The organism is Microbacterium sp. ZW3a (assembly GCF_057167165.1).
This window is the reverse complement of sequence record NZ_CM169903.1, coordinates 623,156-737,868: the sequence shown is the minus strand read 5'-3', so window position 1 is coordinate 737,868 and position 114,713 is coordinate 623,156. Positions and strand designations below refer to the sequence as shown.

98 protein-coding genes and 2 riboswitches (2 of these 100 running past the window's edge) are annotated in these 114,713 nt (G+C 70.3%); of the genes, 38 read left to right on the top strand and 60 right to left on the bottom strand.

What is annotated here, in order from left to right; genetic code table 11:
* From ACU6WY_RS03440 to trpS, 4 genes are all read left to right on the top strand, one after another.
* A protein-coding gene (locus ACU6WY_RS03440) for a succinate dehydrogenase iron-sulfur subunit (protein ID WP_483821067.1) crosses the window boundary here: on the top strand, positions 1–652 show its 3' portion. It extends 137 nt beyond the left edge of the window; the window shows 652 of its 789 coding nt (coding positions 138–789); its start codon lies off the left edge, out of view; its stop codon occupies positions 650–652.
* Positions 653–752: 100 nt separating this feature from the next.
* Entirely contained in the window at positions 753–1,952 is a 1,200-nt protein-coding gene (locus tag ACU6WY_RS03435) for a YihY/virulence factor BrkB family protein (protein WP_483821066.1), read from the top strand.
* Between the two features lie 54 nt (positions 1,953–2,006).
* Entirely contained in the window at positions 2,007–2,858 is an 852-nt protein-coding gene (locus ACU6WY_RS03430; protein ID WP_483821065.1) for an exodeoxyribonuclease III, read from the top strand.
* Between the two features lie 119 nt (positions 2,859–2,977).
* Positions 2,978–3,955, top strand: coding sequence for a tryptophan--tRNA ligase (trpS, locus tag ACU6WY_RS03425; protein WP_483821843.1), 978 nt, complete (start codon positions 2,978–2,980; stop codon positions 3,953–3,955).
* Between the two features lie 294 nt (positions 3,956–4,249).
* On the opposite strand, the gene ACU6WY_RS03420 is transcribed toward trpS, so the two are convergent.
* Positions 4,250–5,065, bottom strand: coding sequence for a hypothetical protein (locus ACU6WY_RS03420; protein WP_483821064.1), 816 nt, complete (start codon positions 5,063–5,065; stop codon positions 4,250–4,252).
* A gap of 191 nt (positions 5,066–5,256) precedes the next feature.
* Here ACU6WY_RS03420 and ACU6WY_RS03415 point away from each other — a divergent pair, with 191 nt between their 5' ends.
* From ACU6WY_RS03415 to ACU6WY_RS03375, 9 genes are all read left to right on the top strand, one after another.
* On the top strand, positions 5,257–5,820 hold the full coding sequence (locus ACU6WY_RS03415; RefSeq protein WP_483821063.1) for a GNAT family N-acetyltransferase: 564 nt from the start codon (positions 5,257–5,259) through the stop codon (positions 5,818–5,820).
* 567 nt (positions 5,821–6,387) lie between these two features.
* Positions 6,388–7,251 (top strand): Fpg/Nei family DNA glycosylase, encoded by an 864-nt coding sequence (locus ACU6WY_RS03410; RefSeq protein WP_483821062.1) that lies wholly within the window; start codon positions 6,388–6,390, stop codon positions 7,249–7,251.
* Positions 7,252–7,317: 66 nt separating this feature from the next.
* A riboswitch (FMN riboswitch) is annotated at positions 7,318–7,466 on the top strand.
* A 55-nt stretch (positions 7,467–7,521) separates the two neighbouring features.
* Complete coding sequence (ribD, locus tag ACU6WY_RS03405; protein WP_483821061.1) at positions 7,522–8,553, top strand: bifunctional diaminohydroxyphosphoribosylaminopyrimidine deaminase/5-amino-6-(5-phosphoribosylamino)uracil reductase RibD; 1,032 nt, start codon at positions 7,522–7,524, stop codon at positions 8,551–8,553.
* A complete protein-coding gene (locus ACU6WY_RS03400) occupies positions 8,553–9,209 on the top strand; it encodes a riboflavin synthase (RefSeq protein WP_483821060.1) in 657 nt (218 codons plus the stop codon). Before ribD ends, ACU6WY_RS03400 begins: the two co-directional genes overlap by 1 nt.
* Entirely contained in the window at positions 9,206–10,474 is a 1,269-nt protein-coding gene (ribA, locus tag ACU6WY_RS03395; protein WP_483821059.1) for a GTP cyclohydrolase II, read from the top strand. The genes ACU6WY_RS03400 and ribA overlap by 4 nt, the downstream gene beginning before the upstream one ends.
* Positions 10,474–10,947: a 6,7-dimethyl-8-ribityllumazine synthase gene (gene ribH / locus ACU6WY_RS03390; RefSeq protein ID WP_483821058.1), complete on the top strand. Its 474-nt coding sequence runs from the start codon at positions 10,474–10,476 to the stop codon at positions 10,945–10,947. Before ribA ends, ribH begins: the two co-directional genes overlap by 1 nt.
* Positions 10,948–11,013: 66 nt before the next feature.
* Complete coding sequence (locus tag ACU6WY_RS03385) at positions 11,014–11,367, top strand: Fe-S protein (RefSeq protein ID WP_483821057.1); 354 nt, start codon at positions 11,014–11,016, stop codon at positions 11,365–11,367.
* A 178-nt stretch (positions 11,368–11,545) separates the two neighbouring features.
* A complete protein-coding gene (locus ACU6WY_RS03380) occupies positions 11,546–12,994 on the top strand; it encodes an MFS transporter (RefSeq protein WP_483821056.1) in 1,449 nt (482 codons plus the stop codon).
* Between the two features lie 138 nt (positions 12,995–13,132).
* On the top strand, positions 13,133–15,013 hold the full coding sequence (locus ACU6WY_RS03375) for an ABC transporter ATP-binding protein (RefSeq protein ID WP_483821055.1): 1,881 nt from the start codon (positions 13,133–13,135) through the stop codon (positions 15,011–15,013).
* A gap of 247 nt (positions 15,014–15,260) precedes the next feature.
* Here the strand turns inward: ACU6WY_RS03375 and ACU6WY_RS03370 are convergent, their stop codons facing one another.
* The gene (locus ACU6WY_RS03370) at positions 15,261–17,150 is read right to left on the bottom strand and encodes a phosphoenolpyruvate carboxykinase (GTP) (RefSeq protein WP_483821054.1); all 1,890 of its coding nucleotides are present in this window, start codon (positions 17,148–17,150) and stop codon (positions 15,261–15,263) included.
* A gap of 118 nt (positions 17,151–17,268) precedes the next feature.
* On the opposite strand from ACU6WY_RS03370, the gene ACU6WY_RS03365 reads away from it, so the two are divergent.
* Positions 17,269–18,708, top strand: a complete 1,440-nt coding sequence (locus tag ACU6WY_RS03365) for a helix-turn-helix domain-containing protein (RefSeq protein WP_483821053.1) — start codon at positions 17,269–17,271, stop codon at positions 18,706–18,708.
* Between the two features lie 887 nt (positions 18,709–19,595).
* Here the strand turns inward: ACU6WY_RS03365 and ACU6WY_RS03360 are convergent.
* Positions 19,596–21,068 (bottom strand): NAD-dependent succinate-semialdehyde dehydrogenase, encoded by a 1,473-nt coding sequence (locus ACU6WY_RS03360; RefSeq protein ID WP_483821052.1) that lies wholly within the window; start codon positions 21,066–21,068, stop codon positions 19,596–19,598.
* A 201-nt stretch (positions 21,069–21,269) separates the two neighbouring features.
* Positions 21,270–23,129: an FAD-dependent monooxygenase gene (locus tag ACU6WY_RS03355; protein WP_483821051.1), complete on the bottom strand. Its 1,860-nt coding sequence runs from the start codon at positions 23,127–23,129 to the stop codon at positions 21,270–21,272.
* 124 nt (positions 23,130–23,253) lie between these two features.
* Between ACU6WY_RS03355 and ACU6WY_RS03350 the strand changes: the two genes are divergently transcribed.
* The gene (locus ACU6WY_RS03350; protein ID WP_483821050.1) at positions 23,254–23,949 is read left to right on the top strand and encodes an IclR family transcriptional regulator; all 696 of its coding nucleotides are present in this window, start codon (positions 23,254–23,256) and stop codon (positions 23,947–23,949) included.
* A 189-nt stretch (positions 23,950–24,138) separates the two neighbouring features.
* On the opposite strand, the gene ACU6WY_RS03345 is transcribed toward ACU6WY_RS03350, so the two are convergent.
* The 4 genes from ACU6WY_RS03345 to rhaI all read right to left on the bottom strand — a co-directional run bounded on the left by ACU6WY_RS03345 (position 24,139) and on the right by rhaI (position 30,154).
* Positions 24,139–25,389, bottom strand: coding sequence for an alpha-hydroxy acid oxidase (locus tag ACU6WY_RS03345; protein WP_483821049.1), 1,251 nt, complete (start codon positions 25,387–25,389; stop codon positions 24,139–24,141).
* Between the two features lie 63 nt (positions 25,390–25,452).
* Complete coding sequence (locus tag ACU6WY_RS03340; protein WP_483821048.1) at positions 25,453–26,859, bottom strand: rhamnulokinase; 1,407 nt, start codon at positions 26,857–26,859, stop codon at positions 25,453–25,455.
* Positions 26,856–28,892, bottom strand: a complete 2,037-nt coding sequence (locus ACU6WY_RS03335; protein WP_483821047.1) for a bifunctional aldolase/short-chain dehydrogenase — start codon at positions 28,890–28,892, stop codon at positions 26,856–26,858. The genes ACU6WY_RS03340 and ACU6WY_RS03335 overlap by 4 nt, the downstream gene beginning before the upstream one ends.
* 95 nt (positions 28,893–28,987) lie before the next feature.
* Positions 28,988–30,154 (bottom strand): L-rhamnose isomerase, encoded by a 1,167-nt coding sequence (rhaI, locus tag ACU6WY_RS03330; protein ID WP_483821046.1) that lies wholly within the window; start codon positions 30,152–30,154, stop codon positions 28,988–28,990.
* Between the two features lie 187 nt (positions 30,155–30,341).
* On the opposite strand from rhaI, the gene ACU6WY_RS03325 reads away from it, so the two are divergent.
* A complete protein-coding gene (locus ACU6WY_RS03325) occupies positions 30,342–31,340 on the top strand; it encodes a LacI family DNA-binding transcriptional regulator (protein WP_483821045.1) in 999 nt (332 codons plus the stop codon).
* Between the two features lie 213 nt (positions 31,341–31,553).
* Complete coding sequence (locus tag ACU6WY_RS03320) at positions 31,554–33,203, top strand: thiamine pyrophosphate-binding protein (RefSeq protein WP_483821044.1); 1,650 nt, start codon at positions 31,554–31,556, stop codon at positions 33,201–33,203.
* 175 nt (positions 33,204–33,378) lie between these two features.
* Here ACU6WY_RS03320 and dctP read toward each other — a convergent pair whose 3' ends face one another.
* The 5 genes from dctP to ACU6WY_RS03295 all read right to left on the bottom strand — a co-directional run bounded on the left by dctP (position 33,379) and on the right by ACU6WY_RS03295 (position 38,051).
* Positions 33,379–34,533 (bottom strand): TRAP transporter substrate-binding protein DctP, encoded by a 1,155-nt coding sequence (dctP, locus tag ACU6WY_RS03315; RefSeq protein WP_483821043.1) that lies wholly within the window; start codon positions 34,531–34,533, stop codon positions 33,379–33,381.
* Between the two features lie 122 nt (positions 34,534–34,655).
* Entirely contained in the window at positions 34,656–36,116 is a 1,461-nt protein-coding gene (locus tag ACU6WY_RS03310) for a TRAP transporter large permease (RefSeq protein WP_483821042.1), read from the bottom strand.
* Positions 36,117–36,146: 30 nt separating this feature from the next.
* Positions 36,147–36,698 (bottom strand): TRAP transporter small permease subunit, encoded by a 552-nt coding sequence (locus tag ACU6WY_RS03305; protein ID WP_483821041.1) that lies wholly within the window; start codon positions 36,696–36,698, stop codon positions 36,147–36,149.
* A 1-nt stretch (position 36,699) separates the two neighbouring features.
* Positions 36,700–37,629: an NAD(P)-dependent oxidoreductase gene (locus ACU6WY_RS03300; protein WP_483821040.1), complete on the bottom strand. Its 930-nt coding sequence runs from the start codon at positions 37,627–37,629 to the stop codon at positions 36,700–36,702.
* Entirely contained in the window at positions 37,626–38,051 is a 426-nt protein-coding gene (locus tag ACU6WY_RS03295) for a carboxymuconolactone decarboxylase family protein (RefSeq protein ID WP_483821039.1), read from the bottom strand. The genes ACU6WY_RS03300 and ACU6WY_RS03295 overlap by 4 nt, the downstream gene beginning before the upstream one ends.
* Positions 38,052–38,246: 195 nt before the next feature.
* Between ACU6WY_RS03295 and ACU6WY_RS03290 the strand changes: the two genes are divergently transcribed.
* Together ACU6WY_RS03290 and ACU6WY_RS03285 are read left to right on the top strand one after the other, a co-directional pair.
* The gene (locus tag ACU6WY_RS03290) at positions 38,247–39,221 is read left to right on the top strand and encodes an AraC-like ligand-binding domain-containing protein (protein ID WP_483821038.1); all 975 of its coding nucleotides are present in this window, start codon (positions 38,247–38,249) and stop codon (positions 39,219–39,221) included.
* Between the two features lie 111 nt (positions 39,222–39,332).
* Positions 39,333–40,748, top strand: coding sequence for an aldehyde dehydrogenase family protein (locus tag ACU6WY_RS03285; protein ID WP_483821037.1), 1,416 nt, complete (start codon positions 39,333–39,335; stop codon positions 40,746–40,748).
* 95 nt (positions 40,749–40,843) lie between these two features.
* Here ACU6WY_RS03285 and ACU6WY_RS03280 read toward each other — a convergent pair whose 3' ends face one another.
* Positions 40,844–42,235, bottom strand: a complete 1,392-nt coding sequence (locus ACU6WY_RS03280) for an MFS transporter (RefSeq protein WP_483821036.1) — start codon at positions 42,233–42,235, stop codon at positions 40,844–40,846.
* 121 nt (positions 42,236–42,356) lie between these two features.
* Between ACU6WY_RS03280 and ACU6WY_RS03275 the strand changes: the two genes are divergently transcribed.
* The 6 genes from ACU6WY_RS03275 (at position 42,357) to ACU6WY_RS03250 (ending at position 48,863) form a co-directional block, all read left to right on the top strand.
* Positions 42,357–43,835: a fumarylacetoacetate hydrolase family protein gene (locus ACU6WY_RS03275; protein WP_483821944.1), complete on the top strand. Its 1,479-nt coding sequence runs from the start codon at positions 42,357–42,359 to the stop codon at positions 43,833–43,835.
* Positions 43,832–44,518: a GntR family transcriptional regulator gene (locus tag ACU6WY_RS03270; RefSeq protein WP_483821035.1), complete on the top strand. Its 687-nt coding sequence runs from the start codon at positions 43,832–43,834 to the stop codon at positions 44,516–44,518. Before ACU6WY_RS03275 ends, ACU6WY_RS03270 begins: the two co-directional genes overlap by 4 nt.
* Positions 44,519–44,536: 18 nt before the next feature.
* Entirely contained in the window at positions 44,537–46,051 is a 1,515-nt protein-coding gene (gene hpaE / locus ACU6WY_RS03265) for a 5-carboxymethyl-2-hydroxymuconate semialdehyde dehydrogenase (RefSeq protein ID WP_483821034.1), read from the top strand.
* A gap of 1 nt (position 46,052) precedes the next feature.
* A complete protein-coding gene (gene hpaD, locus ACU6WY_RS03260; RefSeq protein WP_483821033.1) occupies positions 46,053–47,201 on the top strand; it encodes a 3,4-dihydroxyphenylacetate 2,3-dioxygenase in 1,149 nt (382 codons plus the stop codon).
* Positions 47,202–47,289: 88 nt separating this feature from the next.
* Positions 47,290–48,075: a 2-keto-4-pentenoate hydratase gene (locus tag ACU6WY_RS03255; protein ID WP_483821032.1), complete on the top strand. Its 786-nt coding sequence runs from the start codon at positions 47,290–47,292 to the stop codon at positions 48,073–48,075.
* Positions 48,060–48,863 carry an HpcH/HpaI aldolase family protein gene (locus ACU6WY_RS03250; RefSeq protein ID WP_483821031.1) on the top strand — a complete coding sequence of 268 codons (804 nt, stop codon included), beginning with the start codon at positions 48,060–48,062 and terminating at the stop codon, positions 48,861–48,863. Before ACU6WY_RS03255 ends, ACU6WY_RS03250 begins: the two co-directional genes overlap by 16 nt.
* Before the next feature lie 25 nt (positions 48,864–48,888).
* Here ACU6WY_RS03250 and ACU6WY_RS03245 read toward each other — a convergent pair whose 3' ends face one another.
* Positions 48,889–51,870, bottom strand: coding sequence for a cytochrome P450 (locus ACU6WY_RS03245; RefSeq protein ID WP_483821030.1), 2,982 nt, complete (start codon positions 51,868–51,870; stop codon positions 48,889–48,891).
* A 120-nt stretch (positions 51,871–51,990) separates the two neighbouring features.
* On the opposite strand from ACU6WY_RS03245, the gene ACU6WY_RS03240 reads away from it, so the two are divergent.
* A complete protein-coding gene (locus tag ACU6WY_RS03240) occupies positions 51,991–52,905 on the top strand; it encodes a LysR substrate-binding domain-containing protein (protein ID WP_483821029.1) in 915 nt (304 codons plus the stop codon).
* Positions 52,902–53,300, top strand: coding sequence for an HtaA domain-containing protein (locus tag ACU6WY_RS03235; RefSeq protein ID WP_483821028.1), 399 nt, complete (start codon positions 52,902–52,904; stop codon positions 53,298–53,300). The genes ACU6WY_RS03240 and ACU6WY_RS03235 overlap by 4 nt, the downstream gene beginning before the upstream one ends.
* 18 nt (positions 53,301–53,318) lie before the next feature.
* Here ACU6WY_RS03235 and hpaB read toward each other — a convergent pair whose 3' ends face one another.
* A complete protein-coding gene (hpaB, locus tag ACU6WY_RS03230) occupies positions 53,319–54,773 on the bottom strand; it encodes a 4-hydroxyphenylacetate 3-monooxygenase, oxygenase component (protein ID WP_483821027.1) in 1,455 nt (484 codons plus the stop codon).
* 54 nt (positions 54,774–54,827) lie between these two features.
* The gene (locus ACU6WY_RS03225; RefSeq protein WP_230007642.1) at positions 54,828–55,373 is read right to left on the bottom strand and encodes a flavin reductase family protein; all 546 of its coding nucleotides are present in this window, start codon (positions 55,371–55,373) and stop codon (positions 54,828–54,830) included.
* Positions 55,374–55,572: 199 nt separating this feature from the next.
* On the opposite strand from ACU6WY_RS03225, the gene ACU6WY_RS03220 reads away from it, so the two are divergent.
* Positions 55,573–56,535: an AraC-like ligand-binding domain-containing protein gene (locus ACU6WY_RS03220; RefSeq protein WP_483821026.1), complete on the top strand. Its 963-nt coding sequence runs from the start codon at positions 55,573–55,575 to the stop codon at positions 56,533–56,535.
* 107 nt (positions 56,536–56,642) lie between these two features.
* Here ACU6WY_RS03220 and ACU6WY_RS03215 read toward each other — a convergent pair whose 3' ends face one another.
* From ACU6WY_RS03215 to glyA, 6 genes are all read right to left on the bottom strand, one after another.
* Positions 56,643–56,957: an EthD family reductase gene (locus ACU6WY_RS03215; RefSeq protein ID WP_483821025.1), complete on the bottom strand. Its 315-nt coding sequence runs from the start codon at positions 56,955–56,957 to the stop codon at positions 56,643–56,645.
* The gene (locus tag ACU6WY_RS03210; RefSeq protein ID WP_483821024.1) at positions 56,950–58,203 is read right to left on the bottom strand and encodes a styrene monooxygenase/indole monooxygenase family protein; all 1,254 of its coding nucleotides are present in this window, start codon (positions 58,201–58,203) and stop codon (positions 56,950–56,952) included. The genes ACU6WY_RS03215 and ACU6WY_RS03210 overlap by 8 nt, the downstream gene beginning before the upstream one ends.
* Positions 58,204–58,452: 249 nt before the next feature.
* Positions 58,453–58,947 carry a cytochrome C5 gene (locus tag ACU6WY_RS03205; protein WP_483821023.1) on the bottom strand — a complete coding sequence of 165 codons (495 nt, stop codon included), beginning with the start codon at positions 58,945–58,947 and terminating at the stop codon, positions 58,453–58,455.
* Between the two features lie 160 nt (positions 58,948–59,107).
* Positions 59,108–63,076, bottom strand: coding sequence for a hypothetical protein (locus ACU6WY_RS03200; RefSeq protein ID WP_483821022.1), 3,969 nt, complete (start codon positions 63,074–63,076; stop codon positions 59,108–59,110).
* 282 nt (positions 63,077–63,358) lie between these two features.
* Positions 63,359–64,249, bottom strand: coding sequence for a bifunctional methylenetetrahydrofolate dehydrogenase/methenyltetrahydrofolate cyclohydrolase (locus tag ACU6WY_RS03195; protein WP_483821021.1), 891 nt, complete (start codon positions 64,247–64,249; stop codon positions 63,359–63,361).
* A 186-nt stretch (positions 64,250–64,435) separates the two neighbouring features.
* Positions 64,436–65,710, bottom strand: coding sequence for a serine hydroxymethyltransferase (gene glyA / locus ACU6WY_RS03190; RefSeq protein ID WP_483821020.1), 1,275 nt, complete (start codon positions 65,708–65,710; stop codon positions 64,436–64,438).
* A gap of 57 nt (positions 65,711–65,767) precedes the next feature.
* A riboswitch (ZMP/ZTP riboswitch) is annotated at positions 65,768–65,853 on the bottom strand.
* A 94-nt stretch (positions 65,854–65,947) separates the two neighbouring features.
* Here glyA and ACU6WY_RS03185 point away from each other — a divergent pair.
* From ACU6WY_RS03185 to ACU6WY_RS03175, 3 genes are all read left to right on the top strand, one after another.
* Positions 65,948–66,334: a YrdB family protein gene (locus ACU6WY_RS03185; RefSeq protein ID WP_483821019.1), complete on the top strand. Its 387-nt coding sequence runs from the start codon at positions 65,948–65,950 to the stop codon at positions 66,332–66,334.
* Positions 66,331–67,716: an FAD-binding oxidoreductase gene (locus tag ACU6WY_RS03180; protein ID WP_483821018.1), complete on the top strand. Its 1,386-nt coding sequence runs from the start codon at positions 66,331–66,333 to the stop codon at positions 67,714–67,716. Before ACU6WY_RS03185 ends, ACU6WY_RS03180 begins: the two co-directional genes overlap by 4 nt.
* An 80-nt stretch (positions 67,717–67,796) precedes the next feature.
* A complete protein-coding gene (locus ACU6WY_RS03175) occupies positions 67,797–69,197 on the top strand; it encodes a L,D-transpeptidase family protein (RefSeq protein WP_483821017.1) in 1,401 nt (466 codons plus the stop codon).
* A gap of 579 nt (positions 69,198–69,776) precedes the next feature.
* Here ACU6WY_RS03175 and ACU6WY_RS03170 read toward each other — a convergent pair.
* Positions 69,777–71,996 carry an NADP-dependent isocitrate dehydrogenase gene (locus tag ACU6WY_RS03170; RefSeq protein ID WP_483821016.1) on the bottom strand — a complete coding sequence of 740 codons (2,220 nt, stop codon included), beginning with the start codon at positions 71,994–71,996 and terminating at the stop codon, positions 69,777–69,779.
* Between the two features lie 241 nt (positions 71,997–72,237).
* On the opposite strand from ACU6WY_RS03170, the gene ACU6WY_RS03165 reads away from it, so the two are divergent.
* Both ACU6WY_RS03165 and ACU6WY_RS03160 read left to right on the top strand, forming a co-directional pair.
* Positions 72,238–72,690, top strand: a complete 453-nt coding sequence (locus tag ACU6WY_RS03165; protein WP_483821015.1) for a GNAT family N-acetyltransferase — start codon at positions 72,238–72,240, stop codon at positions 72,688–72,690.
* Between the two features lie 85 nt (positions 72,691–72,775).
* Positions 72,776–72,970 (top strand): hypothetical protein, encoded by a 195-nt coding sequence (locus ACU6WY_RS03160; protein WP_483821014.1) that lies wholly within the window; start codon positions 72,776–72,778, stop codon positions 72,968–72,970.
* A 45-nt stretch (positions 72,971–73,015) separates the two neighbouring features.
* Here ACU6WY_RS03160 and ACU6WY_RS03155 read toward each other — a convergent pair whose 3' ends face one another.
* From ACU6WY_RS03155 to ACU6WY_RS03055, 21 genes are all read right to left on the bottom strand, one after another.
* Complete coding sequence (locus ACU6WY_RS03155) at positions 73,016–73,780, bottom strand: hypothetical protein (protein WP_483821013.1); 765 nt, start codon at positions 73,778–73,780, stop codon at positions 73,016–73,018.
* 8 nt (positions 73,781–73,788) lie between these two features.
* A complete protein-coding gene (locus tag ACU6WY_RS03150) occupies positions 73,789–74,517 on the bottom strand; it encodes an ABC transporter permease (protein WP_483821012.1) in 729 nt (242 codons plus the stop codon).
* Positions 74,514–75,230 carry an ABC transporter ATP-binding protein gene (locus ACU6WY_RS03145; RefSeq protein ID WP_483821011.1) on the bottom strand — a complete coding sequence of 239 codons (717 nt, stop codon included), beginning with the start codon at positions 75,228–75,230 and terminating at the stop codon, positions 74,514–74,516. Before ACU6WY_RS03145 ends, ACU6WY_RS03150 begins: the two co-directional genes overlap by 4 nt.
* Positions 75,227–76,906 (bottom strand): daptide biosynthesis intramembrane metalloprotease, encoded by a 1,680-nt coding sequence (gene mpaP, locus ACU6WY_RS03140; protein WP_483821010.1) that lies wholly within the window; start codon positions 76,904–76,906, stop codon positions 75,227–75,229. Before mpaP ends, ACU6WY_RS03145 begins: the two co-directional genes overlap by 4 nt.
* Entirely contained in the window at positions 76,896–77,723 is an 828-nt protein-coding gene (gene mpaM / locus ACU6WY_RS03135) for a daptide-type RiPP biosynthesis methyltransferase (RefSeq protein WP_483821009.1), read from the bottom strand. Before mpaM ends, mpaP begins: the two co-directional genes overlap by 11 nt.
* A gap of 79 nt (positions 77,724–77,802) precedes the next feature.
* Entirely contained in the window at positions 77,803–77,925 is a 123-nt protein-coding gene (gene mpaA3 / locus ACU6WY_RS03130) for an MpaA3 family daptide-type RiPP (protein WP_483821008.1), read from the bottom strand.
* Positions 77,926–77,984: 59 nt separating this feature from the next.
* Positions 77,985–78,113 (bottom strand): MpaA2 family daptide-type RiPP, encoded by a 129-nt coding sequence (gene mpaA2, locus ACU6WY_RS03125; RefSeq protein WP_483821007.1) that lies wholly within the window; start codon positions 78,111–78,113, stop codon positions 77,985–77,987.
* A 42-nt stretch (positions 78,114–78,155) separates the two neighbouring features.
* Entirely contained in the window at positions 78,156–78,293 is a 138-nt protein-coding gene (mpaA1, locus tag ACU6WY_RS03120; protein ID WP_483821006.1) for an MpaA1 family daptide-type RiPP, read from the bottom strand.
* Positions 78,293–79,504 carry an iron-containing alcohol dehydrogenase gene (locus tag ACU6WY_RS03115; RefSeq protein WP_483821005.1) on the bottom strand — a complete coding sequence of 404 codons (1,212 nt, stop codon included), beginning with the start codon at positions 79,502–79,504 and terminating at the stop codon, positions 78,293–78,295. The genes mpaA1 and ACU6WY_RS03115 overlap by 1 nt, the downstream gene beginning before the upstream one ends.
* On the bottom strand, positions 79,501–80,778 hold the full coding sequence (gene mpaD / locus ACU6WY_RS03110) for a daptide-type RiPP biosynthesis aminotransferase (RefSeq protein WP_483821004.1): 1,278 nt from the start codon (positions 80,776–80,778) through the stop codon (positions 79,501–79,503). The genes ACU6WY_RS03115 and mpaD overlap by 4 nt, the downstream gene beginning before the upstream one ends.
* Positions 80,775–81,794 carry a daptide biosynthesis RiPP recognition protein gene (mpaB, locus tag ACU6WY_RS03105; protein ID WP_483821003.1) on the bottom strand — a complete coding sequence of 340 codons (1,020 nt, stop codon included), beginning with the start codon at positions 81,792–81,794 and terminating at the stop codon, positions 80,775–80,777. Before mpaB ends, mpaD begins: the two co-directional genes overlap by 4 nt.
* Positions 81,795–82,033: 239 nt before the next feature.
* The gene (locus tag ACU6WY_RS03100) at positions 82,034–83,851 is read right to left on the bottom strand and encodes an ABC transporter ATP-binding protein (RefSeq protein WP_483821002.1); all 1,818 of its coding nucleotides are present in this window, start codon (positions 83,849–83,851) and stop codon (positions 82,034–82,036) included.
* The gene (locus ACU6WY_RS03095; RefSeq protein WP_483821001.1) at positions 83,848–85,761 is read right to left on the bottom strand and encodes an ABC transporter ATP-binding protein; all 1,914 of its coding nucleotides are present in this window, start codon (positions 85,759–85,761) and stop codon (positions 83,848–83,850) included. Before ACU6WY_RS03095 ends, ACU6WY_RS03100 begins: the two co-directional genes overlap by 4 nt.
* A gap of 161 nt (positions 85,762–85,922) precedes the next feature.
* Positions 85,923–86,420: a methylated-DNA--[protein]-cysteine S-methyltransferase gene (locus ACU6WY_RS03090; RefSeq protein ID WP_483821000.1), complete on the bottom strand. Its 498-nt coding sequence runs from the start codon at positions 86,418–86,420 to the stop codon at positions 85,923–85,925.
* A complete protein-coding gene (locus ACU6WY_RS03085) occupies positions 86,417–87,952 on the bottom strand; it encodes an Ada metal-binding domain-containing protein (protein WP_483820999.1) in 1,536 nt (511 codons plus the stop codon). The genes ACU6WY_RS03090 and ACU6WY_RS03085 overlap by 4 nt, the downstream gene beginning before the upstream one ends.
* Positions 87,953–88,079: 127 nt before the next feature.
* Positions 88,080–90,146: a hypothetical protein gene (locus ACU6WY_RS03080; protein ID WP_483820998.1), complete on the bottom strand. Its 2,067-nt coding sequence runs from the start codon at positions 90,144–90,146 to the stop codon at positions 88,080–88,082.
* Positions 90,147–90,292: 146 nt separating this feature from the next.
* On the bottom strand, positions 90,293–91,360 hold the full coding sequence (locus tag ACU6WY_RS03075; protein ID WP_483820997.1) for a glycoside hydrolase family 130 protein: 1,068 nt from the start codon (positions 91,358–91,360) through the stop codon (positions 90,293–90,295).
* A gap of 2 nt (positions 91,361–91,362) precedes the next feature.
* A complete protein-coding gene (locus ACU6WY_RS03070) occupies positions 91,363–92,190 on the bottom strand; it encodes a carbohydrate ABC transporter permease (protein WP_483820996.1) in 828 nt (275 codons plus the stop codon).
* Positions 92,187–93,161 carry a carbohydrate ABC transporter permease gene (locus ACU6WY_RS03065; RefSeq protein ID WP_483820995.1) on the bottom strand — a complete coding sequence of 325 codons (975 nt, stop codon included), beginning with the start codon at positions 93,159–93,161 and terminating at the stop codon, positions 92,187–92,189. Before ACU6WY_RS03065 ends, ACU6WY_RS03070 begins: the two co-directional genes overlap by 4 nt.
* Position 93,162: 1 nt before the next feature.
* On the bottom strand, positions 93,163–94,446 hold the full coding sequence (locus ACU6WY_RS03060) for an extracellular solute-binding protein (protein WP_483820994.1): 1,284 nt from the start codon (positions 94,444–94,446) through the stop codon (positions 93,163–93,165).
* Positions 94,447–94,485: 39 nt separating this feature from the next.
* Positions 94,486–95,511, bottom strand: a complete 1,026-nt coding sequence (locus ACU6WY_RS03055; protein WP_483820993.1) for a LacI family DNA-binding transcriptional regulator — start codon at positions 95,509–95,511, stop codon at positions 94,486–94,488.
* Positions 95,512–95,797: 286 nt separating this feature from the next.
* Here ACU6WY_RS03055 and ACU6WY_RS03050 point away from each other — a divergent pair, with 286 nt between their 5' ends.
* Together ACU6WY_RS03050 and ACU6WY_RS03045 are read left to right on the top strand one after the other, a co-directional pair.
* The gene (locus ACU6WY_RS03050) at positions 95,798–97,225 is read left to right on the top strand and encodes a dihydrolipoyl dehydrogenase family protein (RefSeq protein ID WP_483820992.1); all 1,428 of its coding nucleotides are present in this window, start codon (positions 95,798–95,800) and stop codon (positions 97,223–97,225) included.
* 84 nt (positions 97,226–97,309) lie between these two features.
* The gene (locus tag ACU6WY_RS03045) at positions 97,310–97,705 is read left to right on the top strand and encodes a hypothetical protein (protein ID WP_483820991.1); all 396 of its coding nucleotides are present in this window, start codon (positions 97,310–97,312) and stop codon (positions 97,703–97,705) included.
* Here ACU6WY_RS03045 and ACU6WY_RS03040 read toward each other — a convergent pair whose 3' ends face one another.
* Positions 97,706–98,704 (bottom strand): IS481 family transposase, encoded by a 999-nt coding sequence (locus tag ACU6WY_RS03040; protein ID WP_483820990.1) that lies wholly within the window; start codon positions 98,702–98,704, stop codon positions 97,706–97,708. It lies immediately after the preceding gene.
* A 104-nt stretch (positions 98,705–98,808) separates the two neighbouring features.
* Positions 98,809–99,297, bottom strand: coding sequence for a MarR family winged helix-turn-helix transcriptional regulator (locus tag ACU6WY_RS03035; protein WP_483820989.1), 489 nt, complete (start codon positions 99,295–99,297; stop codon positions 98,809–98,811).
* Positions 99,298–99,492: 195 nt separating this feature from the next.
* Between ACU6WY_RS03035 and ACU6WY_RS03030 the strand changes: the two genes are divergently transcribed.
* The 3 genes from ACU6WY_RS03030 to ACU6WY_RS03020 all read left to right on the top strand — a co-directional run bounded on the left by ACU6WY_RS03030 (position 99,493) and on the right by ACU6WY_RS03020 (position 100,659).
* The gene (locus ACU6WY_RS03030) at positions 99,493–99,660 is read left to right on the top strand and encodes a hypothetical protein (RefSeq protein WP_483820988.1); all 168 of its coding nucleotides are present in this window, start codon (positions 99,493–99,495) and stop codon (positions 99,658–99,660) included.
* A 25-nt stretch (positions 99,661–99,685) separates the two neighbouring features.
* Complete coding sequence (locus ACU6WY_RS03025; protein ID WP_483820987.1) at positions 99,686–100,027, top strand: DUF7882 family protein; 342 nt, start codon at positions 99,686–99,688, stop codon at positions 100,025–100,027.
* Between the two features lie 113 nt (positions 100,028–100,140).
* Positions 100,141–100,659 (top strand): DUF1697 domain-containing protein, encoded by a 519-nt coding sequence (locus ACU6WY_RS03020; protein WP_483820986.1) that lies wholly within the window; start codon positions 100,141–100,143, stop codon positions 100,657–100,659.
* Between the two features lie 169 nt (positions 100,660–100,828).
* Here the strand turns inward: ACU6WY_RS03020 and purH are convergent, their stop codons facing one another.
* From purH to nirB, 13 genes are all read right to left on the bottom strand, one after another.
* The gene (purH, locus tag ACU6WY_RS03015) at positions 100,829–102,439 is read right to left on the bottom strand and encodes a bifunctional phosphoribosylaminoimidazolecarboxamide formyltransferase/IMP cyclohydrolase (RefSeq protein ID WP_483820985.1); all 1,611 of its coding nucleotides are present in this window, start codon (positions 102,437–102,439) and stop codon (positions 100,829–100,831) included.
* 61 nt (positions 102,440–102,500) lie between these two features.
* A complete protein-coding gene (purN, locus tag ACU6WY_RS03010) occupies positions 102,501–103,100 on the bottom strand; it encodes a phosphoribosylglycinamide formyltransferase (RefSeq protein ID WP_483820984.1) in 600 nt (199 codons plus the stop codon).
* An 87-nt stretch (positions 103,101–103,187) separates the two neighbouring features.
* A complete protein-coding gene (locus tag ACU6WY_RS03005) occupies positions 103,188–104,672 on the bottom strand; it encodes a cell division protein PerM (protein WP_483820983.1) in 1,485 nt (494 codons plus the stop codon).
* Between the two features lie 119 nt (positions 104,673–104,791).
* Positions 104,792–106,303 (bottom strand): arabinosylfuranosidase ArfA, encoded by a 1,512-nt coding sequence (arfA, locus tag ACU6WY_RS03000; protein ID WP_483820982.1) that lies wholly within the window; start codon positions 106,301–106,303, stop codon positions 104,792–104,794.
* 53 nt (positions 106,304–106,356) lie between these two features.
* On the bottom strand, positions 106,357–107,313 hold the full coding sequence (locus tag ACU6WY_RS02995; protein ID WP_483820981.1) for a carbohydrate ABC transporter permease: 957 nt from the start codon (positions 107,311–107,313) through the stop codon (positions 106,357–106,359).
* On the bottom strand, positions 107,313–108,245 hold the full coding sequence (locus ACU6WY_RS02990; RefSeq protein ID WP_483820980.1) for a carbohydrate ABC transporter permease: 933 nt from the start codon (positions 108,243–108,245) through the stop codon (positions 107,313–107,315). The genes ACU6WY_RS02995 and ACU6WY_RS02990 overlap by 1 nt, the downstream gene beginning before the upstream one ends.
* A gap of 74 nt (positions 108,246–108,319) precedes the next feature.
* Complete coding sequence (locus tag ACU6WY_RS02985) at positions 108,320–109,660, bottom strand: ABC transporter substrate-binding protein (RefSeq protein WP_483820979.1); 1,341 nt, start codon at positions 109,658–109,660, stop codon at positions 108,320–108,322.
* Between the two features lie 166 nt (positions 109,661–109,826).
* Positions 109,827–110,843: a LacI family DNA-binding transcriptional regulator gene (locus tag ACU6WY_RS02980; protein ID WP_483820978.1), complete on the bottom strand. Its 1,017-nt coding sequence runs from the start codon at positions 110,841–110,843 to the stop codon at positions 109,827–109,829.
* A gap of 91 nt (positions 110,844–110,934) precedes the next feature.
* Positions 110,935–111,639, bottom strand: a complete 705-nt coding sequence (locus tag ACU6WY_RS02975) for a sirohydrochlorin chelatase (RefSeq protein WP_483820977.1) — start codon at positions 111,637–111,639, stop codon at positions 110,935–110,937.
* Complete coding sequence (locus tag ACU6WY_RS02970; RefSeq protein WP_483820976.1) at positions 111,636–112,775, bottom strand: uroporphyrinogen-III synthase; 1,140 nt, start codon at positions 112,773–112,775, stop codon at positions 111,636–111,638. Before ACU6WY_RS02970 ends, ACU6WY_RS02975 begins: the two co-directional genes overlap by 4 nt.
* Positions 112,772–114,004 carry a uroporphyrinogen-III C-methyltransferase gene (cobA, locus tag ACU6WY_RS02965; protein WP_483820975.1) on the bottom strand — a complete coding sequence of 411 codons (1,233 nt, stop codon included), beginning with the start codon at positions 114,002–114,004 and terminating at the stop codon, positions 112,772–112,774. The genes ACU6WY_RS02970 and cobA overlap by 4 nt, the downstream gene beginning before the upstream one ends.
* Positions 114,001–114,366, bottom strand: coding sequence for a nitrite reductase small subunit NirD (nirD, locus tag ACU6WY_RS02960; RefSeq protein WP_483820974.1), 366 nt, complete (start codon positions 114,364–114,366; stop codon positions 114,001–114,003). The genes cobA and nirD overlap by 4 nt, the downstream gene beginning before the upstream one ends.
* Before the next feature lie 20 nt (positions 114,367–114,386).
* Positions 114,387–114,713: the end of a nitrite reductase large subunit NirB gene (gene nirB / locus ACU6WY_RS02955; protein ID WP_483820973.1), read on the bottom strand. 2,253 nt of this gene lie beyond the right edge of the window; only the last 327 of its 2,580 coding nucleotides appear in the window; the start codon falls outside the window, past its right edge — the gene reads right to left on this strand; its stop codon occupies positions 114,387–114,389.

Here is a 114,713-nt window from a genome sequence, read left to right as displayed (position 1 = left end):
CTGGGTCGACTATGACGTGGAGCTGTACTCCACCGACCGTGTGCTCGACGCGCTGCACAAGATCAAGTGGGAGGTCGACGGGTCGCTGTCGTTCCGCCGCTCGTGCGCGCACGGGATCTGCGGTTCGGATGCCATGCGCATCAACGGCCGTAACCGTCTGGCCTGCAAGACGCTGATCAAAGACCTCGACATCTCGAAGCCGATCTACGTCGAGGCGATCAAGGGTCTGCCGCTCGAGAAGGACCTCATCGTCGACATGGAGCCGTTCTTCGCCTCCTACCGCGAGGTGCAGCCGTTCCTCATCTCGAGCTCGAAGCCCGAGCCCGGCAAGGAGCGCGTCCAGTCGATCGTCGACCGAGAGGTCTTCGACGACACGACCAAGTGCATCCTGTGCGCCGCATGCACCTCGTCGTGCCCGGTGTTCTGGACCGACGGCCAGTACTTCGGCCCCGCCGCGATCGTGAACGCGCACCGCTTCATCTTCGATTCGCGCGACGACGCCGGCGACGTGCGCCTCGACATCCTCAACGACAAAGAGGGCGTGTGGCGCTGCCGCACCACCTTCAACTGCACCGAGGCGTGCCCCCGTGGCATCGAGGTCACCAAGGCCATCGCCGAGGTCAAGCAGGCCGTCCTCCGCGGCGGTCGCTGACCCCCTCCCTTCGAACGGCGGGTGCGCTCCGGCGCCCCGCCGTTCGGCGTTCCCCGAGGGATGCCGCGGGGGCATGGCATCCATTCATTAGGCTCAACGGGTGACCGAGAGCCGCCACGACCCCCGCCCGCTGCCCGGCGCGGCGACCGAGGAGACCTCGCTGCGTGATCGCCTCGAGGCGGCGCAGGCGGCGGTGCGCGATCGACTGGACCAGCCCATCGCGCGCGCGGCGAAGCTCGCCACGCTGTTCCCGGTGCGGGTCTGGCGGCATTTCCTGCGGCACAACGGCTTCCTCCTCGCCGCCGGCATGAGCTACCAGGGCCTGTTCGCGATGTTCTCGGCGCTGTACCTGGCGTTCGCGAGCGTGGGCATCTGGCTCGGCGGGAGCCCCGAGGCGATCCGAGCGCTCATCCGCGTCGTCAACGGTTATATCCCGGGCATCATCAGCGACAACGGGCTGGTCAAGCCCGATCAGGTCGAAGCGGTGGCGCAGGAGAGCGGTCGGCTGCTCGGGGTGACCGGTGGTGTGGCGCTGGTCGTCGTGATCTGGACGACGATCGGGTTCGTCACCTTCACGCGACGCGCCGTGCGCGACACCTTCGGCCTGCCCTTCGACCTGCGCAACTATGTGCTGCTGAAGGCTCGCGATTTCGTCGCGTCTCTGCTGTTCGGCGTCGCACTCCTCGTGGGAGCGCTCCTCGGTTCGATCACCACGGGCGCCGTCGACCTTCTCTTCGGCATGATCGGCTGGACGAGCGAGACGATCGGATGGTCGGTGGGGGCGCGGGGCGTGTCACTGATCGTGGCCTTCGGGGTCAACACCCTCGCGCTGGCCTCGCTCTTCCGGTTCCTCACCGGCACGGTGCTCGCGTGGCACCGGATCTGGCCCGGGGCTCTCGTGGGGTCGGCGGGACTCGTGGTGCTGCAGGTGGCCGCCGGCTTCCTGTTCGTCTACACCCCGACCAATCCGCTCCTGGCGACCTTCACGGTGCTCATCGGATTCCTCCTCTGGTTCCGCCTGGTCGGCATCGTGATCCTCGTCGCGGCGGCGTGGATCGCCGTCGCCGCGGACGACCGCGACGTGCCGCTGCGCTCCCCCGAAGACCGTCGCGCGATGGAGCAGACCGCCCTCGTGATCGCCGCGCAGGTCGACGTGCGCAACGCGGAGCGCGCCGTCGCACGCGCGCGCTGGTTGCGGCGGTGGCGTGCGAAGCGGCGCCTCTCGGCCGCGCGGAAGCACCTGGCCCGGCTGGAGGCGGAGCTCCCGGCCCCGCGGCGGTCGATGCTGATGCTCGACTGAGTCCCCTGCGGGCGACGTCGCGCCGGTGTCGGAGGCCCCGGCTACGCTCGTCGGGTGGCTCGTTCCGTACGCATCGTCTCCGTCAACGTCAACGGCATCCGTGCCGCCGTCCGCAAGGGCATGACCGAGTGGCTCGACGCCTACGGCGCCGACATCCTCGCCCTGCAGGAGGTGCGCGCGACGGCTGAACAGCTCGCCGACGCCCTCCCCGGGTGGCAGATCGTCAACGACGAGGCGCTGCAGAAGGGCCGCGCGGGCGTGGCGATCCTGAGCCGAGTGCCCGGCGTCGAGACCCGCACACACCTCGGTCCCGAGCCTCTCGACGCGTCGGGGCGCTGGATCGAGACCGACTTCGACATCGACGGCGAAACCGTCACCGTCGTGAGCGCCTACGTGCACAGCGGCGAGGTCGACACCCCCAAGCAAGAGGCGAAGTGGCTGTTCCTCGATGCCATGGAGCGGCGCCTGGCCGAGCTGGGGGCTTCTCAGCCCCTCGCCGTCGTCATGGGCGACCTCAACGTCGGCCACCGCGAGCTCGACATCAAGAACTGGAGAGGCAACCGCAAGAACGCCGGCTTCCTCCCCCGCGAGCGCGCGTACTTCGACCGTTTCTTCGGCCCCGCTGGCGCCGAAGTCGAGGGTGTCGACGGGTCGACGGGGACCGGCCTCGGGTGGGTCGACGTCGGACGCCGTCACGCGGGCGACGTCGAGGGGCCGTACACGTGGTGGTCGATGCGCGGGAAGGCGTTCGACAATGACTCCGGCTGGCGGATCGACTACCACGTCGTCACACCCGCTCTGGCGGAGCGCGTCACCGACTATCGCGTCGACCGGGCGCCGTCGTACGACACCCGATGGAGCGACCATGCCCCGGTGATCGTCGACTACACACTCGGGCGGTCGTGACGGCGGTGCGCCCACCCGGGAGGTCCTCCGTGGGCCGTATCGCCGTGGGCCCCGCGGAGGTCGAACCCGCCGCAGCCGCCTAGGATCGTACGGTGACCCAGCAGCGCCTGTACTCCGGAATGCAGCCCTCGGCCGACAGCCTCCAGATCGGCAACTACATCGGGGCCCTCCTGCAGTGGCGCGAGCTGCAAGATCAGTACGACGCGTTCTTCTCCGTCGTCGACCTGCACGCGCTCACCCAGCCCGGCGACCCCGAAGAGCGCCGCGAGAAGACCCGACGGACCGCCGCGCAGTACATCGCCGCGGGCATCGAGCCGTCGCGCTCCACCCTGTACGTGCAGTCCCACGTGCCCGCGCACGCGGAGCTGCAGTGGGTGCTGTCGACCCTCACCGGCTTCGGCGAGGCCGGGCGCATGACGCAGTTCAAAGACAAGTCGGCCCGGTACGGGGCGGATGCCACCAACGTGGGCCTCTTCACCTACCCGGTGCTGATGGCCGCCGACATCCTGCTCTACCAGACCGACGTGGTACCCGTCGGGGATGACCAGAAGCAGCACATCGAGCTCACCCGTGACCTCGCCGAGCGCTTCAACCAGCGCTTCGGTGAGACGTTCACGATCCCGAAGCCGATGATCCAGCGCGAGACCGCCCGCATCTACGACCTGCAGAACCCCACGGCCAAGATGTCGAAATCGGCCGAGTCCGACGCCGGTGTGCTGTGGATGCTCGACGAGCCCAAGGTCAGCGCGAAGAAGATCATGCGCGCCGTCACCGACTCCGAGGGTGCGGTGCGCTTCGACCGCGATGAGAAGCCGGGCGTCTCGAACCTCCTCGTCATCTACTCGGCCCTCACCGGGCGCGAGATCTCCTCGATCGAAGACGAGTACGCCGGCCGCGGGTACGGCGACTTCAAGAAGGGTCTCGCCGAGGCGGTCGTCGCGGAGTTCGAGCCGGTGCGCGAGCGCGCCCTCGAGCTGCTGGCCGACCCCGCCGAGCTGGACCGCGTGCTGGCGCACAACGCCGAGCGAGCGGCATCCGTCGCCGAGGAGACCCTCGCGAAGGTGTACGACCGCATCGGTCTGCTGCGCCGCGCCTGACGCGCGGGGGCGGGGCGGGGCGGCGCGGGGCTGATGCCGTGCGGCTGGCCCGGGCGGTCTGCGCGGCGCAGTCACAACTCCGGCAAGGGCGGGCCGGTGTTCCGGGCACGCCACCCACCCGGCGATTCGTGCAGGAGTTGTGCGCGAGGACGCGTGGCCGATGCCGTCGGGACGCGGCGTCTTTGACCGGCACAACTCCGGCAGCGGAGCCGCAGGGTGCGGCGGGGCGCCGCGCGCGGTCGATCGTGCAGGAGTTGTGCGCCGCCGCCGAGCGCCGAGCGGGCGCGCTCGGACTCATCGGGCCCGGCGCGGACCTTTCCATACGCCGGCCAGCGCGTCGCGCACCAGGTCCGGGCGGTACAGGATGTCCTCGGCAACCAGACGCAGGGTGGCGTATCCGAGAATCGCTGCCGCGCGATCCCGACGTCGGTCACGGAGCTGCTCCTCCCACGACGAATGATGCGCGCGGCTGTCGCACTCGACGATCAGCCACCCGCCGACGACGAAGTCGACCCGACCCACGCCTCGAAGACGCACCTGTGTCTCGTACGGTGCGCCGAGGGCACGCAGGATGAGACGGACGAACGTCTCGGGCCCCGACTCGGCCGAAGAGTCCACGAGACCGCGGAGCCGCCGGTAACGCCGCGGAAGCCCGTCGAACACCGCATCGACCTCGACGTCGGTGATCAGTCCGCCGTGCAACGCGCTGTCCACCGACGCGATCCCGGCACGCGGCCCCTGGCACACCACGGCTTGCCTCAGCGCCTCCACGAGATCCGCGTGCAGGTCGCCCGGGCGAGCCCGACTCGCGCGCCAGTGGGCGACGACACCAGCCGGCCGCTCGGGGATCCGGCTCGCTTCTCGGTCGAATTGGACGTGGAGCCGGTCGGCGCGCAGCACGAAGACACCGAGCGCCGACAGCAACGACACGCAATCCAGGCGGCCACCGAGGCATCCGGCATCCCGCGCTGCCGATTCGATGGAGGCGACGGCGTACCGTCCGCGCCGGAGGCGGACCAGGGTTCCGCTCCGCACCGCCCTGTCGATGCGATGCCGGCTCCATCCGTCGTCGCGAAGCTGACGGTAGGTGCGGAACTCGGGTGGCGCCATCTCCCCCACCGTGCCCGGCACCGGACGCGCGCGAGCGACGCGAGAGGCGAATCGGGGATGGATGCCGAGATTGACCCGCTGTGGAGGAGCGTCGGGGCAGGCAGAACTCCGGCGCGTCACGCACGCCGCGGCATCCGCAGGGCCGCGTGCGGAGAATCGCCGGAGTTGTGCGGGGTCTGTAGCGTGGGCGGATGGAACCGGAGCACCTCCACACCGCGCACCTCGAACTGTCCGCGCCGACGGCGGCGGACGTGGCATCCATTCACGCGGAGTGCCAGGATGCCGACCTGCAGCGCTACACCACGGTGCCGTCGCCGTACCTCCTCACGGACGCCGAGCGCTTCGTGGAGCTGACCACCCACTGGTGGGCCGACGGTACGGAGCCGACGTGGGCGATCCGCCGCGACGGGCGCCTCGCGGGCATGATCGGGCTGGCGAAGTTCGACACCGGAGCCCCCGAGATCGGGTACTGGGTCGCGCGCGACGCGCGTCGGCAGAATGCGGCCGGCCAGGCCGCGGCGGCCGTCATCGACTGGGCGTTCGCCGACGAGCGCCCGGCAATCGAGCGGATCGAGTGGCGCGCCGTCGTCGGGAACATCGGCTCGGCTCGCACCGCGCGGCGGCTCGGTTTCCGCTATGAGGGGCTGTTGCGGCAGGCGCACGTCAACAGCCTGGGCCGCGCCGACCTGTGGATCGGCGGCCTGCTCCGGCACGACGACCGCGCGCCGCAGGAGTGGCCGCTCGACCTGGGCTGAGCAGCCGCACAACTCCGGCAGATCCGCCGGGCTCCGCGGCATCCCCACCTCTTCGCCGACACCTGCAGGAGTTGTGCCCGGGGGCCGGGCCGGGGGCCGGGGGGGGGGGGGAGGCCGGGGGGTGAGGCCGGGGGCCGCGTGTGCGGGCGGGTCGCGCCGCACAACTCCGGCACAACCGCCGGACACCGCGGCATCCCTGCCTCTTCGCCGACACCTGCAGGAGTTGTGCCTGGGCCGGGGCGGGGGCGGGGCCGAGGGCGGGACGAAGGCCGGGGCGGGGGCCGCGCGTGCGGGCGGGCCGCGCCGCACAACTCCGGCAGATCCGCCCGGACACCGCGGCATCCCTGCCTCTTCGCCGACACCTGCAGGAGTTGTGCCCGGGGGGCGGGCGGGAGGCTCGGCGGCAGGAGCCCGGGACAGCGGCCGCGGCCCGGGGCAGGGGCAGGGCAGCGGCCGCGGCCCGGGCCAGCGGCAGCGGCCGGGCCCCGGGCAGGGCCAGGGCCCCGGGGCCAGGGGCCGGCGCGCAAGAGCCTGTCCAATGTCGGAAGGGGATGCCACGATAGCGGCATGCCGGAGATGCCCGAGGTCGAGGGGCTCGTGGAGTTCCTTCGCGGTCGTGTCACGGGGCTGACGTTCACGAAAGCCGCCGTGTCGGCGATCAGCGCCCTGAAGACGTACGACCCGCCGATCGACGCCCTGGTCGGAACGACCGTGACGGCGGTCGACCGCCACGGTAAGTTCGTCGAGGTCGCCACCGACGGCGGCATCCGCCTGGTCTTCCACCTCGCCAAGGCGGGGTGGCTGCGATGGTACGACGCTCTGCCGGCGACCCTCATCAAGCCGGGGAAGACCCCGATCGCGCTGCGGATCGGCTTCGACGACGGCTCGGGCTTCGACCTCACCGAGGCCGGCACGAAGAAGTCGCTCGCGGTGTACGCGGTCCGCTCCCCCGACGCCGTGCCCGGGATCGCGCGGCTCGGCCCCGACCCGCTTGACGAGGCCCTCGACCGCGATGCCTTCGCGGCGCTGCTGAGCGGGCGCCGCACGCAGATCAAGGGAGTGCTGCGCGATCAGGCGATCATTGCGGGCGTCGGCAACGCCTACTCCGACGAGATCCTGCACGCGGCGAAGATGTCGCCCTACGCCCTCGCCGCGAACCTCTCCGACGCCGAGATCGACACGCTCTATGCCGCGATGATCGCCACCCTCACCGAGGCGATCGAGACGGCCCGCGGCAAGCCCCCGGCCGACCTGAAAGATGCGAAGCGCCGGGGCATGCGCGTGCACGGGCGCCGCGGCGAGGCGTGCCCTGTGTGCGGCGACGAGGTGCGCAGCGTCTTCTTCGCCGACAACTCCCTCGAGTACTGCCCCACGTGCCAGACGGGCGGGAAGCTGCTGGCCGACCGACGACTGTCGCGCCTGCTCAAGTAGCACACCGTCATACGGCGTCGGGAATGATTCCGTGTCGGCGGTGTTGATTAGACTGCGACCAAGCAATACGTGCTCCGGGGTCGGTGAGAATCCGAACCGGCGGTGACAGTCCGCGAACTCCTCCGCCTCGGCGGTGGGGCCGATCCGGTGGAATTCCGGAACCGACGGTGATGCGACGAGAAATCGTCGCTAGTCCGGATAGGAGGCAGCACGGTCGGCGCGACGCGCCGCCCTGCCCTCTGCCCTGCGCACCACGGGAAGGACAGGGAAATGGCATCCGCCGCCGAAACAGACGCCATGCGCCGCGCGCTGCGTCTCGCGCGGAACGGCCCGCGCGGGCTCAACCCGCAGGTCGGCGCCGTGATTCTCTCCCCCGCGGGAGACGTGCTCGCCGAGGGCTACCACCGCGGTGCGGGCACCCCGCACGCCGAGGTCGACGCGCTCTCGCAGCTAGCCCCCGGCGCCGCGCGCGGCGCGACCGCGGTCGTGACGCTGGAGCCGTGCAACCACACCGGCCGCACCGGCCCGTGCGCCGTGGCCCTCCTCGATGCCGGTGTCGCGCGCGTCGTCTACGCCCTCGACGACCCGACGGATGCCGCCGCCGGCGGCGCCGAGCGCCTGCGGGCCGGGGGCGTCGACGTCGAATCCGGGATCGAGCGCGCCGCCGCTGCCGACCTCGTGCACGACTGGGTGCACCTGCAGCGCACCGGACGCCCGCACGTCACCGTGAAGTGGGCGCAAAGCCTCGACGGCCGCGCCGCCGCCGATGACGGCTCCAGTCAGTGGATCACCGGGCCCGCCGCCCGCCGCGACGTGCACGAACGCCGCGCGGCCGCCGACGCGATCGTCGCGGGAACCGGCACCGTCCGCGCCGACGACCCCGCCCTCACCGCACGCACGGACGACGGCGCGCTCCTGCCCGACCAGCCGATCCCGGTCATCGTCGGCGAGAGCCCGGTCGACCCGGATGCCGCGGTGCACCGGCACCCGCGCGAAGCGCTGTTCTTTCCCACCCGCGACCTGGCCGCCGTGCTCGACGACCTCGGATCCCGCGGCATCCAGCGGGTGTTCGTCGAGGGCGGTCCGACCCTCGAGAGCGCCCTCGTGCGCGACGGGCTCGCCGACGAGGTGCTCGTCTACCTCGCCCCCGTGCTCCTGGGCGGTTCCCGCCTCGCGCTCGGCGACGTGGGAGTGCCCACCATCGACGCCGCGCGGCGGCTCGAGGTGGCATCCATCGATGTGCTCGGCGACGACGTCCGTATCGTCGCCCGTTTTTCGACCGACAGACAGGGAGACCTCTGATGTTCACCGGAATCGTCGAAGAGATCGGCGAGATCACCGCCGTGGAGCCCGCCGGCGACGGCGTGCGCGTGACCGTGACGGCGCCGCTGTCGGTATCCGACGCGGGCCACGGCGACTCGATCTCGGTCAGCGGCGTGTGCCTCACCGTCGTCGACCAGGGCGAGGACTGGTTCACCGCCGACGTCATGAAGCAGACGCTCGACATGTCGACGCTCGCGGGGGTCGCCGCCGGCCGCGCGGTCAACCTCGAGCGGGCGACCGCGGCGCACGGGCGCCTGGGCGGCCACATCGTGCAGGGCCACATCGACGGCACGGGTGTCGTGCGCGAGGTGCGCCCGGGCGCGCAGTGGAGCGTCGTGCGCATCGGCATCCCCCGTCACCTGGCCCCGCTCGTGGTCGACAAGGGCTCGATCGCGATCGACGGCGTCTCGCTCACCGTCAGCGACGTGAGCGCCCCCGACGAGGCCGAGCAGTGGCTCGAGGTCTCGCTCATCCCCGAGACGCTCGAGGCGACCACCCTGGGCCGCGCCGAGGCGGGCACGCCCGTCAACCTCGAGACCGACATCCTGGCCCGCCACGTGCAGCGTCTGCTGGCCTTCCGCAGCACCGAGAATCCCGCGGCTGCCGCCGCATCGACCGAGAGGGGCTCCGCATGAGCCTGTCCACCATCCCCGAGGCCCTGGAGGCCCTGCGCGCCGGCCGACCGGTCCTGGTCGCCGACGACGAGAACCGCGAGAACGAGGGCGACGTCATCCTCTCGGCGCAGCTGGCCACCCCCGAGTGGATTGCCTGGACGGTCCGCTGGTCGAGCGGCTACGTGTGCGCTCCGATGCCCGCCGACTGGGCCGATCGCCTCGACCTCCCCCCGATGGTGGAGGTCAACCAGGACGCCCGCGGCACCGCGTACACCGTGAGCGTCGACGCCGCCACGGGTGTGGGAACCGGCATCAGCGCCTCCGACCGCGCGCGCACCCTGAACGTCCTGGCCGACCCCGCGTCGGTTCCGACCAGCGTCATCCGCCCGGGCCACGTGCTGCCGCTGCGCGCGGTCGACGGGGGCGTGCGCGAGCGCGCCGGCCACACCGAGGCCGCCGTCGATCTCATGCGGCTGGCGGGCCTGGAGCCGGTCGGCGCGATCGCCGAGGTCGTCGCCGAAGACGGGAGCATGATGCGCCTGCCCGGGCTGATCGAGCTCGGCGAGCGCGACGGTGTTCCCGTGGTGACGATCGAGCAGTTGATCGCCTACCTCGACGAGGTCGAGCCGGCCGCCACCGCCCCCGCCGCTCGGCGCCGCGTGAGCCTGCGCGCCGAGTCGAACGTGCCGACCTCGCACGGGACGTTCCGCTTCCTGGCCTACAAGGACCGCATCACCGGGACCGACCACCTCGCGGTCATCTCGGGCGAGCTCACCGAGAAGGCCCCGCTCGTGCGGGTGCACTCGGAGTGTCTCACCGGCGAAGCGTTCGGATCGCTGAAGTGCGAGTGCGGCCCGCAGCTGGATGCCGCCCTCGACACGATCGACCGCGACGGCGGCATCGTCATCTACATGCGCGGCCACGAAGGACGCGGCATCGGCCTCATCAACAAGCTGCGCGCGTACAGCCTGCAGGAGCGCGGCATGGACACCGTGGATGCCAACCTGGCCCTCGGACTCCCCGCCGACGCCCGCGACTACGCGGCCGCGGCGGGCATCCTCGCCGACCTCGGCGTCGAGAAGGTGCGCCTGCTCACCAACAACACCGACAAGGTCGCCCAGTTGCGCAGCTTCGGACTCGACGTCGTCGAGCAGGTGCCCCTGCTCGTGGGCGTCGGCCCCAACAACCACCAGTACCTCGAGACCAAGCGTGACCGGATGGGTCACATCATCGCCGAGGACGACCTGCGCGACGCCCTCGCGCACATGAAGGAAGGGACCGCCTGATGGCTGGCAGTGGAGCACCCGAGACCGGTGGCGTGGACGCGACGGGACTGAACGTCGTCGTCGTCGCCGGCACCTGGCACGACGTCATCACCGACGGGCTGATCGCCGGGGCGACGCGCGTGCTGGATGCCACGGGAGCGACGTACCGTGTCGTGCGCGTCCCCGGCTCGTTCGAGCTGCCCGTCGCCGCGGTCGCCGCGTTCGAGGGCGGGGCCGACGCGGTCGTGGCCCTCGGCGTGATCATCCGCGGCGGAACCCCGCACTTCGAGTACGTGTCGTCGGCGGCCACCGACGGCCTGACCCGCGTGGCGATCGACGCCGGCAAGCCGGTGGGCTTCGGCGTGCTCACCCTCGACGACGAGCAGCAGGGTCTGGACCGCGCCGGCCTCGACGGCTCGAAAGAAGACAAGGGCGCCGAGGCCGCCGACGCGGCCATCCGCACCGCCCTGGTGCTGCGCGACCTGCGCGGCTGACCCCGGGAGCCGGGGCGAGGGCCGCCTTACTGGCGGCGACGCCCCGGCATCCCTACTCTGTCGTGCATGGAGATCCTGCGTCACGCCGTCGTGCTCGTCCACCTCGTCGGATTCGCCGTGCTCTTCGGCGCCTGGGTCGTCGAGGCCGTAGCCCGACGTGTGCAGGTGACGCCCCTCATGAATTACGGGCTGCTGATCGCCCTCGTCTCGGGTCTGGCCCTCGCCGCCCCGTGGGGCGTGGAGTACGAGCTCAACTACCTCAAGATCGGCACGAAGCTCGTCGTGCTCATCGTGATCGGGGCGCTCCTCGGTATCGGATCGGCCCGCCAGAAGCGCGGCGACACCGTTCCGCCCGTGCTGTTCTGGCTCGTCGGACTGCTCACGCTGCTGAACGCCGCTCTCGCCGTCCTCTGGCGCTGACCGCCCCCGCCGGCAGAGCAGGCCCGGCGAGCGCCTAGACTGGAAGGTCGGGACCCCCACCAGAGTCCTTCCCGGTGCCCCCCGCCGCGCGCCCGGACGCGCACACCCCCGTGTCCGTACCGTGCCACCGTTGCGCCCCCACGACGGACGCGATCGCTCGATCTCTCGTCAGGCAGCCATGACCTCCTCCTCTCCCACCGTCTCTTCGTCGACCCCCGCCAATCCCCGCTCGCGTGTCATCACCGCGAGCCTGATCGGTACGACGATCGAGTTCTACGACTTCTACGCGTACGCCACCGCGGCCGTCCTCGTCTTCCCGATCCTCTTCTTCCCCACCGGCAACGAGACCACCTCGCTCCTGCTGTCGTTCAGCGTCTTCGGCGCGGCGATGGTCGCGCGTCCCCTCGGCGCCGTGGTCTTCGGGCACTTCGGCGACCGGTTCGGACGCAAGGCCACGCTCGTGGCATCCCTGCTCACCATGGGCGTCGCGACGTTCCTCATCGGATGCCTGCCGACCTTCAACGAGATCGGCGTCTGGGCCGCGGTGCTGCTGCTGATCATGCGCCTCGCGCAGGGCTTCGCCCTCGGCGGCGAGTGGTCGGGCGCAGCGCTGGTCGCAACCGAGAACGCCCCGAAGGGCAAGCGCGCCTGGTACGGCACGTTCCCGCAGCTGGGCGCGCCGATCGGCTTCATCATCGCCAACGGCGTCTTCCTGGCGATCAACTTCGCCCTCCCGCACCCCGACGGCACCGCGCAGCGATCCGCGGAGTTCCTCGCGTGGGGATGGCGCGTGCCGTTCCTGTTCTCGGCCGTCATGGTGATCGTGGGCCTCTGGGTGCGCCTCCGCCTGGTCGAGAGCACGTCGTTCGCCAAGGCCGAGAAGAGCGGCGCGATCCGCAAGTTCCCGCTGGGCGAGGTCGTCCGCAGGAACGGGCTGCAGCTGATCCTCGGCACGTTCATCATGCTGGCGACCTACGTGCTGTTCTACCTGATGACGAGCTTCACGCTGTCGTACGGCACCAAGCCCACCCTCGCCGGGGCCGAGGCCGCCGCCGAGCAGGCCGGCACCCCGTTCGACCCCGCGACGTACACCGCGGGACTCGGGTTCGGGTACACCGACTTCGTCATCATGCAGATCATCGGCGTCGTGTTCTTCGGCATCTTCACGATGCTCTCCGGTCCCCTCGCCGACCGCTTCGGGCGGAAGCGCCTGCTCATCGGCGTCACGATCGCGATCATCCTGTTCGGCGTCACGTTCGCGTTCTTCCTGCTCCCGCAGGCCGACCCGACCCTCACGCGCGTCTATGTCCAGGCGTTCCTCATCATCGGCTTCCTGCTGATGGGCACGACCTTCGGGCCCATGGGCGCCGTGCTGCCGGAGCTCTTCCCCACCAACACCCGCTACACCGGCTCGGCGATCTCGTACAACGTCTCGTCGATCCTCGGCGCTGCCCTCGCTCCGATCGTCGCGGTGGCACTGTGGGCCGCGGGCGGCGGAAACCCGTGGCTCGTGGGCGTGTACCTCTCGGTGATGGGCGTCCTGACCCTCGTGGCCGTGTCCCTCTCCCCCGAGACCAAGGACGTCGACTACGACGACAACCTCGCGGCCGGGGCGATCGCGCCGTAACCCGTTCCAGACAGATCGTCGGATGCCACGGGGCCTCGGCCTCGTGGCATCCGTCGTTCTCCGGCCCGGCGGCGTCGGTCTTACGCACGGGCCGGGCGGGGTACGGTCGAAGAACCCCGTTCTTCTGCTGAGGTGAGCATGTCTCTGTCCGCTTCCGCCCGCGACCGCCGCGGCCGCCGCGCCGCCGAAGGGCCGCGCGCGTCGTTCCGGCAGCTGCTGCCGTTCCTGCTCGAGCACACGCGCACGCTCGTCGTCGTCGCGGTGCTGAGCATCCTGGGCGCCGCAGCCACGCTCGTGCAGCCGCTGCTGGTCGGCGAGGTGATCTCGCGCGTGCAGAACACGGTGCCGCTCGGGCCGCTGGTGTGGCTGCTCGTCGGCTTCGTCGTGCTGTCGTCGCTGATCTCGGGCTACCAGCACTACCTCCTCCAGCGCACGGGCACGGCGGTCGTCTACTCCAGCCGTCGCCGGTTGATCGCCCGCATCCTGCGGCTGCCGATCAGCGAGTTCGACGCCCGCCGCACCGGTGACCTCGTCTCGCGCGTCGGCACCGACACGACCCTGCTGTACGCGGTGCTCACGCAGGGGCTCGCGGATGCCGTGGGGAACGTCCTCATCCTGGTCGGGGCCGTCGTGGCGATGGCCTTCATCGACCCCCTGCTGCTCGGCCTCATCGTGGTCGTGCTCGGGGTGTCGGTGGCGACGGTGGTGCTGCTGAGTACGCGCATCCGCGCGGCCTCCGCGACGCAGCAGGCGAAGGTCGGCGAGCTGGCCTCGGGCGTGGAGCGCGCGGTCGGCTCGATCCGCACGATCCGGGCCTCCGGCGCGACCGAGCGCGAGGTCGACGCGGTCACCGCGACCGCGACCGACGCGTACGACGCGGGCGTGCGCATCGCGAAGGTCTCGGCGCTCATCGTGCCCGTCGCCGGCATCGCGCTGCAGGTGTCGCTGCTCGTGGTCCTCGGCGTCGGCGGATTCCGCGTGGCATCCGGAGCGATCGACGTCGCGGCCCTGGTGACCTTCGTCATCTTCCTCTTCCTCCTCGTGCAGCCCCTCGCCTCGGCCATCGGCGCCATTACGTCGGTCAACCAGGCCCTCGGGGCGCTCGGCCGGATCCAGGAGGTGCTCGACCTCCCCGAGGAGAGCACCGACGACCGGCCGAGCTCCGCCGAACCGCAGACGGATGCCGCGGCGATCGAGTTCCGCGACGTGCGGTTCCGCTACCCCGACCACGTGGTGAAGGCGCGCGAGGCCGCGGCGGAGGAGGCCCGATCGGTGCTCGCCCAGGCGCACCTCGACCGCGCGGCCGAGGAGACCGAAGCCGAGGCCGAAGAAGCCGAGCGCGAGGTGCTGCGCGGGGTGACCTTCACCGTTCCCCGGGGCGCGCGTGTCGCGCTCGTCGGGCCGTCCGGCGCGGGCAAGAGCACGATCCTCTCTCTCGTCGAGCGCTTCTACGACCCGACCGGTGGGGCGATCCTCGTCGACGGCGTCGACGCGCGCGAGCTCCCGCGTGAGGCGCTGCGCGCCCGCTTCGGCTACGTCGAGCAGGACGCCCCCACCCTGGCCGGCACCATCGCCGACAACCTGCGGCTGGCCTCGCCCGAGGCCTCCGACGCCGACTGCGAGCGGGTGCTGCGGGCGGTCAATCTCGGCGACGTGCTGGAGCGCAGCCCGCTCGGGGTCGACGCTCCGGTCGGCGAGGACGGCGTCATGCTCTCGGGCGGCGAGCGTCAACGCCTCGCGATCGCCCGCGCGCTGCTGGCCGCTCCCCCGGTGCTGCTGCTCGACGAGTCGACGTCGTCGCTCGACGGGCGGAACGAGCAGCGCATGCGCGAGGCCATCGATGCCGTGGCCACCGGGCGGACGCTGCTCGTCATCGCCCACCGCCTCTCGACGGTCGTCGACAGCGACCTCATCGTGGTGCTCGAGAACGGGCGGGTCGTCGGTCAGGGCACGCACAGCGAGCTCGTGGCATCCACGCCCCTCTACCGCGACCTCGCGAAGCACCAGCTGCTGGTCTGACGCGCGGAGATGCTCGGCGCCGCGACACCCGGCACCGATAAACGCGATCCACCGCGATAAACGCGCTCTCCACGCGTTTCTCGCCGCCGATCGCGTTTATCGCGGATGACGGAGCCGGGGCGCCGGAGCGGAGGCGCCGGGGCGCCGGGGCGCACGGCTGACGGAGCGGAAGCGCCGGGGCGCACGCCGGGCAGGACGACGCCCCTCCCCGCGCGCCAAGAACAGGGAGGGGCGTCGAGTCGGTGGGCTACGCGCGCTGGAGGCGGTAGCGCAGGGCGGCCAGCTCGGCGCGCAGCGCGGCCGGCAGGTGCGAGCCGAAGGTGTCGAAGAACTCCTCCGTCAGGTCGGCCTCGGCCAGCCACGACGACGTGTCGATCGCGAAGAGCTCCTCGAGATCCGCCGCGGGGAGGTCGAGACCCGTGAGATCGAGGTCTTCCGGGCGGGGCACGCGGCCGATCGGGGTGTCGACGGCCTCGACCTGCCCGTCGACGCGGCGGATGATCCAGTCGATCACGCGCGCGTTGTCGCCGAACCCGGGCCACAGGAACCGGCCGTCGTCGCCCTTGCGGAACCAGTTGACCTGGAAAATGCGGGGTGCCCGGTCGAAGCGCACCTTCTGCCCAACCCGGAGCCAGTGGGCGAAGTAGTCGCCCATGTTGTACCCGCAGAAGGGCAGCATCGCGAAGGGGTCGCGGCGCAGCTCGCCAACGGTCCCCTCCTGGGCGGCGGTCTTCTCACTCGACACCGTCGAGCCGAGGAAGACGCCGTGCGACCAGTCGGTCGCCTCGAGCACGAGCGGAACGTTGGTGGCCCGACGCCCCCCGAACAGGATCACATCGAGCGGCACGCCCTGGGGAGCCTCCCAGTCCGCGGCGATCTGCGGGCACTGGGCGGCGCCCACGGTGAAGCGGGAGTTGGGGTGCGCGGCGGGACGGCCCGAGGCGGGCGTCCAGTCGTTGCCCTCCCAGTCGATCAGGTGCGGCGGGGCCTCATCGGTGAGGCCCTCCCACCACACGTCGCCGTCGGGGCGTAGCGCGACGTTGGTGAAGATCGTGTTGCCCCACAGCGTCTCGACGGCAGTGACGTTGGTGGACTCACCCGTGCCGGGAGCGACCCCGAAGAAGCCGGCCTCGGGGTTGATGGCCCACAGGCGCCCGTCTTCGCCGGGGCGGATCCAGGTGATGTCGTCGCCGAGGGTCTCGACGCGCCAGCCGGGGATTGTCGGGCGGAGCATGGCGAGGTTCGTCTTGCCGCACGCCGAGGGGAACGCCGCCGCCACGTGGTACGCCTTCCCCTTCGGGTCGATCACGCGGATGAGCAGCATGTGCTCGGCGAGCCAGCCCTCGTCGCGACCGATCACCGAGGCGATGCGCAGAGCGAAGCACTTCTTCGCCAGGATCGCGTTGCCGCCGTAGCCCGAGCCGAACGACCACACCTCGAGGGTGTCGGGGAAGTGGACGATGTACTTCTCGTCGTTGCAGGGCCAGGGCACGTCCTCTTGCCCGGGGGCGAGGGGTGCGCCGACCGAGTGGACCGTCTTCACCCACGGCGCCCCCGCGGCGATCTGCTCGAGCACGGCGGTGCCCACACGGGTCATGATGCCGATGGATGCCACGGCGTAGGCGCTGTCGGTGATCTGCACGCCGATGTGACTCAGCGGCCCGCCGATCGCGCCCATCGAGAAGGGCACGACGTACATCGTGCGTCCGCGCATCGACCCCGCGAAGACGCCCTCGAGGGTCTGCCGAATCTCGTCCGGAGCGATCCAGTTGTTGGTGGGGCCGGCATCTTCCTCGTTCTCGGAGGCGATGAAGGTGCGGGACTCCAGGCGCGCGACGTCGCTCGGGTGCGAGCGGGCGAGGTAGGAGCCGGGGCGCCACTCGGGGTTGAGCTTGATGAGCTTGCCCTCGTCGACCATCTCGCGCAGGAGCACGTCGTTCTCGGCGGCGGAGCCGTCGACCCAGTGGATGCGATCGGGCTGGGTCAGCGCGGCGACCTCGTCGACCCACGCCTCGAGCGCGGCCAGACCCGGCCCCTCGAGAGAAGGGCGGATGCCGTGGGCGGGACGAGACGAGGACGCCGGGGCCGTCGCGACGGCGCGATCGGCGGGGCGGGCGAAAATGTCGGCGAGAGCCATGTCGATCTCCTCGATTGAGAGCGAATTCGGTGGTCTTCCTCCACTGTGACGCCTGCTCGCGGCATCTTTCCTGGTGAATGCAGCGCAAGAACCTGTCTTCTTTCGCTATCGTCAAAGAATGGCCTCGTCGCTCGAACTGACCACGCTCGGTCATCGCATCCGTCACCACCGCCTCGCGCGCGGGTACACCCTCGACGAGCTCGGGGCCCTCGTGGGCGTCGCGGGCAGCCAGCTGAGTCTCATCGAGAACGGCAAGCGCGAACCCAAGCTCTCCCTCCTCCAGGAGATCGCCCGGGCCACCGAGACCGAGGTGGCCGAGCTCCTCTCGACCGAGCCCCCGAACCGACGTGCCGCGCTCGAGATCGAACTGGAGCGGGCGCAATCCAGCCCCTTCTTCCGTCAGCTCGGCATCGCGCCCGTCAAGATCACCAAGGGCACGAGCGACGAGACGATCGAGGCCGTCCTGGGGTTGCATCGCGAGCTGCAGCGCCGCGAGCGCGAGACGATCGCGAGCCCCGAAGAAGCCCGGCGCGCCAACACCGAGCTGCGGGTGCGCATGCGCGCGATCGACAATCACCTGCCCGACATCGAGAAGCTCGCCGAGAAGCAGCTCAAGGCCGCCGGTCACGGCACTGGCGCGTTGACGCACCGCACCGTCAGCATCATGGCCGAGCAGCTCGGCTTCGAGCTCATCTACGTCAGCGACCTGCCGCACTCCGCGCGCTCGGTGACCGACCTCGAACACGGACGCATCTACCTTCCCCCGGCATCCATTCCCGGTGGGCACGGTCTGCGCTCGATGGCGCTGCAGGCGATGGCGCACCGCCTGCTCGGGCACCGGCCGCCCACCGACTACGCCGACTTCCTGCAGCAGCGCCTCGAGATCAACTACTACGCCGCGTGCTGTCTCATGCCCGAGACGAACGCGGTCGCCTTCCTCGCGCAGGCGAAGAAAGACCGCAACCTCGCCGTCGAGGACTTCCGCGACGCGTTCGGCGTCACGCACGAAGCCGCCGCGATGCGCATGACGAACCTGATGACCCGGCATCTCGGCATCCGCCTGCACTTCCTCCGCGTCGACGACGACGGGGCGATCGCGCGCGTGTATGAGAACGACGGGCTCCCCCTGCCCACCGATGTCACGGGGTCGGTCGAGGGGCAGATCGTGTGCAAGAAGTTCTCGGCGCGGGCGGCGTTTTCGGAACACAACCGCACCACCGAGCACTACCAGTACACCGACACCCCCGCCGGGACGTTCTGGTGCTCCACCCAGACGGGCACGACCTCCGAGGGCGACTTCTCGATCACCGTCGGCGTTCCCTTCGACGACGCGCGATGGTTCCGCGGGCGCGACACCGTCACGCGCGGCGTCTCGCACTGCCCCGACGAGTCGTGCTGCCGCCGCCCCGACACCGAGGCGGCCCAGCGCTGGCAGGGCAAGGCCTGGCCGAGCGCCCGGGTGCACCGGCACATGTTCTCGCCCCTCCCCCGCGGCATGTTCCCCGGGGTCGACGACGCCGAGGTGTTCGCGTTCCTCGACCGGCACGCGGGCGACTGAGCCCCGGGCCGGGTCTGGGGCAGGTGCCGGGCCGGGTGCGGCGCCGGGCGGGGCGCGGTGCCGGGCGGTGCGCCGCGCCGGGCGCCGGGTCGGGCGCGGCGCCGGTGCGGGCGCGCGCCGGGCGGTGCGCCGCGCACGGCGCCGGCCGCACAACTCCTGCACGACGCGGAGGATCCTGGCATCCAGACCGCCCGCGGCGACCCGACGCAGGAGTTATGCGGGTAGACCCCTCGCCCGCGGCGTGACTCGGTCCCGGCCAACACGGACGGCGCGCGCCGGGCGGTGCGCCGCGCGCGGCGCCGGCCGCACAACTCCTGCACAATGCGGAGGATCCTGGCATCCAGACCGCCCGCGGCGACCCGACGCAGGAGTTATGCGGATAGACCCCTCGCCCGCGGCGTGACTCGGTCACCGCCGACACGGACGACGCGCGCCGGGCGGTGCGCCGCGCACGGCACCGGCCGCACAACTCCTGCACAATGCGGAGGATCCTGGCATCCAGACCGCCCGCGGCGACCCGACGCAGGAGTTATGCGGATAGACCCCTCGCCCGCGGCGTGACTCGGTCACCGCCGACACCGACGTCGTGTCGGCGGCGTGCAGACACAACTCCGGCGCCTCAGCCGGCCAATGCCGCGGGAGGCCGCCGCTCGCCCCGCCCGCAGGAGTTGTGCGCGGCGGGGGAACGACGGATGCCACGACCCCGACGCTCCGAGGAGCGCGGGGCCCGAAGCACGCCGGGCCGGCCGCACAACTCCTGCAGCACGCCGGACTCCCCCCGCCGGGAGCCCGGCAGGGGCCGAAACGCAGGAGTTGTGCGCGGCGGGAAACGACGGATGCCACGACCCCGCGCCCGATCGGGGCGGCGAGGCCGTGGCATCCGTGGGTCAGGCGAAGGGGTTCGCCGTGAGGGTGTACTTCGTCTGCAGGTACTCGTGGATGCCCTCGTCGCCGCCCTCGCGGCCGAGGCCCGACTGCTTCCAGCCGCCGAACGGGGCGGCGGCGTTGGAGACCACGCCGACGTTGAGGCCCATCATCCCGGTCTCGAGGCGCTCGATCATGCGCTGACCGCGCGCGAGCGACTCGGTGAAGACGTACGAGACCAGGCCGTACTCGGTGTCGTTGGCGATGCGCACGGCATCGTCCTCGTCGTCGAACGGGACGATCGCGAGCACGGGCCCGAAGATCTCCTCGCGCAGGATGTCGCTGCCCGGCTGCACGTCGGAGACGACCGTCGGCTCGAAGAAGGTGCCGGGGCCGTCGACCGGCGACCCTCCCGTGGTGACCGTGGCACCGCGCTCGACGGCATCCCCGACGAGGGTGTTGGCCTTGTCGACCGCCCGGTCGTCGATGAGGGGTCCGATCTGCACGCCGTCCTCGGTTCCGCGGCCGATCTTCATGCCCTGCACCCGCTCGGTGACGCGACGGGTGAACTCTTCGACGACGGAGCGCTGCACGATGAAGCGGTTGGCAGCGGTGCAGGCCTGGCCGATGTTGCGGAACTTCGCCAGCATCGCCCCCTCGACCGCCTTGTCGAGGTCGGCGTCATCGAACACGACGAAGGGCGCGTTGCCGCCGAGCTCCATGGAGGTGCGCAGCACGCCCTGCGCCGACTGCTGCAGGAGTTTCTGTCCGACCGGCGTGGAGCCGGTGAACGAGAGCTTCCGCAGCCGCGGGTCGGCGATGATGCGCTCCGAGACCGCGGCGGTGCTCGTGGTGGTCACGACGTTGACGACGCCCGCCGGAACGCCGGCATCCTGCAGGATCTGCGCGAAGAACAGGGTCGTGAGGGGGGTGAGGGTGGCGGGCTTGATCACCACGGTGCAGCCGGCGGCCAGCGCCGGAGCAATCTTGCGCGTCGCCATGGCGAGGGGGAAGTTCCACGGGGTGATGAGGTAGCACGGCCCGACGGGGTGCTGTGTGACGATCATGCGGCCGGTGCCCTCGGGGTTCGCGCCGTAGCGGCCCTGGGTGTGGGCGGTGACCTCGCTGAACCAGCGGAGGAACTCCCCGCCGTAGGCGACCTCGCCCCGCGCCTCGGCGAGCGGCTTGCCCATTTCGAGCGTCATCAGCAGCGCGACGTCTTCCTTGCGCTCCTGCAGCAGGTCGAACGCGCGGCGGAGGATCTCGGCACGCTCACGCGCCGGCGTCGCCGCCCACGACGGGAACGCCTCGGCCGCGGCATCCATCGCCGCCACGCCGTCGGCGACCGAGGCGTCGGCGATCTCGCGGATCACCTCGCCGGTGGCCGGGTCGTTGACCTTGACGGTCTTGCCGCCCTCGGCCGCGCGCCACTCGCCGTTGATCAACAAGCCGGTCGGTACGGATGCCAGCAACTCGCTCTCGCGCGGATCGGTCATGGGTCCTCCTGTGTCGGTGCGGGTCTCCCCGCTCATTCTGGTCAGCACGCGGTCACGCGCCGATATACATGGCGTACAACCCGCACTCCTCGGTGGCCGAGTGGGCGAGCGCAAGGGTGCCGACGACGCCCCTCCCCCGCCGATAAACGCGATTCGCGGCGAGAAACGCGACGCCGCGGCGTTTCTCGCCGCGAATCGCGTTTATCGAGAAGGGAGGGCGGCGGCGACCGCGGGACGCATGGCGCCGGCGAGGAACCGCTCCAGCGCCTCGGGCGCCGTGAGCGGCAGCACGTGCGCGACGTACTGGTCGGGGCGGACCACGACGACGGCCCCCTCGGCGCCGATCCCGCGCTCGGCGAAGATGTCGTCGGTCGTCCACGCCGAGGGGGCGGCGGCGAAAACCTTCTCGAGGTCGGTGAGACCGAGCGGCCCCGACCGCGGCCGGAAGAGCGCCGGCACTTGGGTCACGCTCTCCCACGCGCCGGGGTAGATCGCCTTGACGTCGAACACCGCATCCAGATCTGCCCCGTCGGGGGTGAAGCGCTCGACGACCGCACGCGCGGCCTCGGCCCAGTCGCGCAGCGCCGCGCCCTCGGCATCCGCGAAGGCATACACGCGCCAGCGACCGTCCGCGCGGGCGTGGTGTCCGAGGTGCACGGGATTGCCGTCGCACACCCGCACGACCTCGACGCTCTTGAAACGCTTGCCGACCGGGAATCCGGATGCCAGCTCCTGCGCCGCGTCCGACCCCACGATCGACGACGGACCGTACTGCGTCATGAACCCCGAGGGGAACTCGGCCGTGGCGAGGTAGTACGTGGACAGCTCGTCGGGATCGGTGATCTCGCCGGGCTTGCGGGCCATGAGCGAAGACCACTCGCGGTCGAAGTCGATGAGCTGCTGCGCGACCGGCTGCCGCTCCGACGAGTAGGTGCGCAGGAGATCCGCCGGCGCGAGCCCGGTGAGCACGTGCCCGAGCTTCCAGCCCAGGTTGAACCCGTCCTGCATCGAGACGTTCATGCCCTGCCCCGCCTTCGCGCTGTGCGTGTGGCACGCGTCACCGGTGAGGAAGACGCGGGGGTTCTCCTCGTCGTCGTCGAAGCGGTCGGTCACCCGGTGCCCCACCTCGTAGACGCTGTGCCAGGCGACCTGCTTCACGTCGATGGCGTAGGGGTGAAGAATCTCGTTCGCCCGGCGGATGATCTCCTCGATCGGGGTCTGCCGCACCCGGTGGTCGTCGTCGGCGGCGACCTCGCCGAGGTCGATGTACATGCGGCTGAGGTAGCCACCCTCGCGCGGAATGTGGAGGATGTTGCCCGCTGCCGCGTTGATCGCGCACTTGATCCGCCAGTCGGGGAAGTCGGTCTCGACGAGCACGTCCATGACGCCCCACGCGTGCTGCGACGCGGCGCCGACGTGGGTGCGCCCGATCGCGTGGCGCACGCCGCTGCGCGCGCCGTCGCACCCGGCGACGTACTTCGCGCGGATGGTCCGCTCGCCCCCGGCATCCCGCACCCGCACCTCGACGGGGTACTCGCCCCCGTCGTGCACGGTGAGGTCGAGAAACTCGACACCGTAGTCGGGCACGATGCGCGCGGGTCCGAGAGCGGCGGCCTCGGCGAAGTAGTCGAGCACGCGGGCCTGGTTGACGATGAGGTGCGGGTACTCGCTGATCTTCAGCGCGTAGTCCTCGGTGCGGGTCGTGCGGACGATCCGCTCGGGCGCCTCGGGGTCGGGGGCCCAGAAGTTCATCCATCCGATGTTGTACGCCTCGGCGGTGATGCGCGCGGCGAAGCCGAACGCCTCGAAGGTCTCGACGCTCCGGGGTTGGATGCCGTCGGCCTGGCCGAGCACGAGGCGCCCCTCGCGCTTCTCGATGACGCGCGTGGTCACGTGAGGAAACTGCGACATCTGCGCGGCGAGCAGCATGCCCGCGGGCCCCGATCCCACGATGAGGACGTCGACCTCGTCGGGCACAGTCGCGGGGCGGTCGAGACCTGTGCCGGCGGCGGGCTGCACCCTGGGGTCGCCCGAGACATAGCCGTGGTGATGGAACTGCATGCTTCTCCTGACCTCGATGTCGGGTTGCACCGCTCCGGCGCGGTGTTCTATATTCGAACGCAACGTTCGTCTATCGAACGATACAGTAGCCCGCGCGCCTCCCCGGGGGCAAGAGAGGACGCCCGTGGTGACCGTCGCACCCGCGTCGCAGACGCTGAGCCGTGGCATCCGTCTGCTCGAAGAACTCGCCGCGGCGCGCACCCCCCTCTCGATCGACGACCTCGCCGCACGCGTGGAGCTCCACCGGTCGGTCGCCTACCGCCTGCTGCGGACGCTCGAAGACCATGGGCTCGTCTCGCGGGATGCCGCCGGTGCCGTACGCCTGGGCACGGGGCTGGCCGCTCTGGCCGCCGGGGTCGCCGCCGATCTGCAGTCCGAGGCGCTGCCCGAGCTCACGGCCGCGGCGAACGATCTCGGCATGACGTGCTTCCTCGTGGTGCTCGATCACGACGAGTGCGTCACGCTCGCGAGCGTCGAACCGCGCCACACCGTCACCGCCGTGGCGCAGCGCCCGGGCGCACGGCATCCCGTGACGCGGGGCGCGCCGGGGCGCGTGATCCTCGCGCAACTCCCCCCGCGCCGCTGGCCCGACGACCTCGACGCGGCACTCGCGGCTGAGGTCGCCGCCGCCGCTGACCGCGGCTGGGCGACCAGTCACGACGAGGTCGTGCCGTCGCTGCGCGCGGTCGCGGTACCGCTGGCCGTGCAGGGCCGCGAACCCGCCGCGGTCGCGACCGTCCACGTCGCCACCGACCTCGACGACGCCGTGATCGCCGCCCGCCTGGCCGTGGCCGCCGCCGCCATCCGCGCCGCGCTCTGACGACGCCACCCCCGAGAAACGCGATCCCCGTCGAGAAACGCTCCGCCGCCGCGTTTCCCGGCGGGCACGGCGTTTATCGGCGAAGGGCGGGGACCCGCCACCGCGTCACACAGGGCGGGGACCCGCCCGCGCGTCACAAAGGGCGGGGACCCGCCCGCGCGTCACACAGGGCGGGGACCCGCCCGCGCGTCAGACGCGCGCGCTTGCCCCGTCCACCGGCACGAGCCGCGTGAGCTGGGTGACGTGCCGCGGCTCGAGCTCGTCGAGGCTCGAGACCCCGAGCAGCGCCATGGTGCGCTCGATCTCGCTGCGCAGGATCGCGATCGTGCGATCCACACCCTGCCGGCCACCGGCCATGAGCCCGTAGAGGTACGCACGTCCGATGAGCGTGAACTTCGCCCCCAGGGCGATGGATGCCACGATGTCGGCGCCGTTCATGATGCCGGTGTCGACCATGATCGTGGCGTCTTTACCCACCTCGCGCACGACCTTCGGCAGCAGGTGGAACGGGATGGGGGCGCGGTCGAGCTGGCGACCGCCGTGGTTGGACAGCACGATCCCGTCGACGCCCAGGTCGACCAGGCGCGCGGCGTCGGTGACGTTCTGCACACCCTTCACGACGAGCTTGCCCGGCCACATGCCGCGGATGACGTCGAGGTCGTCGTAGCTGATCGTGGGGTCCATGGCGGCGTTCAGCAGTTCACCCACGGTTCCCCCGGTGGTGCTGAGCGAGGCGAACTCGAGCTTCGGGGTGGTGAGGAAATCGAACCACCACCACGGACGCGGGATCGCGTTCACGATCGTGCCGAGGGTCAGCTGCGGGGGGATCGAGAAGCCGTTGCGCTTGTCGCGCAGCCGCGCACCGGCGACGGGGGTGTCAACCGTGAACATCAGCGTGTCGAATCCGGCGGCAGCGGCCCGTTCGACCAGCCCGAACGAGATCTCGCGCTGGCGCATCACGTAGAGCTGGAACCAGTTGCGGCCGACGGGGTTGGCGGCCTTCACACCCTCGATCGAGGTCGTCCCCAGCGTCGAAAGGGTGAACGGGATGCCGGCCGCGGCGGCCGCGGAGGCGCCGGCGGTCTCGCCCTCGGTCTGCATCAGCCGGGTGAAGCCGGTGGGCGCGATACCGAAGGGCAGCGCCGAGGGCCCACCGAGGATCTCGCACGACGTGTCGACGTGGGCCGCGGGGCGCAGGATATCGGGGTGGAACTCCACGTCCTCGAACGCGTGCCGTGCACGGTCGAGCGAGAGCTCTCCCTCGGCCGCACCGTCGGTGTAGTCGAACGCGGCCTTGGGCGTGCGGCGCTTGGCGATCGTGCGGAGGTCGGCGATGGTGAGCGCCGCGTCGAGACGCCGCTTCCGGGCATCGAGCTCCGGCTTCTTGAACTGCATGAGCTCGAGGAGCTCACCGACCTGGGGCAGCTGCCGCTGAACCATGGGATCTCGCTTTCTTGTGGTCTGACCACAGGGTACGCCGCTGAGGGGAGGTGGGGGCCGCCGTCAGGGATGCGGGTCGAAACGCCGCGGGGAATGGGCTCGCGCGACGCGCGCGCGGAGGTCTTCGAGCGTGACGTCGTCGCCGAGCCACCCGAGCGCGCGAGCCTGGACGAGAACGTTGCCGAGAGCCGTGGCCTCGACGGGCCCGGCCAGCACCGGCAGCCCCACGCGGTCCGCGGTGGCCTGGCACAGGAGCGCGTTGAGCGCACCACCACCCACGAGATGCACGACATCGACCTCGCGTCCGGCGAGATCGCCCGCCGTGCGGATCGCGGCGGCGAAGGCCGCGGCGATGCTCTCGACGATGACCCGGGCGAATCGGGCCCGGTCGGCGCGCCCCGGCACCTCGACGCCGAGGAGCGTCGCGATGCGCGAGGGCATGTCGCCCGGGGCCGACAGAGACGGATCGCCGGCGTCGAAGAGCCGCTCGGGGCGGTCGACCCGTGCCGCTGCGGCAAGGAGAGCGGGCAGGTCGACGACGGCGCCGTCCTGCGCCTCCCACGCCCGCACCGTCTCGCTCAGCAACCACAGGCCGGTCACGTTGTGCAGGAAGCGCACCCGCCCATCGACGCCGCCTTCGTTGGTGAAGTTGGCCGCGCGGGCGGCATCCGACACGATCGGCTCGGGCACCTCGAGGCCCACCAGCCCCCAGGTCCCGCAGGAGACATACGCGGCGTTCGGCGTCGAGAGCGGGGCCGCGACGACGGCGGAGGCCGTGTCGTGCGATCCCACCGCGATCACCGGCACTCCCGCCCCGGCCTCGCCCGCGACGACGCCGCCGATCGTCTGTCCGGGGTCGATGAGGTCGGGCAGCACCCCGGGACGCACGCCGATCCGCTCCGCGAGGTCGGCATCCCACTCCCCGGTGTGCACGTCGAGCAGGCCCGTCGTCGAGGCGTTCGTCCGCTCGGCGACACGCCGGCCCGTCAGACGGAACGCGAGGAGGTCGGGGATGAGCAGGGTCGTCTCGGCGTCGGCGATCCGGGCATCGGCGGCGTACTGGTACAGGGTGGTGAAGGGGAGGAACTGCAGTCCGTTCCGCCGGTACAGCTCGTCGAAGGGGACCACCGCGTGCACGGCATCCACCCCCCGCGCCGTCCGCGCGTCGCGGTAGTGGAACGGCTCGGCGAGGAGCTCGTCACCGCGCAGCAGGCCGTAATCGACCGCCCACGAGTCGATGCCGATGCTCTCGATCCCGGGCTCGCGGCGCATGGCCTCGGCGAGGCCCGCACGCACGTGCTGCCACAGCGCTTCGAGGTCCCAGTGCCACCCGTCGGCCCGTTCGACCGGTCCGTTCGGGAACCGGGCGACCTGTTCCAGCTCGAGGATCCCCTCGCCGACCCGCCCGATCATGACGCGACCGCTCGTGGCGCCGAGATCCACGGCGACGACGGATCGGGTCGCGGTCATCGGAGGAATGCCGCGGCGACGCCGGAGTCCACGGGCACGTGCAGACCGGTCGTGCGCGAGAGTTCGGGACCGGTGAGCACGTACACGGCGTCGGCGACGTTCTCGGGTACGACCTCGCGCTTGAGGATCGTGCGGTTGGCGTAGAACTGGCCGAGGTCTTCTTCTTTCACGCCGTAGGTCGCGGCGCGGTTCGCCCCCCAGCCCGCGGCGAAGATGCCCGAGCCGCGCACGACGCCGTCGGGGTTGATGCCGTTGACACGAACCCCGTGCTCGCCGAGCTCGACCGCGAGCAGACGCACCTGGTGCGCCTGGTCGGCCTTGGTCGCCGAGTACGCGATGTTGTTGGGGCCGGCGAAGACGGAGTTCTTCGACGAGATGTAGATGACGTCGCCGCCCATCCCCTGCTCGATGAGCGCTTTCGCCGCGGCCTTCGACACCAGGAACGACCCCTTGGCCATCACATCGTGCTGCAGATCCCAGTCCTTCTCGGTGGTCTCCAGGAGCGGCTTCGACAGCGACAGACCGGCGTTGTTCACGACGAGGTCGATCCCGCCGAACGCGAGCACCGTGGCATCGATCGCGGCCTGCACGCCCGCGGCATCCGCGACGTTGGCCGCGACGCCGATCGCGACGTCGGTCGAGCCGAGCTCCGCGGCCACGGCCTGCGCCTTCTCGAGGTCGAGATCGGCAACGACGACGCACGCGCCCTCGGCGGCCAGACGCGTGGCGATGGCCTTGCCGATTCCGGATGCCGCGCCCGTGACGAACGCGACCCGGCCCTGGTGCGTCTTCGGCTTCGGCATCCGCTGGAGCTTCGCCTCCTCCAGCGCCCAGTACTCGATGCGGAACTTCTCGGCATCCGAGATGGGCGCGTAGGTCGACAGCGCCTCGGCTCCGCGCATGACGTTGATGGCGTTGACGTAGAACTCCCCCGCCACGCGCGCGGTCTGCTTGTTCGCGCCGAACGAGAACATGCCCACGCCCGGAACGAGCACGATCAGCGGGTCGGCACCGCGCATCGCCGGCGAATCCGCGTCCGCGTGCGCGTCGTAGTAGGCCTGGTAGTCGACGCGGTAGGCGGCGTGAAGCTCCCGCAGCCGCGCGATCGCCTCGTCGACGGGGGCGTCGGCGGGAAGGTCGAGCAGCAGGGGCGTGACCTTCGTGCGCAAGAAGTGATCGGGGCAGCTCGTGCCGAGCGCGGCCAGGGCGGGCGCCTTTTCGGATGCCAGGAAGTCGAGCACGACGTCGGCGTCGGTGAAGTGGCCGACCATGGGCTTGTCGGTGGACGCGAGGCCCCGGATGGTGGGAGCGAGGGCGGCGGCCTTGGCGCGGCGGTCGGCGTCGGACAGAGGGGCGAAGCCCGCGCGTACCCCGCCGAAGGGGGCGACGGAACCGTGCTCGTCGATGTAGGCCTGCGCCGTGTCGATGATCCAGAGGCTGTTGCGCTCGGCCTCCTCGGACGTGTCGCCCCACGCCGTGATGCCGTGGCCGCCGAGGATCGTGCCGATCGCCTGCGGGTTCGCGGCCTTGATCGCGGCGATGTCGAGGCCCAGCTGGAAGCCGGGGCGGCGCCACGGCACCCACACGACCTTGTCGCCGAAGATGGTCGCCGTCAGCGCTTCGCCGTCGGCGGCGGTCGCGATCGCGATACCGGCGTCGGGGTGCAGGTGGTCGACGTGCGCGGCATCCACGAGTCCGTGCATGGCGGTGTCGATCGAGGGCGCGGCCCCGCCTTTACCGTGCAGGCAGTAGTCGAACGCGGCGACCATCTCGTCTTCGCGGTCGATGCCGGGGTACACGTCGACGAGGGCACGCATGCGGTCCAGTCGCAGCACGGCGAGCCCCTTGTCGGTCAGGGTGCCCAGGTCACCCCCGGAGCCCTTCACCCACAGGAGCTCGACCGGCTCCCCCGTGACGGGGTCGACGTCGGTGCCCTTGGCCGAGGTGTTGCCCCCGGCGTAGTTGGTGACCTTCGGGTCAGAGCCGAGGCGGTTGCTGCGCGCGATCAGGTCGGCGGCGGTCTGGGTGGTCATGCGGGATCCTCGCGGTCGTGTGCGGCGTCGGAAGCGGGTCGGGATGAGAGAGGGGCACCGGGGCGGCAGATCGGGCGCCGCCCCGGTGGGTCGGGTCAGGCGCCCCAGCCGGCCTGGGTGCCGCCGACGCGTTCGGCGGCGATCCGCGACAGGTGGCCGGAGGCGGCGTAGGCGGCCATCGGGTCGGCGGGCAGCCCTCGGGACACGCGCCACTCGGCGAGCGCGGGACGCACGTCGGTGGAGAACGCGTCCATCAGCACCGCGTTGGCGGCGAGGACGTCGTTGTCGTTCTGCGCCGCCGACAGCGCGTCACGGTCGAGCAGGAGCGCACGGGCGGTCATCTCCTGCACATTGAGCACCGAGCGGATCTGGCCGGGGATCTTGTCCTCGATGTTGTGGCACTGGTCGAGCATGAACGCCACGTCGGGGTTGTTCAGTCCCCCGCCGCGCACGACCTCCACGAGGATGCGGAAGAGCTGGAACGGGTCAGCTGCTCCCACGATGAGGTCGTCGTCGGCGTAGAACCGCGAGTTGAAGTCGAAGGAGCCGAGCTTTCCGAGGCGAAGGAGCTGCATCACGATGAACTCGATGTTCGTGCCCGGTGCGTGGTGACCGGTGTCGAGGCACACCATCGCCTTACCGCCGAGGGCGGCGACCTGCACGTAGGAGGTCCCCCAGTCCGGAACATCGGTGTGGTAGAACGCCGGCTCGAAGAACTTGTACTCCAGCACGAGGCGCTGCTCCTCGCCGAGGCGAGCGTAGATCTGCTGCAGCGAATCCTGGAGGCGGTCCTGCCGGTCGCGCATGTCGTTCTGGCCCGGGTAGTTCGACCCCTCGGCCAGCCAGATCTTCAGATCGCGCGAGCCCGTGGCATCCATGATGTCGATGCACTCGAGGTGGTGGTCGATGGCCTTGCGCCGAATCCGCTCGTCGTGGTGTGTGAGGGCGCCGAACTTGTAGTCCTCGTCCTGGAAGGTGTTGGAGTTGACCGTCCCGAGGCGCACGCCGAGGTCTTCGGCGTGACGGCGAAGCGCAGCGTAGTCGTCGACGCGGTCCCACGGAATGTGGAGGGCCACCGTGGGTGCGAGAGCGGTGAGCCGGTTCACCTCGGCGGCGTCGGCGATCTTCTCGAACGGATCGCGCGGCGTGCCGGGCGTCGGGAAGACGCGGAAGCGCGTGCCGGAGTTGCCGAAGGCCCAGGAGGGCAGTTCGATCGCCTGACCTTCCAGGGCCGCGAGGGTCTCGGGGGTGAAGGGTGTCATGCGCGCTGGCTTCCTGTCGGGGCGGAGATCTCGGCGACGACGGTGAGCGCCGATCGATCTTCGCGAACTGAGTGAGTGAATCGTTTCATTGCACTATAGACACGAGAATCGGTTGGCGGCAAGCGTCGTCCCGCCCCGCAGGAGCGCTGCGCTATCGTCAACGGATCGGGAGGAGGGCCCCAGCGCCATGGCGGTGAAGATCAAAGACGTCGCCGCGCACGCCGGCGTGTCGGTGGGAACCGTGTCGAACGTGCTCAACGGGCGGCAGACGGTCTCGGATGCCGCCGCCGAGCGCGTGCGCGCGGCCATCGAGTCGCTCGGCTACGTGCGCAACGACGCGGCGCGACAGCTGCGCGCCGGACGCAGTCGCAGCATCGCTCTCGTCGTGCTCGACGCGGGCAACCCCTTCTTCGCCGCCCTCGCGCGCGGCGCCGAAAATCGCGCGGCCGAAGACGGGTACGTCGTGCTCCTCGGGTCCAGCGGCCACGACGCCGCCCGCGAGAACGCCTACCTCGAGCAGTTCCGCGAACAGCGCGTGGCGGGGCTGCTCATCACCCCGGCGCACGCCGACACCGACACCGTCCGCGACCTGCAGTCCTCCGGCATCCCGGTCGTCCTGGTCGACGAGCAGCCGGGCGATACCGGTGTCTGTTCGGTGTCGGTCGACGACGTCGAAGGCGGCCATCTCGCCGTGACCCACCTCCTGGAGAAGGGCCGCCGACGCATCGCCGTGGTCGCCGGCCCCCTCACGACGCGCCAGGTGGCCGACCGTCTGGAGGGCGCCCGGAAGGCGGTGGCCGGGGTCGCCGACGCACGGTTGGAGATCATCCCGGCCGACGCCATGACGGTCCTTGCCGGACGCGCCGTCGGCGAGCGCTTGCGCGAGCGCACCGACCGGCCCGACGCGGTCTTCGCCACGAACGACCTCCTGGCCGTCGGTGTGCTGCAGGCCCTCACGATCCTCGGCGACGTCGAAGTGCCCGGCGAGATCGCCCTTGTCGGGTATGACGACATCGACTTCGCCGCCGCCGCGGTCGTGCCCCTCACCTCGGTGCGCCAGCCCGCGGAGGCACTGGGCTACACCGCCGTCGACCTGCTGCTCCGGCACCTCGACGGCACACTCGCGCCGGAGGAGCGCGAGGTGCGGTTCCGTCCCGAACTCGCCGAGCGCGCGTCCAGCGGCTGATCCCGCCCCGGCCCGCCGGAGGGCCGGCAGATCGGAGGCCGCCGCTCGCCGCACCTCCGACCTGGTTGCCGATCCCCCGGCACCGGCTCCTATACTCGATCCCGTCAGGCGCACGAGGTCGTGCGTCGCTGCTCGAAAAAGGGGCACGTAGCGCGGACCGCGCGAGACACATACGGCTCATTCCCGTTCCCGTCTCGAAAGGCTCGCCTCGCCATGCCCTCCGTTTCCGCGCATGTCGCCCACACCCTCGCCGCCCACGTCGACCACGTCTTCGGCGTGATGGGCAACGGCAACGCGTACTTCCTCGACGAACTGGACCGCACCCCCGCGACGTTCACCGCGGTGCGGCACGAGGCGGGCGGCGTGGTCGCCGCCGACGCCTACCACCGCGCGAGCGGCCGCATCGCGGCGGCGACCGCGACGTACGGCGCCGGGTTCACGAACACGCTCACCGCCCTCGCCGAGGCGGCGCAGGCGCGCACTCCGCTGGTGCTCGTCGTCGGCGACGAGCCGACCTCCGGCCTTCGCCCGTGGGGCGTCGACCAGGTCGCCCTCGCCTCGGCTGTGGGCGCCCGCACCTACACGGTCGGGCACCGCGATGCGGCAGCGACCGCCGCCATCGCGATCGAGCACGCCCTGACCTACCGGCTCCCGGTGGTGCTCGGCATCCCGTACGACGTCGCGACCCGCGAGGCGGGCGAGGTTCCTCCGCCGACGCCGGTGACGGCCCCCGCGCCGCCGCACCCCGCCACCCCGTTCACCGCGGCGGCGCTCGACCGGGTCGCCGACGCGCTCGCCAGCGCCGAGCGGCCGCTCCTGCTCGCCGGCCGCGGCGCGTGGCTCGCCGATGCCGGAGAGGCGTTGGGGGTGCTCGCCGAGGCGACCGGGGCGGTTACGGCCTCGACGGCGCTCGGGCGCGGGATCTTCCCCGACCAGCGCTACGACCTCGGGGTCACCGGCGGCTTCGGCGCCGAGGGGGCGATGCGGCTCGTGCGCGAGGCCGACGTCGCGGTCGTCTTCGGTGCCGGTCTCAACCCGTTCACGATGCGCTTCGGCGAGCTGTTCGACCCCCGCACGCACGTGTTCCAGATCGACACGGCCTCATCGGCCACCCACCCGCAGGTGGGCGGCTTCGTGCGCATCGACGCGGCCGACGCCGCCGCCGCGATCGTGGCGCGCCTCGACGCGAAAGGCGCGCGGTCATCGGGCTGGCGGGAGAGTGTGGACGTCGCGTCGCTGCACGTGCGCGAGACGGGCGACGGCCTCGCCGCCGACGGCCGCCTCGACCCGCGGACGGCGGCGCTGCGCATCGGCGAGTTGCTGCCCGAAGACCGCGTCGTGGTGTCGGACGGTGGGCACTTCCTCGGCTGGTCGAACATGTACTGGCCCGTGGCCTCGCCCGACCGCCTGATGATGGTGGGCACGGCGTACCAGTCGATCGGGCTCGGCTTCCCGAGCGTGCCGGGTGCCGCGGCCGCCCGACCCGAGTCGACGATCGTGCTCACGACCGGCGACGGCGGAGGGCTCATGGCCCTCGCCGACCTCGAGTCGGCCGTGCGTGTCGCCCGGGGCCGCGGGCTCGCCGTGGTCTGGAACGACGCCGCGTATGGCGCCGAGGTCAACCTCTATGGACTGAAAGGGCTGGCCCGCGAGCCGATGCTCATCCCCGAGGTCGACTTCGCCGCCGTCGCGCGGGGATTCGGCGCCGAGGGGGTGGTCGTGCGCGATGTCGCCGACCTCGACGCGCTCGCCCGCTGGACGGCACGCGACGCGAACGAGCGCCCGTTCCTCCTGCTCGACCTGCGCATCAGTGGCGACATCATCGCCCCGTACCAGCAGGAGATCATCCGGGTGAATTCCTGAGTCCCGGCAGTCGCGCGGCCGGGGAAGGTGGGCCTCGCGCCCGTGCCGGGCGACGTGCGCGCGGTCGGTGGGCGGCGGGTACCGCACCACGATCTCGTCCATCACGGCATCCTCCCGAACGGGCGCTGCCGAGCCCGGGCGGAAGTGCCCGGGCCCGGCAGCGGACGGATGGCGGTCAGCGGTCGGCGAACGCCGTCACGCAGTCACTGGTCGCATCGTTGTACTCGGCGTCGGCGTAGGTCTCGAGGCCGGCCATGTACTGCTCGAGCACGCCCTCGGCGTCTTCCAGCCCCTGCCCTGTGGCCAACTCGATCCACTTCTGGGCACCGCTGTCGCCGACGGTGTCTTCCCAGGCCTGCGTGGCCGACTCGTCCCACGCCGTCAGGTCTTTGACCGTCGGCGCGTCGAGCATCTCCTGGCACTGGCCGGCCGCCGTCTCGTTGAACGCCGCAATGCCCTCGCCGCCGTTGAGCTCCTCGACGACGCTGTCGAACTGCTCGCGCAGGTCGCTGGGAAGGGCGTCATATGCATCCTTCGACACCCACATGCCGAACGTCGAATACTGGCCGACGCCCGGGTCGCTCCAGTACGGCAGCAACTCCATGATCTTGTAGTTCACGGGGAAGTCGATCGCGCCGCCGATCGAGGAGACGACGCCACGTTCGACTGCCTCGTAGGTCTCGGGTGCGGTGATCGCGACGATGTTGGCGCCGGCGCCGCTGAGCACCTGCTGGATGATCGGCCCCGAGGCGCGCATCTGCAGTCCGGCGAACTGCCCGGCATCCTCGAGCGGTTCCTTGCTGCCGAGAAGGAAGCGCCCCACCGGCCACGTGGCGACGTGGTGCAGGTTGTTGCCGTCCATCACCGCCATCGCCGGCTCGTAGCTGGTGTGCAGGTCGTAGATCGACTGCATGATCGCCTGCGAGTTCTGGCTGAGGAAGGGGATGCTGACCATGCTGGTCGAGGGAAAGTACTGCGGCGTGTAGTCGGGCACCGTGACACCGATCTGCGCACGCCCGTCGCGTACGCAGTCGGCGACCTCGGCGGCTTTGCAGAGAGCCTCGGTGGCAGTTCGCTCGAAGCTGATGCGCCCGTCCGTGACCTCTTCGACACGGTCGAGGAACCAGTCCTGCACCGCGGCGTTCGGCGTTCCCGCCTGCGCGCCGGTGGCGAGAGTGAAGGTCACACTCTCGCCGGAGGCGTCGCCGCCACCGCCGGTGGAGTTCTGGATGCCGGCGCAACCGGTGATCGCCAGCGCCGCCGCGGCAAGACCTCCGGCGAGCGCGAGAGCCCGCCGCGAGCGCGGGCTGGAGTGCTGTGAGAACATCATCGTCCTTTCTGTCGGTCCGCTCCGCCGAGGAGCGGATCGCGGGTGGGTTCAGTCTGGGCGGCGGGCGACGGCATCCCCATGGCTGCAGCCGCACACCGCCGGGTCATCGGCGCACGTCCGCCTCACCCGGCCGACTGCGCGACGAGGGAGGGGAGCCAGAGCACGATCGCGGGCACGAAGAACAGCAGGGCCGAGACGACGATGTCCATCGAGAGCAGGGGAAGAACCCCTCGGAAAACGGTCTCGGTCGGCACCCCGGTCGCGCCCGAGACGACGAAGCACGTCATCCCCACCGGTGGGGTCACCATCCCGATCGCGGTGAGCTTGACGATCATGAGGCCCAGCCAGATGCCGTCGAAACCCAACTCCATCGCGACCGGATAGATGATCGGAATCGTGATGATCAGCACCGAGATCTCATCCAGCGCCGTGCCCAGCGGCAGGAGCAGGAGAAGCAGCAGACCGATCGTCAGCAGCGGCGGAATCTCGAGACCCGCGATCCAGGTCGTGATCGTGTCGGGAACGTGCGCGGCGATGAGGAAGGTCGAGAAGATGCTCGATCCGACGAGGATCATGAAGACCATCGACGTCGTCTGCGCGGTGTCGAGCAGCGCCCCCTTGACGTTGCTCCACAGGGAAGCGACGCCCGAGCGACGGAACTCCCACAGCAGGATCAGCAACGCGACGAACGCGGCGATGGCGGCCGACTCGGTCGAGGTGAACACGCCCGAGAACATGCCGCCGAGGATGATCAGGAAGATCAGGCCGAGGCGGAAGAGACCGCGCCACGGGAGCGTGCGCGCGGTGAGCCCGTAGGACTGACGCACCGTCCCGGTGTTCGGCACCGCGTGCAGCGCAGCCTCGATCGAGGCCGAGTGCACGGGCGCCTCCGCCCCGGCGCCGCCCCGCGCCGCGGCCGCCGCCGCCGTGCGCGCCTCGACGACGACGTCCTCGAGCCCGACGTCGTTCCGCACGATCTGGCGGTGCCCGAGGATGAGGATGTACGCGATGTAGCCCGCCGCCGTCAGCAGGCCCGGGACGATGCCCGCCGCCAGCATCTGCGCGACGGACTCGCCCGTCATGATCGCGTAGAGCACGAGGAACGTGCTCGGCGGGATGATGACCCCGAGCGTGCCCGCGATGGCCACGATGCCCGTGGCGAGCGCCGCCGGATAGCCGTAGGCGCGCATCTCCCCGACGGAGAGCTTCGACATGGTCGCGGCCGTGCCGATGCTCGAACCCGAGACGGCCGAGAATCCCGCGCACGCCATGACGGTCGCGACGCCGAGCCCCCCGGGGAACCGGCTCACGAAGTGGTTGGCGATCGCGAACACGTGCTCCGCGATCCGCGCGCGCATCGCCAGCATCCCCATCAGAATGAACATCGGGATGATCGTCAGCGAGAAGCTCGCGGTGGCCGAGAACGGCACCGAGCCGAGCACATTCGTCGCGTACGAGGTGCCCTGCAGCACCCCGAGACCGAGGGCCCCGGAGAGAGCGAGCGAGAGGGCCACCGGCATCCGTGCCATCAACAGCAGGATGAGCAGGACCACGACCACGAGCACGATGATCGTCACCAGCATGGATTCACTCCTTGTCTTTCCGGCCAGCGCTCACGCGTCGGCCGTGGGCTCGGCGTCTTCGCCGTAGGCCCCGCGTCCTCGGATGGTGCGCACGACGTTCGCGATCGCGACGACGAGCCACAGCCCGAGTCCGACCGCGATCACCCAGCGCAGCGGCCACACCGGCCACTGGACCAGACCGAATCGTGTTTCGTTCAGCGCGGTCGCCTGCAGCGCGCGCATCACCGATGCGTACGTCATCCAGGCCAGCAGGCCCGCGTTGAGCACCCACACCACGACGGACACCGCGCGCGCGAGAACCGGTCTGAGACGATCGGTGACGATGGACACCGCGACGTGCCCGCCCTGCATCGACGTCCATGCCAGGCCGAGGAACACCGAGGCGACCAGGGCCGACTCAGCGACCTCGAGCATGCCCGGCACGCTCGCGCGGGCAAAGAAGCGCACGATGACGTCGATGACGGTGGCGAGCATGAGCACGACGAGGGCGCTCGCCGCGATCACGCCCAGCACGGCGCTCTGGCGGCGCAGGTACTGATCGAAGCGCGAGGCCCGGATCGGCGCGGGGGCGGCGACGGTCATCTCAGCGCTCGTTCCAGAACTCGTACGCGCGAGTGTGGTCGACGTTGCCCAGGGCGTCGAGCGCATCGCCGAGCGCGCCGGCGACGGCATCGCACACCGGGGCCTCGTGTCCCGTCGCCTGCTGCACCTTCTGCGCGATCCGCACGTCTTTCGTCATGAGCGGCAGCGCGAAGCCCGAGGCGAATCGACCTCCGACGATGTGGTCGGGAAGGACGTGAGTGGTCACGAAGCTCTGCCCAGTCGAGGCGTTGAAAATGTCGACCATCACGGCGGGGTCGAGCCCGAATCGGGCGCCCGCGGTCAACGCCTCGGTCGACGCGGTGTACGCGGCCGCGGCCACGAAGTTGTTCAGCGCCTTCATCGCATGCCCGGTGCCGAGACCGCCGGTGCGGAAGATGCGAGCGCTCATGGTGTCGACGACGGGGACGGCCCGCTCGGCGGCATCCTCGTCGTCCGCGCCCATCATGATCGCGAGCGTGCCCGCGATCGCGCGCTCGCGTGCGCCCGACACGGGGGCGTCGACGAGGTGCAGGCCCGCCGCGGCCAGGAGGCGCCCGGTCTCGACCGTCTCAGTCGGGTCGGACGAACTCATATCCACGTACACGGTGCCGCGTGGAGAAGGGATACGCGGGGCACCGTCGTCGTCAACCAGCACCGAGCGCACGATCGCGCTCGTGGGCAGCATCAGCACAACGACCTCGCAGTCGGCGAGGTCGGTGATGTCGGCCGCGGCCTCGGCGCCGATGCGGGTGGCCAGCGCTGCCGCGCGGTCGACATCGACGTCGTGCACGAGCACGCGCGCGAACGCTCCGGACGACGCGATGTTGGTGACCATCGGGTCGCCCATGGTTCCCAGACCGATGAATCCGACGGTGCGAACGCGGGGGGTGGCCATCGTCTCCCCGGCCACGGGGCTCGTCCCTTCGCTCATGCCGGCACCCCGGCCTTCTCGGCCTCGCCGTCGACGCTGGAGGGCAGCCCCCTCTCGGCGAGCACCTCCTCCAGCGCACGGAGCCCCTCGACCGCGGCGGGGATGCCGCAGTACAGCATCGAGTGCACGATGACCTCGCGCAGTTCGAGCACCGGCACGCCGTTGGCGAGTGCGCCGCGCGTGTGGATGCGCAGCTCGTGCGACTTGCCCTGCGCGATGAGCATCGCGAGGGTCACCTTGCTGCGGTCGGTGAGCGACAGCCCGTCGCGTTGCCAGATGTCACCGAAGCAGTACCGGGTGACGAAGTCCTGGATCTTGTCGTTGAGGTCGGTCGTGTTCTCGACCTGCCCCTCCGCCCCCTCGGGCCCGAACATGTCGCGCCGCTGGCGCAGACCGATGTCGTACAGATCGTCGCGGATCACCTGATGCTCCCTCGCATGGATTCGTGCGGGACCGGCGTCCCGTCGGACAAGTGTGTCGGGCCGGATGCCGCGGCCACATGGCCCACGGCGCAGGCGCCATGGTGGTTCGCGCACACCGGCCGAGGTCTCGGGCGCGCGTACACGGCCGCGTTTAGGCTGGGTCCACGTTTCGGCGTCACTGCAAGGAGGCAGGCGATGGAGCACCCGGTCCCGACGGCACGCGACATGCAGAACCACCACGGTGTGAGCTTCGACGAGTGGGTTCGCCTCGTCGGCAACCGTTTCGTCCCCCTCGCCCTCTCGACGATCGACCCCGACGGGTTCTCCGGGAGCCTGCGCACCCGGGTCGTCGACGGCACCTGTGTCACCGACATCGCGGCATCCTCGCATCGGGTGCACCGCTCGCCGTCGTCGATCCGCGGCGACGACCCGCACCACCTGAAGCTCAGCATGCAGCTGACCGGCACCGGGCTCGTCATGCAAGACGGGCGCAGCGCCCACCTCTCCCCCGGCGACGTCGCCATCTACGACACGGCGCGCCCCTACACTCTCGAGTACGCCGGTCAGATGCGCTCGCTCGTCATGATGTTCCCGCACAGCATGCTCGGACTCTCGGCCAATCTCGTGCCCACCGTCACCGCGGTGCGCCTGCGCGGCGACACCGGCATCGGGCGCGTCATCTGCCCGTTCATGCAGCATCTCGCCGAAGACCTGGACCAGCTCGAGGGCGTCAACGGTGCGCGTATCATCCGCAGCGCCTTCGACCTCATCACCGCCCTGCTCTCGGCCGAGCTGCAGAGCTCGACCGCGCGCGAACCCTGGCGCGTCACCCTCGACGCCGTCGCGCACTACATCGACGCGCATCTCGACGACCCCGGCCTGAACACCGACACGATCGCTCGGGCGCACTTCATCTCGGCTCGCCAGCTGCAGTACCTCTTCCAGGACGAGGGCGAGACCGTCTCGGGTTATATCCGCGCGCGGCGCCTCGAGCGCTGCCGGCTCGACCTCGAGGACGCCGCGCAGACCTCGCGGTCCATCGTGCAGATCGCGCAGGCCTGGGGGTTCATCGACCCCAGCCACTTCAGCAAGCTGTTCAAGTCGACCTACGGGCACGGCCCGCGCGACCACCGTCTGCTGCACCTCGACGCCGCGACCCTCGCCGACTGATCCTCCCGACGCGGACTGTTCGCTCCACGACACGTGGCGTGCGCCACAGCCCGAGAGCCCCGCGGCTCGCGCGGGTTGACTGAGCGCATGGATCTGCTCAGGGAGGATCAGATGACACAGACGCACACGGCGACGTTGCTCGCCGAGATCACGGTCGACGAAGCGGTCGGCCGCGCGATCCCCGACGCCGCCAGTGGGGAGACCATCGGCCACGCGCCGGTGCACACGGCGGCCGACCTCGCGCGGGCGGTGAGTGCGGCCCGCGCAGCCCAACCGGCGTGGGCGGCGCTCACGCACGCCGAGCGCTCGGCCATCCTGCATCGGGCCGCCGACGAGATCGACGCGCACGCCGAGGAGCTCGCGCAGATCATCGCCCGCGAACAGGGAAAGCCGCTCAACGGGCCGGGTGCCCGCTTCGAGGCCGCGGGCTGCGCGGTGTGGATCCGCCAGGCGGCCGACACGGTGCTCGAGCCCGAGGTGCTGTTCGAGGCCGAGGGTACGCGCTCCGAGCTCCACTACGCCCCGCTCGGCGTCGTGGGCGCGATCGGGCCGTGGAACTGGCCCGCGCTCATCGCGATCTGGCAGATCGCGCCGTCGCTGCGCATGGGCAACACGGTCGTCGCCAAGCCCAGCGAATACACCCCGCTCAGCGTGCTGGCCGTGGCGGCGCTCATGAACCGCCACCTGCCCGAGGACGTGCTCACCGTGGTCGCCGGCGGTCGCGACGTCGGCGAGGCGATCGCGTCGCACCCCGACCTCGACAAGATCATGTTCACCGGCTCGACGGCCACCGGCCGACGCATCATCGAGGGCTCGGCGCACAACCTGGCGCGCCTCACGCTGGAGCTCGGTGGCAACGACGCCGGCATCGTGCTTCCGGGCACGGATGTCGCCGCGATCGCCCAGGGCCTGTTCTGGGGCATCTTCATCAACACCGGGCAGACGTGTGCCGCGCTCAAGCGGCTCTACGTGCACGACTCTCTGTACGAGGACGTGGTCCGGGCGCTCGCCGAGCTCGCCGAAGCGACACCGATGGGACCGGGCACCGACGAGGGCAGCGCCCTCGGTCCGCTGTCGACCCCGCAGCAGTTCGCGATCGTCTCGCGCCTGGTCGATGACGCTCGAGAGCGCGGCGCACGCATCGTCACCGGCGGAAGTGCCGCCCCCGACCTCGGCCCGCACTTCTACCGCACCACGGTCGTGGCCGACATCGACGACGACGCGGCGCTGGTGGGCGAGGAGCAGTTCGGCCCCGTCATCCCGGTGCTCCGGTACACCGACCTCGACGACGCCATCGCCCGGGCGAACGCGACCGACCAGGGGCTCGGCGCCTCGGTGTGGGGTGCCGACGTGGAGGAGGCCGTCGCGGTGGCGGAGCGCCTGCAGGCGGGCACCGTATGGATCAACCAGCACGGCACGCTCAACCCGCTCGTGCCGTTCGGCGGCGTGAAGGGGTCGGGCTACGGGATGGAGTTCGGGAAGGAGGGCCTGAAGGCCGTTGCCGCCCCGAAGGTCATCACGCGGTGAGCACGACGGCGGAGACGTGCATCGGCACGCCGGGTGGGCACCCTCCCACCCGGCGTGCCGGTGACGATCTCCGCCGCTGTGCGCGGACGGGAGCGTCAGGACCTCGATACCCCGTAGATCGGCGACACGGCCTGTTCGGCCTCGTTGTCCGGTCCGAGCGGGATGCCACGGCGGTCCCGCAGCAGCAGCGTCGCGATGAGGCCGAGCCCGGCCATGCCGACGAGGTAGATTGCGACCGACCACGTGGTGCCGGTGGCCTGCACGAGCGCGGTGGCGATCGTCGGGGCGAACGCGCCGCCGAGGATCGCACCGATCGCGTACGAGATCGACACCCCCGAGAAGCGCACCGATGCGGGGAACAGCTCCGCGTACAGCGCCGCCTGCGGGCCGTAGGTGAAACCGAGGCCCACCGTCAGGATGAGGAGCCCCAGGAACAGCAGCCCGATCTCGCCGGTGTTCACGAGCGGGAACAGCGTGATGGCGCCGATCGCGAGGGCGATCCAGCCGATGATGTAGGTGGTGCGGCGGCCGATGATGTCGCTCAGCCACCCCGAGAGCCACGTGAAGACGAGCCAGCCGACCGATGCGCCGGCGACCGCCCACAGCACGGGACCGCGGTCGAGCCCGAGCGGACCCGCGGGGTTGGTCGCGTAGTTCTGGATGTAGCCCCCGGTGGACATGTACCCGGCCGCGTTGTTGCCCGCGAAGACGAACGCGGCGATGATCACGAGCGCCCAGTGCTTGCGGAACAGCTGCACGATGGGGGTCTTGGTCTCTTCTCGGCGCTCGGCGAGTTCGACGAACACCGGGCTCTCCTCGACGCGCTTGCGGATGTAGTACCCGACGAAGATCAGCACGACGCTGAAGAGGAACGGCACGCGCCATCCCCATTCGATGAAGGCGTCACCCGGAGCGATGAGCGCCATGATCGCCATCATCCCGGATGCCAGCAGGAGGCCGATCGGCACACCGATCTGCGGCGAGGCACCGAAGAGTCCGCGCCGGTTCTTCGGCGCGTGCTCGACGGCCATGAGCACCGCGCCGCCCCACTCGCCGCCAGCCGAGATGCCCTGCAGGATGCGCAGGAAGATCAGCAGAATCGGGGCAGCGATGCCGATGGCCGCGTAGGTCGGGAGCAGACCCACGAGGGTGGTCGACACGCCCATGAGGATCAGAGTGACCATGAGCACGACGCGGCGGCCGTACTTGTCGCCGAAGTGTCCGGCCAGGAAGGCTCCGAGCGGGCGGAACAGGAAGCTGAGCCCCACCGTCAGGAACGACAGGATCAGCGCGATGCCCGGGCCCGCCGGCTCGAAGAAGACGGCAGCGAAGACGAGGCCCGCCGCCTGCGCGTAGATGAAGAAGTCGTACCACTCGACCGTGGTGCCCACGACGGTCGCGAAGACCACGCGGCGTCGATCGGTGGATGTCGAGATCGTTCCGGTCGGGGTGAACCCCTCGGGAACGGATGGGTGTGGTGAAGTCATCGTTGGCCTCCTGCGACTGCTCTGTCGGTGGGTGCGGGCTGCGCCGCAGCGGTGTTGATCCGCCGTGGAGGATCATATACGATTTCGAATACGACACAACGAGCAAAGGAGCCGCATGAGCATGTCGGATGCCGGCGACCCCCGTTTCGCCGCCCTCCCCGCGCGCCCGGGCAAGATCATCGCGGTGCACCTGTCCTACCCGTCGCGCGCCGACCAGCGCGGGCGCCGGCCGGCGGACCCCTCGTACTTCTTCAAGCCGTCCAGCTCTCTGGCATCCACGGGTTCCACGATCGAGCGGCCGGCCGGAACCGAACTCCTCGCTTTCGAGGGAGAGGTCGCCCTCGTCATCGGCGCCACCGCGCGCCGAGTGCCGATCGACCAGGCGTGGGCACACGTGGCGGCGGTCACCGCGGCGAACGATTTCGGGGTCTACGACCTGCGCGCCAACGACCGGGGCTCCAACGTGCGCTCGAAGGGGCGCGACGGCTACACGCCGGTGGGGCCACGTCTCATTCCCGCTCAGACCGTGTCGCCCACGGGTCTGCGCGTGCGCGTCTGGGTCGACGGGCAGCTGGCGCAGGACGACACGACCGACGATCTCCTCTTTCCCCTGCCGCAGATCGTCGCCGACCTCTCGCAGCATTTCACCCTCGAACCCGGCGATGTCATCCTTACGGGCACGCCGGCGGGGTCGAGCGTGGTGCTGCCGGGCGCCGTGGTCGAGGTCGAGGTCGACGCCCCCGGCGTGGCCGGCACGCCGAGCTCCGGTCGCCTCGTCACCACCGTGGTGCAGGGCGACGCCGCGTTCGACGACGCGCTGGGGTCGCTGCCGTCGGTCGACGACCATCAGCGCGCCGAAGCCTGGGGTTCGCGCGAGAGCGCGGGCCTTCCGCCCGCTCCCGAACCGTTCCGGCTGACCGACGATCTGCGCGAGAAGCTCTCGCGGGTGCCCGTCGCGGGCTTGTCGGGGCAGTTGCGCAAGCGCGGATTGAACGACGTCACGATCGACGGTGTGGCCGCGATGCACCCGGGCACCACGCTCGTCGGACTCGCCCGCACGCTGCGCTTCGTCCCCCACCGCGAAGACCTCTTCGCCTCGCACGGCGGCGGGTACAACGCGCAGAAGCGCGCGTTCGACGACGTCGGCGCGGGCGAGGTCATCGTGATCGAGGCGCGCGGCGAGACCGGGTCGGGCACGCTCGGAGACATCCTGGCCCTGCGCGCGAAAGCCCGCGGTGCCGCCGGGATCGTGACCGACGGCGGTGTGCGCGACTACGACGCCGTCGCGGCCGTCGGCCTCCCCGTCTTCTCGCGCGGCGCGCACCCGGCGGTGCTCGGCCGGCGCCACGTGCCGTGGGACACCGATGTGACGATCGGATGCGGCGGCACGACCGTCCAGCCGGGCGATGTCATCGTGGGCGACCGCGACGGCGTCATCGTCATTCCCCCCGCTCTCGTCGAGGAGGTCGTCGACGCCGCTCTCGCCCAGGAAGAAGAGGACGCCTGGATCGCGGAGCAGGTGGCGGCGGGGCATCCCGTCGACGGGCTCTTCCCGATGAACGCGCAGTGGCGCGCCCGGTTCGAGGAGCAGCGCTCGTGAGCGGCACCGATGTGACGCTGAGCAAGTCACAGCAGGCGTACCACTGGATCAAGGAACGCATCGCCCGCCAGGAGTTCACGCCGGGCTATCGGCTCGTGCTCGGCTCGATCGCGGGCGAGCTCGACATGAGCGTCGTGCCCGTGCGCGAGGCGATCCGGCAGCTCGAGGCTGAGGGGCTCGTGACCTTCGAGCGCAACATCGGGGCGCGGGTGTCGATGGTCGACGATTCGCAGTACCGCCACAGCATGCAGGCGCTCAGCATCCTCGAGGGTGCCGCGACCGCACTCTCGGCCCGCGCGCTGACTGCCGACGATGTCAGACGCGCCCGCTCCATCAACGAGCGGATGATCGAGACGCTCGACCACTTCGACCCGCGCGCCTTCACCGCGCTGAACCAGGAGTTCCACGCGACGCTGTTCGGGCGCTGCGCGAACCCGCGCATGCTCGAGCTCGTCCAAGCCGAGTGGGCCCGTCTCGGGCATCTGCGCGACTCGACCTTCAGCTTCGTGCCCGGCCGCGCCGCCGAGAGCGTGCGGGAGCACGAGAACATCCTCCGGTTGATCGAGTCCTCGGCGCCCCTCGGCGAGATCGAGAAGGCCTCGCGCCGCCACCGCGCCGCCACCCTCGACGCCTACCTCATCCACGAACACCCCGACGAGGTCCTGGGCCTCCCGGCGGTTTGACACAGGAGAAGCAATCCCATGAGCGACACGCAGACCGCGACGCGGCGCATCCCCGCCGACCTGCCCGAGCGCATCCAGCACTACATCGACGGCGCCTTCGTCGACTCAGCCGACGGCGACACGTTTGACGTCCTCGACCCGGTCACCAACCAGACCTACCTGCGGGCCGCGGCGGGCAAGAAGGCCGACATCGATCGCGCCGTCGCCGCCGCGCGGAAGGCCTTCACCGACGGACCGTGGCCGCGCATGCTCCCCCGCGAGCGTTCCCGCGTGCTGCACCGCATCGCCGACATCGTCGAGTCGCGCGACGCCCGTCTGGCCGAGCTGGAGTCGTTCGACTCGGGCCTGCCGATCACGCAGGCCCTCGGGCAGGCGCGCCGGGCGGCCGAGAACTTCCGCTTCTTCGCCGACCTGATCGTGGCCCAGACCGATGACGCGTTCAAGGTTCCCGGGCGCCAGCTCAACTACGTCAACCGCAAGCCGATCGGCGTCGCGGGCCTCATCACGCCCTGGAACACGCCGTTCATGCTCGAGTCCTGGAAGCTGGGCCCCGCGCTGGCGACCGGCAACACCGTCGTGCTCAAGCCCGCCGAGTTCACGCCGCTGTCGGCCTCGCTGTGGGCCGGCATCTTCGAGGAGGCGGGGCTCCCCGCGGGTGTGTTCAACCTCGTGAACGGTCTCGGCGAAGACGCCGGTGACGCGCTCGTGAAGCACCCCGACGTCCCGCTGATCTCCTTCACGGGTGAGAGCTCGACCGGCCAGCTGATCTTCGCTAACGCCGCCCCGTTCCTGAAGGGTCTGTCGATGGAGCTCGGCGGCAAGAGCCCGGCGATCGTGTTCGCCGACGCCGATCTGGATGCCGCAATCGACGCGACCATCTTCGGGGTGTTCTCCCTCAACGGCGAGCGGTGCACCGCGGGCAGCCGCATCCTCGTCGAGCGCTCCGTGTACGACGAGTTCGTCGAGCGCTACGCCGCCCAGGCCGCGCGAGTGAAGGTCGGCTACCCCGATGACCCCGAGACCGAGGTCGGCGCGCTCGTGCACCCCGAGCACTACGCCAAGGTCATGTCGTACGTCGACCTCGGCAAGACCGAGGGGCGCCTCGTCGCCGGCGGTGGCCGCCCCGAGGGCTTCGACGAGGGCAATTTCGTCCAGCCCACGGTCTTCGCCGACGTCGCCCCCGACGCGCGGATCTTCCAGGAGGAGATCTTCGGGCCGGTCGTGGCGATCACCCCGTTCGACACCGACGACGAGGCCCTGGCCCTGGCCAACAACACGAGGTACGGCCTCGCCGCCTACGTCTGGACGAACGACCTGAAGCGCGCGCACACGTTCGCGCAGAACGTCGACGCCGGCATGGTGTGGCTGAACTCCAACAACGTGCGCGACCTCCGCACCCCGTTCGGCGGCGTGAAGGCCTCGGGCCTCGGCCACGAGGGCGGCTACCGCTCGATCGACTTCTACACCGACCAGCAGGCCGTGCACATCACCCTCGGCCCGTCCCACAACCCGACCTTCGGCAAAGGAGCCTGAGATGACCGACCGCACCCAGATGACCCGCACCTCCTCGGGCTTCTTCGTCTCACCCGAGGCGCCGATCCGCACCGACAACCCCATCCCGACGCCCTCCTCCCCCGCGCCCGACATCCTGCGCTGCGCCTACATGGAGCTCGTGGTCACCGACCTGGCGGCATCCCGGGAGTTCTACGTCGACGTGCTGGGTCTCTACGTGACCGAGGAAGACGGCGACGCGATCTACCTGCGTTCCACCGAAGAGTTCATCCACCACAACCTCGTGCTGCGTCAGGGCCCGGTCGCCGCTGTCGCCGCGTTCTCGTACCGCGTGCGCAGCGCCGAAGACCTCGACAAAGCGGTCGCCTTCTACTCCGAACTCGGATGCCGCGTCGAACGGCGCCCCGACGGCTTCACGAAGGGCATCGGTGACTCGGTGCGCGTCGAGGACCCGCTGGGATTCCCGTACGAGTTCTTCTTCGACACCCAGCACGTCGAGCGCCTGTCGTGGCGCTACGACTTGCACACGCCCGGAGAACTGGTGCGCCTGGACCACTTCAACCAGGTCACGCCCGACGTGCCGCGAGCGGTGAACTTCATGCAGACGCTCGGTTTCCGCGTGACCGAAGACATCCAGGATGACGAGGGAACGGTCTACGCCGCGTGGATGCGCCGCAAGCCCACCGTGCACGACACCGCCATGACCGGCGGCGACGGCCCGCGCATGCACCACGTCGCCTTCGCCACGCACGAGAAGCACAACATTCTCGCCATCTGCGACAAGCTCGGTGCGCTTCGACGGTCGGATGCCATCGAGCGAGGCCCCGGCCGGCACGGCGTCTCGAACGCGTTCTACCTCTACCTGCGCGACCCCGACGGCCACCGCGTCGAGATCTACACGCAGGACTACTACACCGGCGACCCCGATAACCCGGTCGTCACGTGGGACGTGCACGACAACCAGCGCCGTGACTGGTGGGGGAACGCTGTCGTGCCGTCGTGGTACACCGAGGCGTCGCTCGTGCTTGACCTCGACGGCGCCCCGCAGCCGGTGCGCGCCCGCACCGATGCGAGCGAGATGGCCGTGACGATCGGCGCCGACGGCTTCTCCTACACCCGCGCCCCCGAGGCATCCCCTTCTTCCGAGTTCAAGCTCGGCAACCAGCTCTAACGAGGCGCGAGTCGCCAGAATTTGTCGCCCAGGCTCGCCCGGAGGCGACAAATTCTGGCGACTCAGGCCACAAGACACGGAGGAACGCATGCTCACCGAGCAGCAGCTCGATGCGATCGCGGCCGAACTCGCCGAGGCCGACCGCACGCACGCGGTGATTCCGCGCATCACCGCGCGGTTCCCGGATGCCACGGTCGCCGACTCGTATGCCATTCAGGGCCGCTGGCGCGATACGCAGATCGCGGCCGGGCGCACGCTCGTCGGGCGCAAGATCGGCCTCACCTCCAAGGCCATGCAGCAGGCGACCGGCATCACCGAGCCGGACTACGGCGTGATGTTCGACGACACGGTGTATCGCTCAGGCGACGAGATTCCGGTGGAGCACTTCTCGAACGTGCGCATCGAGGTGGAGCTCGCGTTCGTGCTCAAGACGCCGCTCGAGGGCCCCGACTGCACGCTCGACGACGCCCTCGCGGCGATCGACTACGCCGTCCCCGCACTCGAGGTGCTGAACTCCCACATCGAGCTGGAGGGCCGCACGATCGTCGACACGATCAGCGACAACGCCGCCTACGGGGCGATGGTCCTCGGCGACGTGCACAAGCGCCCCGACGAGATCGACCTGCGCTGGGTGCCCGGTGTGCTCTCGCGCAACGGCGAAATCGAAGAGACGGGTGTCGCCGCCGGCGTGCTCGGTCACCCCGCCACGGGAGTCGCCTGGCTCGCGAACAAATTCGCGCAGCACGGCGCGCGCCTCGAGGCGGGAGAGATCATCCTGGCCGGCTCCTTCACCCGGCCGATGTGGGTGTCGCGGGGCGATAGCGTGCTGTGCGACTACGGACCGATGGGAAAGATCGCATGCCACTTCGTCTGAGCCCGACCTTCCGCGAGCGCTTGGCCGCATCACCCCGTCCGCTCGCGGGCATCTGGGTGTGTTCGGGCAGCCCCCTGGTGGCGGAGATCGTCGCGGGTTCCGGGACCGACTGGGTGCTCGTCGACATGGAGCACTCCCCCAACGGACTCACCTCCGTTCTCACGCAGCTGCAGGCGATCGCCGCCTACCCGGCGACGCCGGTGGTGCGCGTGCCCATCGGCGACGCGGTGACCCTGAAGCAGGTGCTCGACCTCGGCGCTCAGAACATCCTCGTGCCGATGGTGTCGTCGGCCGCCCAGGCCCGCGACCTCGTTTCCGCGGTGCGCTACCCGCCGCGGGGCGTCCGGGGTGTGGGGTCGGCGCTCGCCCGGTCGGCGCGATGGAACCGCGTCGACGACTACCTCGCCCGGGCCGACGATCACGTGTCGCTCTTCGTCCAGGTCGAGACGCTCGACGGTGTGGACGCCGCGGGTGAGATCGCCGCGGTGGACGGCATCGACGGTGTCTTCGTCGGTCCGAGCGACCTGGCGGCATCCCTGGGTCTTCTCGGTCAGCAGACCCACCCCGACGTCGTGTCCGCCGCGCTCCACGCGTTCGAGGCCGTGCGCGCGGCCGGAAAGCCGGTGGGCGTGAACGCCTTCGACCCCGCCGCGGCACAGGCGTACCTGGATGCCGGGGCCTCCTTCGTTCTCGTCGGCGCCGACGTCGCGCTCCTCGCCCGCGGCTCGGAGGCCCTCGCGGCTCGCTGGTCGTCGGGCGGCGACGACCCCGAACGCGCCAGCTACTGATCCGCGCCGGCCGGCCGGTGCCGGATCAGCGGATCACCAGTTCTCGGGCCGCGAGCTCGGCGAGCACGCCGTCGGCCCATTCACGCGCGACCTCGGCGGCATCCAGCGGCCCGCCGGCGTCATGGCGCCCGTACTCGCCGACCCGCGTCGCGCCGCACGCGGCGAGCGCCTCGTCGATCATCTCGCTGCCGCGCGAGTACGTCTTGGTGTAGCTGCGGTCACCCAGACCGAACACCGCATACCGGATGCCAACGAGCTCCGGCCGCTCCGACAGCAGCCGCTCGCGCAGCCCGCGGACGTTGGTGGGGAGTTCGCCGTCACCGTACGTCGAGCAGACGACCAGGTGCAGGCGCTCGGGGTCGAGGTCGGCGGGCTCTAGGTCGCCCAGATCGATGACCCTCGTGTCGGCGCGGTCGCCGAGGTGGCGTGCGAGATCCTCGGCGACGAGTTCGGCGTTGCCCGATTCGGTGCCGAAGAGGATCGTGACGGGTCCACACCCTTCTCCCCCACCCACGTCGGCACGGGACGCGTCGGCGGCCGGGAGCAGGATCGACAGGTCGGTCGCGGCCGCGCGCAGGTCGTCGAGCGTGCGCAGCTTCGCCCGGACGCGGCCGGGCGCGGCGCTGAGCGTCTCGCGCACGTCGATCCGTCGCCACCCGTCGAAGTCGACGCGAACGGGCAGATCGAGGGCGTCGATGCCCTCCGCTCCCCCGGTGATCGCACCCGAGGCGAGATCGTCGGCGAGCGCGCGGGCGAGGGCGCGCGAGTCGGAGCGCTGGTCGGGGATCGTGCCGCGCGGCCCCCGCCGCAGCCAGCCCGCCACATACAGGCCGGGCTCGATCCGCCCGTCGGGGTGCGCGCCGGGCTCGACGAGCGTTGCGGCGTCCGCGCCGAAGCCGACGGCGGTGACCACGGCATCGGCGTCGAGGCGCACCTCGCCGGAGACGCCGCGGAAGACCACCGTCTCCGCCGTTGCCGTGCCCTCGATCGCTTCCGGGGTCAGACCGAACCACCAGTGCACCTGCACCCGCGCGTTCCCGTCGGCCGCGGCCTCCAGCGCGCGGACGGCGTCGACGCGCGCATCCTTGCCCTCGGGGACGGCAGCCAGGTCGGCCCCGTGCACCGTGTGCCCGACGCCCCCGAGACCGGCGAGCTCACGCACCATCACGGGATCGAACTTCGCGTTCTGGGGCGCGGAGCGTCCGACGACGTGCACGACGCGAACATCCCCGGCCAGACGCTCGTGAACAGCGTCGTCGATGTCGCTGCCGTCGAGATCCGCGCTCGTCCGCGAGATCAGCCGGACGACATCGAGAGCGACGTTGCCCTGACCGATCACGACCACCCGCCGGCCGAGCGACACCTCGTCACCGTGGTGATCGGGATGACCGTTGAGCACCCGGGTCAGCGTTCCGGCGCCCACGACTCCCGGGAGATCGGCGCCGGGCACGGCCAGACGTGCATCCGTCGAGAGCCCCGAGGCGAGCACCACGGCGTCGAATGCCGAACGCATCTCGGCGAGCGAGACGTGCTCGCCGATCGTGACACCGCCGTGGAACCGCACGCCCTCGTCGGTGAAGAGGCGGTCGAACTGCCGCGCCACCGACTTCGTGCCCTGATGGTCGGCGGCCACCCCGTAACGCACGAGACCGTACGGCACGGGCAGGCGGTCGAACACGTCGATCTCGGCCCCGGGGAAGGAACGGCGCACGGCTTGCGCCGTGAAGCAGCCGGCTGGGCCCGACCCGACGATCGCGACGCGGGGAGCGGTCGCCGCGGGGCGGACGGGCGAGGTCTCAGGGGCGTGGACGGCGGCCGTCGCCGTGTCCCAGGTGACCGGGAGCTCGAGCATCCCGCGGAACACCCAACCGCCGATCACGGCGGGACGCTCTGGATGCAGGTCGAGGCCCCGAAGGCGCTCGAACAGCCGCGGCAGGCCCACCGTGGCCACCTCGGCCTTGGCGACCCACGCGCCCAGGCACACGTGCACACCCTTGCTGAAGGCGAGGTGAGGCTTGACCTCTCGGCGGATGTCGAACTCCGCGGCATCCGGCCAGATGTTCTCGTCGCGGTTGGCCGAGAGGATGCAGATGCCGAGCTTCGCCCCGGCGGGGAGCTGCACCCCGGCCAGAACGGTGTCGGTGGTGACCTGGCGCGAGTACAGGCCGATGGGCGCGATCCAGCGGATGGCCTCGTCGAAGACCGCCGGCCACAGGGAGGGATCGGCCTCGACCGCGCGGCGCTGATCCGGGTGCTCGAGCAGCGCCCACGCGGCGACGCCGAGGGCATCGCGAGGCTCGTTGAGCCCGCCGCCGATCGTCATCTTCACGTTCGCCCGGATCTTCTCGTTCGGCATCTCGTAGTCGGGGATGCGCAGCAGCGTCGAGATGAGCGAGTGGTCGGGGTTCTTCGCGTGCCACGCGGGCATCTCGTCGAGGGCCGCGTCGACCTCGTCGAACGACCGCTTGCCCTTCGCCCACACCTCGGGATCATCGGCGTAGTTTCCGGTCGCGTCGATGAGCGTCTGCGACCAGCGCTGCAGGTCCTCCTGGTGCACGTTGTGAAAGCCGAGGATCTCGCGCAGATTCTCCGCGGCGTAGGGGGCCGCGAAGTCCCAGATGATGTCGGCGCCCGGGCCCTTGGCGATCATCTCGTCGAGGTACCGTTCGGCGTTCCGCTCGAACACGCTCGTCCACGTGCGCTTGACCACGCCCGGGCGCAGCACCGGCTGCCAGGCCTTGCGCTCCGGGTAGTGCTCGGGATCGTCCCGGCGCAACATCGAGTGCCCCATCGCACGGATCTGCAGCGACCCCTCCTCGTTCGCCGAGAACGTCTCCTGGTCGAACTCGGTCGTGTGTACGGCGTCGTAGCTCGTGATGAGGTAGCGCCCCACGCTCGGCACCCAGTGCACGCCGCCCTCGGCGCGCAGCCGATCGTAGATGGGGAAGGGGTCGCGGTAGAGGTCGGGGATCGTCACCCAGTCGGCGATGGGGGCGGGTCGGCTCACGGTGCACTTCCTCGTGTCGGTGTTCGGCGGCGAACAGTTCGAGTATCGTTCGAGCCATACACCGGCAAAAGCGGCTTTTTCCGGTCTACATCCTCGATTTCTCCGATGTAAAGGCTCCCGATGCTCGCCGTCCCCGACTTCACGCTGCGCCAGCTCGGCTACCTCACCGCCGTCGCCGACGCCGGCACGATCGCCGCCGCGGCCGCGGAGCTTCGCGTCTCCCCGTCCACCCTCTCCGATGCCCTCGCCGACCTCGATCGGCTGGTCGGCGCACCGCTCACGGTGCGCCGACGCGCGCACGGGGTGTCGCTCACCAGCGCCGGCGTCCACGTGGTCGAGCGCGCGCGGCCGCTGCTGGCGGCATCCCGCGAACTCATGATCGGTCTGCGCGGTGAGCCCGGAGAGCTCGTCGGACCCATCACGATCGGCTGCTACCCCACCCTCGCCCCCACCGTCCTGCCCCCGCTCCTGCACGACTTCGGCGAGGACCACCCCCGGGTCGACCTGCACATCCGCGAGGCGACGCACGACCAGCTCGAGGGGCGGATCGAATCAGGCGAGGTCGATGTCGCGTTCGTCTACGACACCCTCGTTCCGGGGCACCCCCGCCGCGAGCGCCTCTTCGCCCTCCCCGCCCACGTGCTGCTCGCCGCCGACGACCCGCTCGCGCAGGCCGAGACTGTGCGCCTCGAAGACGTCGCCCCGCGCGACCTCATCCTGCTCGACGCCCCTCCGTCCTCCGCGCACACGCTCTCCCTGTTCGAGGCACGCGGACTCACCCCGCGCATTCGTCATCGCACCGCCAGCTACGAGGCGGTGCGCACGCTCGTCGGGAGGGGGCTGGGCTACGGCATCCTCGTGCAGCGTCCCGCGAATCCGGCGAGTTACGAGGGCTACCCTGTCGCCATGAAGGAGATCTCGCCGCCCGTGGACCCCGTCGGCATCGACGTGATCTGGTCGGCCACGATCGATCCCCCCGATCGCGTGCGGACCCTCATCTCGTTCGCCCGCTCGATCAGCTGGACGTCGGCGTGAGTGCGCTGGTGTGGGCCGTGAAGCGCTCGCTCCTGGGATACGTGCGCGGCATGAGCGACGGCACCGTGGCAACGGCCGGGGGCGCGCACGAGGGGGACTCCGGCTTCGTCTTCCCCGGCGACGGGCGCGTCTTCTCCGGCAGCGTGACCTTGATCGGGCACGGCGGAATGATGCGCGTCGTCCTGGCCGACCCGGCACTCGTGCCCCGCGGAGACACCTGGACGCTGGAGATCGCCGACCCCGACGACGGCGCGGCGCGACTCCCCTTCGCCACGGTCGCCGGGTTCGACGGCTCGACCGGCACGGGGGTCGCGCTCACCGCCGACGGCGCCGACCTGTTCTTCGGCCCCTACGAGGCGGGCACGCCGTTGGAGGACTTCACGATCCGCGCGTGAGCGCGAACGGGGGCCAGATCACTCCGAGCGATCCAGGATGCCACGCACCCGCGCCCGCGCGTCGGTGAAGTCGTACGAGCCGACGAGCGCCGAGGCCATGCGCACCGGGTCGCCGAAGAAGAAGTACTCGTACAACGACTGCCGGCCCGCGAACCCCGACACGGCGGCGTCGGCCGCGAGACGGAACAGCGCCGTGCGCTCGCGCGCGCCGAGCGTCGCCGACTGCAGGTACTGCTCGAGGTCGCCATGGGCGTCGACGGGGAAGTCGGCGGCGCTCGGGGTCGCCATGAGTCCCGAGGCCCCCAGGGTGCGGATGATCTCCGTCAGCCGAGGCGAGACGTGGGTGGGGTACCAGTTGCGCGCCGCATTCAACGTCGCCCACCGCGGCAGGAAGACCCCGAACTCGTTCGCCTCACCATCGACCTCGGCGGCACGGAGCATAGCCCGCTCGATCTCGACGTAGGTGATGAGCTCCGCCAGCTGCTGCTGGATGTGCGGGAACCCCTGGATGCCGATCGCTTCCGCCATCGACGAGGCGAGGCCCAGGAAGAACTCGGTCTTGACCAGCGTGCGCGTCACGACCTGGTGGGTCATGAGAGCGCCCGCGCCGGTCTCGGTGTACAGCGCGTTGCACAGATCGGGGCGACCCAGCACGAACACGCGCTCGGCGGGGACGAACACGTCGTCGAAGACGGCGACGGCATCCATCTCATCGAACCGCGAGGCCAGGGGCTCGTCGAAGCCGGGACCGCCGCGGTGCAGCGGCGTGCGGCAGTGGAGCCGCAGGCCGGGGGCGTCGGTGGGGATCGCGAAGGCGAAGCTGTACGCGGCATCCTCGGGGGCGTTGCGCAGCACGGTCGAGGGGAGCACGAGAAGTTCGTCGGCGACCGGCGCCGAGGTCGCGAGCATGCGGGCGCCGCGCACGACGATCCCGTCGGCGCGCTCCTCGACCACGCGCGCCGCGAGCGCCCCGTCACCCTGGCGGACGGCGGGCACGGCCCGGTTGGCCTGCGGCGGCAGCAGCGTGTGCGAGAGCACGAGGTCTTCGGTGCGCACGAGCTCGGCGTACGCCGAGACGCGCTCGGCGTACGCGTCCCCGGCCCGGGCGAAGAACGCGGACGACCCCGCGAAGGCGGCGAGCGCCGACGACAGGTAGTCGCCCGTGCGCCCGAGGAATCCCGCGCTCTCCCCCGCCCACACCTGCATCCCCCGGCGCCGGCGGGCCAGGTCGTCGGCGGAGCGCGGCACGAGGTGCGCGATCGGCTCGGCCTCGCCGGTGTCGCCCGCGAACGTGACCTCCTCGCGGTGGGCCGGGTCGTGCGACAGATCCGCGAGATGGGCGTAGGCGCGCGCGACCGGCGCGAACGCCGGATGCTCGGCAACCCGCGACGTGACCACCTCGCCGTCGACGTGGATCTCGGGATGCCGCGAGTTCAGGCGAGCGAGGTAATCGGAACCGGGGCGTGCGGGCATGGGGGAACCTTTCGAACGGCGAAACCGGGACGCGGGAAGGGGGACGCGGCCGGATCAGAACAGCAGCTCGTGGCCCCGAGGGGCCTCGTGCACGGTCGTGAACTGGCCGTTGACGAAGCCCAGGGCGTCGCCGGCGCGGTAGCCGAAATCGGCGACCTTCCCGACGAAGAGCGTGTGGTCGCCGCCGTCGTACTCCGCCCACGGCTCGCATTCGAACCAGCTGAGCACACCCGCGAGCCGCGGAGCCCGGTGCCCGTCCTCCCACACCGGCTCGACCTGAGGGCGACCCGCGAAGGTGAGCGCCAGCCCCTGCTGCTCGGCGCCGAGGATGTTGATCGTAAAGGGGGTGTCGTGCAGCATCTCGTGCGTGCGCACCGTGCGCTGGATCGAGACGAGCACCAGCGGCGGGTCCATCGACACCGACGTGAAGGAGTTGACGGTGATGCCGTGCCGAAGCGGGTCGCCCGCGGCATCCATCGTGTCGAAGGTGACCACGGCCACACCCGTCGCGAACCGACCGAGCCCACCGCGGAAGAAGTGCGCGGTCGGGCGGAACAGTGTCGACTCGGGCGGAAACGTCCCGAGGGAACTCATCATCATGGGCGGGGTCCTCTCTGACCGGCTGGGTCCATGGTGCGCCGCATGGGGCGTCATCGTCTGGTGAATGCGCGTGCGGGGCTTGGCCCTCAGCGCCGCGATCAACGCCGCCGCCGGGCGCGCGATGCCCGGGGCGACGTACGCTGTGGGTGTCCGAGCCAATGGAGGCTCGCTCGATCACATCGATGTGAGGTGAGTGGCGATGCAATCCCCGACGCCGTCCACGGTCGCTCCCGGCCTGATCCGCGAGCACGCCCTGGGCAAAGAACAGTGGCAGGCGATCGCCTCGCGCTCGTTCGTCCCTCTGACGGTGGATTCCCCCCGGGGTACCCCGTTCAGCGCCCATATGGAGGGGCGGGTCAACGACGGCATCCTGTTCTCCACCGTCCGCGCCAGCGGGCACTCGGTGACCCGTTCGCAGGACCTCGTCGACGCGTCCGCGGAGTCGTACGTCAAACTGACGCTGCAGCTCAGCGGCACCGGCGTCCTGACACAGGACGATCGGACGGCGCTGCTCTCTCCCGGCGACATCGTCCTCTACGACACCAGCCGCCCGTACACCCTCGCCTTCGCCGACGACCTCGCGGCCGTGGTCGTGATGTTCCCGCACCGCATGATCAACATCGACGCGACGATCCTGCGCGGCCTCACGGCGGTGCGGATCCCCGGCGACCAGGGGTTCGCTCGCGCAGTCGGGCACTTTCTCGCGGGTCTGGCCAGCGCACTGCCGACGCTCGACGAGGCCACGGGCGTGCAGGTGACGCACAACACGATGGACCTGATCGCCACGATGGTCGGGCAGGAGTTGCGCGACGCCCCGTGGTCGGACCCCCACGCGGAGTTGATGTTCCGCATCGACACGTTCATCAACGCGCACCTGCACGAACCCGACCTGGGCCCGGAGCGGATCGCCGCGGCCGCGTACATCTCGACGCGCCACCTGCACACGCTGTTCCAGCGACGGGGGACGACGGTGTCGCACTGGGTGCGCGACCGCCGGCTCGATCACGTGCGCCGCGATCTCCGCGACCCGCGCCACGCCCGCCACGGGGTGGCCGCGGTGGCGGCGGCGTGGGGTTTCAGCGACCCGTCGCACTTCAGCAAATTGTTCCGGGCCCAGGTGGGCGTCTCACCGAGCGAATATCGGGGAGCCGCGGTCGGCTGAGCCGCTGCGACACGCGCGCCGAGAGGCGGCCGCCTCCGCGGGCGCCGTGCGGCGCGAACAGCGACGCGCCGGGGCGGGAGCTCTCGTCCCGGCCCCGGCGCGCGCACTCACACTCGGACGAGCTGCTCCGCGGCGAACGTCATCACGACCGCGCCGTTGGTGGCGTAGTTCGGCACATCGGCCTGGACCGCCTCCCCCTCGGGGGAGGCGAGAGCGTTCCCGAGGTCGTCCGCGGAGTCGAAGGTGGCCTCGAACACCGCGAAGTACGGCGCCGGAGCAGGCCCCGGGTCGACCGACAGCGTGAAGGAGATCTCGCGCACGCCCGGGAGCTTCTCGCACAGCGGCAGGTGCACCGCACGGTAGTGCTCCTCGAAAGCGACCCGGTCGACCGGCTCGGGGTACAGCACGAGCAGCTTATGCATGGGCGGGCTCCTCACTCGCGTCACGGGCCGCCGTCCGGGCGATCGCCGCGGCGGCCGTCTCGGGCGATCCGACGACGTCGTCCCACTGGGCGATCGGGTCGTTGAAGTTCTGGGTGAACTCGTCCGCCAGGGTCGGCGACTGGCTCATCGCCCCGAGGAGGTCGATCAGGTGCGGCGCCGGGGGCACCTGCACCATGAGGTTCGTCCAGTCGCTGACCTTCTCGACGCGTTCACGGCGGCGCTCGGCCGCGCGGCGCCCGAGGTCGGCACCGAATCCCCGGTCTTCGAGGATCTCCTGACCGACGGTGTAGCCCGAGTAGGAGGCCGAGTTCCCGCCCTGCCCGATGACGGGGTCGAGCACGGAGTGCACGTCGCCGGCCGCGATGACCACCGTGCCGTTGTCGAGCACACGGTAGTCGTTGCGCAGCACCGGACGCACGGCCCCCTGGAGCAGATCCTGCGGCCGCGCGAGCGCGAACGTCGATTCGTCGATCCGCGCGGCGATCGTCGGGTGGTACTGCCGCACCTTCTCGAGGACGAGGCGACGGAACGCCTCGGGGTCGTCGTCGTAGCGCGCGTCGGCGAGCACCTCGGTGTCTCCGCCGATGACGTTCTCGAACAGCAGCGCGTGGGTGTGCCCGGCGAAGCTGTAGAGCGGGATGTCGAGAAGTTCGCCGTGGCCGGGCGCGATGCTGAGCGTGACGCTCTTGGTGTCCTCGTTCGAGACACCGTGCCACAGCCCCACCATCAGCCGGCGCTGGGGGCCGGCGTACGGGGTCTTGGCCTCGTTGATGCCGAAGAAGTCGCCGAGCGACTTCTTGCCCGAAGCCACCACGAGGGCGTCGTGCTTCTCGCTGAGCGCCGCGAGATCCTCCGCTTCGACGGAACGGATCTCGATCCGGCCTCCGCGATCCTCGAAATCGCCCATGAGCGTCGGCTGATAGATCCGGTAGTCCACCGCCCGTGAGGGGCTTTCGAAGTTGCCGCGGAAGAACAGTTCGGCGCCACCCACCCAGTGGTGGTGGCAAAAGTAGCCGAACTCCTCGACCGGCCAGTGGTCGACACCCAGCTCGCGCTCGCGCTCGATCGTGACCGCGTGGTGGGCGACGCTGTTGGGCAGCCGCCCCTCGGCCACCTGGTCGGCGGTGCGGTCGGTGTAAATGGTGACGGGGATGTCGTGCTGCCGCAGCAGAAGGCCCAGATGCAGGCCCGCCGTTCCGGCGCCGACGACGCCGATGTTCGTCATGTGTCCTCCTGTGGATGCTCTCTCACGGAGCGCCTCTCTGCGCGCCGCGTGTCCCCGACGGTAGGTCCTCGGGCACGGATGCAAAATCCTCCCGCCCCACCGTCACACCCACGCACCAGACACCGGCGTCGTGGGACCAGCCGCGCACGTCGCGGCGGAGGGCGGGAGCGGGAGAGCTACCGACAACGACGAACGGCCGGGGCACCCGAGGGTGCGTCCCGGCCGTTCGCGTCAGGCGGTGGCGTTGGATCAGTCGTCGTCGCCGTCTTCGTCTTCCTCGTCGTCGTCGTCGTCGCTGACGATCTCGATGTCCTCGACCTCGAGCTCGGGGGTGAGCTGCACGTGCACGAGCGAATCCGGGAACGACGTGGCTCCGGCGAAGACCACGATGACCGCGTCCGCGAAGACACCGACACCCACGGCCTCGAGGTCGGTGCGCAGGTCGATCTCGGCATCCAGCTCGTCGTCCTCGAGGGCGTCCTCGATGTCGGAGACGACCTCGTCGACGATCGCTCGCCAGCGGTCCTCGCTGACGGACAGGATCTCGGAGAGGGATGCCATGATCGCGTCGATGTCGGGAGCGTCGGCGTCGTCGATCTCGGGGTCGAGGTCGACCTCCACCTCGACGCCGGCGGCATCCAGCTGGGCGACTCCGACGACGGTGTCGTCATCGATCGTCGGCTCGTCGAGCAGACCGCTCTCGGTGACGCGGCGGAGAAGGTCGTTCAGCACGGAAGCAGTCATGAGACGACGATGCCACGTCATGGCACCTCCGCGCACCCCTTGTCAGCGATGTGGGAGGTGTTCAACCGACCGTCACCCCTCGTTTCTGTCGCGGAAAACGACGAAGCGGGGGCACCGTTCCCGGTACCCCCGCTCTGTGTCGATCAGGACGACATGTCGATCACGGGGAGGTCGTGCACTCCTCGATCAGCGCGTAGGCGACCCGTGCCGTCCCGTTCGACCAGCCCACGGCACTCGCGACGTTCCCGAGTTCGTTGCGCTGCGCGTCTGCGAGCACCTTCCCGTTGTAGTAGAGCTTGCCGTTCGGCACGTGGAAGTAGCCGGCACCCACCGGAATCGCCGAGGGGTCGGTTCCCGTGTAATCGATGTTGGTCGGAGCCGCGCCCAATACCGCGAACGCGTCACCGGTGTCCGTGAAGTAGTCGGCATAATGCCCCTGCCCGGAGACGAAATAGCCGATGGCACGCTCCACGCTGTCGGTTACGAATCCCGCTTGGTAATAGAGGTTGTTGTTGTTCAAGAAGTACTCGGCGCCGATCGGCTTGGATCCGAGAGGCGTCGTCCCTTGCGTGAATGTCGTCACGGGCGGGTTGACGTTCACTTCTCGGCGACGTGCGCGGTTCAAATCATCGCGCCAGTTGACGGCGGGATTTCCCCACGTCCATGCGTGAGCACTCAGAACTCCAGTCGCCACGACGCCGTCCTTGTACCAAATCTCACCCTCACCCGCGTCGAACCAGTAGCCCGAGCCGATCGGCGACGTTCCGGCAGCCTGCGAGGAGTATACGTAGATCGTCTTGTCGATGCCCTTGGCCTGCATGCGCTTAGGGGATGGCGTGGCGGGCACCCGGTAGTCGGCGAAGCGGTCTCCACCCCAGGCCCACCCGACTACATCACTGGCATTCGAGTCCACCAGCTGTCCCTGGAAAGTGAGGACGCCGTCGGCGGTGACAAAGTAGTCCGCGCCCCGCGGCTCAGAACCCACCGGCGTGCCGCGATTCGGCGTCCAGTTGACCAGGTCGCCACTCGAGACAGCGGAGGTATCGAGGGCACTAGCGGTAGTGCCGTCATTGTTCGACCGTTGAACGCGGAACGACCCGAGGTCTTCGGTCCGATAGTCGCATAATGGTCGTCCACCACCGTCGCCCCAGGCGAAGCCGGACACGACGCTCGTCGCCAGAACGTTGCCCCCGTCGTCTTTGAGCGCGTTGCCCTGGAACAGCAACTGGCTACCGGCGAGCTGGTAACCGTAACCGAACAACGTCGCCCCCGGAGGGACGGAACCGTAGGCAAGACTCGTCGTTGTGGCCCCGCCATCGATCCGCACGACGCCGGCACTCGATCGAACATCTGCGTAGAAGTGTCCGCCAGCGGACTGGGACCAGCCGACCGCATCCGTCACGCCGCCCATGACAGAGGTCCCGGCAAACCAGAGTGTGGAGGCGGATAGTGCGTACTTGGAGCCAATCAACGTGGCACCGAGGGGCGTGCTTCCTGCCACCCACGTCACCGCGTTGCCCGTGTCGATCGCCGTGATGCGACGCGGTTGCCCGCTCGCGGGCCGGTAGGTGACGTAGAAGCCCTCCGAGTTGTTCCACGTGTCGAGAGACGTGGGGTTGCTGGCCACCGTTGCGAGAGCGGTCGACGTGTAGGGGTTCGCGAACAACAGGTCCTTCGCACCGGTCAAGAAGTACCCCGAGCCCAGGAGCTTCGCCTCCTGGGGTACTCCACCACCCGGGTAGGTCTGGCCCGAGGGCGCGTTACCGTTGTCAATCCTGCGGACAACCATGCTGCCGTCACGGTAGTCGACGCACGCGGTCGTGCGAGTGGCGTCGAACCACCCTGCAGCCTCAGACACACCGGTGGCAACGATCTGCTCGTTGTAGTAGAGGTCGCCCGAGGGTGTGAGGAAGTAGTAAATACCGACGGGAACGGCATCGACGGGCGCGGGGTTCTGCGCGCTTTGCCAATACTGGTATTGAACGCCACCCTCGATCAACCGGTAATACTTACCATCCGGCGTACGGATATCCGCGTGCATGTAAGACTGATCGGACCATGGAACGATCTTGTCGAACTTGACAGGCGTGCCGTCGCCGAACTTCAGCGCTTGGTCGTACCAGTACAGGCTGCCGTCCTTTGTCAAGAAGTAGCCTCGCGACAGAGCCGTCGCGTACGCCGCCCCCGAGAACGTCCCGTCGAGCGGCCTGTACTCACGGGCTCGGTGCGCGACGGCATCACCCGTGACGTAGTCACAGTATTGCCACCCCCAACCTCGAAAGTAGAAACCCGACGCAGACGACACCCCCGTCGACACGAGGCGACCCTGCCAGTAGAGTTCCCCGCCGGGAGTGAGGAAGTAATCGGCACCCACGCTCGCCGCGTTGCTCGGCATTGGTGAGTGGGTCTCGATGATCGCTCCCTCCTGGGCCCGAGCGATTACCCCGGATTCCAGTTCGAAGTCGGCATAGAGATAGCCATTCACATATGGCTTCACCGAAACGACCTTCGTCGCAACGACGTCTTCCCAGTGCCACAGCACTTTGCCCACCAGGAAGTAGCCAGCTCCGTGGGCTGTACCGCCAGCCGGAACTTTTCCGTATGTTGCCTCTTCCGTCGTCTCGTAGCGTGCACGTTTCGTCGTTCCGCGCGCCGTTGTGTAATCGCAATAGTCGCCGTTACCCGGCCAGTGCCATCCCGCAGCACTCGTCACCCCGGTCACCAGGAGCTTCCCCTTGTAGTAAAGCTCCTGATTCTCGGAATCGTAATAGTAGGACGCACCGATGGACAGTGCATTCTCGGGAAGCGGCGACCACTGAGAGTTGATGAAATTATCGTAGAGGCGAATGGATGCTCCCGAGGTGGTACGGACGTCGGCGATATGCTGATATCCCGCATGCCACGCAACCACGTTGTCGACATTGGAGATTGCAAATCTCCCATACCAGTACACAAGACCGTCCTCGGTGATGAAGTAACCGCAGCCCAACGATCGGGCACCCGCAGGCGTACCCGTGTAGACCCGATTGCGCAGGTCGTTCTTTTCCCAGACCCGCAGCGCCTCGCCAGACTCGGTCATGTAGTCCGCGTACAGAGCGCCTTCGTAGTACCACCCGGCCGCGGACGTGACCTGTGTCACCACGAAGTCCGACCGGAAGAACAGGTCGCCGTCGTCGGAAAGGAAGTAGTCGGCGCCGATCGGTCGGGCACTTTCCGGCAACGGAGAATAGGTCGTGTCGACGTTGTAGGTGGTGGTCCGGATGAGGACACCTGAGGTCAACTCGATATCTGCGTGATGGGTTCCGTCGGCCCACGTCACGACCGACTTCACATTGCCCGTAACGCGTTGTGCATAGTGATAGAGGACACCGTCGTCCGTGAGGAAGTATGCCTGACCGATCGGGCGCGCATCCAGCGGCAGTGGGTCGTAGAGCACATTCGTGTTGGCCCACATCGCACGGCGCACGGTGTTGTCAGCGAGACGGTAGTCGACGTACTGCTCTCCCCCGTTGTAGTTCCACCCGGCGGCAGCCACGACGCCGCTCGCGACCCGGTTGTTCTCCCACCACAGTTCGTCGTTCGGCGCCAGGAAGTAGTTGGCGCCGACGTTGACCGATCCCGGCGGAGTCAGCGGCCACAGAGGATTCGCCGGTGTCGCTTGGATCGCCTGGGCGGCCGAGCTGTTGGCCGCGACACGCACCGTCGCCGCGGCATTCAACGTGCCAGCGGTCGCGGTGATCGCCAGCGTGCCCGGGGTGTTCGCGACCGTGATGTCGGGAACGGCGAACACGCCCTGCGCGTCCGTCGCGCCGCTGATGTTGCTCTGACCGCTCGCGAAGGTCAGCCCGGTCGGGAGCGAGACGGTCACGACCGTCGCCCGAGTGGGGTTGCCACCCGTGCTGACCGACACCGTGACGCCCTTGAGCGTGCCGCATCCCACCGTCGTGTACGACGTCTTGTCGAACGCGAGTACCAGACCCGACGCGGCGTGGGCGGGCGCGGCGGCCGCGAGAGCAACAGCCGGAACGGTCCACGCCGCACCGGCGAGGACCGTACGGCGGCCGACCGACTTGGGAGGGGGCTGCTCCCCCTCGATACGGGCTCCCCGTTCGGGCACGTCAATCGTCACAATGTCTCCCCTAATCGAACGGGCCGCCCGGTGCGGCCCCGAGATACGAATGAAGGCATCGGGTGTGCCTCGGGGACGAGGTAACAGGCTGTGGGGAAACAGACCAGACGCGGGATGCACGTCTCAAGGCCGGGTGACTGCTTTAAAGGCCGGAAACCTCAGCCATTCACGGGGAGGTGCCGCGCGAGACCGCCCGGCCGATCACCCGAACAGTCACCCGCATATCGCGGTCGTATGGCCGCCTGGGGAGGAGGGTGGCGGAGCTCGCGTGCGCCCGGGAGGTCAGCTCGTGTGAGCGGCCGCGCGCTCTGCAGCTTCGACGACATTCGTCATGAGCAGCGCCACGGTCATCGGCCCCACTCCGCCGGGGTTGGGTGAGAGGAACCCGGCGACCTCGGCCACGTCGGGGTGCACGTCGCCGAAGACGCGGCTCTTGCCGGTCTCGGGGTCGATCGCGCGCGTGACGCCGACGTCGAGCACCGCGGCGCCCGGCTTGACGTCCTCGGCGCGGACGATGTGCTTCACGCCAGCCGCAGCGACGATCACGTCGGCCTCACGCAAGTGTTTCGCCAGGTCGACAGTGCCGGTGTGCGTGAGGGTGACGGTCGCGTTGATCTCGCGGCGCGTGAGGAGGAGCCCGATGGACCGGCCGATCGTGACGCCGCGGCCGACCACCACGACCTCCTTGCCCGTCAGGTCGTAGCCGTTACGCAGGAGGAGCTCGATGACACCGCGCGGCGTGCAGGGGAGGGGCGTCGTGATGGGGGCGTTGACGTTGAGCACGAGCCGACCGAGGTTCGTGGGGTGGAGGCCATCGGCATCCTTCGCCGGATCGATCCGCTCGAGGATCGCGTCGGTGTCGATGTGCTTCGGCAGCGGCAGCTGCACGATGTAGCCGTGGCACGACGGGTCGGCGTTGAGCCGGTCGATGACGGCCTCGACCTCCTCCTGCGTCGAGTCGGCGGGCAACTCCACCTGAATGGAATTCATGCCGATCGCCTCGGACTGCGTGTGCTTCATACCCACGTAGAGCTGCGACGCAGGGTCGGCGCCGACGAGCACGGTCGCGATCCCGGGCACGATCCCCCGCTCGCGCAGAGCGGCGACCCGCTCGGCGAGCTCTTCTTTGATCGCCGCCGCAGCGGCCTTGCCGTCGAGTCTCGTCGCCGTCATGGCATCCCTCGTTCGTGGTGTGTGGCTGTGACGCGTCGATAAACGCGATCTGAGGTGAGAAACGCGTCGGCGGAGCGTTTCCCCGCGCGGATCGCGTTTATCGCGGATGGATGCCAGCCGGCAACGGCCGCACCCGGATGCCGGGGCGAACCGCCGCACGCGTGCGAGGCCCGCCCCGGCCGGGGGCTACTGCTGCAGGCCGGGGTACAGCGGGAACGCCTCGGCGAGCGTTGCCACGCGGGCGCGGAGCGCGTCGAGGTCGGCGCCGGGCTGGAGGGCCAGGGCGATGATGTCGGCGACCTCGGTGAACTCGGCGTCGCCGAAGCCGCGCGTCGCGAGTGCCGGGGTGCCGATGCGCAGGCCCGACGTGACCATCGGCGGACGCGGGTCGTTGGGAACAGCGTTGCGGTTGACCGTGATGTGGATCTCGTGCAGCAGGTCTTCGGCCTGCTTGCCGTCGATCTCGGCATCCCGCAGGTCGACGAGCACGAGGTGCACGTCCGTGCCGCCCGAGCGGACGGCGATGCCGGCGCTCTTCACGTCGTCCTGCGTGAGGCGGTCGGCGATGATCGAGGCGCCGCGGAGGGTGCGCTCCTGGCGCTCCGTGAACTCGGGCGTCATCGCGAGCTTGAACGCCGTCGCCTTGGCCGCGATCACGTGCATGAGCGGGCCGCCCTGCTGACCCGGGAAGACCGCTGTGTTGATCTTCTTGGCCAGGTCGGCGTCGTTGGTGAGGATGAGGCCCGAACGGGGGCCGCCGATCGTCTTGTGCACGGTGGTCGAGACGACGTGGGCGTGCGGGATCGGCGACGGGTGCACGCCCGCGGCGACGAGGCCGGCGAAGTGCGCCATATCGACCCACAGGTACGCGCCCACCTCGTCGGCGATCGCACGGAACGCGGCGAAGTCGAGCTGGCGCGGGTAGGCCGACCATCCGGCGATGATGACCTTCGGCTTGTGCTCGAGGGCGAGACGGCGCACCTCGTCCATGTCGATGAGCGAGGTCTCGGGGTCGACGCCGTACGCGACGATGTCGTACAGGCGGCCCGAGAAGTTGATCTTCATGCCGTGGGTCAGGTGACCGCCCTGGTCGAGCGAGAGACCGAGCAGCGTGTCACCGGGACGGGCGATCGCGTGCAGCACGGCGGCGTTCGCGGTCGCACCCGAGTGCGGCTGCACGTTGGCGAACTCGGAACCGAAAAGGGCCTTCGCGCGCTCGATCGCGAGCGACTCGGCGACGTCGACCTCTTCGCAGCCGCCGTAGTAGCGCCGACCGGGGTAGCCCTCGGCGTACTTGTTCGTCAGCACCGAGCCCTGCGACTGCAGCACCGAGACGGGAACGAAGTTCTCCGACGCGATCATCTCGAGGTACCCGCGCTGACGGTCGAGCTCGCGCTCGAGCACCTGGGCGATCTCGGGGTCGACTTCCGAGAGGGGGGCGTTGAAGTACGGATCGGTCATGCGATCTCCTTGACGATGGCTTCGGATGCCGCAGGCTCGGCGAGTCCGCGGAGATACCGGATCGACCCAGGCGTGCGGTCGAATACCGTCAAGCGGTCGCTCCCCGGTGGTGGCCCACCTCAACGCCAGTCGCGACGACGTTCACATTACCGGGTTCGCGGGCGATGTGCCCGGGCGTGTTGCTCGCCCGTGAACCATCCCGGCTGTCGCCCCGCCGCCCGCGCGTAAAATGGCGGCGTGACCGATACTCCCCACGTCCGCGCGCAGGCGCCGCTGGCCCCCGGCATGCGCCCGCGCCCCTCGGCGATCGAGATCGGCAGCGTCCTGTGCGGTCTCGCCGCGTTCTTCACCCTCGCGCTCTGGGGCTTCACGGCCTGGCCCCTCCCCTGGAACATCGTCGCCGGGATCGGCGCTCCCGCCCTCGCGATCCTCGTATGGGCGCTGTTCGTCTCACCCCGCGCGGTGCTCGCGGTGCACCCCTTCGTGCGCGCCATCGTCGAGCTCTTCGTGTACGCCGCCGCGACCATCGCCTGGTGGACCATGGGGCAGGCCTGGATCGGTCTGGCCTTCGCCATCGTCGCGGTCACTTTCGGCGCGTTGAACGGTCGGCGGCGCCTGGCGTGACGCTCGACGTCGTCGCGCTGCTCCGGGCCGAGCTCGGCGACCGCGTCGACGTCTCCCCCGCCGCGCTCCAGAACGCGAGGGCCGACAAGTCGGGCCACGCGGCCGACAGCCGGCCTCTCGCCGTCGTCCACGCGCGCTCGGTCGCCGATGTGCAGTCCGTTCTGCGGATCGCGACGGCCACCCGCACCCCGGTGGTCCCCCGCGGCGCGGGCACGGGACTGGCGGGAGGCGCGAACACCGGGGGTGGAGAGATCTCCCTGTCGCTGCGCGAGATGGACCGGGTGCTCGAGGTACGGCCCGACGACCTCCTGGCGGTGGTCGAGCCCGGCATCCTGAACGCCGACCTCAACGCGCAGCTCGAACCGCACGGGGTGTGGTGGGCACCCGACCCCGCCAGCCGCGCGATCTCGACGGTCGGCGGCAACATCGCCACCGGTGCGGGCGGCCTGCTGTGCGCGAAGTACGGGGTCGTCCGCGACGCCGTCCTCGGCGTCGACCTGGTGCTGGCCGACGGCCGCCTTCTTCATCTCGGCCATCGCAGCGTGAAGGGCGTCACGGGCCTCGATCTCACGTCGCTCGTCATCGGCTCCGAGGGGATCCTCGGCGTCGTCGTCGGGGCGACCCTCAAACTGCGCCGCCTCATCGCCGGCGACCGCGTGACCCTCACGGCCCTCTTCCCCGATGTGCGCAGCGCCGCGGTCGCTTCTGCCGCGGTCACGGCATCCGGAATCCAGCCCGCGATCATGGAGCTGATGGATGCCACGAGCCTCGCGGCCGTGCACCGGCTGCTGTCGCTCCCCGTACCGCCGGCGGGTGCCGCGCAGCTCACCGTGCAGACCGACGGCCCCGTGGCCATCGAGGAGGCGCGCGCAATCGCGGCGGTGCTCGAGGCGAGCGGTGGACGCGTGTCCGTCGCCGCCGACGAGGCGGAGGGTGAGGCGCTCCTCGCCATCCGCCGAGCGCTGCACCCCGCGATGGAGACGCTCGGTACGACCCTCATCGAGGACGTCTCCGTTCCCCGCAGCGCCCTCCCCGCCATGTTCGATGAGATCGCCCGCATCGAACGGGAGTTCGGCCTCGTCATCCCCACCGTCGCGCACGCCGGCGATGGCAATCTGCACCCCAACTTCGTGTTCGAGGGGGCCGACGTGCCCCCCGTGGTCTGGGATGCCGCCGGAGCACTGTTTCAGGCCGCCCTCGGCCTCGGCGGAACGCTGACCGGCGAGCACGGCATCGGCGTCCTCAAACGTCGGTGGCTGGCGGACGAACTCGGCGACGACCAGTGGCGCCTGCAGCGCGAGATCGCGCGGGTGTTCGACCCGCTCGGCATCCTGAATCCGGGCAAGGTTTTCGCCGGCCCCACCCCACCGGGGCGGGCGTAACCAGAACGTGACAATCCTCACGGCCCCCATGGAGTCTGCCCCCGTACCCTGGAAAGACTGATCATTCTGGGGGTTTTCTCATGACCGACGGCGCGAACAGCACCGACGGCGTCACCTACGCCTGGGCTAAGCCCGAGCCCACGAAGCGCAAGAACCGCTCGGGCCTGTGGATCGGCATTCCGGCCGCGGCGACAGCCGTCGCCCTCATCGCCGCCTCGCTCGTACTGATCGCGCCCGGCGCGTCGGTCGCGGGAGTGCAGATCGGCGGCCTGACCGCGGGCGCCGCCGCACAGGCGATCTCCGACCGACTGGCCACGACCGAGGTCACCGTCGAGAGCCCCGCCGGAGAGGTGACGGTCACCGGCGCCGACCTGGGCGCCACCGTTGACGCCACCGCGATCGCCGACAAGGCGTTCGCCGAGAACCCCATGTGGAAGCCGGCGTCGTGGTTCCCCGCCGGCACCGGTGTCGCGATCGACATCGACCCGACCGAAGCCGCCGCGGTGCTGCGCGAGCGCGCCCCGGGCACCTATCAGGCGCCGGTCGACGCGACCGTCGCCTTCGACACGGGCTCGCAGTCCTACGTCACGACCCCCGCCGAGGCCGGAGAGGGCATCGACATCGCGGCGGTCACCACCGCCCTGCAGACCGCGTTCGACGCGGGCACGGTCGCAACGACGACGCAGGCCGACCTCGTCTCCGTCGAGGCCCCCGTCACGACCGAAGAAGCCGACGCGGCGGCCGCCACGCTCAATGGCATCCTCGACTCCGCCGGGTTCTACGTCGGGGACGAGCGCACCGTGCCGGTCGACCGCGGGGTCGTGGCATCCTGGCTCACCGTGACCTCCGACGGTCACGGCGGCTTCGCGATCACGGCCGACGAGGCCGCCATCCAGACGGCTGTCGACGGGCTTGCGGGCACCGTCGATCGCAGCGCCGTGAACGCAGACGTGATCGTCGACAGCGGTGGCGAGGTCATCCACGCCCGCGTCGAGGGGCAGACCGGGCGCGCACTCGGCGACACCTCCGGCATGGCCGCCGCCTTCGCCGCTCAGCTGGCCGAGGGTAACGCGAAGTACGCGCTGAACGTCACCGAGACGCCGTTCGAAACCACCAAGACCGAGCGTCGCATCGACGTCAACCTGAGCGCGCAGACCGTCACCCTGTACGAGAACGGCCAGGTCTACCGCAACTGGTCGATGTCGTCGGGAAAGAGCGGGTGGGACACCCACACGGGCAACTTCCGCATCGGCTGGAAGACCCCTATGCAAGACATGGGGTGCGTCCCCGGCTATGACTGGTGCACGAAAGACGTCCCCTGGGTCGCCTACTTCAACGGCGACGAGGGCTTCCACGGCACCTACTGGCACAACAACTTCGGCACCCCGATGAGCCACGGCTGCATCAACCTCACGGTCTCCAACGCCAAGGAACTGTACGACTGGGCCTACCGCGGCACCGAGGTGTCGGTCTACTACTGAGCCCGCACCCGCGGACAGGGGCCGGACGCCATGGCATCCGGCCCCTTCTTTCTGCGCGCGTGCCGCGCAGGCACCTGGCGCATAACTCCTGCGGCGTGCGGCCACCGCCCCGCGCCGCTGGCGCGACCACCGGGTTTCGCCGGAGTTGTGCCGCAGCTGCTGACGTCGGCGGGGCGGAGGAGACGCGCTGCGCCCCCTGCACAACTCCTGCATGGCGTACCGCCGCGACGCCCGGGCCGCGGCCAGCCACTCTTCCGCCGGACTTGTGCCCGGGCCCGGCAGCCGCGCGGCGCCGCGCGGGAGACTCTGCGTGCGGCGGCGGCGCGACGCGCACCGGCGCGCACAACTCCTGCAATCTGTTTCATTGCGGCCCCAGCCCCCGCCGGCGGCACGGCCTCGCCGGAGTTATGCGGGCGTCACGAGGGCAACCAGCGCCGGCGCCGATACCGCCGGAGTTATGCGGGCGTCACGAGGGCAACCAGCGCCGGCGCCGCCGATACTGCCGGAGATGTGCGGGCGCAGCGGATACGGAAGAGGGGCGGATGCCATGTGGCATCCGCCCCTCTCGGGTCGGGCTGATCAGCGCAGGGCGTCGATGATCGCGTTCAGCGTCGCGGACGGACGCATGACCTTCTCGACGAGCGCGGCGTCGGGGCGGTAGTAGCCGCCGATCTCGACCGCGTGGCCTTGGACGGCGTTGAGCTCGGCAACGATCGTCTCTTCGTTGCTCGCGAGCGACTCGGCCACCGGCGCGAAGGCGGCGGCCAGGTCGGCATCCGCCGTCTGTGTCGCCAGCTCCTGCGCCCAGTACAGGGCGAGGTAGAAGTGGCTGCCGCGGTTGTCGATCATGCCCAGGGAACGGCCGGGCGACTTGTCGTTCTCGAGGAACGTTCCGGTCGCGGCATCCAGGGTGTCGGCGAGCACCTGCGCGCGAGCGTTGCCAGTGAAGCCGGCGTAGTGCTCGAGCGAGGCGGCGAGGGCGAAGAACTCACCGAGGGAATCCCAGCGCAGGTAGTCCTCTTCGAGGAGCTGCTGCACGTGCTTGGGGGCAGAACCGCCCGCGCCCGTCTCGAACAGGCCACCACCGGCGAGGAGGGGGACGATCGACAGCATCTTGGCGCTCGTGCCAACCTCGAGGATCGGGAACAGGTCGGTGAGGTAGTCGCGCAGCACGTTGCCCGTCACCGAGATGGTGTCGAGACCGTGACGCAGACGAGCCAGCGTGTAGCGGGTGGCCTCGGCCGGGGGCAGGATGAGGATCTCGAGGCCCTGCGTGTCGATCGTGGCGAGCGCCTGGTAGACCTTCGCGATGATCTGGGCGTCGTGCGCGCGGTTGACGTCGAGCCAGAACACGGCGGGCACGTTCGTGGCGCGGGCGCGGCGCACGGCGAGTCCGACCCAGTCGACGATCGCGACGTACTTCGTCTGCGTCGCGCGCCAGATGTCCCCCGCCTGCACATCGTGCTCGATGACGACGTTGCCGTCGCCGTCGACGATCTCGACGCGACCGGCCGCGGCGATCTCGAACGTCTTGTCGTGGCTGCCGTACTCCTCGGCCGCCTGCGCCATGAGTCCGACGTTGGGGACGGTACCGATCGTCGCGGGGTTCAACGGTCCGTTCGCGATGACGTCGTCGATCACGGCCTGGTAGACCCCGGCGTACGAGGAGTCGGGGATGACCGCGAGGGTGTCGCCCTCTCCCCCGTCGGCGCCCCAGAGCTTGCCGCCGTTGCGCACGAGCGCCGGCATCGAGGCATCCACGATCACGTCGGACGGGACGTGCAGGTTCGTGATGCCCTTGTCGGAGTTGACGTACGACAGGCGCGCGGCCTCGTCGACGGCCTTCTCGAACGCGGCGGCGATCTCGTCGCCCCCGTCGATCGACGACAGGCCCGACAGGATGCCGCCGAGACCGTTGTTGGGGTTGAGTCCCGCCGCGGCGAGCGCGTCGCCGTACTGGGCGAAGACGTCGGCGAAGTACGCCTTGACCACGTGGCCGAAGATGATCGGGTCGCTGACCTTCATCATCGTGGCTTTGAGGTGGACCGAGTACAGCACGTCGTCGGCCTTGGCCTGCGCGACCGTCTCGGCGAGGAACGCGTCGAGTGCGGATGCCGAGAGGAACGTGGCGTCAATGATCTCGCGCGGGAGGACCTTCAGGCTGTCTTTGAGGACCGTGACCGTGCCGTCTTCGGCGGTGTGGCGAATCGTGAGCACGTCGTCGTGCGCGGCGACCCACGACTTCTCGTTGCTCTTGAAGTCGTCGTGCCCCATGGTCGCAACGCGGGTCTTCGACCCCTCGGCGAACGGCTTGTTGCGGTGCGGGTGCTTCTTGGCGTAGTTCTTCACCGCGAGCGGGGCGCGGCGGTCGCTGTTGCCCTCGCGCAGCACCGGGTTGACCGCGGAGCCCTTGATGCGGTCGTAGCGCGCCCGCACGTCTTTGTCTTCGACGCTGGAGGCGTCGTCGGGGTAGTCAGGGATGTCGTAGCCCTGCGACTGCAGCTCGGCGATCGCGGCCTTGAGCTGCGGAATGGATGCCGAGATGTTCGGCAGCTTGATGATGTTGGCCTCGGGGAGCGTGGCCAGGCCGCCGAGCTCGGCGAGGGCGTCGCCCACATGCTGCTCGGGGGTGAGGCGCTGCGGGAAGGCCGCGAGGATGCGGCCCGCGAGCGAGATGTCGCGGGTCTCGACGTCGACGCCCGCCTGGGTCGTGACGGCCTGCACGATGGGCAGGAACGACGCGGTCGCAAGCGCCGGCGCCTCGTCGGTGTACGTGTAGATGATGGTGGAATCGGGCACGTCGAATCTCTCCGTAGAGGCGGCCAGGGTTGCTCCTCAGCCTATCGCACCGGCGCAAAGTCTCTCGATGTCGAGATAGTTCGGCGCTGTGCTGAACGTCCGGCGGCCCCGATAAACGCGATCCGCGCAGAGAAACGCGCTGGCACCGCGTTTCTCTGCGCCGACGCCGTTTATCGGATGGTCGGGGGTGGGACGGCATCCGGAAGCTTGCGCGGATCGGCGGGGCGGATAGCCTGGGCGCATGGCCGACCTTCGTCTCGTCGAACTCTCCGCCACCACGATCGTGGCGGTGAACACGCTCTCCCTGAAGCCCGGACAGGAGCAGTTCCTCGCTCCCTTGAGCTACGGAATCGCCGCAACGGTGATGAATCCGCAGACGTCGTGGCAGCGCGTGGTGCTCGACGGCGACGAGGTCGTGGGCTTCGTGAGCGCCAACTTCGACCCCGAGGCGCACGAGGAGCACTTCCGCTCCGTGCTGTGGCGCATCAACGTCGACGCCGACGAGCAGGGACGCGGCGTGGGTCGGTGGGCCCTGGGCGCACTGCTCGACGAGGCACGCACCCGCGGCATGGACCACGTCGACGTCATCTACGAGCCCGGCGTGGGCGGCCCCGAGGCGTTCTTCCTCCGCGCGGGCTTCGAGCCCGTCGGCGAGACGGAGTACGGCGAGACCATCGCGCGCGTCCGCGTCTGAGCGGGCTCGTCTGAGCGGGCGACTCCGCGCGGTGCGGGGGTGAAAGAGCGCGCTCCGAACCACGGCTCGTCGCTACCGTGACGAGGTGTCCTCCCCGCGTCTCGTGATCCCCTTCGGCATCGCCGTCTCCGCCTACGGCATCGCACAGCTGGGCGGCGCCCCGGAGTGGTGGAATGTGGCGACGACCGTCGTGATGGCCCTCTGCGGATCCATCCTGGTCACGCAGGGCGTCGCCGCCGCCCGGAGAAGGCGTCGCGGGGACGCCCCCGACGCCTTCTGACACCCGGACGGATGCCGAGCCTCGGCGACGCAGTAGGGCACAGGGTCAACGCAGGTCGCGGCGCAGAAACGATCCCGCTCCCGCCGCGACGACACCGGTGATCCACGCGCACGCGAGTGGCATGGCGAGGTCCGGCGGCGGCCCCGTGTCGATGGCGATGCCGAGAACAGCGGTATCGAAGCCGCTGGCCCGCAGCAGCGCCGGCAACGGCCACCATGCGCAGAGCGCCGGCCAGGCGGGAGCGATCAGCATCGCGGCGCTGAGGGAGATCGGTGCGATGAACAGGGACGGCAGGTGCGCCTGCACCAGCAGCCCCACCCCGAGCCCCCAGAGGGATGCCGCTGCGCCCACGAGCACGACCGCTCCCACGTGCCGACCCTCGAGACCGCTCAGCCCGAACACGGGGAGGAGCGCGAGGCGTCCGCCCAGCATGGCTGCCGCCCCGACGATCCCACCCCCCAGTGCCGTGAAAGGGAGGCGGCCGACGAGCGCCCACTCCCGCGGGTGCAGCGTCGCGCGCTGCGCCACCACTCCGGTGCGACGGTCGATGGTGTAGCGGAACGACCCGTAGATTGCGGCCATCACCGCGGCGTAAACCCCGATCACCGTCGACAACGGTTGCGCGAAAATCGCCTTCGCCGACTCCGGTGCGGCTGCGGCATCCGCCGGGATACCGGCCGAGATCGACGCGGATAGCAGCGCGGCCGCGACCGCCACACCGACCAGGGGCAGGTCTCCCGCGAAGCTGAGCGCCTGAGCGACCAGAGCGCGGCCCAGCCGGACGGGGAACCCCGGGGTCCGGCCGGTCATGGCGCCGCTCATGCGAACCGGCGGCGTCCGGCGACCCACCCGGCGATCGCCAGGACCGCCGTCCAGGCCACCGCGATCGCGCCCGCCGCCCCCACGGGGAGCAGGTCGGGATGGTTCTGCGGCGATGCCAATCCTGCCAGCGAGAGCCCCGGGAGGAATCGCGCCAGATCAGGTGCAGCGCCCAGGAAGGCGAGCTCGAAAGCGAGCGGTCCGGCCAGCACGATCGCTGCGGCGACGTAGTAGTTGCCCACGATCCAGCCGATACTCGCGCCCATCAGCGAGCCGAGCACGGCACCGAGGACGGCCCCGACCAACGTCGCGGCCACCGTGACCGATGGCGCCGGTGCGATCCCGTGGATGGACAGGACGATCGCCCCGACTGCACACCAGGCGACGACGACGCCGATCGTCAGGACGAGGCTGACCACCACCGCTGCGAGAGCCTTCGCCCCGAACACTCTCCGAAACCCGAGCGCGACCACGGTCCGGTTCAGCGACACGTAGTAGAACTCCCGAGTCACCCCGAACGCCCCGACGAACGCCGCCGCGACGAAACACCATCCGACAGGTGCGATGACGAGCTGCATCGCGGTCGTAGCATCCATGTCGGTCATCCGTCCGAGCGTGTCGTCGCTGGTGAGGATCACCACCGGCACGAACACCACGAGGAGGAGGACCGCGAGAGTGTTCAGCCCACTGTGCGCGCGGAGCACCTCCGCCCGGATCGCGCCGATCACGCGCGGCTCCCCTCGACGAGCGCGAAGTAGCGGTCTTCGAGAGTGTCGCCCTCGCCGCGCACGAGGTCCTGCAGCGCTCCCGCGTACACCACCGAGCGCTGCAGGATGACGACCTCATCCACGGTGTTCTGCAGTTCTGCAAGCTGGTGACTGGACACCAGAACCGTGCCACCGGCCGCGGCGAACGCGCGGAGATAACGACGCAACCATCGGATGCCGTCCGGGTCGAGGCCGTTGGACGGTTCGTCGAGCACGAGCGTGCGGGGGGAGCCGATCAGGGCGGCGGCGAGTCCGAGACGCTGCACCATCCCCGTCGAGAACGTCTTCACGCGGCGTCGGGCATCGTCGGCCAGCCCCACCTCATCGAGCACCTCGTCCACCCGGCGACGGGGCGCTCCGACGGCCAGTCGTGCGATCTCGAGGTGGCGCCGTGCCGTGATGCCCACCTCGAACCCGAACCCGTCCATCTGGACGCCGACGTGCGCCGACGGCTGGAGGAGGCTTCGGAAGGGGACGCCATCCACCAGGGCCGTCCCGCCGGTGGGAGCGGACAGTCCGACGATGGTGCGCAGCGTCGTCGATTTGCCGGCACCGTTCGGGCCGAGAAGACCGACGACGCTCCCCCGGCGGACCGCGAAGGACACATCGTCCACGGCGACACGGGAGCCGTACTTTTTCGTGAGGTGCCGCACCTCGATGGCGTTGTCGATCATGGATGACCTTCCTGGTTCGGCGAGGCGGAGGGAGTGAAGGCGGTGAGAAGCGTCGACAGCGGGGCGACGACGTGGGAAGACCAGACCTGCGAGAGCACCGAGCGGGTGCCGAGCTGCACCGACGCGCGGCCCGTCGACGGAAGTGCTGCGTCGGCGGAGACGTCGATCACCGCGATGGCCGTCGCCTGTACCTCGACGCCCGCGATGTCGAATGGCGCCAGGGCCGATAGCGGGACGGAGATGGTCTCTGGCGTCTGCGGGTGGGCGGTGCCTTCCGCCACGCGCGCGTCACCGAGGATCCCCGCGGTCGCGAGCGAGACAGAAGTGGATCCGGAAAGAGGGACGGCCGCGGAATCGTCGGCCGGGACGACCAGAGCCACCCGCCCGTCGACGACGGCGAAGCCTGCCAAACGCGTGTCCGGCACCGGGACCGCGGCGAGCGCGACGACCCCCGCGGCGAGCATCGCCGCGCCGAGAGCGACTCCGCGCACACGACGCGGGCCCCGCCGGACGCTCGCGATGACCCATCGTACGACCACTATTCCGACGGCGAGGACGACCGCCGCCTGCAGGACGAGGACGAGGAGGGCCCCGATCGCCCCCGCGCCGGAGAGCGCCCGCACCGCCCGCTCGAGCGCGAACCAGACCAGAGCTGTGGGAACGAGAACGCTGAGCGCGCCGAACGGAACACTCCACCACCGCGCGAGGGCACGTGGCGTCCGCGGGGCGCCGAACAGCAGGCGGCGCAGGGCCGCTCCTGCGTCCGCCATCGTGCGCGCGCGAAGGCTCGGCTCGTCGAGCGCACTCATCAGCGCGATGTAGCCGTCGAATCGGACGAACGGGACGAGATTGACCACGACGACCGTCGTGCAGGCGCAGGACAGCACGAGGAGGGTCCGGCGAACGTCGGCGTCTGGCGCGGCAAGCGCGGACACGGCGGCCGCGGCCGCGATCACGGCGTGCACGGCCGGGCCCGCGAGCGCCACCGCGACGCGGGAGCGGCGCGAGGGAAGGCGCCACGCGTCGGTGACGTCGACGAAGAATGCCGGGCCGAGATACAGCAGCATCACCCCTGCGCGCCGTGGCCGGGCACCCGCGTGCGTAAGGGTCACGCCGTGGGCTGACTCGTGCGCGAACGTCGCGACGACGAGGACACTCGCGACCAGGAGGACGTCCGCGGCGGGGAGGGGCGAGGTGAGAGCGGCGACGACGGCGCCCGTCTGCAGGATCAGCGCGACGCCCCCGAGGACCACGGAGACCACGACGACCCACGGCATCCACGGAACGAAAGCCGGGCGGAGCACACGGTGAAGCGCGTCGAAGAGCTGGGGTGCGCGGAGAGTCGCGAACTGGACGGTCAACGGCGGACGATACGTCACGCGTCCCGCCGGCGGTCGCTCCCAGCCGCGCAGGAGGCCCGCTCGCCGGAATCGATCCAGGAGATCCGCGAATGCCGTGTCGGAGTAGTCGGGTGCGAACCGACGATGCAGGTCGGCGATGCTCCTCGTGCCATCCATCGCCCACAGCAGTTCGGCAGTGGCCGCCGACGCACGGGAGACCGGCACGCCGTCGACGGTGACGAGCCACTGACCCTCCTCCGCCGCGGGCTCCACCCGGACGGACGTGGACAGCCGAGGCACCTCGGCGAGCGCGGGGCCGGGGCCCTCAGGCGACACGGGACTCACCGCCGTCGATCCGGGTGTGCAGGAGGAGCATGTTCTCGTGCCCGTCCCCGTCCGGGTCCACCGTGCGCACTGGGAGCACCTCCGGCGGGAGGAACCCCGTTTGCTGCAGTTCATCCGCCACCGTCTCGGCGTCGAGGAGGTACAGGCTCGTGGTGAGGACCGGCACCGCGTGCGATGCCGCGGGAAGCGGAAGCGGCATCCAATTGACGATCCGGTGGGAACCGGTCGCATTGACCTGTTGCGACTGCAGGTAGACCGCCGCCCCATCGCCCGAGCCGACGGAGATGGTGCGTTCGGAGGAGGTGCGCAGCAGGCTCTGGACGGTCCGGCCGGGGACGGAGAGCAGCAGAGCTCCGGTGGGGGCGAGGTGGCGGCGGACGGCGCCGAACAGCCGCAGGCGATCGTCCCGGTCGAGAAGAGTGATCGATGTCGCCGCCAGAACCGCCAGGTCGAATTCCCGTCCGAGATCGAACGCACGCATATCGGCGACGACGAACTCGCAGGCCGACCCCCGCGGCAGAGCATCACGCAAGAGCTGCAGCATCGGGGAGGACAGATCGAGAGCCGTCACCGCCTTGCCAATGCGCAGAAGCGGGATGGTGAGGCGCCCGCTCCCCGCGGCGAGATCGAGGACCACGGGGCCGCTTCGACGCGCCACGGCGAGCACTTCCCGGATCTCCGAGCGGTCGGGGCCGACGAGCTCGTCGTAGAAGCGGGCGCCTGCGCGGTCGTAGATGTCGGACGACTCGGCGATGCAGCCGGCGTCACGGAGACGACAACGCACGGCGTCGGTGAGGGGAGCGGTCATGGAACCTCCTGGGGGGCGATCGGACGGGACGGGACCGTCGAGGGGGACACATCGCACGATGCCTCCCCCTCGACAGCGTTCAGGTGGCGATGGCCACCGCCGCGCCGACGATGGCGATGATGTAGGTGGCGTGCTCCCACCACTCCATCGGCGCGTCGAGCGCGTCGAGTTCGTCGAATCGGAGAGCGAGATCGTTGGACATGTGTCACCTCCTTCAGGTGGGTCGGACGGATGCCGCGAGCGCGGCGCCGGTGGGAAAACTCACGTGGCGGACAGCGCGATGAGACCGATCGCGACCCCATAGCCGAAGCCGCGGAGCCAGTCCCACCCGTCGTCCGGCGCCTCCAGCAGATCGAGCTCGACGAAGTCGAGCGTGGACGTTGTGTGCATGTCACCTCCTCGCATGCTCGTTCGGACGATCGGACAGCCGAATCACGTCGCGATCGCGGCGCCGATCGCGACCGCGGTCAACCCGCTCAGCACGCCGATGTAGAAGCTCTCCCAGCTCGGCGTCTCCATCTCGTCGAGTTCCTCGAAGTGCAGGTGCGGCACAACAGCGGAAGACGTCATCACTCATCACCTCCCCTCGTCTCGTCGGTGCTCGCCGGCACGCGGAGGGACGTCGCGGCGCCTCGCGATCGCGGCGGATCCCATCGCGCTCCTTCCAGCACGTCGCACACGTCCGGAGCGGCCAGTCCCGGCAGCGCCGGTCCTCGACCGCCCCACCGCCGCTCCACCCGGCCGGCCATGGCCGCCAGAGCGACCGTGTCCGGCTCCGGCGCGAGCGGCAGCTCCCACCGCGCGATCAGCGCATCGATGCCGGCCGCTGGCGCCACCGGGAGCCGCGTGCCGCGGACCACCTCGCGCCAGAACGCCTCCAGCGGCTCGAGGGACCCCCAGCGGGTGTCCCCGTCTTCGATGCGCTGCCATACGCGCCCGACGACCGAAGCCGTGGCGTGCATCTTCGTCGTTCGGGCGACGAAGGACACCTCGTGGGCGAGGTACCAGTGGCGGGGGCTGAAGGGCGCGCGCCCGCGGAGCGCGGCGCTGCGCTGCGTGGCCGCGCTGCACCGCGCGATGCGCAGGCGCGCCGCGTCGGTGAGGGGCCCGTCGCCGAGGGTGATCAGGGCGCGTGCCAGGGCGACGGCGTGCGCCGTCGCGCGCGGATGGGCCCGGGACGCGGTACTCGCACCGGCGAGCCGCAGCACCGCCTCCAGACAGCCGGACCGCACGCCGGGAGCGGGCAGCGAGCGGTAGTGCGCGTCGTCGAGAACCGCGTAGCGGGGACGCAGCGCCTCTCCCACCACAAGGCTCGCGCCGCTCGCGGTGCGCACGATGGCGATGGCGTTGGATTCGGCGGAGGTACCGACGGTCGTCGGAACGGCCACCACGTCGACACCCGGGGTCGCCTCGGCAGGGAGGATCACGAGCGCGGAGCGTCCGACCCGGTCGAGCGCCCACTCCAGGGTGCGCGGAGCGGCGACACCGAGCGCCGCGACCGTCGCCGCATCGATCGCGCTCCCGCCCCCGATCACCACCACGACATCGACCCGGTGGGCGCGCAGACGTTCGCTGAGCCGGGCGACCATCGTGGCATCCACCGCATTCACGTCCACGGGAAGGACGACGTCGACACCGGCGAGGTGGCCGGCGCGATCGGCGAGACGCGCGTCGACCACCGCGGCCGCCCGCCGTCCGGAGGTCACCGCCGCGCAGACCGCTCCCGTGACAGCCGATCCCGTAACGAGGATCGACCGCCTTCGCCGAACCGGGGTGCTCACGCCGCCCCCTCTCTGATCTGGGATAGTCCGGCGCGGATGGCCGTGTCGAGGTCGCCGAGGTCGCGGGCGCCCAGCCCGTACGCGGGAATGAGCTGGATGCCGTCGAGCCCGGGGTGCACGACCGCACCAGCGTCGGCGATGGCCCGGACGACGCCCGCAACCCGGTCGGCGGGCAGTCGGTGCCCGACCGATCCGGCGGGCCCGGACGGACGGGACGGGTCGGAGAGGGCGAGCGCGAGGAAGGCTCCTCGTCCCCGTACCTCGACCGCCAACCCGTCACGGATCAGCCCGTCGGCCAGCCCGCGGATGCCTCGCGCCACCGCCTCGATGGCCTCGGCGGTCCTGGCAGGTCGGAACTCCGCGGCCACCGTCAGGATGGCCGCCGCAACCGCCGGCACTCCCGCCTGCGTCTCGCCGTGGACGAACGTCGCGCGGCGGTGGCGGAACTCCGAGGCGATGCGGGGACCGATGAGAAGCGCCGCCGCGCCCAGGGCGCCGTTGGTCAAAGCTTTGGAGAGGATGAGGACATCCGGTGACCGCGACCACATCGACGACGCGAAAAGCGTCCCCGTCCGACCGAACCCCGTAGCGACCTCATCGGCGACGACGAGGAACCCGTGTTCGTCACGGAGATCGAGAACGGCCTCGACGAAGGCGGGATCGAGAGGGAACCCTCCGGTGCCGAGAACCGGCTCCAGGACGACCGCAGCGATTCGTGACCCCCCACGCTGCACGAGGGACGCAAACTGCGCCCCGCCGTCCGTGTGGTCGACGTGTCGCACCGCCCGCCTGTCGAGGAAATACGCCCCCTGCGCGAGCGCGTCGCCGCTCAGCGCGTGACTGCCGTACATCGTGCCGTGGTAGCTCCCGCGCAGACCGACGACGATCGTACGCGTGGGTTCCCCGCGCTCGATCTGGTACTGACGCGCCAGCTTCATCGCCGCGTCGTTCGCCGCGCCGCCCGACGTCGAGAAGATCACGTGGTCAAAGGCGTGACGCCCGGCGAGGTCGAGCAGGGAGTCGGCGGCATCCTGTGCCGGACGATGGACCCCGCGAAACAGCGTCAGGTACGACGCATCCCGCAAGGCTGCCGCGACGGCCTCGGCGATGCCCTCGTGCCCATAGCCCAACGGCACGTTCCACAGTCCGCTTGTCGCGCACAGGCGCGTGGAACCGTCGGCATAACGGATGTGGTGCCCGTGCGCGGCGACCGCGACACGATTCGGGCCGAAGTCGGCGTCGACCGGCGACAGGGCGGGCCATACGGCGTTCACGCCCCTCCCCCGACGAACGCGTCGGCGGGTGGGGCAGGAACGCCCGGCCGGATGCCGAGGCGCTCGACGGCCTCGCGACAGAGCCGGTCACCGTCCGCAACGGTGATTCCCAACTCCGCGGAGGCACGCTCGGCGGCGCGCGAAAGGTCGTCAGACCTGTGGACAGCCGCAACGACGGCCACGGTAGCCGTCGGGAGGCGCTGCCGCCGACGGGTGCGAAGGTCGGCGAGGAGGACGCCGGACGACGTCTTCACGAGAAACGGGTCGTCGCAGTGCGGCTCGACGTCGCCCTCCGCGGACTCGAGCGCGGCCCACCCGAACCCGTCGATCACGATGGGGTCGTCTTCGCGCGCGAGCAGGCCGATCAGTTCGGCTGCACCGAGCGACCGCCCGAGCCAAGGCCGGGAAGCGAGATCAGGCACGAGCTGCCCTGCCTCGGTCACACCGGAGAGCGCAGACCAGCGGGGCAACGGTGCGTTCACATCGTGGTCGGCGACCGTTGCCCCTTGTGCCCCGGCGGTGAACCGCCCCTCGGCGTGGAGATGCAGCGAGGCCGGGACGCGCTCCGCGAACGGCTCGCGAAAAACGTCCGCGTCGGCGAGGCGCAGTCGGGCATCGGTCATCGGCGACGTGAAGACGCCGGCGGAGCGAGCAAGGTCGGCGTCGGCCAGGAAGGCCCGCCAGCCGTCCGCATCGAGGAAACGCATCGCGGTGGGGCCGACCAGCTCGATGTAGGCGGCCGCGGCGTAGTGCTGGAGCTCGACCGCGTGCCCCGCCACGTGCAGGGTGTCGCCGATGTCGTCGAAGTCGCCGTCGTAGCGGATGACGTGCGCCGTCGTCTCGACGGGAGCGCCCGCCGGCGCGAACACGACATCGTTGGTGCCGAGCGATGCGCCCGTCGCTGCCAGGGAAGCGCCCCGGGAGCAGAAGACCGCCCGTTCGAAGGACACGTGCCGTCCCGTGATCCACTCCACGACGATGCGCGCGTCACGCGCATCCGCTGCCCCTCGGGTCACCGTAGACACCCCTTCTTGACTGCTCCGCGCACTTCCGGAGCGCGGGGGTCCTCTCCAGGAGGGGACCCAGAAGAGAATGTATACGTGCGGTTCCGCACCATCCGCGCGGCGGCGGGACGAATCACCCGTGTGTTCGAGAGCGATCACCACCGCCGGCGTCTGGTGTCACTTTCGGCGGTGGAACGGACGGATGCCACGGCCCCGAGGCCGTGGCATCCGTTCTCCTCACCGGGTGCGGGTCAGACCAGCGACTCCCGCCACGAGGCGTGCAGCTGCGCGAACTTCCCGGTGCCGGCGATGAGCGCCTCGGGGGTGTCGTCCTCGATGATGCGGCCGTGCTCCATGACGAGCACCCGGTCGGCGATCGCGACGGTCGACAGACGGTGCGCGATGATGATCGCCGTGCGGTCGGCCAGGAGCGTCTGCAGGGCGTCCTGAATGAGGCGCTCGCTCGGCATGTCGAGCGACGCGGTTGCTTCGTCGAGGATGAGCACCGCCGGGTTGGCGAGGAACGCCCGCGCGAACGAGATCAGCTGACGCTGGCCCGCCGACACGCGCCCACCGCGCTTGTTCACGTCGGTCTCGTACCCGTCGGGGAGCTTCTCGATGAAGCTCTCCGCGCCCACGGCGCGGGCTGCCGCACGGATCTCGTCCATCGTCGCGTCGGGCTTTCCGAGGGCGATGTTGTCGGCGACCGTGCCGCTGAACAAATACGCCTCCTGCGTCACCATGACGATCGCGCGGCGGAGGTCTTTCGGGTGCAGTCGGCGCAGGTCGACGTCGTCGAGCGTTACCGCGCCCTTCGTGGGGTCGTAGAACCGTGACACGAGCTTGGCGAGCGTCGACTTGCCGGCGCCGGTCGTGCCCACGAGCGCGATCGTCTGCCCCGCCGGGATGTCGAGCGAGAAGTGCGGCAGGATGACGCGGTCGTCGGCGTACCCGAACGTCACCTCGTCGAAGCGCACGTGACCGCGAGCGGTCCACAGGTCGACCGGGTCGGTCGGATCGGGGACCGTCGGCTCCTCTTCCAGCACGCCCGAGACCTTCTCGAGCGCGGCCGTCGCCGACTGGTACGAGTTGAGGAAGAACGCCACCTCCTGCAGCGGGGCGAAGAAGTTCCGCACGTACAGCACGGCCGCCGCGAGCACACCGATCTCGAGCGCTCCGTCGACCACGCGGGCGCCGCCCCACAGCAGCACGAGGGCCACCGAGACGGATGCCACGGCCATCAGGCCCGGCTCGAACGTGCCGAACAGGCGGATCGAGCGCATGTTCACGTCGCGATACTGGCCCGCGAGGTCGCCGAACTCCTCGTCGTTCCGCGGTTCCTTGCGGAAGGCCTTCACGGCGCGGATACCGGTCATCGTCTCGACGAACTTCACGATCACCTGCGCGCTGATCACCCGCGACTCGCGGTAGATCGCCTGTGAGCGGCCGTAGAACCAGCGCATGAGCAGGAACAGCGGGATCCCCATGACGGTCAGGACGAGCCCCGACTGCCAGTCGATGAGGAACAGGGCGCCGAGAGTGAACAGACCGTAGAGCACGCCCGAGACCAGCTCGTTGAGCCCACCGTCGAGGAGCTCACGGATCGTGTCGAGGTCGCTCGTCTGCCGCGAGATGATACGGCCCGACGTGTACGACTCGTGGAACTCCAGGCTCAGGCGCTGGGTGTGGAGGAAGATGCGCTTGCGCAGGTCGAGCATGACCGCCTGGGTGAGGCGCGCGGCCACCACGACGTACCACCCGATCAGCACGGCACCGCCGATGCCGGCCGCGAGGTAGACCGCGACGACGAGGATGGTCGGCATCCAGTCGTTGTTCTCGATCACCGCGGGCAGAGCGTTGTCGATACCGAAGGCGATGAGGGCCGGCCCGGCCACGCGCAGCGCCGTCGAGACGACGAGCACCGCCGCGGCGAGCACGAGGTGGCCGCGCAGCGGCGAGACGAGCGACCCGAGCAGTCGCAGCGAGCGCTGGCGGATCGCGCGGCTCTCGTCGCGCGTGTAGTCGGAGCGGTCTTCGCCGCTGGTCCCGGTGACGGTGGTCTCGCTCATCGGCGTGCCTCCTTCGCGGAGCTCGGTTCGTCGGAGAGGTCGCCGTCGTTCGCCGGGAGCTCATCGGATGCCGTGAGCCCCGCGCTCGCGCGGACGACGGGGATCGCACCGGTCTGCGCCTCGCGCTCGGCTTCTTCCAGGCTGGAGATCACGTGGCGGTAAGCCGTGCTCTCGCGCAGCAGGTCGGAGTGCGTGCCGACGGCGACGACGCGCCCGTCCTCGAGCAGGGCCACGCGGTCGGCGAGCGTTACCGTCGAGGGACGGTGGGCCACCACCAGCGCGGTGGTCTCGCTCAGCACGTCGCGCAGCGCGTCTTCGACGAGCGCTTCGGTGTCGACGTCGAGGGCCGACAGCGGGTCGTCGAGCACGAGCACCGCCGGCCGGGCCGCGACCGCGCGCGCGAGCGCGAGACGCTGGCGCTGACCGCCCGAGAGGCTGAGCCCCTCTTCGCCGATGACGGTGTCGAGCCCGTCGGGCAGGTCGTGCACGAAGTGCGCCTGCGCCACCTCGAGGGCCTCGCGCAACAGCGCCTCGGCCTCGGGCGAGCCGGCCACGAGGTCTTCGCGCCCGAGCAGCACGTTCTCTCGCACGGTCTGCGAGAAGAGCGTCGCGTCTTCGAACGCCATCCCGACGTGCCGCCGCAGCTCTGACAGGCGCAGCTCGCGCACGTCGACGCCGTCCAGCAGCACGCGGCCGCCCGTGACGTCGTACAGGCGTCCTGGCAGGGTCGTGAGCGTGGTCTTGCCCGACCCGGTCAGCCCCACGAGCGCCATGGTCTCGCCCGGGCGCAGGCTCAGGTCGACACCGTCGAGCAGATCTCGCTCGGTGTCGGCGGCATCCTGATACCGGAAGTGCACGCCCTCGAACACCAGCTCGCCCCGGGGACGCGCGATCGAGCGCGGCTCCTCCGGGTCGACGATGGTGTTCTGCTCGTCGAAGACCTCGAAGATGCGGTCGGTCGCGGTGCGCGCGTCGAGAAGGAACGAGAACAGGAACCCGATCGACTCCATCGGCCAGCGCAACACGGTCGCCATCGCGAAGAACGCCACGAGTTCGGCCACCTGCAGCTGTCCGAGCTGCGTGAGCACGATGCCGGCGCCCAGGCACACCGCGAACGCGATGTCGGGCAGCAGGACGAGCCAGAACCAGATCCAGCCGATCGCCCGCGCCTTACCGAGCTCGGTCTCGCGCAGCGATTCGGCCTGGCGCGTGAACTTCTGCAGCGCGTGCGTGCCGCGTCCGAAGGCCTTGAGCACACGGATGCCGTGCACACTCTCTTCGACCGAGGTCGCCAGGTCGCCCGCCTGGTCTTGGCTCTGCCGCGCGAGCGAGCCGTACCGCTTCTCGAACCGGTACCCGGCGTACCACAGCGGCGCCGACACGATGAGGAACAGGGCCCCCAGCAGCCAGTGCCAGCGGAACAGCAGGACCGCGCCGATGACGATCGTCAGCACGTTGACGATCAGCAGGATCAGACCGAACGCGAGCCAGCGGCGCAGCATGCTGATGTCTTGCATCATGCGCGAGAGCAGCTGTCCCGACTGCCACCGGTCGTGGAAGGCCACCGGAAGGCGCTGCAGGCGCGAGTAGAACGACTGCCGCAGGTCGTACTCGACCTTGGTCGCGGGGGCGAGCACGAACCACCGGCGCAGCCACACCATCGCCGCCTCGGCGAGACCCAGCCCCAGGATCGCCAGGGATCCCCAGACGAGCGCGCCGTACTCACCCGAGGCGATGGGCCCCGCGACGATCTGCTCGAGAACGAGCGGGATCGCCAGGGCGAGCAGGCTCGCGCCGAGGGCGCTGACGGCACCGAGAGCCAAACGCGGGAGGACGGGGCGCGCGATCGGGAGCAGCCGCGCGAGCGAGCGCGCGGTCGACAGGTGGGGAGTATGCGGTGCGGCGGTCATGATCCTCGTGAGGTCGAAAGCGGGCGCCGGGATCGGGCGCGGGAAAACCGAGGCGCACCGACGGGAGCACCGGACGCGACCTGGGGGAAAGGGGAGACGGTCGACGGGCGACCGAGAGCCCTCCAGACTATCCCCGACACCTCACGCCGGGCAAGAGGAGCTCAGCCCCGGGCCTCGCGCTCGAGCAATCGACGCTTGACCTCGACGCCCCAGGCAAACCCGCCCATCGTGCCGTCACCGCGGAGAACCCGATGGCACGGGACGAACAGTGCCGGCGCGTTCCGCGCGCAGATGGATGCCGCCGCGCGCACCGCCGAGGGAGAACCGAGCGCCGCGGCGAAACCGGTGTAGGTGAGAGGCTCCCCCGGACGGATGCCGCGCAGGGCCTCCCACCCCGCGCGCTGCAACGGGGTGCCGAACTGTGCGACCTCGACGGCATCGATCGCGGCGATGTCGCCGCCGTAGTACGCGCGGACGGCCTCGGCAGCGCCAGTCTCGCCCGTGACTACGGTGACGGGGCGGTGGGCCGGACGCAGGCGCGCGAGCACGGCATCCGTGTCGTCGGTCCAGCCTGCGACGAGCACGCGATCGGCGTCGTCGGCGAGGATGGCGAAGGGGCCGTCGGGAGTATCGAGGAACTGCAGGGTCGCGGTGGTCACGGGGCGGTTTCGCTTTCTGTGGGAGAGACAACGGAGTCGGGGGCGACGGGAGCGCGCCACGCCTGGGTCACCGGCGCGGCGTACCAGTAGTGGGCCATCGCGTAGCTGCGCCACGGCGCCAGCCGGTCGGACCAGGCGGTGAACCCCGCCGGATCGGAGGGCAGCCCCAGGGCCGCGGCACCGGCGCGCGCGGCGACGTCGCCGGGGAGGAGCACGTCGGGGTCGCCCAGCACGCGCATACGGACGTAGTCGGCGGTCCACGGACCGATCCCCCGCAGCGAAAGGAGCCGCGCGCGCTGCTCGGCACCGTCGTCGCCGGGGCCGATCGCGAGCGAGCCGTCGGCGAGCGCGCCCGCGGTGAGAACGATCGCGCGGCGGCGCGCCTCGGGTCCGCGCAGCACGTCGAAACCCCGTTCGGCGATCACGGCCGGCTCGGGGAAGAGCGTCATCGTGTGGCCGCCCACCTCGGTGCGCTCCCCCAGCTCGGCCGAGAGGCGCCCCTGCATCGTGCGCGCCGAGGCGACACTGATCTGCTGCCCGATCATCGCCCGCAACAGCATCTCGTCGGCATCCATCGCCCCAGGCACCCGCACGCCCGGGATCGCGGCAACCGCCGACGCGAACTCGGGATGCCGCGACAGGGCGTCGTCGACCGCGAGGGGATCGGCATCCAGGTCGAACAGGCGGCGGACCCGCGCGATGAGCGTGCCGAGGTCGCCGAGGGCGGTGAGCCGCGCACGCAGGCGCAGCCGGGCGTCTGCGCCGCACCGGACCTCGAACCATGCGGGGCCGCCCGGTAGCCGCACGACGCGCGCGAACGACGCCTCGCCGCCCACTTCGACGCCGGGGATGGCGTGCGCGCGCATCCACCCGAAGAGTCCGACCGTGTCGATCGGGCCGCGGACGGGGAGCGCCAGGTCGATCTCGCCGACGGGAACGGCCCCGGCAGCCCGCGAGCGGCGGGCCCGGAGCGCCGTGGGCGACAGACCGAAGACCTCGCCGATGGTCTCGGTGAACTGGCGGACGCTGGAGAACCCCGACGAGAAGGCCACGTCGGTCGAGGAGAGGTCGGTGCCGACGAGCAGCGCGCGGGCGGTGTGCGCGCGCTGCGCGCGGGCCAGGGCCAGCGGCCCGGCGCCGAGCTCGGCGGTGAGCAATCTCCCGAGATGGCGCGAGGAGTAGCCCAGTCGCCGCGCCAGCCCCGGTACTCCCTCGCGATCGACCACGCCGTCGGCGATGAGCCGCATCGCGCGCGCCGCGACGTCGCCGCGGAGGTCCCACGCGGGCGACCCCGGAGCCGCCTCGGGAAGACACCGCTTACACGCGCGGTAGCCCGCCTCGTGCGCCGCCGCCGACGTGGCGTAGAACGTGACGTTCGCCTCTTTCGGCGTGCGGGCCGGGCAGCTCGGTCGGCAGTAGATGCCGGTGGAACGCACCGCGGTGACGAACTGCCCGTCGAAGCGCCGGTCGCGCGACTGAATGACGCGATAGCGCTCGTCAAAGCCCAGGGCCGCGGTGACGGGGGTGGTCATGGCATCCACCCTGCCACCGACCACCGACACTGTCCGGCGGAAATCGGACATGAGGATGCCGCGACGCGAGGCTACTCCCGCGGTGCGGCCCCGACCCGCGCGGGGCCGGGGCCGGGGCCGGCGAGATTCAGCGCTCCGCGATCGCGAATCCGCCCGCGGGGAGCACCACGGTCGTCTCGCCGTCGAAAGCGCTCGTGCGTCGCAGCACGCCGCCCGCGTCGTACACCCGCACCGTTCCTCCGCCCGAGACGGTGGTCCGCTGCGCGGACGGGGCGCTGGAGTGCACGAGCTCGCTCCGGCTGTCGGCCCCCTCGAGTACGAGGCGGGACACCCACGGCCGGACGATCAGCCCGTCGAGCACGAGGTCGCCGCGCTGCGCGGTGACCTCCACCGTGCTCCGGTGCTCCGCGACCGGGACTCGCAGGGCGTGCGGCAGCAGTGCGCCCGCCGTGGGCGAGATTCCCTGGGCGGGACCGGTGACCTTCAGCGCGCCGTTCCCCCGCCAGTGCGAGAGGGACGTCTCCCCCGGCTCGGTGAAGACGACCGGCTCCACCCATCGCCGGGAGTCCGCGGAGCCGATGTCCCAGGTCGCGCGCTCTCGGGGCCGGAGTGTCAGGGCGTCGCCCGACCAGCTGGACTCCCCCGTCCACGACGCCGGCGTCGACGCCGTGCCGTCGGTGGCCGTGGCATCCTCGGCTTCGACGAACGACAGACCGACGCGGTCCGCGATCGAGGTCAGTGCCGTCGCCCGTGCGGCGATGTCGGGGTGGGCGTCGAGCGCGAGCGCGGTCAGCAGGCCGTGCATGGTCGATTCGGCCCCGCTGTTGCGGTTGACCGTCCCGTCGGACTGCAGACCGTCGAAGGTCACGCCGGTCGTCGGGTCATACATCCGCGCGCCGGCGTGGTTCGCGCCGAAGAACCAGGCCGCCTGCATCCCGGCGAGCTCGGCGAACGCCGAAGAACCGGTCGTATCGGCCAGGGCGACGAGCGACTGCACGCGCGAGTCCGCGCCGTAGGCGATCTGCACGCGGTCGGTGGGGCTCGGGAACCAGCCGTTGTCGGGACCTCCGGCCGTCAGCAGCGTCGTCGTGAATCCGGTCGCGTCGGCGATCGCGGGCTCGGCGAGCGCGGGGTCGTCGAGCACGTCGGCGGCCACGGCGAGCGCGGCCGGCATCTGCGAGCCCCACGCGTGCCACATGGCCGGCGACTGCGCCCACGGCAGCACCGCGCCGTACGGCCACTCGCGGGAGGAACCGGATGCCATGGCGGCCACGCCCTCGGCGAGCTGGCGCGCCGCGGTGATCGAGGAGTCGTCACCGGCGCGCACGGCCGCGGTGAGGCCGAGGACCGCTTCGGCCGTGGCATCCGCCCCGTCGACGATGAGCCAGGCGGGGACCTTCTTGCCGTCGGCCTCGACGTACTGTCCGTACTTCGAGAGCACGTCGCGCTCGATCGCGCCGCGCGACAGGGCCAGGCGCTCCTTGAGGAACGCGGCGAAGTCGGGGTCGTCGTCGACGAACGCCGCGTACCCCTCGCCGAGCGCCCACACCGTGCGGGCGAGCCAGTAGCTGGGGCCGGAGTCCGAGGGGTCGGGCAGTTCGACCGGCTCGGCCGAGGGGTTGAGGTCACCGTCGGGCTGCATCCACAGCACGACGTTCCCGGCGCCGGGTCCCTCGGTCGTCTGGTGATAGGCGACCGTGCGCAGCAGCTCGTACGCCTTCTGCCGGCTGTCGGCGTCGCCGGTCTGCTGCCAGTGCCGGAGGTAGACGACCGCGGCACGGGTGGTGTCGTCGGCATTGTAGGCGCCCTGCCCCCAGTCACCGGTCGCGGGGTCGAGCGGGCCTCCGCCCACGCGCTCGAACGTGCCGCCGTCGCGGGCGTCGGCGTACGTCCAGGGGGCGAGGAGCGTCGGGTCCTCGGCGAGCCGGTAGGTCGTGTGACCGTCGAGGTCGGCGGGCGGGGTGGCCTCGTCGAGCAGGAAGTCGAGGTGGTCGAGGTTCGTCAGCCGCGCGGCACCGGTGTCCGAGGCCGGGGCCGCCGGGGCCGGGGCCACCGGTGCCGGTGCCGGGGCCGCCGAGGCCGGGGCCGGGGCCGGTGCCGGTGCCGCCGTGGCCGGGGCCGCCGCGCTCAGCGGAACCGCGAGGGCGACTGCGCCGAGCAGGGCAAGGCCGCGCGCACTCCATCGTGCGTTCATGGGGAGGTTCCTTTCGTGGGGGGGTGGGGGGCACAACTCCTGCAGAACCGCCTCGGGGCCGCCGAACGGCAGATGCGGCGGCGATCCTGCAGGAGTTGTGACCGCGGCGTGCCCGAGCCTCCCGGCTCAGACGCGGCGCGGGGGCCTCAGTCGGTCCGCTCGAGCAGGGCGACGCCGATCTTCGAGTCGGCCATGCCGTAGAACACGAAGTGTCGGCCGTCGATCTCCTCGATCGCGGTCGGGAAGACGACGTTGGGCACGATGCCGCTGCGCTCGTCGTCGGTCTCGGGAGCCAGGAGCGGCTCGGGCGTCCGCGCGATCACGCGGCTGGGGTCTTCGGCATCCAGGATCAGGGCACCCGCGGCGTAGTTGACCTTCTGCTGCTGCGAGAACGCGCTGTCGATGACGCCCGTCACGCCGTGGTGCAGCACGAGCCACCCCTCCGGGATGCGCAGGGGCGGCGGGCCGCCACCGATCTTCACCTCCTCGAAGGGGAATTCCGGACCCGCGACAAACCGGTGCTGCTCCCACAGCGCGAGGTTCGACAGGTCTTCCCGAACGGATGCCACGGGCACGTAGCTGATCCAGATGGACTGCCGCGCGTCCTCGATGCCGGCCGGCAGCCGCACGCCCTGACCGGGCTTGGTCTCGCCGAGGTCCCACATGGGGCGGTGAAGGACAGCGAAGGCCTCGGTACCGTCGGGCGCCGTCACCGGTTCGGGGAAGAACACGGTGTCCTTGTTGTGGAACAGGTTGAGGTCCATGTCGAGGTCGTCCTGGTAGCGGAAGAGCACCGGCCCGAGCCGCCGCCAGTCGCGTAGGTCGTCCGACACAGCTACGGCTGTCCGCGGGCCGAGCGGACCGTACGCCACGTACGTCATCACGTGCAGGCCGAGGGCCTCGATCCACGTCGTGCGCGGGTCCTCGGTGCCGGCGTTGTCGGCGCCGCGCTCCCACCCGCGGTCGGGCTGCAGAACGACGCCCTCGCGCTCGACCGAGACGGGCACGCCATCCTCGACGACGACGCGGGCCAGGCCCACGCGCGAGACGTTGCCCTCGGCCACCAGGCGCGGCAGCAGGTACAGCTGGCCGTCGGGGCCGCGCCCCGAGGCCGGGTTGAGCACGCCCTCGGCTTCGTCGGCGTTGCCGGGCTCGGGGGTCATCACCACACCGAGGCGTGTGAGGCGGTAAGGGACGGGGGATGCGGGGGTCATTGTCATCCTTTCACTCCGGATCCGAGGTCGTTCGAGGTGAAGTAGCGCTGGAAGATCAGGAACAGCGCTACCGCGGGGGCAGCCAGCACGACGGCGCCGGCCATCATCGCGCCGAAGGGGTTGGCGGTGGAGGCCGCGATGGTCGAGATGAAGTTGGCCAGCGACACCGCGAGGGGCTGCATGGCGGCATCCTTCGTGATGAGGAACGGCCACAGGAACTCGTTCCACGGACCGATGAAAGTCAGCAGCACTGCGGTCAGTAGCGCCGGCCGCACCAGGGGCAGGGCGACGTTCGAGAGGAGCCGGAACTCCCCTGCGCCATCGATGCGGGCGGCGTCGAACAGCTCCTTGGGCAGCTGCAAGAAGTACTGCCGGAAGATCACGACCGCGGTGGAGTTGATGAAGAACGGCAGGATCATGCCGAGGTAGCTGTCGGCCAAGCCGTAATCGCGGGCGATCATGACGTACAGCGGAATCATCAGCAGCTGGAACGGAATCACCTGCACGAGCAGCACGAGCGCGAAGGTCGCCGAGCGACCGCGCCACCGCAGCACGGCGAGCGCATAGCCGGCGAGGACGCCGAACACGATCGTGCCGAGGATCACGCCGCCGGTGAAGATGCCCGAATTGACCAGGCCCCGCAGCAGATTGATGCGGCCGTCGATCGCGGTGTAGTTCTCGACCGTGAGGTTTCCGGGGTTCGGGAATGCGCCGGCGACCGAGGTGTCCGGGCTCGTCTGCAGCGACCCGACGACCATGTAATAAAAGGGGAACAGGAACGCCAGGGCGCCGAGAGTGAGCACGCCGTAGGTCACGACCTTGGTCCTCATGATTCCTCCCTCCCCACGAACCGGCGCTGCAGTGCCGCGATGATCAGCACGAAGACCATGAGCACCACCCCGATGGCCGCGGCCACGTCGGGGTTCTGTTGCTCGATGCCCTTCTGGTAGATCAGCAGCACGGGCGAGGTCGACGCCCCGTTGGGGCCGCCGCCGCTAGTGAGCAGGTACGGCTCGGTGAAGAGATTGGCGCCGGTGATCGTGGCGAGCAGCACCACGAGGAACGTCGCCGGGCGCACCCCGGGCACCGTTACCGCGAAGAACTGACGGATTCGCCCGCCGCCATCGACGGCGACCGATTCGTTCAGCTCGCGCGGCACGTTCTGCAGCGCGGCGAGGTACAGGAGGATGTAGAACCCCAGCCCCTTCCACGTCACGAACAGCGCGATCGTCGGCATCGCCAAAGCGGAGTTGACCAGCCACGACGGGCTCGGCGCGAGCGGGCCAAGGGCGTTGTTGATCAGCCCGGTGTTCGAGAACAGGAACAGCCACACGGCGACCACGGCGACGGATGCCGTGACGTAGGGCACGTAGAACGCGACGCGGAAGAACGCGCGGGCGCGCACCACCCGGTCCAGGGCCGTGGCCAGAACGATCGAGAGCACCACCGTCAGCGGAACGTTGATGAGCAGGAAGACGCCGACGTTGCCGAACGACCTCCAGACGGCCGGATCGGTGAGGGCGGTGACGTAGTTGTCGAGCCCGACGAACGGCCGGTCGACCTGCGCCCCCGGGGCGGTGAAGAAGTAGTCGTGGAACGACATCCACACCGCGAAGATCACGGGGTAGGCGAACACGACACCGACGAAGATCAGGTACGGCGCAGAGAACAGGATGCCGAGCGGCTGCGCTCCGAAGGGGCGGCGCCGCTTCTTCCCGGCATCCCCCGTTCTCCCGGCACGACCGGGCTGGCCGGGGTCTCCCCCGGTCCGTCCGGTCGTGCCGGCGAGATCGACGGTCATGTCAGTTCCCCGCCGCCAGCTGGTCGATCTGGGTCTTGGCATCCGTCAGGAAGGTCGTCACGTCGCCCTCGCCAAAGATCACGGCCTTCGAGTAGCCGTCGCGGAAGGCCTGCCAGATCTCGACGGAGTTGGCCACGTTCGGCACCTCGACGGTGCGCGCGGCCTGGTCGCCGAACTGCTCGTAGGCGGGGTTGGCCGCGAAGTAATCGGCGTAGGTGGTCGTCAGGTCGGTGCGCAGCGGCATCTGGCCCGTCTCCTCGAGCCAGGCACCGTCCTGCTCCTCGCTCGTGGCGAACTTCAGCACGTCCCACGCGGTGCCCTTGTTCTCGCACGCGGTGAACAGGCCGATGTTCTTCGCGTCGCTGAAGGTCCAGGTCTCGTCGGCCGCGACGCCCTGCTCGGTGGGCACCGGGACGGCGCGCCAGTTCACCTTGTCTTGATAGACCGAGACCGCCCAGGGGCCGACGATCGCCATCGCGGCCTGCCCGTCGGCGAACGAGTCGCCCTGGTACTGCTCGTTGCCCGCGAGCTGCTCGGCGTAGATCGTGCGCCAGAAGTTGGCGACGGCTTCGCCGTCGGCGTCGTCGAAGGTGGCCTGCCCGTCTTCGACGAGCTGCGTCCCGCCGGTCTGCGCCGCGTACAGCGGGGAGAAGTCGAACCACGACTGGAAGAACTCGCTCGTGGGCGCCGGGTTGATGGCGTACGGCGCGACTCCCGCCGTCTTGAGGGTCCGTGCGGTGGTGAGGAACTCGTCGTACGTCGCGAGCGAGGGGTTCTCGGGGTCGAGACCCGCCTGGGCGAAGAGGTCCTTGTTATAGAAGATCATCACGGGGTTGCTCTTCCACGGCAGCTGGTAGAAGCCGCCGTCGTCCGAGCGGTACTGCTCGGCGAGGTCGCCGCTGCGCTCGGTGATGTACTGCTCGCCGTCGGGGAACTCCGACAGGTTGACCAGGCCGCCCTGGCGCTGGAAGCCGGGCACCGCGGCGGGCGAGGTGTTGAACACCAGGCACGGCGCGTTCCCGGCGGTGATGGCCGCTCCGATGACCTCTTCGCTCGAGGACCCAGCCGGGATCTCCTGCGCGGTGATCTGCTCGTCGGGGTGTTCGGCGTTCCACGCCTCGACCATCTGCTCGCCCCAGGCGATCTCGGCGTCGTTGTTGGAATACCAGATGGTGATAGGGCCACGGGCGTCCATTCCCCCGGTTCCACCGCCGCCTCCGCTGCACGCGGAGAGGGCGAGGATGCCGGTGGCGGCTACGGCTGTGGCGAGAATGCGTCGTCGCATGTCTTCCTCCTAGTGAATGCGGACGGGGTCCGCGGGGTGTCAGCTGTGGGGTGGTGGCGCGGTGGAGTCGCGCACGCACAGTCGCGGGTCGTCGAGGACGAGAGCCTGGGGATCGGCACCACCGATGGCGGCGAGCAACGCCCGGGCCGCTGCGGCTCCCCACCCGCGGGCGTCGGTGGAGACGCTCGTGAGGGCGGGGAAGAGGTGCCGACCGAGCTCAGTGTCGTCGAAGCCGGTGATCGAGAGGTCGCGGGGCACCGACAGGCCGCGGCGCTGCGCCGTGCCGAGCCCCGCGACGGCCATGGAGTCGTTGGAGTACACGATCGCCGTGGGCCGGACCCCGGCGTCGAGCAGGGCTGTGGTGGCCCGCGCCCCGTCGGCGGCGCTGAAGTCGGTCTCGACGACACGGGCCCGGATGCCGCGCGCTCGCGCCGCGTCCTCGAACGCGGCCGCACGGTGTCGGCCGTGCAGCATCGCGAAGGGGCCGGCGATATGGGCGACGTCGGTATGGCCCAGGTCGGCGAGGTGATCGACGGCGAGCCGGATGCCGACGCCATCGTCGACCGACACCGAGGTGAAGGGGCTGTCGACGTCGGGGACGCCCAGGGTCACGGCCGCGATGCCGAGGCCGGCGACGAGGTCGATCCGAGGGTCATCGGCGCGCAGGTCGGAGAGGATCACGCCGTCGATCCGCCGGTCGGCGGCCAAACCCCGGTAGGTCTCCTCCTCGTGGCGACCCGGAGTGGCCGCCGCGAGCACCAGCACTTGACCCGACACCGAGAACTCGTCCTCGACTCCGGCGATGAACGACGGGAAGAAGGGGTCGGCGGCGATGACGTCGGGGCTGCGCCCGATGACGAGTCCGCACGCGAAAGCGCGTCCGACGCTCAGTGAGCGTGCCCGCAGGCTGGGGCTCCACCCCATCTCGGCGGCGACCGAAAGGATGCGCGCCCGGGTGTCGGGGGCGACACCGGGGCGGCCGTTGAGCGCGAAGGACACCAAGCCCTTGCTCACCCCGGCGCGCCGCGCGACATCGGCGATCGTGGGCCGCGTTTCGTTCGTCATCCGTCACCTCGCTGTGGCATCCACTGACCTAAACCGGTTCAGCATGGACGACTCTAAACCGGTTCAGCATCGGCGTCAACCCTGGGCCGCGGTGGCCGGGTGCGGTGGGGGGCGCCGCGGGTGGCCCCGTGCTGGCGGGGCGCCGCGGGTGGCCCTGGGCTGGCGGGGCGCCGCGGGTGGCCCCGGGGCGCCGGACGTGGCCCCGGGGCCACCCCGGGAAGCGGGATGCCAAGGCGGACGCCGCAACCCCTCCCCGATGTCGGCGGTCCTCGCTAGCGTGAGCGTCATGAGCGAACGCGAATACGACCTCATCGTCATCGGCGCCGGCCCCGTCGGCGAGAACGTCGCCGACCGCGCCGTGCAGGCCGGGCTCACGGCGGCCATCGTCGAATCCGAACTGGTCGGCGGCGAGTGCTCGTATTGGGCGTGCATGCCGTCGAAAGCGCTCCTGCGCAGCGGCGCGGCGCTCCGGGCGGCGCGTGACGTCGACGGCGCGAAGCAGGCCGTCACCGGCGATCTCGACGTCGCCGCGGTCCTCCGCCGGCGCGACACCATGACCAGCGACTGGAACGACTCCGGCCAGGTCGAATGGCTCGAGGGCGCGGGCATCGACCTCGTTCGCGGACACGGGGCACTCACCGGCGAGAAGACGGTGCGCGTCACCGCCGACGACGGCACCACCACCGACCTCGTCGCTCGCCACGCCGTCGCCGTGTGCACCGGCTCGGCAGCGCTCCTCCCCGACATCCCCGGGCTCGCCGACATCGAGCCGTGGACCAGCCGCGAAGCCACCGCCGTGCAACAGATCCCCCGCTCGCTCGCGATCCTCGGGGGCGGCGTCGTCGGGGCAGAAATGGCCACCGCGTTCGCCAGCCTTGGCGCCGAGGTCACGATCATCGCGCGCTCGGGCCTGCTCGGGGGCACCGAGCCGTTCGCCGGCGAGCTCGTCGCCGACTCCCTGCGCGCGAGCGGCGTCACGGTCACGATCGGGGTGGATGCCACGGCCGCCCGCCGCGACGACGGCGGCCAGCGAGTGCTCGAGCTGTCCGACGGCACGACGGTCACCGCCGACGAGGTGCTCGTCGCCACGGGGCGCGTACCCCGCACCACCGACCTGGGCCTCGACACCGTGGGCCTCGAAGCCGGAACCTGGCTCGATGTCGATGACACGATGCTCGTCCGCGGTTTCGACTGGCTCTACGCCGTGGGCGACGTCAACCACCGCGCCCTGCTCACGCACCAGGGCAAGTACCAGGCGCGGGCGGCGGGCGACGTCATCGCCGCGCGCGCGAAGGGCGACGAGGTCGACGACGCCCCGTGGGGCGCCCACGTGGCGACCGCCGATCACGACGCCGTGCCGCAGGTGACGTTCACCGATCCCGAGGTGGCATCCGTCGGCCTCACCGCGAAAAAGGCCGAGGAGCGCGGACTCAGCGTGAGGGTGCTCGATTACGACCTCGCGCACGTCGCCGGAGCGAGCGAACAGTCCGACGCGTACGTCGGCAAAGCCCGGGCGATCGTCGATCTCGACCGCGGAGTCCTGGTCGGCGCGACCTTCGTCGGCCCCGATGTCGCGGAGCTCCTGCACTCGGCGACCATCGCGATCGTCGGCGAGGTTCCCGTGAAGCGCCTGTGGCACGCCGTGCCCTCGTACCCGACCGTCAGCGAGGTGTGGCTGCGACTGCTCGAGACCCTCGGTCGCGACAGCGCCTGACCTCCGTCGCACGCCTCACCAGCCGCCAAAGGGCGCCTGATCGACATTGCTGGGCCGAGTCCAAACTGTCGTACGATTCATGCGATGGAGCACGCTCCACCGGAACACGTGGGGGTAGGCAAGGTGCCATTTCGCAGCAAAGACACGTTGCAGGTGTGGCTGGAAGAGTTCGCCGCAAGTGAAGAGCACGCGGGTTGCGGCGCGTACGTCGCCGACCAGGAGCCCGTCGACGGGCGCGACAGCGGCCTGGTGATCTTCCCGTTGCGTCACGCCACGACGTCGATCTATATCCAGCCCGCCGAAACGGGAGCGCCGGACTGGCGCGTCACGGTCGAGGCGCACCCCGAGTCCACGGAGCTTTCCCCCGACGACGTCTACGACCTGTGTCGGGAGCTGACGATCGCCGCCGATCTTTGCGCCTTCCTCCAGGCGAAGTCGATCGAGCACATGGCTCAACTGGGCGCACCAGCCCAGGACTAGCTAGGTGTTGTGCCCAGGCAGGTTGTTTGAGATCCGGCTGATGGGCGGGAGCTTGCCGATGGCGGTGTGGGGCCTGTGGTGATTGTAGAAGTGCAACCAGGCGGGCAGCGCGGCCCGGCGCGCTGACTCGGAGTTGTAGTGCTTCGAGTAGGCCCAGCCGTCTGCCAGGGTGCGGTGGAAACGCTCGATCTTGCCATTGGTCTGCGGGCGTCGTGGCCGAGTGAACTTCGGCGTGATCCCGAGGTTGTTGCAGGCGTGCCGCCAGGCGTGCGACCGGTAGGCCGATCCGTTGTCGGAGAGCACTCGCTCGATGGTCACGCCGTGGTCGGCGAACCACGAGACCGCTCGGCGCAGCACGCCGATCGCGGTGTCAGCTCGTTCGTCGTCATGGATCTCGGCGTAGGCAACGCGGGAGTGATCGTCGATGACGGTGTGCACGAACGCGTGGCCGATCAGCGGGTCTCTGTTTTTGCCCTTGCGTCGGTTCGGTTCCGTCGCCGCACGGTTCTTCATGCCTTGGGCTCGGCCGACGAATCGCCAGCCACCGCCGATGGGGATGTTGCCAAGCTTCTTCACATCGACGTGGATCAGAGACCCCGGACTCTCGTGCTCATAACGACGCGCCGGCTCGCCCGTCCGCACGTCAACGTGCGTGAGCCTGTTCAGCCTGCAACGCACCAGCACCGCATGAACAGTCGACGCGCTCAGCCCGAGCCGCCCAGCGATCTGGACCGGTCCGAGCCGCTTCCTGATCCGCAGGTGCACGATCTTCTTCACCACTGGCTGCGACGTTCGGTTCGGATGCGAGTGCGGCCGACTCGAACGATCGGTCATGCCTTCGGGACCGAGTTCGACATACCGGCGAGCCCATTTCGCCGCTGTCGGATATGACACCCGAAAGAAATGCGCGGCGGCAGCGACCGGCCAGCCGTCATCGACAATCTGCCGGGCAAGCCGAAGCCTTTGGCGCGGCGTGAGCGCCGCATTAGCGTGAGACACGAGAACCTCCTGGTTCAGAGCGGAAGCGGTAGCAGCTCCACTCTGCCGGGAGGTTCTCGTCACATCACGGCAACCAGGTCAAACAACGTCCCTGGGCACTACAGCTAGGCGACCGAAGACTCGGACTCGCCCGTCGCCTCGGCGTCGATTCGTCGCGCTTCATCGCGAGCAGCCGCCGTGGTGTGAGTGAGAAAAGCGGCAAGGTCGGCCTCGACCTGAGGGTCGAGATGGCCGATGATCTGTCGGCACGTGGTGTCGAAGCGGGCCAGCTGCGACCACGGCTCCTTCTCGAGGTCGACCACCAAATGGATGTGGTTGACGCGGCGATCCGCTTCGTCGAACTCCCGACGAAGGATGCCGCGCCGCACGAGTCGCTCCACCATCGTCGTCACGCCGGCCGACGTCACACCGAGGTGTCCCGCCAGCTCGGACGGCCGAACGCCCGGATGTGCTCCGACGTACGCGAGAGCCTTGGCGTCGAGCTCGTTGACGCCGAGCTGCTTGCGCGCCTGGGCAGCAGCCTGGTCTCGTTCCCGGACGTAGAAGGCAAGCGCCGCCATCAAGGGCGACGAGTCACCCGATTCCTCCGCCATCCCATAGCTCCCTACGTTGCTGATGCCCCGAAGCACTATACCTAACTCCCTAAAGTTCTCGACCTGACCATCACGTTCAGTAACTGTCAACCCACATGACACTCAACAGTATTTACTAACGTAGTTAATTACCTGCTACGTTGATCATCACCGGGGTTGACAGCACCGGTCGAAACGGACGGAAGGAAAGCCGCGATGGTCACCAATCTCTTCACCGGGGGTCGGACCGCACCGACGCGACGTGCGACCTTCGTCCCGGTCGCGGATCGCGCGTCCGCTCCCGACGTCGCTGCGTTCGTCATCGCCGCAGCGATCACGGTCTCGGTCGGCGCTGCCGGGGCCATCCTCCCCCTCATTCTTTGACCACTTACCCACCTCAGGAGTCACCATGGGAAAGCTCTTCTACGGTTCCGACCCGCAGCCGATGGAAATCGACGACAGGCTGCTCCAGTACCTTCAGGTCGTCCTCTCGACCAAGCTGCGACGCAGCGAGTCGTTCACGATCACGTGGACCGACGTGGCCGCCGCGCACACGCGTACGACGCTGTGGATCCAGCCGGCCATCCCCCTGCGGTTCCTCTACTCGAGCGTCGAAGCCGAGCGCCTGTCGGGCGGATACCTCCGTCAGCTCGCCGACCAGGCGGCGATGTCGTCGGGTCTGCTGCTCGACGCGGCCACCTGGCAGGAGCACGAGAGCGCGCACCGCGTGCAGCTCGCCGCAGCCGCCTGATCCGCACACCTGCCTCGCACCCCGCCCCCATCGAGGGGGGCGGGGTGCAGTCGTTTGTCGCAGCTCTGTCGATTCCCGAGCGACGCTGCGACACCTCGGCGTAGATTTGCCTCATGCCCCGGTCTGTTGCTCTGATTCGCGGCGTCGGAGGGCCCACGGCGCTGAAGATGCCCGCGCTGCGAGAGGTCCTGGCATCCGTGGGTCTCGGCGAGGTCGAGACGCTGCAGGTGGCGGGCAACGTGGTGCTCGACGACGCCGGGCGGGCCCCCGGCGAAACCGCCGCCGCGATTCGCGCGGCCGTGCGCGAGGCGTTCGGTCACGATCTGCCGGTGATCATGCGCTCCCACGCTGAACTCCGCGACGCGCACGCCCGAAACCCCTTCGCCGACGCGCCGGAGGGGCGATGGGTGCAGACCGTGTTTCTCGAGACCGCGCCGACCAGCGCGGCACTCGAGCTGCCCGTCGGCGTGCCCGAAGAAGCGGTGCTGGATGGCCGCGAGGTGTTCGTGCGGTATCCCGAGGGCATCGGCGGCTCGAAGCTGCAGGCTGGGTGGTTCGAGAAGCGCCTCGGCGTGATCGGCACCGCCCGCAACGCCAACACCGTCGCGAAGCTCATCGCCCTCAGCGCGTGACACCCCGCCGCCAGCCACAGCGATAAACGCGATCCGCGTCAGGAAACGCGTCAACAGCACGTTTCCCGGCGCGAATCGCGTTTATCGCCCCAAGCCGGGGGCCCCAGCCAGCCAGCCGCGGCGCCCCAGCAGCGGCGGCAGCGGGGGCGGCGCAGCGGGGCGGGGGCGCTCAGTGGAAGAAGTGGCGCTCGCCCGTGAAGAACATCGTCACGCCGGCCGCACGGGCCGCGTCGACGACCTCGCTGTCGCGCACCGAGCCGCCCGGCTGGATGATGGCCGACACGCCCGCGTCGATGAGCACCTGCGGCCCGTCGGCGAAGGGGAAGAAGGCGTCGGATGCCGCGATGGAACCGGCGGCACGGTCTCCGGCGCGCTCGACCGCGAGGCGGCACGAGTCGACGCGGTTGACCTGCCCCATGCCGATGCCGACCGTCGCGGAGCTCTGCGCGAGCACGATGGCGTTCGACTTCACCGCGCGGCAGGCCTTCCACGCGAAGATCAGGCTCTCCATGGCGCCCTCGGCGGGCCGCTCGCCCGAGACGAGCTCCCAGTTCTTCGCGACCGACTCGATGTCGGCGGGGAAGCGGTCGGCATCCTGCAGCAGCAGTCCGCCCGAGACGAGGCGCACGTCCATGGGCTCCTGCCGCCAGTCGGCGGGCAGCTGCAGCACGCGCAGGTTCTTCTTGAGCTTGAACACCTCGAGCGCTTCGGGCTCGAAGGCGGGCGCGATGATGACCTCGGTGAAGATGTCGCGGAGGTTCTCGGCCATCTTCAGCGTCACGGTGCGGTTCGCGGCGATGACGCCACCGAACGCCGACACCGGGTCGCACTCGTGCGCGCGCAGGTGCGCCGACGCGATCGGGTCGAGCGCGTTGGGCGCGGCGACCGCGATACCGCACGGGTTGGCGTGCTTGATGATCGCGACGGCGGGCTTGACCATGTCGAAGGCGGCGCGGAGAGCCGCATCGGCGTCGACGTAGTTGTTGTACGACATCTCCTTGCCCTGCAGCTGCGTGGCCTGGGCGATGCCGTGCCCGCCGACGCGCGTGTAGATCGCGGCCCGCTGGTGCGAGTTCTCGCCGTAGCGCAGGGTCGACAGGCGCTCGGCCTTGATCGTCAGGTGCGCGGGCAGGTCGATGTCGTCGCCGAGCGTGCCCTCGGCGAACCACGTCGACACGGCGGTGTCGTAGGCCGCGGTGTGCGAGAACGCGCGCGCGGCCAGCTCGCGGCGCTGCACGAGCGACGTGCCACCCGCGGTCTGCAGGGCGTCGATGATCGCGGGGTACGACTCGGGCGAAACGACGATCGCGACGTTGGCGTGGTTCTTCGCCGAGGCGCGCACCATCGCGGGGCCGCCGATGTCGATCTGCTCGACGACGTCGTCGCCCTCGGCACCGGATGCCACGGTCTCGACGAACGGGTACAGGTTCACGACCACGAGCTCGAAGGGGCGGATGCCGAGATCCTCGAGCTGCGCTTCGTGCCGGGCGAGGCGGAGGTCGGCGAGGAGGCCGGCGTGCACGCTCGGGTGGAGCGTCTTCACGCGCCCGTCCAGCGACTCGGGGAAGCCGGTGACCGCCGAGACGTCGGTGACCTCGAACCCGGCGTCGCGAATCGACGCGGCCGTCGAGCCGGTCGAGACGATCTCGACGCCCGCGCCCGCGAGCGCTCCGGCAAGCTCCAGCAGGCCGGTCTTGTCGCTCACCGAGACGAGCGCGCGGCGGATCGGGACGATGTCACGGGGACGGTAGTCGGCGGGGTCGTGGCGGGGTCCGGCCATGGCTGCGGCTCCTCTGTCTCGAGTCGGGTTCGAAGGCAGCGGGCGAGCGCCCGCGGCCCGGTCAGGCGGTTCGGGCGATCGGGGCGGCGAGGTCGAGCTCGCCCTCGGCGATGCGGCGCACGACGTCGATAAGCAGACGGCGTTCCACCGGCTTGATGCGCTCGTGCAACGCATCCTCGTCATCTCCGGGCAGCACCGGGATACGCTCCTGCGCGAGGATCGGCCCCGTGTCGACACCGGAGTCGACGACGATGACGCTCGCGCCGGTCTGGTCGACGCCGGCGGCGAGCGCATCGCGCACGCCGTGAGCTCCGGGGAACTCGGGCAGGAACGCCGGGTGGGTGTTGATGATGCGGGGCTCCCACGCGGCGACGAGGTCGGCCGGGAGCAGACGCATGAGCCCGCTCAGCACGACGAGGTCGGGCTGCCAGACGGCGAGCTGCGCTCCCAGTTCTGCACCCCACTGCTCACGCGAGGCGAACGCCTCGAAGGGCACGAGGAAGGTCGGGATGCCGAAGTGCTCGGCGTGCGCGAAGCCGTCGGCCTCGCGATCGGCACCGACCGCGACCACGCGCGCCGGGAAGTCGGGGGCGGCAGCCGCCTCAAGCAGGGCGCGGAGATTGGAGCCGGTGCCGGAGATGAGGACGGCGACCGTAAGCACGGAGGTCAGTCTACGCAGGTGCGTTCGAGCGCGCGGATCGGCCCGCATCCCCCGGGCATGGTCCGGAACGGCCGGCGTGCCCTGACGTCAGCGCTGATCCGGGGTGTCATCGCCCCAGGCGGCACGGATGCGCGCGCGCACGTCGTCGTCGTCGCTCGACGCGGCCGCGGGGTCGGGTGTCGACGCCGAATCGGTGGCATCCGAGGCTCGGTACGCACTCGGCCACACGTCGGTTGCGATGCCGGCCCCCGGCCCGGGAGCCGTCGGGGTGGGGCCGGTAAGGTGCTCGTCGCGGTCGAACGGCGCGTGCGCGCGGGCCGGGAACGAGAACGCCGGGGCTTCCTCACGCGGCGCGGTGAGCGGCGTCGCCGAACCGCCGACGCGCGGACTCAGCAAGAGAATGGCGAGGCCCACGAGCACCTCGAGGCCGAGCGCGAGGGCGAGGGGTCCCGGCTGCGGTCCCGTCACCGCGAGACGGCCCGGACCGATCGCGCCCGACGAAACGACCGCGACGAGCGCCCCGACCCCACCGGTGAGCGCGGCGACGACGACCGCGAGGGTCAGGCGCGGCCCGATCGGCTCGGGGCCGGTGCTCAGCGGCATCCGGGAGCGCAGAATCCACCCGGTCAACGCCCCGATGCCGACGGGCAGCAAGACGAGCAGCAGCAACCACGACGACGTCGAATCCGGCACCGCGCCCAGCACCGGGATGCCGGGGAGCGCGCCGACCTGCGTCGCGGCCGGGGTGATCGCGGTGTCGCTGCCGATCGCGAAGCCGGGACCGGCGGTGAACGCCAGGGCCCACAGCACGAGCGTCGGGAGGTACACGAGCTGTCCGAGCGCGATCACGGTGGCGCCGATGGCATCCGCGTTGCTCGCCTGGAAGAGTCCGATCACCTGCCCGGAGCGCGCGACGAGCCCGGCGACGAGCACCAGTCCGCCCACGCCGACGAGTCCGAGCGTCGTCAGGGCGAGTCCTCGTGCGGCGAGAGCCGGTACGGCGGCCCAGGCGCCGGGAAGACGTGCGATGCGGTGTCGCAGAGCGTCGATCGGCCCCTCGTCGCCCACGCGCCACGCGGCGACGACCGCGCCGAGGAGCGACGGCACGAAGAAGAGGAGCGACGGCAGCAGGATCGCCAGCCACGTCTCGGATGCCACGAGGGCGGCGTTCGAGGTGAGGGCGACGAGCGTCGCGAGGCCTGCGAAGACCAGCGAGCCGGACAGCCAGCCGGTGATCGGGGCGCCCGCATCGGCGGCCCGCACGCCGGATCGAGCCGCGAACAGACCGGTGAAGACCGCGAACGCCAGCGGTGCGAGCGAGAGCGTGAAGGTCGCGAGCGAGGGGTCGATGCCCGTGGCCGCGAGATAGGTGTCGGGCAGGGTCACGGCCACCGGCACGAGATGACCGAGGTGCCAGACCGCCGCGGCCGCCGGCCACAGAGCGCCCCAGTCGGCCTCCCCGAGGCCGAACACCCACAGGAGCGTGAGGGGCGCGAGCACCACGGCGATACCGCCGGCGGCCGCCAGCACGGCGTCGAGGGCGGCGAGGAGGGCGACGAGAAGGCGATGCATGGGCGAATGGAACCCTACCCGCGACGGCTCGGCGCGCCTCTCAGGCGCGGCGAGGACGGGCTACCCCGCGAGGCGAGCGGACACCCGATGATCGGGTGTCCGCTCGCGGGGATCGGGGCTCAGCCGAGCGCGATCGCCGTCCACGAGACCGGCGGGAGCGTCACCGTCAGCGAACCGCCGTCGATCGACACCGTGTCGTTGGGAGCGGTCGACACCCGGTCGGGGTTCTCCAGAGTGTTGGCGGCCGAGATGTCGGCATCCGTCAGGGTGTGCGTCTCGAGAACGGACACGGCGCCCAGGGCGGTGATGTCGACCGTCATCGTGACCGCCTCGGTCGTCGACCGGTTCACCAGGAAGACGGCGCTCTGACCGGTGTCGGCGTCGTGCGTGGCGACGGCGTCGACGAGCGGTACCTCGCCGTAGACGGCGGTGTCGTAGGTCGGCGACGACAGGTCGAGACGCAGGGCTTCGCCGCGCGCGAGGCGCGAGGTGATCGCGAACGGGAAGAAGGTCGTCTGCTTCCAGGCGATCCCGCCCGGCTCGGTCATGATGGGCGCGATCACGTTGACCAGCTGCGCGAGTGACGCACTGGCGACGCGGTCGGCGTGCTTGAGCAGCGAGATGAGGAGGTTGCCGAAGACCACGGCATCCAGGACCGAATACGAGTCCTCGAGCAGGCGCGGGGCGACCGGGAAGTTGTCGACGCCGGTGAGCTTGTCGACGGCGTGGTACCGGTCGATGTACCAGACGTTCCACTCGTCGAAGGAGATGTCGATGCGCTTGGTCGAGCCCTTCACCGCGCCGACGTGGTCGGCCGTGGCCACCACCTTCTCGATGAACCCGTCCATGTCGACGGCCGAGGCCAGGAAGCTGTCGACGTCGCCGCCGCGCTCTTCGTAGTAGGCGTGGCACGAGATGAGGTCGACGTCGTCGTACGTGTGGGTGAGCACCACGCGCTCCCACTCGCCGAACGTCGGCATGTGGGCGCTCGAGGAGCCGCAGACCACGAGCTGGAGGTCGGGGTCGAACATGCGCATCGCTTTGGCCGTCTGCGAGGCGATCTTGCCGTAGTCCTCGGCCGAGCGGTGCCCGAGCTGCCACGGGCCGTCCATCTCGTTGCCGAGGCACCACATGCGCACGTCGAAGGGTGCGGTGCGCCCGTTGTCGCGGCGCCGATCGCTGAGCGCGGTGCCGCCGTGGGCGTTGGAGTACTCGAGCAGGTCGAGCGCCTCGAGGGTTCCCCGGGTGCCGAGGTTGATCGCCATCATGAGGTCGGAACCGACCTTGTCGAGCCACGACGAGAACTCGTGCAGGCCGATCTCATTGGTCTCGGTCGAGTGCCAGGCGAGGTCGATGCGACGGGGGCGCTCCTCCACGGGACCGACGGAGTCCTCCCACCGGAAGCCCGAGACGAAGTTGCCACCGGGGTACCGGATGGTGTCGACGCCGAGTTCTTTGACGAGATCGATGACGTCTTGGCGGAACCCCTCGGCGTCGGCGGTCGGGTGTCCGGGCTCGAAGATGCCGGTGTAGATGTGACGGCCGAGGTGTTCGACGAACCCGCCGAAGATCTTCCGCCGGATCGGACCGATCGCGAATCCGGGGTCGATGGTGAGACGTGCGTCAGGCATGGGTGTGCTTTCTGTGTCGTGCGTGGGAGATCAGAGGAAGAGGGGCGACGGCGTCACTTGACGCTGCCGAGGGTGAGGCCGCCCTGCCAGTAGCGCTGCAGGAGCAGGAACGACAGCAACAGGGGCAGCACCGAGATGAAGGCGCCCGTGGTGATGAGGTTCCACACCTGCTCACCACCCGCCCCGGCGTTCGAGAGCGCCAGCCAGCGGTTCAGACCGACGGTCACGGGGAGGGTCTCGGGGTTGGTGAGCATCGCGAGCGGAAGGAAGAAGTTGTTCCACGTGCCGACGATCGACAGCAGCAGCACCGTCACGATCGCGGGGCGCAGCAGCGGGAGGACGATCCGGGTGAACGTGCGCCACTCCCCCGCTCCGTCGATGCGCGCGGCTTCCAAGAGCTCGTCGGGCACCGTGTCCTGCGTGTAGACGCGCATGAGATACACCGCGAACGGGTTCAGCAGCGACGGCAGAATGACGGCCCACCCGGTGTTCACGAGCCCGTACTGGCTGAGCAGCATGAACTGCGGGATGACGAGCGCCGTCAGCGGCACCATGACCGAGCCCAGGATCATGCCGAAGACGAGCCCGCGGCCCCGAAACCGGTACTTGGCGAATCCGTAGCCGGCGAGCACCGCGACGACGGTCGCACCGATGCCGGAAACGAACGCGTACAGGAACGAGTTCCCGAGCCACGTCCAGTAGATGCCGCCCTGGTGCTGGAAGAGTCCGGCGATGTTGGCGAACAGCTGGGTCGGGTCGTCGAACCAGAAGGCCGGGCTCGAGAACAGCGCGCCCGTGCTCTTTGTGGCCGAGACGAACAGCCACCAGATCGGGATGACGAAATACAGCGAGAGGATCAGCAGCAGCACGTGCGAACCGATGCGGCGCCCTCCCTGCGCACGACGGGCGGAGCGGCGCGCCTCGCGTCGAACCGCGCGGTCGGGGCGCCCGGCGCCGGCCGTGACGATGGTGCGCGTGCGGTCGTCTCGCGCGGTGGTGAGGGCGGCCATCACTTGAGTCCGTTCTGCTTGCGGGTGAGGAAGAGGAAGCCGAACGAACCGACGAACACGACGATCGCGAGGGAGAACGCGATCGTGGACGCGTAGTTGAACTGGCTGTAGCTGAACGCGAGGGCGTAGGCGTACATGTTCGGCGTGTATTCCGCCGGGAGCGCGCCCGACGCGATGGAGCGCAGCACGGTGGGTTCGGTGAAGAACTGCAGCGTTCCGATGAGCGCGAACGTGATGACCATGACCATCGACGACGAGATCATCGGCACCTTGATGCGCGTGGCGATCTGCCAGCCGTTGGCCCCGTCGACGCGCGCCGCTTCGTAGATGGCCGGATCGATCGACCGCAGCGCCGCGTAGATGACGATCATGTAGTACCCCGACCACTGCCACGTGACGATGTTGACGAGGCTGCCGAAGATCGTGTCACTGGCGAGGAAGTTCGGAGCGTCGAGCCCGAAGAGGCCGAAGAGGGTGCCCGCCGGACCGAAACGGGGGCTGTAGAGGAAGCTCCACATCAGCGCACCGATGACGACGGGGATCGCGTACGGCGCGAAGATCAGCAGCCGCGAAGCCTTCGCGAGCCAGGTGCCGAGGGTGTCGAGCACGAGTGCGGCGACGAGGGCGACCAGGAGCTGCGCGGGGATCATCACGATCGCATAGAGCGCGACGCGACCGAGGCCACCCAGGAAGAGCGGGTCGGTGAACGCCTTGAGGTAGTTGGCGCCGCCGACGAACTTCGTGCCGGTCGCCAGCGTCGAGCTGAACAGACTCATCCCGAACGCGTAGATGAGCGGGAAGATCAGGAAGACGGCGAAGACCACGAGGAACGGGGTGATGAACAGCCAGCCGACGCGCTGTCGGCGTATGTGGCTGTCGGCGCGGCGCCGCTTCGGCGTCGGCGTCGGCGTCGCGAGGGTGTGCGTGACCATGGGGTCTCCCGGTGGGAACGAGAACGAGGGAAGGAGGAGGGCGGGTCGACCGACACGGCCGACCCGCCCGATGATCAGTCGACCGTGAAGCCCTGCTCCGTGGCGTACTGCTCGAGCGTTGCCTGCAGGTCATCGAGCGCCGTCGAGGCATCCTTCGACCCGTCGACCGTGACCGCGGTGACCTGCTGCTGCAGCTGGTCGTACGCGTAGTTCTGGAACGGGCTGAAGGTGAAACCGGTGTAGCCGGCGGCCGCGGGGAGGAAGACCTCCTTGTTGATCTGCTGACCGCCGAAGAAGGGCGCCTCGAGATCACGGAAGTAGTCGGACTCGAGGATCGGCTTCCACAGCGGGAAGAGCGCGGCCTCTTCGATGCCGATCTTCCACGCCTCCTCGGTGCCGAACACCTCCTTGGCAACCGTGGCCGCGGCCTCCTTGTCTTTCGCCTGGCTCGTCACCGCGAAGGTCGATCCGCCCCAGTTCACCTGCACGGGCTGCGCGGCATCCCACTGCGGGATCGGCGCCGCGCGCCACACGGCGTTCTCGTCGGTGCCCTCCAGACCCTGCAGGTAGCCCGGGCCCCAGGCGGCGGCGACGTAGATGGCGTAGGTCCCGTCGACCAGCTTCGTGTTGTAGTCGGCGGTGAAGGCCTCGTCCGTCGCGACGAGACCCCGGGAGGTGAGGTCCTGCCAGTAGGCGAGCACGTCCTTGGATCCCTGGTCGTTGACGTCGATGCCGATCTGCGTGGGCGACGCGCTGTCGTACTCGAACGGCACGGAGCCGGCCTGGGCGAAGAGGGCCTGGGTGAACGCACGCCCGTTCGGCGGGAAGTTCGCCAGCACGCCGGGGGCACCGGCATCCTTCAGCTTCTGGGCGGCGTCGGCGAACTCGGCCCACGTGGTGGGCGGGGTAATGCCGTACTGGTCGAGGATGTCCTGGCGGTAGAGCATGCCCATCGGGCCGCCGTCGACGGGGATGGCGTACACGGCGTCCCCGCTGGAGACGTCCTTCCACGCTCCCTCGGTGTAGTCGCCCTTCACGTCGCCGGCTCCGTACTCGGACAGGTCGACGAGGGCATCGCGGATCGAGAAGCTCGACAGCACCTCGGCCTCGAGCATGATGACGTCGGGCGCCCCCGAGCCGGATTCGATCGAGGTCGAGAACTTGGTGTATTCGTCGTTGCCCTGGCCGGCGTTGGTCCAGCAGATCTGCACGTCGTCGTGGGTCTGGTTGAACAGGTCGACGACCTGCTCGAACGCGGGGTACCAGGCCCACACGCTCACCTGCGTGGCGTCGGGCTGGAGGATCTCGTTGGTGCACGAGGCCTCGGACGATCCGGATGATGACGAGCTGCATCCCGTCAGCGCGGCGGCCGCCACGACGGCGACGCCGAGTCCGGCGATGACCTTCTTCTTCATGGGCTGTGTTCCTCTCGCGGTGCGAAACACCGGTGTCTCTCGGAGATGGCTTGGCGCAGCCCGGCGCCTCTGGAGTGCCGCTCTGCACGATTTACAACGTTGGAAGTAAACGTTGTAAATGAATGGTGCCTCGACCGTGGCACACTGTCAAGCACCGTTTTTCAGGTCAGCGGATGCCAGGGGCGGATTCGCGCTCCACCAGGCGATAGTCCGCGAGAAGAAGACGCGGCGACACCTCCTCGACCTCGCCCGCGATGCGCGCGAGGAGCGTCTCGACAGCGGTGCGGGCGATCCACTCCTGACCGGGGTCGATGGTGGTGAGCGAAGGGATCGAATACTGCGCTTCGTCGAGGTCGTCGAAGCCGACCACCCAGACATCGTCGGGCACACGTCGCCCCGCCTCCTGGAGCGCACGCATGGCCCCGAGCGCCAACGTGTCGTTGAGTCCCAGTACGGCATCGAATTCCACGCCCCGGCGCAGCAACTCGCGCATGGAGTCGGCCCCGTTGGCGCGGTGCCACATCGTCGTGTAGCCGACGATGTCGTCGTCGTACGGGACGCCGGCCTCCTCGAGCGCTTCCCGGTACCCGCGCAGACGCAGCCCGGCCGATCCGATGACCTCGCCGGCGTGCGCCCCGATGAGTGCGATGCGCTTCCGGCCCTGCGCGAGGAGATGGGCAGTGGCCGCTCGCGTGGCCTCGACGTTGCGCATGGTGACGTGGTCGGTGGGGCCGTCGAAGATCCGCTCACCCAGCAGCACCAGCGGGTACGGAACGGCCAGCCGGTCGACGTCGTCCTGCCCCATCCCGAGCGGGCTGAAAATGAGGCCGTCGGTGAGCTTGAGCCGCGGCGAGCGGAGCAGCTCGATCTCGCGCTGCCGGTCGCCCCCGGTCTGCTCGACGAGGACGACGACGCCCCGGCGCTCCGCTTCGGCGATGACGATCGCCGCGAGCTCGGCGAAATAGCTCAGTGCGAGGTCGGGCACCGCCAGGGCGATCGCCCCGGTCCGGCCGCTGCGCAGATTGCGGGCCGTCAGGTTCGGTGTGTAGCCGAGCTCGGCGATGGCCTTCTCGACGCGCTCGCGCGTGGCCGGCCGGATGTTCGGCCGATCGTTGATCACATTGGAGACGGTCTTGATCGAGACCGACGCCAACCGCGCGACGTCGTGCAGCGTGGCTGTCATCGTGCCTCCATCCGCTCACTGTACAACGTTGTACAGACACGGTGATGCTCCCTGATCCGGCCACCCGCGCCGCGGGCACCGACTCCGCTTCTCAGGCCGAGCGCTGTCGCGCCACGTCCGCTGTTGCACGCGCATCCCGCCACCGCTCCCACACGATCTCCGCGAGGCGCGGGTCCGCACCGATCGGTGCGGTCGTCACGTCGGCGTCCGCCTTCTCGATGACGCGCGAGAAGTGACCGGGCGCCAGGACGTAGCTGGCGGCGACGGTGCGTTGTCCGGCATCGCGCGCGGCGCGAACGGCGTCGGGGATCCGGGGATCGGATGCCGCGGCGTACGCGGCCACCACGGGGCCGGTGACCCCGGCATCCACCATCAACCCGGCCATGCGCTCGACGTCGAGAACGGCGCCGGGGCGGGTGGAGCCGGCCGCAGCGAGCACGACGGTGTCGCTCGGCTCCGCGCCCGAGGCCCGCAGGCGATCGGCGAGGATCTCGGCCAGCACCGGGTGCGGGCCGAGCGCCGGCGCCACGGGGAGGCCGTCGGCAGCCTCGACCAGGTCGACCTCGGTGTGATACCCGGTCGAAAGCAGCAACGGCACGATCACGATGTCGGAGGTGCGCTCGCGCGCCGCAGCGACGACGTCCGTGACGTACGGACCGTGCACGTCGACGTACGCTTCGTGCACCTCGACGCCGTCGGGGGCCGTGCTGCGCAGCACATCGAGCAGCGACCGGACGACCACCCGCCCCTCCTCGAACCGCGTCCCGTGGGCGCACGCGATGAGCACCGCCGTCATGAGTCCTCCTCGTCAATGGCGTCGAGCCGGTATCCGCGCTTGTAGACGGTGCGAATGAGATCGAGACCCCCCAGCGCCTCCCTCGTGCGGGCGACGGCGACTTCGACCGCGTGCCCGCTCGACTCGGCGCTGGACAGTGCCGCAACGAGGTCGGTGCGGGAAACCACCGTGCCCGGCTCGCGGGCGAGGGCGCGCACGATCTCGACCCCCGTGCGTGGCAGCGCCGTGAACGCCCCGTCGAGAACGATGCCCGAGGACCGGATGCCGAGTGCTCCGGCGCTCGTGGGGATGAGGGGCGCCTCGGCACCTCCGTAGTGCGTGACGACGGCACGCACGAGAGCGCCGAGGCGGCCACGGTCGGGAACGAGGGGCACGATGCCCGCGTCGATGAGCGGTGCCGCGGTGATGGGCCCGACCGCGGCGATCAGCACGTGCCCCGCGCGCGCACGTGCCGCGACGCCCGCGAGGGCATCGGCACGTTCGGCGGCGAGGATCCACTCGCGCGCGGCGGGCGCCGAGGTGAACAGGACGGCGTCGATCTCGCCCCGGGCGACGTGCTGAGCCGAAGCGGCAACGAGTGCGGGATCGGGCGGCGGCCCCCAGCGGTAGATCGTGAGGCTCGTCACACGCGCCCCGGCGTCGGTGAACGCCTCGTCGAGACCATCGGCACCCGAGCCGTGGTGCTGTACGGCAACGTGAAGCCCTCCGATCCCCTCGGCGAGGAGGAAGTCGCGGAGTTCAGCGGCGGTTTCGGACTCGGCGACCCAGTCGGCCTCGAACCCGGCCTGCTGGATGGCGCCACGCGCCTTGGGACCGCGCGCGACGATGCGCGAACGTTTCAGCACCGCGCCGAGCGCGTCGTGCAGCCCCGCCTCGTCGGCGGTCTCCATCCAGCCGCGGAACCCCACACCGGTCGTGGCGACCACGACGTCGGGCGGGTCATCGACCAGGCGCTGGGTCTGCGCGATGAGCTCGTCGTCGTCGACGTGCGGCATGATCGTCAACGCCGGAGCCACGCGCACGCGCGCACCATGGCGTTCCAGCGCCGCCGCCAGTTCCCCCGACCGACGGTCGACGGGAAGAAGGACGGTGCATCCTTGCAGCACCGTCGAGATCGTCCGCTGCGGCAGGGTCACCCCACACCCGCGCCGTGCGCCACCGCGACGGGGAGGAGCAGATCGGGTCGGGCGACCTCGCCGAAGACGAGGACGGCGGGGTTGGCGAGGCGATGGGTCTCGGCATCCGTCACCGCCGCTCCGAGCGTCGTGCGGATGGTGCGCTGCGCGGGAGTGTGTCCGTTCTCGACGAACGCAACAGGACGTGCGGCGGGCGCACCGGCAGCGAGTGCCGCGGCCGCGAAGCGCGGCAGCGCGCTCACCCCCATCAGCGCGACGACCGTGGCGGTGTCGTCGCACAGCGCCGCGAGAGTCGCCGCGCTCGGGGTCTCCTGTCCGTTCACGATGTGAAGAGTACCCGCCACACCGCGGTGCGTCACGGGGATACCCGCGGCCTGCGGAACCGCGATAGAGCTGCTGATGCCCGGGACGACCTCGACCGGGATCCCCGCGGCCCGGCACGCGACGACCTCCTCGCCGCCGCGGCCGTACACGAACGGGTCGCCGCCCTTGAGTCGCACGACCCGGAGGCCCCGCGCCGCGCGCTCGACGATGAGCGCGTTGATCTCGTGCTGCGGGACGGGATGATGCTGCGGACGCTTGCCGACGTCGATGAGTTCGACGTCGTCGCCCAGCTCGGCGAGAACGCCGCTGGGGCCGAGTCGGTCGTGCACGACGACGTCCGCCTCGGCGAGCAGCGCCCGGGCACGGACGGTGAGCAGGTCGACGGGGCCAGGACCGCCGCCGACGAGCGCCACACTCCCCACGAGCGGGCGTCGTCGGCGGCGGAGCGGGAGGGCGCCTTCGGCGAGGCGCGCGGCGATCGCGTCGCGCACCGCGACGCTGCGCCGGGGATCGGCGCCGGCGGTCGAGACGACCCCGACCATCACGTCGCCGCTCGTGGTCTCGGCGGCCAGGCGCGCGGTGCCCTTGCCGCCGTGACCGGCATTCACGCACCACACGCGGCGCGCCTCGGCAGCGGTGACGACGCGGGCGTCGGTCGCCGCATCGCCGGTGGCGGTGTGGCAGAACCAGGCGTCGTCGAGGTCGCCGTCGAGGAAGGGCCGCGGATGCCAGTCGAGGTCGCCGCTCGCGGCGAGCGCCGCGATGCCGTCGGTGGCGGCGGGAGCGATCACGCGCACGCGGGCCCCGGCGGCACGGAGACGCTCGATGCGCCGTTCGGCCACGCGTCCGGCACCCACGCACACGACGAGCTTGTCGGTCAGGTCGAGTCCGGCCAAAGCGATCATCGGGAACCTCCTTCGGTCGCGATCTTCACGAACACCTCGCCGTCGCGGACGGCGACGGGGTGCACATGGAGGTCGTGCGGATCTTTGCCCTGCGTGTCCAGGCACGCGCCCGTGCGCAGATCGAACACCTGTTTGTACATCGGGGAAGCCACGGTCGGCACGCCGTCGCGGTCGCCGACGATGCCGCGCGAGAGCACCGCGGCCCCGCTGTAGGGATCGATCTGGTCGGTCGCGTGGATGCGGCCGTCGAACGTGCGGAACAGGGCGATCTGGCGGTCACCGAGGAGCGCGGCGGCCCCGCGCTCGACGAGAAGGTCGTCGACGCGGCAGACCCGGATCCACGCCGCGACGTTGCCGGTCATGGCCTCTGCCGCCGCGAGCGTCATCGCCGCACCGCCAGGGTCGTGCCGCCGATGAGCACCGCACCCGATGACCGCTCCTCCGCCGTGGCAGGGCGAGCCTGTCCGCGCTCGGCGACATAGGCGAGCGAGGGGTCGGCCACCTCGGGCGCGTTCACGAAGCTCTGGAAGCGTCGGAGCTTCTCGGGGTCGGCGAGGGTCGCCGCCCATTCGTCTTCGTAGGCGTCGATGTGGGATGCCATGGCGGCATCGAGGTCTTCCGCGATGCCCAGCGTGTCGTCGAAGACCACGCCCTTCAGCGCGTCGAGACCGCCCTCGTACTCCTGCACCCACGGGGCGGTGCGCTGCAG

Bases quoted from the DNA above. Each gene is read 5' to 3' on its own strand.
- ACU6WY_RS03240 (WP_483821029.1), top strand. From the start codon at position 51,991: ATGCTCGCCGTCCCCGACTTCACGCTGCGCCAGCTCGGCTACCTCACC.
- ACU6WY_RS03030 (WP_483820988.1), top strand. From the start codon at position 99,493: ATGGTCACCAATCTCTTCACCGGGGGTCGGACCGCACCGACGCGACGT.
- ACU6WY_RS03250 (WP_483821031.1), top strand. From the start codon at position 48,060: ATGCCACTTCGTCTGAGCCCGACCTTCCGCGAGCGCTTGGCCGCATCA.
- ACU6WY_RS03060 (WP_483820994.1), bottom strand. From the start codon at position 94,446: ATGCGACGACGCATTCTCGCCACAGCCGTAGCCGCCACCGGCATCCTC.
- ACU6WY_RS03210 (WP_483821024.1), bottom strand. From the start codon at position 58,203: ATGACGAACATCGGCGTCGTCGGCGCCGGAACGGCGGGCCTGCATCTG.
- ACU6WY_RS03220 (WP_483821026.1), top strand. From the start codon at position 55,573: ATGCAATCCCCGACGCCGTCCACGGTCGCTCCCGGCCTGATCCGCGAG.
- mpaA3 (WP_483821008.1), bottom strand. From the start codon at position 77,925: ATGTCCAACGATCTCGCTCTCCGATTCGACGAACTCGACGCGCTCGAC.
- ACU6WY_RS03225 (WP_230007642.1), bottom strand. From the start codon at position 55,373: ATGATGATGAGTTCCCTCGGGACGTTTCCGCCCGAGTCGACACTGTTC.
- ACU6WY_RS03275 (WP_483821944.1), top strand. From the start codon at position 42,357: ATGTCGGATGCCGGCGACCCCCGTTTCGCCGCCCTCCCCGCGCGCCCG.
- ACU6WY_RS03080 (WP_483820998.1), bottom strand. From the start codon at position 90,146: ATGAACGCACGATGGAGTGCGCGCGGCCTTGCCCTGCTCGGCGCAGTC.
- ACU6WY_RS03300 (WP_483821040.1), bottom strand. From the start codon at position 37,629: ATGAGCGAAGGGACGAGCCCCGTGGCCGGGGAGACGATGGCCACCCCC.
- hpaE (WP_483821034.1), top strand. From the start codon at position 44,537: ATGAGCGACACGCAGACCGCGACGCGGCGCATCCCCGCCGACCTGCCC.
- ACU6WY_RS03075 (WP_483820997.1), bottom strand. From the start codon at position 91,360: ATGACCCCCGCATCCCCCGTCCCTTACCGCCTCACACGCCTCGGTGTG.
- ribH (WP_483821058.1), top strand. From the start codon at position 10,474: ATGGCTGGCAGTGGAGCACCCGAGACCGGTGGCGTGGACGCGACGGGA.
- ACU6WY_RS03335 (WP_483821047.1), bottom strand. From the start codon at position 28,892: ATGACCACCCAGACCGCCGCCGACCTGATCGCGCGCAGCAACCGCCTC.
- ACU6WY_RS03020 (WP_483820986.1), top strand. From the start codon at position 100,141: ATGCCCCGGTCTGTTGCTCTGATTCGCGGCGTCGGAGGGCCCACGGCG.
- ACU6WY_RS03085 (WP_483820999.1), bottom strand. From the start codon at position 87,952: ATGACCACCCCCGTCACCGCGGCCCTGGGCTTTGACGAGCGCTATCGC.
- hpaB (WP_483821027.1), bottom strand. From the start codon at position 54,773: ATGCCCGCACGCCCCGGTTCCGATTACCTCGCTCGCCTGAACTCGCGG.
- mpaA2 (WP_483821007.1), bottom strand. From the start codon at position 78,113: ATGCACACAACGTCCACGCTCGACTTCGTCGAGCTCGATCTGCTGGAG.
- ACU6WY_RS03355 (WP_483821051.1), bottom strand. From the start codon at position 23,129: ATGCAGTTCCATCACCACGGCTATGTCTCGGGCGACCCCAGGGTGCAG.
- ACU6WY_RS02990 (WP_483820980.1), bottom strand. From the start codon at position 108,245: ATGGTCACGCACACCCTCGCGACGCCGACGCCGACGCCGAAGCGGCGC.
- ACU6WY_RS03320 (WP_483821044.1), top strand. From the start codon at position 31,554: ATGCCCTCCGTTTCCGCGCATGTCGCCCACACCCTCGCCGCCCACGTC.
- ACU6WY_RS02995 (WP_483820981.1), bottom strand. From the start codon at position 107,313: ATGGCCGCCCTCACCACCGCGCGAGACGACCGCACGCGCACCATCGTC.
- ACU6WY_RS03415 (WP_483821063.1), top strand. From the start codon at position 5,257: ATGGAACCGGAGCACCTCCACACCGCGCACCTCGAACTGTCCGCGCCG.
- ribA (WP_483821059.1), top strand. From the start codon at position 9,206: ATGAGCCTGTCCACCATCCCCGAGGCCCTGGAGGCCCTGCGCGCCGGC.
- ACU6WY_RS03100 (WP_483821002.1), bottom strand. From the start codon at position 83,851: ATGAGCGAGACCACCGTCACCGGGACCAGCGGCGAAGACCGCTCCGAC.
- ribD (WP_483821061.1), top strand. From the start codon at position 7,522: ATGGCATCCGCCGCCGAAACAGACGCCATGCGCCGCGCGCTGCGTCTC.
- ACU6WY_RS03385 (WP_483821057.1), top strand. From the start codon at position 11,014: ATGGAGATCCTGCGTCACGCCGTCGTGCTCGTCCACCTCGTCGGATTC.
- ACU6WY_RS03045 (WP_483820991.1), top strand. From the start codon at position 97,310: ATGGAGCACGCTCCACCGGAACACGTGGGGGTAGGCAAGGTGCCATTT.
- ACU6WY_RS03290 (WP_483821038.1), top strand. From the start codon at position 38,247: ATGGAGCACCCGGTCCCGACGGCACGCGACATGCAGAACCACCACGGT.
- ACU6WY_RS03065 (WP_483820995.1), bottom strand. From the start codon at position 93,161: ATGACCGTCGATCTCGCCGGCACGACCGGACGGACCGGGGGAGACCCC.
- ACU6WY_RS03175 (WP_483821017.1), top strand. From the start codon at position 67,797: ATGACCGACGGCGCGAACAGCACCGACGGCGTCACCTACGCCTGGGCT.
- rhaI (WP_483821046.1), bottom strand. From the start codon at position 30,154: ATGACACCCTTCACCCCCGAGACCCTCGCGGCCCTGGAAGGTCAGGCG.
- ACU6WY_RS03370 (WP_483821054.1), bottom strand. From the start codon at position 17,150: ATGGCTCTCGCCGACATTTTCGCCCGCCCCGCCGATCGCGCCGTCGCG.
- ACU6WY_RS03325 (WP_483821045.1), top strand. From the start codon at position 30,342: ATGGCGGTGAAGATCAAAGACGTCGCCGCGCACGCCGGCGTGTCGGTG.
- ACU6WY_RS03285 (WP_483821037.1), top strand. From the start codon at position 39,333: ATGACACAGACGCACACGGCGACGTTGCTCGCCGAGATCACGGTCGAC.
- ACU6WY_RS03305 (WP_483821041.1), bottom strand. From the start codon at position 36,698: ATGACCGTCGCCGCCCCCGCGCCGATCCGGGCCTCGCGCTTCGATCAG.
- ACU6WY_RS03025 (WP_483820987.1), top strand. From the start codon at position 99,686: ATGGGAAAGCTCTTCTACGGTTCCGACCCGCAGCCGATGGAAATCGAC.
- ACU6WY_RS02980 (WP_483820978.1), bottom strand. From the start codon at position 110,843: ATGACAGCCACGCTGCACGACGTCGCGCGGTTGGCGTCGGTCTCGATC.
- ACU6WY_RS03005 (WP_483820983.1), bottom strand. From the start codon at position 104,672: ATGCATCGCCTTCTCGTCGCCCTCCTCGCCGCCCTCGACGCCGTGCTG.
- ACU6WY_RS03410 (WP_483821062.1), top strand. From the start codon at position 6,388: ATGCCGGAGATGCCCGAGGTCGAGGGGCTCGTGGAGTTCCTTCGCGGT.
- ACU6WY_RS03255 (WP_483821032.1), top strand. From the start codon at position 47,290: ATGCTCACCGAGCAGCAGCTCGATGCGATCGCGGCCGAACTCGCCGAG.
- ACU6WY_RS03340 (WP_483821048.1), bottom strand. From the start codon at position 26,859: ATGACCGCGACCCGATCCGTCGTCGCCGTGGATCTCGGCGCCACGAGC.
- mpaA1 (WP_483821006.1), bottom strand. From the start codon at position 78,293: ATGACGTCTTCCGCTGTTGTGCCGCACCTGCACTTCGAGGAACTCGAC.
- ACU6WY_RS03095 (WP_483821001.1), bottom strand. From the start codon at position 85,761: ATGACCGCCGCACCGCATACTCCCCACCTGTCGACCGCGCGCTCGCTC.
- ACU6WY_RS03365 (WP_483821053.1), top strand. From the start codon at position 17,269: ATGGCCTCGTCGCTCGAACTGACCACGCTCGGTCATCGCATCCGTCAC.
- ACU6WY_RS03360 (WP_483821052.1), bottom strand. From the start codon at position 21,068: ATGACCGATCCGCGCGAGAGCGAGTTGCTGGCATCCGTACCGACCGGC.
- ACU6WY_RS03070 (WP_483820996.1), bottom strand. From the start codon at position 92,190: ATGAGGACCAAGGTCGTGACCTACGGCGTGCTCACTCTCGGCGCCCTG.
- purH (WP_483820985.1), bottom strand. From the start codon at position 102,439: ATGGCCGGACCCCGCCACGACCCCGCCGACTACCGTCCCCGTGACATC.
- ACU6WY_RS03345 (WP_483821049.1), bottom strand. From the start codon at position 25,389: ATGGTTCAGCGGCAGCTGCCCCAGGTCGGTGAGCTCCTCGAGCTCATG.
- arfA (WP_483820982.1), bottom strand. From the start codon at position 106,303: ATGCCTGACGCACGTCTCACCATCGACCCCGGATTCGCGATCGGTCCG.
- ACU6WY_RS02975 (WP_483820977.1), bottom strand. From the start codon at position 111,639: ATGACGGCGGTGCTCATCGCGTGCGCCCACGGGACGCGGTTCGAGGAG.
- ACU6WY_RS03205 (WP_483821023.1), bottom strand. From the start codon at position 58,947: ATGACTGCTTCCGTGCTGAACGACCTTCTCCGCCGCGTCACCGAGAGC.
- hpaD (WP_483821033.1), top strand. From the start codon at position 46,053: ATGACCGACCGCACCCAGATGACCCGCACCTCCTCGGGCTTCTTCGTC.
- ACU6WY_RS03310 (WP_483821042.1), bottom strand. From the start codon at position 36,116: ATGCTGGTGACGATCATCGTGCTCGTGGTCGTGGTCCTGCTCATCCTG.
- ACU6WY_RS03280 (WP_483821036.1), bottom strand. From the start codon at position 42,235: ATGACTTCACCACACCCATCCGTTCCCGAGGGGTTCACCCCGACCGGA.
- glyA (WP_483821020.1), bottom strand. From the start codon at position 65,710: ATGACCGATCCGTACTTCAACGCCCCCCTCTCGGAAGTCGACCCCGAG.
- ACU6WY_RS03155 (WP_483821013.1), bottom strand. From the start codon at position 73,780: ATGACCGGCCGGACCCCGGGGTTCCCCGTCCGGCTGGGCCGCGCTCTG.
- ACU6WY_RS03375 (WP_483821055.1), top strand. From the start codon at position 13,133: ATGTCTCTGTCCGCTTCCGCCCGCGACCGCCGCGGCCGCCGCGCCGCC.
- mpaM (WP_483821009.1), bottom strand. From the start codon at position 77,723: ATGACCGCTCCCCTCACCGACGCCGTGCGTTGTCGTCTCCGTGACGCC.
- ACU6WY_RS03165 (WP_483821015.1), top strand. From the start codon at position 72,238: ATGGCCGACCTTCGTCTCGTCGAACTCTCCGCCACCACGATCGTGGCG.
- ACU6WY_RS03215 (WP_483821025.1), bottom strand. From the start codon at position 56,957: ATGCATAAGCTGCTCGTGCTGTACCCCGAGCCGGTCGACCGGGTCGCT.
- ACU6WY_RS02985 (WP_483820979.1), bottom strand. From the start codon at position 109,660: ATGAAGAAGAAGGTCATCGCCGGACTCGGCGTCGCCGTCGTGGCGGCC.
- ACU6WY_RS03195 (WP_483821021.1), bottom strand. From the start codon at position 64,249: ATGACGGCGACGAGACTCGACGGCAAGGCCGCTGCGGCGGCGATCAAA.
- ACU6WY_RS03420 (WP_483821064.1), bottom strand. From the start codon at position 5,065: ATGGCGCCACCCGAGTTCCGCACCTACCGTCAGCTTCGCGACGACGGA.
- ACU6WY_RS03380 (WP_483821056.1), top strand. From the start codon at position 11,546: ATGACCTCCTCCTCTCCCACCGTCTCTTCGTCGACCCCCGCCAATCCC.
- ACU6WY_RS03050 (WP_483820992.1), top strand. From the start codon at position 95,798: ATGAGCGAACGCGAATACGACCTCATCGTCATCGGCGCCGGCCCCGTC.
- trpS (WP_483821843.1), top strand. From the start codon at position 2,978: ATGCAGCCCTCGGCCGACAGCCTCCAGATCGGCAACTACATCGGGGCC.
- ACU6WY_RS03035 (WP_483820989.1), bottom strand. From the start codon at position 99,297: ATGGCGGAGGAATCGGGTGACTCGTCGCCCTTGATGGCGGCGCTTGCC.
- nirD (WP_483820974.1), bottom strand. From the start codon at position 114,366: ATGACCGGCAACGTCGCGGCGTGGATCCGGGTCTGCCGCGTCGACGAC.
- dctP (WP_483821043.1), bottom strand. From the start codon at position 34,533: ATGATGTTCTCACAGCACTCCAGCCCGCGCTCGCGGCGGGCTCTCGCG.
- ACU6WY_RS03055 (WP_483820993.1), bottom strand. From the start codon at position 95,511: ATGACGAACGAAACGCGGCCCACGATCGCCGATGTCGCGCGGCGCGCC.
- cobA (WP_483820975.1), bottom strand. From the start codon at position 114,004: ATGATCGCTTTGGCCGGACTCGACCTGACCGACAAGCTCGTCGTGTGC.
- ACU6WY_RS03400 (WP_483821060.1), top strand. From the start codon at position 8,553: ATGTTCACCGGAATCGTCGAAGAGATCGGCGAGATCACCGCCGTGGAG.
- ACU6WY_RS03145 (WP_483821011.1), bottom strand. From the start codon at position 75,230: ATGATCGACAACGCCATCGAGGTGCGGCACCTCACGAAAAAGTACGGC.